We start from the raw sequence: 87376 nt of genomic DNA on the forward strand, positions 1-87376 counted from the left end.
TGCGCGGCACAGAAGCGCTGCCAGCCCCTGGACTGCGCGGCCTCGTAGAGCTGCATCTTCCAGGGCGTGGGCGAGAGCTTTTCGAGCAGCTTGGCGTGGATGCGCTCGTAGATGCGTGGCACCGAGACCAGCACCGTAGGGCGGATGGTCTGCATGTCTTCGGCCAGTTGCGCCACCGAGCGCGCATAGGCCACGCAACTGCCGGCCGCGATCGGCAGGTAGTACCCGCCCGTGCGCTCGAAGGTGTGCGACAGCGGCAGGAAGGACAGGAACACGTCGTCTACCGTGGGTGCGATGCGCTCGAGCACGGCCTTTACGTCGCTGACCACGTTGCGGTGCGTGAGCATCACGCCCTTGGGTTTGCCGGTGGTGCCCGAGGTGTACACGATGGCCGCCAGGTCCTCAGGGCCTGCGGCAGCCGGTGCGGCCTGTTCCACCGCCTGGGCTGCACCTTCGAGCCACTGTGCGAGCGAGCCCACGGCCGGGGCGTGCGCCGATGCGGGGCTGGCCGTGAAGGCGGGTTCCGGATCGGTCACGATCACTGCCCGCAGCGCAGGAAACTCCGTGCCCGCGGCGCGGATCTTCTCCCACTGCTGGGCGCTGCCCACGATGAGCATGGAGGCTTCGCAGTCCGACAGGATGTAGGCGATGCTGCCCGGGTTGTCGATGGCGTGCAGCGGCACGGGCACGCAGTTGCTGGCCAGGGTGGACTGGTCGGCGCACATGGCATCGAGGCCGTTGGGCAGCAGGATGGCCACGCGGGCACCCGCCGGCAGCTGCAAGGCCACCAGGGCCCGCGACCACCGGGCCACGTGGCTCGCGGTCTCGGCCCAGGTCCAGGTCGCCCAGGCCTGGCTCGCGGCATCGAAGGCACGGAAGGCGTCCGCGTCGGGCGTCTGGGTGGCGCGCCAGGAAAGAAGCTGGGGCAGCGTCTGGACGCTGCCGATGTCGGAAAAGGAAGAGGTCATCGGGTCGTTCGGGGCCTGGGCGGCATGCACGGAGCCAGGGCGGTACCATGCTGTACCAACCTGGGGAAAACCCGCGCGATCATACCCATCCTGGAGGCACAGGCTGTGCTTCTTTGTTTCGTTGACCTGGGGGCATTGCCCTGGTCGGCCACAATCCCCGCATCTCCACGCCCCTTCCCCTGCCTACACTGATCCATGGATCCCATCACCATCTTTATCGTCGCGACGCTGATGATGCTGGCCAATGGGGGGGTGCTGGGGCTGATGCACAAGGACCTGCCGGTGTCGCTGCAGCCCTGTGCCGAAACCTGGCGCATCGCCACCCTGCTGCTGGCAGGCAGCGCCGTGCTCTATGCCGTGCAGTACGAGCTGCCGCTGGGCCTGGTCTCGCCGATGGCCAATGGCATGGTGATGCTGGGCTGCACCGGCTACTGGCGCGCGCTGCGCCAGTTCGATGGCGCGCCCGACCGCTGGTGGATGTGGCTGCCGGCCCTGGCCGGCATTGGCGGCGTGGTGTGGTTCGCGGGCGTGCAGCCCGATACGCCCAGCCGCATCCTGCTGCTGTCCGGCGTGGTGGCCTTCGTGTTGATGGCTGGTACCCTGCAGCTCGTGCGCGGTGGCACGGGGGAGCGCGCGCGCAGCCGCAAGGCGCTGGCGGGCCTGTTCTTCCTGGTGGGCCTGTTCGTGCTGTTTCGCGCGGGCTACTTCCTGGTGCGTCGCGTGGGACCGTCGTTCGACATCACCGGCGAGGGCGCCTGGATCAACACTGCCAGTCCGCTCATCACGGCCTTGCTCCCGGTGGTGGGCACCACGGCCTTCCTTTTCATGTGTTCGCAGCGCATCGGCCGGCAGTGGGAGCGGGCCGCCGCCACCGACTACCTGACGGGCCTGGCCAACCGCCGGACCCTGCTCGCCGAGGGCGAGAACCGCTTTGCCACGGCGCGCCGGGGCGGCGCCCACCTGGCACTGGCCCTGGTCGACGTGGACCACTTCAAGGCCATCAACGACGGCCACGGGCACGCGGTGGGTGACAAGGCCCTGCAGCACGTGGCCCGGCAGCTGCAGGCCACGGCGCGCGGCCTGGACTTCGTAGCTCGCCATGGGGGAGAGGAGTTCGTGGTGCTGCTCGACCTGGGGCAGCACGGCGATCCCCAGGCAGCCGGCGAGCGCCTGCGCCAGGCCGTGGCGGGCGCACCGTTCAGCGCCGACGGGGCCTCGTTGACCATCACCATCTCGGCCGGTGTCGCCCTGCAGGCAGACGGTGACACCACCCTGGACCAGCTGCTGCGCCGCGCCGACGACGCGCTCTACGCCGCCAAGCGCAGCGGGCGCAACCGGGTCGAATTGGCCTAGGCTGCAGCCTCCAGCCCCTGGGCGAAGTGGGCCTGCATGGCCTGGGCGGTGCCGGCCCCATCGCGCCGGGCCAGCGCGGCCATCACGGCCCGGTGCTCGGCCAGCGAATCCTCGATGCGGCCTTGCTTGAGCAGCGAGTTGTGGCGGTTGAGCTTCATGACCTTGCGCAGGTCGGCCACCATCTGGCTGCGCCAGCGGTTGTCGGCCATCTCCAGCACCCGCATGTGAAAGCGCTCGTTCACGGCAAAGAAGCGCTCGCGCTCGCCGGCGGCGGCCTCCAGTTCGGCATGCAGGCCCTGCAGTTCCTGCAGCTGCGCCGGGGTGGCGCTGGTGGCCACCACGGCCGCGGCATCGCTCTCCAGCAGGCTGAGCAGGTGGTAGACGTCGCGCAGGTCCTTGTCCGACATTTCGGTCACATAGGCGCCACGGCGAACCTTCATCGTGACCAGGCCCTCGGCGGCCAGTACCTTTAGCGCCTCGCGCAGGGGCGTGCGGCTGATGCCGAATTCCTCGGCGATCTTGAGCTCGTCGATCCAACTGCCGGGCTCCAGCTCGCGGCGGAAGATGCGCTGGCGCAATTGCTCAGCCACTTCTTCGTAGAGGGCGCGGGGCGTGAGGGTCAGTGCAGACATGGGCGGATTGTATGCTGCGAAGAATATTTTGAATCAATAATTATGAATGATGTAAACTCAATGCCACATCGGGATTTGCCCCTGAATACGACACCGCCATCCTCGGAGACCGTTTCGCCATGAGTGCCACGCCCCCCAACAGCCCCCCTGAATTCGCTGCCGCCTCGCTCGAGGCCTGGGCCAAAGCCGCCGCCAAGTCGGCACCGGGTGGCGACGTCAACGCGCTGAATTGGGTCACGCCCGACGGCATCACCGTCAAGCCGCTGTACACGGCGGCCGATACGGCCGACCTGCCGTACGCCAACACCTTGCCGGGCTTCGAGCCCTACCTGCGCGGCCCCCAGGCCACCATGTACGCGGTGCGGCCCTGGACCATCCGCCAGTACGCGGGCTTTTCCACCGCAGAAGAATCGAATGCCTTCTACCGCAAGGCCCTGGCCGCAGGCGGGCAGGGCGTGAGCGTGGCGTTCGACCTGGCCACGCACCGCGGCTACGACAGCGACCACCCGCGCGTGACCGGCGACGTGGGCAAGGCCGGCGTGGCCATCGACTCGGTGGAGGACATGAAGATCCTGTTCGACCAGATCCCGCTGGACAAGGTGTCCGTGTCGATGACCATGAACGGCGCCGTGCTGCCCGTGCTGGCCGGCTACGTGGTGGCGGCCGAAGAGCAGGGCGTGGGCCAGGACCAGTTGAGCGGAACCATTCAGAACGACATTCTGAAAGAGTTCATGGTGCGCAACACCTACATCTACCCGCCCAAGCCGAGCATGCGCATCATCGGCGACATCATCGGCTACACGGCACGCAACATGCCGAAGTTCAATTCCATCTCCATCTCCGGCTACCACATGCAGGAGGCGGGCGCCAACCAGGCGCTGGAGCTGGCCTTCACGCTGGCCGACGGCAAGGAGTACGTGAAGACGGCGATGGCCTCGGGCCTGGACGTGGACGATTTCGCCGGCCGGCTGTCCTTCTTCTGGGCCATCGGCATGAACTTCTACCTCGAAGTGGCCAAGATGCGCGCCGCGCGCCTGCTGTGGTGCCGCATCATGAAGGAGACCGGCGCCAAGAACCCCAAGAGCCTGATGCTGCGCACCCACTGCCAGACCAGCGGCTGGAGCCTGACCGAGCAGGATCCCTACAACAACATCGTGCGCACCACCATCGAGGCCATGGCGGCGGTGTTCGGCGGCACGCAGAGCCTGCACACCAATGCGCTCGACGAAGCCATTGCCCTGCCCACCGAGTTCTCCTCGCGCATCGCACGCAACACGCAACTCATCATCCAGGAAGAGACGCACATCACCAACGTGGTCGACCCCTGGGCCGGCAGCTACATGATGGAAAAGCTCACCCAGGACATGATGGATGCCGCCTGGGCCATCATCGAGGAGGTGGAGGCCATGGGCGGCATGACGCAGGCCGTGGACAGCGGCTGGGCCAAGCTCAAGATCGAGGCCGCGGCCGCCGAGAAGCAGGCGCGCATCGACAGCGGCAAGGACGTGATCGTGGGCGTCAACAAGTACAAGCTCCAAAAGGAAGATCCGGTCGACATCCTGCAGATCGACAACGTGATGGTGCGCGACGGCCAGATCGCGCGCTTGAAGGACATCCGCGCCAAGCGCGACACAGCCCAGGTGCAGCAGGCGCTCGACGCGCTGACTTCGGCCGCCGAAACCGGCGAGGGCAACCTGCTGGACCTGGCCATCAAGGCCGTGCGCCTGCGCGCCACGGTGGGCGAGGTGTCGGATGCGCTCGAAAAAATCTACGGCCGCCACCGCGCCGATACGCAAAAGGTGACCGGTGTGTACGCTGCTGCCTATGACTCGGCCGAGGGCTGGGACAAACTCAAGAGCGAAATCAGCGCGTTTGCCGACGCCGAGGGCCGCCGCCCGCGCGTGATGATCGCCAAGCTCGGCCAGGACGGCCACGACCGCGGCGCCAAGGTGGTGGCCACGGCCTTTGCCGACCTGGGCTTCGACGTGGACATGGGCCCGCTGTTCCAGACCCCCGAGGAATGCGCGCGCCAGGCCATCGAGAACGACGTGCACGCCGTGGGCGTGAGCACGCTGGCCGCCGGCCACAAGACCCTGGTGCCGGCCATCATCCAGTCGCTCAAGGACCAGGGTGCGGACGACATCATCGTCTTTGTTGGCGGCGTGATCCCGGCGCAGGACTACGATTTCCTGTACGAAGCCGGCGTCAAGGGCGTCTACGGCCCGGGCACGCCCATCCCGGCCAGCGCCAAGGACGTGCTCGAACAGATCCGCAAGGCCATCGCGGCATGATGGACGTGGGAGGTGCTGCGTTGACTGCGCCCCTGTTCACCCTGCAGCCCGTGGCCGAAGAGGATTTCGAATCCATGCTGGAGTTGCGCACCGCCGCCATGCGCGAAAGCCTGGAGCGCGTGGGCCGTTACACGCCCGAGCGCTCGCGCGAGCGCCTGCGCGCCGCCTTTGCGCCCCGGTACATGCAGCACCTGGTGTCGCCCGACGGCCGGCGCATGGGCTTCGTCACCGTGCAGCCCGAGGGCGCGGGTGTGCTGCGGCTGCAGCATTTGTACCTGCACCCCGACTGGCAGGGCAGCGGCATCGGCGCCGCCGTGCTGGCCAGCGTGCAGCAGCGGGCGCGTCGCGAGGGCGCGGTGCTGCGGCTGACGGCCTTGCAGCACAGCGATGCCAACCGCTTCTACCAGCGCCACGGCTTCGTGCAGACCGGCGCGGAGGACGTGGACGTGCACTACGAGTGGCGGGCCGGGGAGGGCGCTGCCGCATGAACGCACCCCACTCACTGTCCGACCTGCAGGCTCCCGCCAACCAGTGGTTCGACGGCATCTTGCACGGCAGCCAGCCCGTGCAACGCCGCGCCATGGCCAAGGCCATCACCCTGCTCGAATCCACGCGCGCCGACCACCGTGCCGAGGGCGATGCGCTGCTCACGGCCCTGCTGCCGCACACCGGCCAGGCCTTCCGCCTGGGCATCAGCGGCGTGCCGGGCGTGGGCAAGTCCACCTTCATCGAGGCCCTGGGCCTGTTCCTCATCGGCAAGGGCCACCGCGTGGCGGTGCTCACCATCGACCCGTCGAGCACGGTGTCGGGCGGCTCCATCCTGGGCGACAAGACACGCATGGAGCAGCTGTCCATGCGCGAGGAGGCCTACATCCGCCCCAGCCCCTCGAGCGGCACGCTGGGCGGCGTGGCCGAAAAGACGCGCGAGGCCATGCTGGTCTGCGAGGCCGCCGGCTACGACGTGGTGATGGTGGAGACCGTGGGCGTGGGCCAGAGCGAGATCGCGGTGGCCGGCATGACCGACATGTTCGTGCTGCTGCAGCTGCCCAATGCGGGCGACGACCTGCAGGCCATCAAGAAGGGCGTGATGGAGATCGCCGATCTGGTGGCCATCAACAAGGCCGACATCGACAAGAATGCCGCCACCCGCGCCCAGGCCCAGATCACCTCGAGCCTGCGCCTTTTGGGCATGCACGGCAACCCCGACCATGCCACCCACGGCGCCCTGTGGCAGCCGCGCGTGGTGCAGATCAGCGCCCTGCTGGGCCAGGGCGTGGACGGCTTCTGGGACGCCGTCACCCAGTTCCGCACCCAGCAAACCGACAACGGCCGCCTGGCCCTGCGCCGCGAAAAACAATCGCTGGCCTGGATGTGGGAGCGCATCGACGCCGGGCTCAAGCAGGCGTTCCGCCAGCACCCGGCCGTGCGCGGCCTGCTGCCCACGCTGCAGGCCGACGTGGCCGCGGGGCGCGTCGCGGCATCCACCGCCGCGCGCAACCTGCTGGCGGCATCCCATACCCCTACACCCTAGACAACCACAGCCATTTCACCGAAAGAGCAGCGACCATGCAAGACATCCTGGAGCAACTGGAGAAGAAGCGCGCCCTGGCGCGCCTGGGCGGCGGGCAAAAGCGCATCGATGCGCAGCACGCCAAGGGCAAGCTCACGGCGCGCGAGCGCATCGAGCTGCTGCTCGACGACAACACCTTCGAAGAGTGGGACATGTTCGTCGAGCACCGCTGCACCGACTTCGGCATGGAAGCCAACAAGATCCCGGGCGACGGCGTGGTCACCGGCTACGGCATGATCAACGGCCGCCTGGTCTTCGTCTTCAGCCAGGACTTCACCGTCTTCGGCGGCGCCCTGAGCGAGACGCATGCCGAGAAGATCTGCAAGGTGATGGACCAGGCCATGAAGGTCGGCGCCCCGGTGATCGGCATCAACGACTCGGGCGGCGCGCGCATCCAGGAGGGCGTGGCCTCGCTGGGCGGCTATGCCGACGTGTTCCAGAAGAACGTGCTGGCCAGCGGCGTGATCCCACAGATCAGCATGATCATGGGCCCCTGCGCCGGCGGCGCGGTGTACTCGCCGGCCATGACCGACTTCATCTTCATGGTCAAGGACTCGAGCTACATGTTCGTGACCGGCCCCGAGGTGGTCAAGACCGTGACGCACGAAGAAGTCACCGCCGAGGAACTGGGCGGCGCCGGTACCCACACCACGCGCAGCGGCGTGGCCGACATGGCCTTCGAGAACGACGTGGAGGCGCTGATGATGCTGCGCCGCCTGTACAACTACCTGCCGCTGAACAACCGCGAAAAGGCGCCCGTGCGCCCGAGCAACGACCCGGCCGACCGCATGGACCGGAGCCTCGATACCCTGGTGCCCGAGAACCCCAACAAGCCCTACGACATGAAGGAGCTGATCACCAAGGTGGTGGACGACGGCGACTTCTTCGAGCTGCAGCCCGACTACGCCAAGAACATCGTGATCGGCCTGGCGCGCATGGAGGGGCAGACCGTGGGCATCGTCGCCAACCAGCCGCTGGTGCTGGCAGGCTGCCTGGATATCAAGAGCTCCATCAAGGCTGCGCGCTTCGTGCGCTTTTGCGATGCCTTCAACATCCCCGTGGTCACCTTCGTCGACGTGCCCGGCTTCATGCCCGGCACCAGCCAGGAGTACGGCGGCATCATCAAGCACGGTGCCAAGCTGCTCTACGCGTACGCCGAGTGCACGGTGCCCAAAATCACCGTCATCACGCGCAAGGCCTACGGCGGCGCCTACGACGTGATGAGCTCCAAGCACCTGCGCGGCGACGTCAACCTGGCCTGGCCCAACGCCGAGATCGCCGTGATGGGCGCCAAGGGCGCGGTGGAGATCATCTTCCGCGAGGACAAGAACGACCCCGTCAAGCTCGCCGCCCGCGAGGCCGAGTACAAGGAGCGCTTTGCCAACCCCTTCGTGGCCAGCGCGCGCGGCTTCATCGACGACGTGATCCTGCCGCACGAGACGCGCAAGCGCATCTGCCGCAGCCTCGTCATGCTGCGCGACAAGAAGCTCGAGAACCCCTGGCGCAAGCACGGCAACATCCCCCTGTGAGGCCACGGTGCTGAGCCACTACCCCCGTTTTCGCAAGGGTGCCGCGCAGGGCCTGGTGCCCAAGCTCGGCGGCCTTCCCTGGGGCCTGCCCGCCGAGCGCTGGCCGGTCTGCGAGGAGTGCGGTCGCCCCATGAGCCACCTGGCCCAGCTGCCGGCCGACCCGGCGGTGTTGCCCGGCGTGGCGGATGGCGAAGTGCTGTTCGCCTTCAAGTGCGAATGGGACAGCGTCTGCAGCTTCTGGGAAGTCGATGGCGGCGCCAACGCGGTTTTCACCGTGCTGCGCCAGGCGCTGGCCGACGCGCCGACGCCAGCCCCCGTGGTGGCGGACGGCACGCCCGAACTGCTGCCCGAGCTGGCCGTCACGCACTGGCATGCCGCCGACGACGGCGCCCCAGCCGAACTCGAAGAGGCCTTCTACGACTACGGCAAGCACAGCGACCTGCCCGACGAAATCGCCCACCCACACGACTGGGCCAGCGAGTGGCGCACCAAGGCCGGCGGTGTGCCCTACTGGACGGCCAATGGCGCCCAGCAGGTGCCGCCGGGCCGCCTGGTACTGCAGATCGACAACTGGGTGGCGCTGGAGGAGGGCGGCACCACCGAGGTGGCGAACTTCTGCTCGGACGGCACCGCCTATGTCTTTGTGGACCGGTCGCAGACGCCGCCGGTCTACTCCCTGATCATCAACCGCTGATGCGGTCAAACCCTAGAAGAGACAGACCATGTTCACCAAAATCCTGATCGCCAACCGCGGTGAGATCGCCTGCCGAGTCATCGCCACCGCCCAAAAGATGGGCATCGCCACCGTGGCCGTGTACTCCGAGGCCGACAAGGAGGCCCGCCATGTGAAGCTGGCCGACGAGGCCGTGCGCATCGGCGCGGCACCGAGCCGCGAAAGCTACCTGCTGGCCGACAACATCATTGCCGCCGCCAAGCAGACCGGCGCCCAGGCCATCCACCCGGGCTACGGCTTCCTGTCGGAGAACGAGGCTTTTGCCCAGCGCTGCGAGGACGCGGGCATCGCCTTCATCGGCCCCAAGGCGCATTCAATCGCGGCCATGGGCGACAAGATCGCCTCCAAGAAGCTCGCCAACGAAGCCCAGGTCAACACCATCCCCGGCTACAACGACGCCATCAGCGGCCCCGAGCAGGCGGTGGAGATCGCCAAGGGCATCGGCTACCCGGTGATGATCAAGGCCTCGGCCGGCGGCGGCGGCAAGGGCCTGCGCGTGGCCTTCAACGACAAGGAGGCCTTCGAGGGCTTCACGAGCTGCCAGAACGAGGCGCGCAACAGCTTCGGCGACGACCGCATCTTCATCGAGAAGTTCGTGCAGCAGCCGCGCCACATCGAGATCCAGGTGCTGGGCGACAGCCACGGCAACGTGATCTACCTGAACGAGCGCGAATGCTCCATCCAGCGCCGCCACCAGAAGGTGATCGAAGAGGCGCCGTCCCCCTTCATCAGCGACGCCACGCGCAAGGCCATGGGTGAGCAGGCCGTGCAACTGGCCAAGGCCGTGAAGTACCAGAGCGCCGGCACGGTGGAGTTCGTGGTCGGCAAGGACCAGGACTTCTACTTCCTGGAGATGAACACCCGCCTGCAGGTGGAGCACCCGGTGACCGAGTGCATCACCGGCCTGGACCTGGTGGAGCTGATGATCCGCGTGGCCGCCGGCGAGGCCCTGCCGCTGACCCAGGCCGATGTGAAGCGCGACGGCTGGGCCATCGAGTGCCGCATCAACGCCGAAGATCCGTTCCGCAACTTCCTGCCGAGCACCGGGCGCCTGGTGCGCTTCCAGCCGCCGGAAGAGAGCATGTTCCAGTCCGACACGGCCAAGAAGCTCGGCGTGCGCGTGGACACTGGCGTGTACGAGGGCGGCGAGATCCCCATGTTCTATGACTCGATGATCGCCAAGCTCATCGTGCACGGCACCGACCGCGAAGACGCCATCCACAAGATGCGCGCGGCACTCAACGGCTTCGTGATCCGCGGCATCAGCAGCAACATTCCGTTCCAGGCGGCGCTGCTGGCGCACCCGAAGTTCGTCTCGGGTGACTTCAACACCGGCTTCATCGCCGAGAACTACAGCCAGGGCTTTGCCGCCGAGGACGTGCCGCACGAAGACCCGCTGTTCCTGGTGGCGCTGGCCGCCTACATGAACCGCCGCTACCGCGCGCGCGCCTCGGGCATCAGCGGCCAGCTGGCAGGCCACGAGGTCAAGGTGGGCGAGCAGTTCGTGGTGGTCACGCTGGGCGCCGAAGGCAAGAACATCCACCACGCCGTGTCGGTCACGGACTTCGAGGACAAGTCCGGCTCCAGCGCAGTGACGGTGGAGGACCGCACCTACCGCATCAGCAGCTCGGCCACACTGGGCCAGGTGCGCGTGCAGGGCCAGTGCAATGGCCTGGGCTTCACCGCCCAGGTCGAGCGCGGCCCGGGCAAGAACCCGCTGGCGCTGCGCATCGCCCACAACGGCACGCAGATCGACGCCATCGTGCTCTCGCCGCTGGGCGCACGCCTGCACCAGCTCATGCCCTTCAAGGCACCGCCGGACCTGAGCCGCTTTTTGCTCTCGCCCATGCCCGGCCTGCTGGTGGACGTGGCCGTGCAACCCGGCCAGAAGGTGCAGGCCGGCGAGAAGCTGGCCGTGATCGAGGCCATGAAGATGGAGAACATCCTTTTTGCCGCGCAGGATGGCGTGGTGGGCAAGATCGTCGCCGGCAAGGGCGAATCGCTGGCCGTGGACCAGGTGATCCTGGAATTCCAATGATCGCGGGGCGTACGCAGCTGTGTTCGTGACGGTGGACGGGTGGTCGACCGCGCCACGAAAACGGTGGCCGCTGGCGCGCCTGGCCTGCCTGCTGGCAGGTGCGGTGCTGCTGGCCGATGGCCTGGTGCTGATGTCCATGGGCCTGTTCTCGATGGGCGTGACCGTGCCGGGTGCCCTCGGCCTGGGCTTGTGCCTGCTGGCCTGGCGCTGGCAGGCCTTGCAAGCCTGGCGCAAGCGCTCACCCTGGGGCCGGCGGCTGTGGCGCGCAGGCTGGCTGCTGCTGCTGGCCTGGGTGGCCAGCGTGGGCCTGTTCTGGAGTGCACTGGCCGGGCAGGTACATGTATTCAATGCTGCAGTAGCCGATGTGCCGCTCAAGGCCATCATCGTGCTGGGCAGCGGCACGCCCAACGGCCAGCCCTCGCCGGCACTGCGGGCCCGGCTGGACAAGGCGCGCGAGCTGGCCGCCGCCCATCCCGCCGCCTGGGTGGTGGTCTCGGGCGGCGTGGATTTCGGCGAAACCGCAAGCGAGGGCCGCATCATGGGCGACTACCTGCGCGCGCAGGGCATGGCGGCCGGGCGCATCCTGCAGGAGGAGCGCAGCACCAGCACCGAGTTGAACCTGCGCTACAGCCTGCCGCTGCTGCAGGCCAGGGGCCTGGGCCTGGCCAGCCCCGTGGCCGTGGTCACCAGCGATTTCCACACCGTGCGCGCCCAGCGCATCGCGCGCAAGATCGGCTACACGCAATCCGTGGTGGCGGCCGCCCCCACGCCGCTCTACCTGCGCTACAACGCCTGGCTGCGCGAATACTTCGCCACCGCCAGCAGTTGGGTGCTCGGTGAAGTCTGACACCACTATTTTTTGAAAGATCAGCCATGAATACCGCAGCCTCCCGTCCCTTCAAAGTCCTGGGCATCCAGCAGGTCGCCATCGGCGGTACCGACAAGGCGCGCATGAAGACCCTGTGGGTGGACATGCTCGGCCTCATGCAGACCGGTACTTTCCAGAGCGAGCGCGAGAACGTCGACGAGGACATCCTGGCCATGGGGCAGGGCGCCTGGAAGGTCGAGGTCGACATCATGCAGCCGCTCGACATCGACAAGAAGCCCGCCGTGCACACCACGCCGCTCAACCACATCGGCCTGTGGATCGACGACCTGCCCCGTGCCGTCGAATGGCTCACCGCCAAGGGCGTGCGCTTTGCGCCGGGCGGCATCCGCAAGGGGGCTGCCGGCTACGACATCACCTTTCTGCACCCCAAGAGCAACGACGAGTTCCCGATTGCGGGCGAGGGCGTGCTCATCGAGCTGGTGCAGGCGCCAGCCGACGTGATCGCGGCGCTGGGCTGAGCCCACAGCAAGCAATGGTCTTCGCGGGACGAACCCGGGCTGCAGCCGCCTTGCTGCTGGCGCTGGCCAGCCCCGCGCTCTGGGCCGCAGGTGGCGCCTACCCGCTGGACTGGGGTCGCTCCAGTGAAGTGCTGGAATACCGCTCCTGCGGCTGCGCCGACAGCTGCTGGGTGGCCGAGGTCAAGAACCGCCGCACCCGGCAGACCCTGGCCCGGCTGCGCTGCGACTGCGAGCGCCTGTTCTCGCAGGTGGGGGCGCGCGGCCCCGAGCGGGAGCACGCCCCGAGTTGCTCCGCCTTCGAGGGCACGGCGGACAAGCCGGGCGCCATCCGCCAGGCGCTGGAGGAACTGCTCGGGCGCTGAGCTCGCAGAACGCCGTCCATGACCTGGCGGGTCATGGATCCGTAAGTCCATGGGGGATACAACCGGGGCATTCCATTCCTTCCTGGAGTTGTGCCCCATGCCGATCCTCACCACCCTGGCCTTGCTGGCCGTGGGCGTCATCCACCTGATCCCCTTGTCGGGCGTGCTCGGGCCAGAGCACCTGGCCCGTTTGTATGGGGCCGCACCGTCCGACCCCAGTGCGCTGATCCTCATGCGCCACCGCGCCGTGCTGTTCGGCATCGTGGGTGGCGTGTGCGTGCTGGCCGCGTTCAAGCCCGCCCTGCAGTGGCTGGCACTGGTCCTGGGGGGCTTCAGCGTGGTCTCTTTCCTTTGGCTGGCCTGGTCCACGGGCGGGTTCAACGCCCACCTGCAGCGGGTGGTGGTGGCCGACCTGGTCGCCTTGCTCTGCCTGGCCGCTGGCGCGCTGGCCCTGGCATGGGCCGAGCGTACCGGCCCAGCGCCCGGCGCCTGAACTTGTCCTGCGTTCCGTTGCGCCGGCCGCGGTCTTACTTGGCCAGTTCGCGGATCTTGTTTTCGTCGATGTACCGGCCCATGCCCTGGAAGCCCTGGGCGACCGCCGGGTTCTCCATCAGCGAGCGCATCGCCACCTGGCCCAGCACCTGAAAGCTGGTCTGGATCGCGGCGGGGCCTTCGTACTTCAGGGCTTCACGGGTCGGTTTGCGGCAGGTGTCGGTCAGCAGGCGCTCAATCAACTGCCCGGTCGACTTGTTCGTGCCCTCTCGCTGCGCCGGCGTGACCGCCGAAATGCTCGCCACATCCGGGTGCAGGGCGGACGTGGAAAAGATCCAGCGCACCAACAGTGAGCGGTCGGCATCGCTGGTGGACGCCACGAGGCACTTGGCCAGATCGTCCGAATAGATGCCCGCATGGGCGGGGCCTGCCAGGGCGGCGCCAAGGGCAAGGCCCAGGGACATTGCAGTGAGCTGTTTCATGCCCCCATGCTATCCAATCCGGGCCAGGCCTTAGAACCTGTTCACGATCTCGCAGGGGATCGCGTTGGGGCGCAATCGGGATGAGTGGATGCATCGGATGCGCCGCATGGGCTCGTGCCCATGCAAGCAGCCGGGGCGTCCAATCGCCCGATTTCGCTCCAACCCTTCGGGCAGTGGCCTTGGCGGGCGGTCTGCGGCGTTGCGGCGCTTGCCAATAGCCGAGCTATTGGCTGCGCACCGCGCCTTGCATACCTCCCGCCAAAGCCGCTGCGCGACCCCTGGGAGATCGTGAACAGGTTCTTACACATCGGGATGGCATCTTGCGCCAACGTCGTTGAGCCGCACGAAGGCCTGCCCCCGGATTGACTGCAGATGTCCTCCATAAGTGGCCACTTGCTGCGACGGATTTTTCTATGCCGACAAATTCCGTCAAAAGCCAATAACTTCTGCCTTTTTCGCGGTTTTTGCACGCCATCTTGCGTGCAGTTGGTGCATGGGGTTTTTGTGGCACTTTTTGTGACCCGATGGCTTGATCTTGTGCCTTTTTCTCCTTCAGAATCATCGCCATAGCGCAGCGCGCCACATGGGATGGGTTCATGCCTGTGGCGTCTTTTGTCACCTGTTGCCTGTGGGTGCCGCCACCTTTGGGGGGCACCAGGCAGCATTGCAAGGAGAGAAGAACCCATGCCATCCACCACGACCGCGGCCCCCCAGGCCATCCAGCTGCACCGCCCCGTCGCTTCACGCCCTGTGCGGGGGGCCTGGTCGGTGCAGGCCATCCAGGCCCTGCTCGACAAACCCCTGATGGACCTGCTGTTCGAGGCCCAGACCGTGCACCGCGAGCACTGGCCCAAGGGCGACATCGAACTGGCCACGCTGCTCTCGGTGAAGACCGGCGGCTGCCCCGAGAACTGCGGCTACTGCCCGCAGGCGGCCGAGTTCGACACGGGCGTGAAGGCCGAGAAGCTCATGGCCGTGGACGAAGTGCTGCGTGCCGCCCAGGCCGCCAAGGACGCGGGCGCCACCCGCTTTTGCATGGGGGCGGCATGGCGCGCCCCCAAGGACCGCGACATCGAGAAGGTCAGCGAGCTGATCGGCGCCGTCAAGGGCCTGGGCCTGCAGACCTGTGCCACCCTGGGCATGCTCGAATCGCACCAGGCGATGGCGCTCAAGGACGCGGGCCTGGACTACTACAACCACAACCTCGACACCGCCCCCGAGTACTACACCGACGTGGTCAGCACGCGTGCCTACCAGGACCGGCTCGATACCTTGCAGCACGTGCGCAGCGCCGGCATCAGCGTCTGCTGCGGCGGCATCGTGGGCATGGGCGAGGCGCCCGTGCACCGCGCCGGCCTGATTGCCCAGTTGGCCAACCTCGACCCGTACCCCGAGTCCGTGCCCATCAACAGCCTGGTGCGCGTGCCCGGCACCCCGCTGGCCGACAGCGAGCCCATCGACCCGCTCGATTTCGTGCGCATGATCGCCGTGGCCCGCATCACCATGCCGCGCGCCCGCGTGCGCCTGTCGGCGGGGCGCCAGCAGTTGGGCGAGGCGGTGCAGGCGCTGTGCTTCCTGGCCGGGGCCAATTCAATCTTCTACGGCGACAAGCTCTTGGTGACGGGCAACCCGGATGTGGAGGCCGATGTGCAGCTGCTGGGCAAGCTGGGGTTGGTGGCGACAAGGCAAGGCAGCGCGTCTTTGAAGACGCATGCGACAGCGCTGACCTGAAGGCCTGCTGAACGAGTGGCAAAGCTCACCCATCTGGGTGGGTCCTGACACGCGGTGAGACTACTTAGACAGATAACATCCCTCTCCACCAAATAGCAATTCATTGCGGAGGCGAGGATGCAAGAAATGCGTGAGGGCGTAGCGCAGCCGCAAGGGAGAGCCGCCGCACAAGGTTCAGCCCCCGTGGTGACCAAGCGCTGCGCTATGGCCCGCCGACACCAAGCGGCCGGTGCCCGCGCCATCCGTGCTGGCCTGCGCGCCTGCGAAGCAGCAGTTGCTGCAACCGCCTCCCAAGGCAGGGGCTCGCACACCACCACCGAGCACCTCCCCGGGTCCGGCACCGTCCAGCTACAGGCCATGCACACCGAGGGCGGCGTGGTCACTGAAGCCCAGGCTTTGATGGTCATCGTGCCGGGCAGCGCCCGCGTGAGCGCCGAGATTACGCTGGAAAACAAGGACATCTGCTTCGTGAGCCCGGGCCAGGACCATGGCCATCAAGCTGGAGACCTTTATCTTCCCGCGCTACGGCATGGTGAACGCCACGGTGGATACGGTCACGCAGGACGCGGTCAATTACGAGAGGCGCGGGGCGATCTTCCCGGCCATGCTGAAGTTCAACCAGACCCATATTGATGTCGATGGAAAGCGGGTTAAGCTGGCGCCGGGGGATAAATATTACCGTAGCAATAAAAACCAACCAGCCATCGGTTGTCGAGTTCTTGCTCAGTCCTATTCAGAGGGCGGGGCGTAAGATTTTGAGAGAACGGTGAGCAGTCGACACTCACCATCAAAAATATCAAAAAATCATTGCGAATTTTAAAAATCCGCATTCATTCAAATTTCATAAACTCATGAAGAAACACACTCGACTTCCGAAGCTGACCAAGCCAGCTATGCTTGCATTGTTTTTTTTGCACGTCAGCGCTTATAGCTCAAGCGGTTTTATGTATATCCCTACGCCTTGCCAAATTGAATGGGAGCGCAGCAGCTTCGTGCGACCGATGCCTCCGGAGCAAATCGGCCAACAAGAAGCCAGAGCAAAAATGGGCGATGTTGATGCCCAATACTTTATGGGCATAGCCACAGAGGACAAAGAGGAGCGCCTTGCATGGCTTAAAAAGGCCATCGCCAATGGCTCCAAGGGCGCAGCCGCCTACTACGCCTACATTTGGGATGAGCGATGGAAGACAGAGCCCGTCAACCCCGATGAACCCAATGGCCCCCGAAAACCAATCAGTCTGCCTCTTCTCAAGGAGTTACTGCAGCCTGTGATCGATGCGGGAGAGTCTGGGGACCCTCAGGCTGCGACTTGGTTAATGGAAATGGGGCGAGCGCGATGGGATTATCGCACGAATCCAAACCACCCCATATTAAAGCTCTCCGACATGCCAAAATGGGCAGAAATTGCTGCACGCGGTGGCAATCCTGCTGCCGCGGAGTGGTTGTGCAGGGCTCACGACAAGGGATTAGCTGAATTTCCGGGCGTAGAAAAAAAAGACGATACGCAGGCTTTTTACTGGTGCTCAATTGCAGCGCCCAGAACTTGCTCTATTGGGGCGAAATCATCGCTTGCAGAGCTATATAGCAAGGGGTTAGGTGTTGCGCCATCCAAGACGATGGCTGAATATTGGAATGATCGCGCCCAAAAAGCAAGGAGAGCAGTTCAGATGGAAGGATTATTTCCCATCGGCACCAGCGGCAAGGCCATCATCACGGACTGATACCTTGGCGCGGCCCAGCATGTGGAGCAGATCTGAGCCGATGGCAAGGTGCTGACGGACACGAAGGTGCAAGCCTTGGTGTCGGCGCAGCAAGTTCTACCTCAATAAATTAATAACACTATATAGATTTCAACCAATTATGAAGACTCCTCAATACACAGAAGAAATCTTCTTGTTTCAGCCGCAAGCGCATCCAGTGTTTCCGCGCTTGCAACAACACCAATCTCAGACCCACTCTCACTGAATGATTATATTTCAATACCTGCGCAATTGATATCCATCAGGGACTATCAAAAAACGGTCGCACTACCATTGTGGCTGGAGAAAAAACTAAATAATCGCGCTTCAGATATCAGTAATAAAGATTTGAAATTTGAAGAGGCGAACGAATATTCAGATTGTACTTTTTTAGCGGTTGAAGATGTCCATCTTCGAATGGCAAAATCACCCGCCTTGCAGCGCTTTTAACTCCACCTGCAGCCGCTCCACCTCCGCCTGCAACCGGCTGTTCTCGTGCATCTGGTCAAAATCCTTCTGCAACTGCTTGCGGTGCTCCACGTAGTACATAAGGTTGCTGACCCGCAGGCGCAGCAGCTCGGGTTCGATGGGCTTGAAGACATAGTCGATGGCGCCCAGGCTCAGGCCCTGGTGGCGTGAGGCGTCGTCGGTCATCGCGGTGACGAAGATGATGGGCGTGCATTCCGAGGCATGGTGCTCGCGCAGGCGGCGCGCCACCTCGAAGCCGTCCATCCCGGGCATCATCACGTCGAGCAATATCAGGTCCGGCGGTGTGTCGGACTGGCTGATGGCCAGAGCCTTCTCGCCGTTGTGCGCGATCTTGACCTTGAAGCGGTCGCGGAACAGGCCGGCCAGCAGCTGCAGGTTGTCGGGCGTGTCGTCCACCACCAGGATGGTGGCGCGTTCGGGTTCGGTGGCCAAGGGGTCGGGCACGGGCTCCAGTGGTGGCGGTACCAGGGCCGAGGAGATGGCTTGCGTGTCGCGCTGCAGCACGCGCTGCATGCGTTCGATGAGGCGGCGCACCGTGAAGGGCTTGACCAGCAGGTCGCCGATGCCCAGGCGGATGGCCCGGGCGGCCGAGTCGCGGTCCAGCCCGCCCGACATCAGGATGAAAGGCAGGCCGGCCAGCTTGGGCTCGGCGCGCATGGCCTCGAGCAGCGAGAGGCCGTCCATGCCCGGCATGTCCAGGTCGCAGATCACCACGTGCACGGGTTCTGCGCGCAGCAGCTGCAGGGCGCGCGCGCCGTCGCGGGCCTGCAGCACCTGGCCGAAGCCGAAGGTCTGCAGCTGGCTGGCCAGGGCCTGGCGCATGGCGCTGGCGCCTTCGGCCAGCAGCACGGTGGTCTTGGAGGGGTGCATGTCTCAGGACTTGGTGTCTTGCGCGGTCAGTTCGATGTGCTCGGCGGGCAGGTCTGTGGCGATCCGGTCCACCTGGGCGTTCAGCGCATGCTCGCCATCGGCAAAGCGCTGGGCGATGCCCCGGAACTCCTCGGACAGTGCCAGGAAGGCGTCCACCATGTCGGGGTCGAAATGGCTGCCCCGGCCGTCGCGGATGATTTCCACCGCCACCTCGTGGGGGAAAGCGGCCTTGTAGACGCGCTCGGAGATCAGCGCGTCGTACACGTCGGCCACGGCCATCAGGCGCGCGGACAGCGGAATGGTGTTGCCCACCAGGCCTTCAGGGTAGCCCGAGCCGTCCCATTTTTCCTGGTGGCTGTAAGCGATTTCCTTGGCGTAGCGGAAGAACGGGTTGGTGTGCGAGGTCTCCCGCTCTGCGGAAATGATCGCGTCGCGCCCCAGCGTGGTGTGGGTCTTCATGATCTCGAACTCTTCGGGCGCGAGCTTGGCGGGCTTGAGCAGGATGCGGTCCGGGATGCCCACCTTGCCGATGTCGTGTAGCGGCGCCGACTTGAAGATCATCTCGATGGCCGCCTCGGTCAGCTCGTCCTCAAAGCGCGGGTGGTGCTGCAGCTTGCGGGCCAGCACTTCCACATAGTGCTGGGTGCGGCGGATGTGGTTGCCTGTCTCGTTGTCGCGCGTCTCGGCCAGCGAGGCCATGGCGCGGATGGTGCCGTCCTGCAGCTCCACCACCTCGCGCGTGCGCTTGGCCACTTCCTCTTCCAGGTACTGGTTCTGCCGCGCCAGCATGTCGCGGGCGCGCTTGAGCAGCAGGTGATTGCGCACCCGCGCCAGGGTGATGGCCGGGTTGATGGGCTTGGTGATGTAGTCCACCGCGCCCAGTTCCAGGCCGACCGTTTCGTCGTCCGATGCGCTCATGGCGGTGAGGAAGATCACCGGGATGTCTTCGGTATCGGGGTTGAACTGCAGGCGGCGCAGCACCTCGTAGCCGTCCATCTCGGGCATCATGATGTCCAGCAGGATCAAATCGGGCTTGGCATCGCCCGCCACGATCTGCAAGGCCCGCTCGCCGCTGTTGGCCAGCTTGACCTTGTAGTCCGAGCGCAGCAGGTCGCTCATCAGCGACAAATTGTCGGGCGTGTCGTCCACCACCAGCACGGTGCATTTGCCGCTGGGCTCCATGGGGTTGCTCGTCATGACGTGGGTCCTCCTTCTATCGCGGGGTCGGGCAGGGGCGCAGCACGCAGCAGCGCCAGTGCGTCGGTGAAGATGTAGCTGTCCAATGCCCGTTTCATTTCGCCGTAGACGGGGCCCAGCAAGGCCTTGAGGGCGGGCGCGGACTCCTTGAACAGCTCCACGGCGTCCGAATCGTCGTCCGCCAGCAGGGCATCCAGGCGCGCCAGCAGTTGCCGGGCCTCGGCTTCGTCCACCAGCACCTGGGCCACAGCGGCCTCTTCGGCGGGCAGCGCGCCTTGCAATGCCGCCACCAGCGCCTGGCAGCCGGTGTCCAGGGGGGAGAGCAGGGCGGCCAGCGCGGCCGTGTCTGCCCCGTCCGCCAGGGCCTTTTCCACCGCTTCTGCCAACTGGGCCAGAGGTGCCGCGCCAATGGTGCCCGCCGTGCCCTTCAAGGTGTGCATGCTGCGCAGGGCATCCTCGCGCTGCCCCGCGGCCAGGAAGGCCTGCGTGTTTTGCACCGCCGACGCCTGGCCGGCCACGAACTTGCGCAGCAGGCTCTCGTAGGCCGCCGGCTTGCCCAGCACGCGGCGCAGGCCGGCGGCCGTGTCCAGCCCGTCGATGCGCGTGAGCGGCTCAGGGAGCGTGCCCGCCGCCTGGGCAGGTGCGGCAGCAGCCTGCGCTCCCTGGCCCTCGGAGCGCGCCGGCACCCACTGCAGCAGTTGGGAAAACAGCTCATCGGGGTCGATGGGCTTGGCCACATGGCCGTTCATGCCGGCCGCCAGGCAGCTGTCGCGGTCGCTGCTCATGGCATTGGCCGTCATGGCCAGCACGGGCAGGCCGGCCCAGGCCGGGTTCTCGCGCAGGCGGCGCGTGGCGGTGAGGCCATCCATCACCGGCATCTGCATGTCCATGAGCACGATGTCGTAGGGCGCACGCTGGTGCAGCATGTCGAGCGCCACCTGGCCGTTCTCGGCCACCTCCACCACCAGCCCGGCATCGCCCAGCAGGTCGGCGCCCACCTGCTGGTTCAGGTCGTTGTCGTCCACCAGCAGCACCCGGGCGCCATGGATGGGGGCCAGGTCGGGCGCGCTGGTTCGGCGCGCTGCGGCGCGGTCTGCCAGGCCGGTGTCCTGCACGCCGCCCAGCGCCCGGATGGCGGTGTCGAACAGCTGGGACGGGCTGACCGGCTTGGTCAGCATCAGGCGGATGCCGGCCTGCTCCAGTGCACGGAACACATCCTCCCGGCCATGCGCGGTGACGATCACCGGCACCGGGGGGTGGGGCAGCAGGGCCAGCTGGGCCGCGGTCTGCACGCCGTCCATGTCCGGCATCTTCCAGTCCAGGAACGCAATCTCGCAGGGCGCGCCCGCCGCGTCCGCATCGCGTGCCGCGGCAATCGCCTCGCTGCCCGAGGCGGCCGTGGTCACCGCAAAGCTCATGCTGGCCAGCAGGCCCGCCAGGATCTGGCGTGCCTGCTCGCTGTCGTCCACCACCAGCACCCGACGCCCGCGCAGGTCGGGCTCGGGCAGCAAAGGGCGCGCCGAGGGCGTGCCCAGGCCCACGCGGGCCGTGAACCAGAAGCGGCTGCCCAGCCCGGGTGTGCTGTCCACGCCGACCTCACCGCCCATCAGGCCCGCCAGCTTCTTGGAGATGGCCAAGCCCAGCCCGGTGCCGCCGTACTTGCGCGTGGTGGAGGTGTCCGCCTGCTCGAAGGAGCGGAACAGCCGCGACTGCTGCTCGGGCGTGAGGCCGATGCCTGTGTCCTGGACCTCGAAGCGCAGCAGCAGGCCGTCGGCATCGCGCTGCAGCGTGGTCACGCGCACCACGATCTCTCCGGTGTCGGTGAACTTCACGGCGTTGTTGCCATAGTTCACGAGGATCTGCCCCAGGCGCAGCGGGTCGCCACGCAGGTCGTCGGGCAGGGCCGGGTCCACATCGAACATCAGCTCCAGGCCCTTGGCCGAGCATTTGTCGCCGATCAGGTTGGCCACGTTGTCGAGCACGCCGCGCAGGTCGAAATCGACGGTCTCCACCTCCAGCTTGCCGGCCTCGATCTTGGAGAAATCGAGGATGTCGTTGATCAGGCCCAAGAGGTGCTGGCCCGAGCGCTGGATCTTCTCGACATAGTCGCGCTGGCGTGGCGACAGGTCGGTGGTCAGCGCCAGGTGGCTCATGCCGATCACGGCGTTCATGGGGGTGCGGATCTCGTGGCTCATGTTGGCCAGGAAGTCCGACTTCATCTGCGAGGCATCTTCGGCGCGGGCGCGGGCCACCTCGAGCTCGTCCTCGTGCTCGCGCAAGGTAGCGTTGGCCTGCTCCAGCTCCTCGGTGCGCTGGACCACCCGGGCTTCGAGCACCTCTTCGCTGCGCTTCAAGGCTTCCACCAGCTCGGCCTGTGCGGCCATGGCCAGCGACTTGGCTTTTTCGCGCTTGAGGAACTGCCGGGCCATGGCCACGGCCAGCAAAAAGGTGAGCACTGCCTGGAAGGCCGTGAGGCCGGTGGTCAGCAGGGTCTGGTGCTGCACCTCGGCGTTGCGCTGGTCGCCGAGCAGCGCGGAAATGCGCGAGGCGTTGAGCGACAGCTCCTGCACCGTCGGGCGCAGTTCCACCAGGCGCTCACGCAGCAGCCGCATGTTGGCCTGGCTGGTGCGCGCGTCGACGCTCTGGCCGAAATAGCTGTCACCGGCCTCCACGAACTCCTGCAGCTCCGCCAGTGCCTTGGCGTACAGCGGCTCGTGCTGCATGAGCGTGCGCGCGGTGCCGCTCTCCAGTGCGCTGAAACGGCTCAGGAACAGGTCGTAGCGCAGCTGCAGCGCATCCGTGGAGATGCTTTGGGGGTCGTACTCGTACTGGTGCAGTGCGTGGTCCAGCCGTTCGTGCTCCACATTGAGCTGCAGGTAGGACCACAGGGCGTTCACGTCGCCCCGGCGCATCACGGCTTCGACGCTGCGGTACTGGCGGTACTGGACCGTGGCGATGGACACGTAGACCACCACCAGGCTGGCGATGATCAGGGGCAGGAGGTGCTTGCTGCGCAGCATGGGCAGCCCCGCGCTACTTGATCTGCAATGTGCTGAGCTGCCAGGCAGAGCGGTTGTAGTAGAGCTCGGTGCGCAGTTCGGCCTTGGTATCGAAGGGGTAGACGATGAACAGGGGGCCTTTTTCGCGGATGGGCATGGCGCGGTTGTTCATGAGCCGGGCCACGATCACCTCGTGGCGCGTGGCGTCGTCGAACGGTATCTCGGTCTTGTAGTCGTTGAGCGCCACCGCCGTGATCTTGCTGCCCTTGGCGCCCGCGGCCGCGAGCACGTCGCGCAGCAGCGGCCCGGTGAAGGTGACGGGCTGGGGGTACCAGGGGGTCTGGGTGGTGAAGGTCTTCTGGGGCAGGTTTTCGAGCATCTTCATGTCGAACTGGGCCTTCTCCCCCTGGTTGGTCTTGCTGACGCCCCCCTGGATGGTCAGCACCACGGGCCCCGCAGGCTTGTCCAGCGGCTGCGCCTGGGCTGGAAGAAAGGCGCAGGCAGCCGCCAAAACGCCTGCAGCCAGGCGTGACAACGGGCCTGTGGCCCCTTTCGCATCGGTCATGCTGTTTCCCCCTCGCCGGCCTTTTGGGGCCGTTTCTTGCTGTATGCACAGTTATAACAGCCAGCGCGGATTCATGCACTTGCGATTTGACCACCGCCGCGCGGCCCGCATGTGGCAGCGGCGGGCTGCCGTCACGGGGCCGCGTCGGCGGGCATGTCGCGGCGATTCACGCGGTAGAACACCTGGCGCAGCCAGCGATTGGCCGGGGCTTCGTGCTGGCGGCGATGCCAGTACTGCTGCACCTGGATCTGCGGAGGGCGAAAGGGCAGGGCGATGCGGCGGATCTGCACATGCCGGGCCACAGCATCGGCGATGTCCTGTGGCACCGTGGCCACCAGGTCCGAGCCGGGCAGCAGGGCCAGCAGGCTCATGAAATGCGACAGTTCCAGCATCACCTGGCGCTGGTGCCCCTTGTCCGACAGGAAGCTGTCAATCTGGTGCTCGCGCCCGTCGGGCCGGACCACCACATGCTTGGCGCCCAGGAACTGGCGCAGCGTGGGGCGGTCGCCGATCGCGGCGTTGTGCGTGCAGGTGATGCAGGCATACGAGGTCTTGAACAGCAGCTGCTGGTAGAAGCCGGCCTTCTGCAGGTCCGGGAAGAAGCCGATCGCCAGATCCGCCTCGCCCGACTCCAGCGCCTGGGCCGCCGCCGCCTTGGGTTTGGCCATGGCGTACAGGCGCACCTGCGGCGCCTCCTGGCGCAGGTGCCTGAGCACCCCCGGCAGAAAGGTGACCTCCCCGATATCCGGCGTGAGCACGGTGAACCCCCGCTGCGCACGGGAGGGGTCGAAGCCGGCGCGCTGCAGGATCTCGCTGCTGATGGTTTCCACCACCTGGCGCACCAGGGGCGCGATCTCCTGGGCGCGCGGCGTGGGCTCCATGCCGGCGCCGGTGCGCACGAACAGGGTGTCGTCGAACATCTGCCGCAACCGGGCCAGGGCGGCACTGGTGGCCGGCTGGCTCAGTCCGAGGGCTTCGGCGGCGCGGCTCACGCTGCGGGTCCGGGCCATGGTGTCGAAGACCACGAGCAGGTTCAGGTCGATAGAACGAATATCCATGGCATGGATTTTATGTATCCACTGTATCGGCTGTTCAAATTTTTCCACTCTGCCTAGGATCAGCCCATACCCACAAGACCAGGAGACAAGCATGCTGCGGCGCGATGTTCTAGGGGCGGTTGCCGCCCTGGCCACCAGTACCCCCACCACGGTCCTGCGCGCGCAGGCATCCGCCTGGCCCCAGCGCCCGGTGCGCTGGATCCTTTCGCAAGCCGCCGGGGCGGGCCCGGACATCCTGGCCCGGTACGTGGGCGAGCAGCTTGCAAGGGCCTGGGGGCGGCCGGTGGTGGTGGACAACCGCCCCGGCGGGCAGAACGTCATCGGGGCGCAGGCGGCGGCGCGCTCGGCACCGGACGGCTACACCTTCTACTACGCCACCACCGCGGCGATGGTGACCAACCCGCTGACCTTCAGGTCACTGCCCTATGACCCGGCCAAGGACTTCGTTCCTGTGCGCCTGATCGGCCGCAGCCCCTTCGTGCTGGCGGCCGGTGCTGCCCTCCCGGGCAAGGGCCTGGCCGAGGTGCTGGCCGACGCCAGAGCACAGCCCGGCGTGCTGACCATCGCCACCGAGGGCGGGCGCACCTTCTCGGGCATGCTGGCCGACGCGGTGGCCCACCTGGCGGGCGTGAAGTTCAACCACATTCCGTACACGAAATCGTCCGACGCCATGCAGGACGTGCTGGCAGGGAGGGTGCAGCTGGTGTGCCTTCCCGATGCGGCATTGAGCAGCTATGTGAAGGCCGGGCAGGTCAGGCCGCTGGCGGTGAGCACGCCCCGGCGCCTGCCGGACCTGCCCCAGGTGCCGGCCCTGGCCGAGAGCTTCCCAGGGTTCGAATACACCGGCTGGAACGGCCTTTTTGCGCCCACGGGAACCCCCTCTGAACTGGTGGCCCGGGTCAACCGTGACCTGGAGACGGTGCTGCGGGCGCCCGAGGTCGCGCAGCGCATGCAGGCGCTCGGCTCGATCGTGGAGCCCGGCATGTCCGTGCCGGAGGCCGAGTCCTTCATGCGGTCCGAGCGCGAGCGATGGGCCACGCTGGTCAAGAACCTCGGCATCCTGCCGGAGTGAATGCGTGGCCTGGCTGAACCCCTGCGCCTGCGGGATCGACGTGCACGCGCATGTCGTGCCCGAGGCCTTTCCCGCCTACCTGGGCAAGACGCTGCCCGCGCCGTGGCCCACCACCGCGCACGCACCCGACGCCCAGGGCCTGTGCCATCGGCATGTGCTGGTGCAGGGCAAGCACTACCGCACGGTGAGCGAGAAGTGCTGGTCGGCGCCCCGGCGCCTGGCCGACCTGCCGGACATGGGCATCGCCACTCAGGTGGTGTCGCCCATGCCCGAGCTCCTGAGCTACTGGCTGGAACTCGCCGATGCGCAGCCCCTGATCCGCTTCCTCAATGAGACCACGGCGGCGCTGTGTGCCGAAAGCGCGGGCCGGATGCTGGGCCTGGCGGCCGTGCCGCTGCAGGACATCGGTGCGGCGATTGCCGAACTGGCGCATGCCGTGCGCTCGCTGGGACTGGTCGGCGTGGAGGTGGGCAGCAATGTCAATGGCACGGCCATCGGCGACCCGCGCTTCGAACCCTTCTTTGCGGCGTGCGTGGAGCTTGATGTTCCCGTGTTCGTGCATGCCCTCAAGCCCGCGGGCATGGAGCGGCTGGTGGGCCCGGCCGCGCTGCAGCAGGTGCTGGCCTACCCGACCGACGTCGGTCTGGCGGCCGCATCGGTGATCACCGGCGGGCTGCTGCAGCGGCTGCCCGCGCTGCGCATGGCCTTCAGCCATGGCGGCGGCACCTTGCCGATGCTGCTGCCGCGCCTGCAGCAAGGTTGGCAGGTGTTTCCGGCCCTGGCGCAGGGCATGGCGCAATCGCCCCAGGAGCAGGCCCGGCGGCTGTACTTCGACACGCTGGTGTTCGATGCGCCGGCACTGCGCTACCTGATCGATTGCTTTGGCGAGCAGGCGCTGATGCTCGGCACCGACTACCCCTTCAACTTCCACGAGCGCAGGCCGCTGGCGCGGCTGCAGGAGGCCGGGCTGCCGGCCGCAACCTGCGATGCGCTGGCCTTCGAAAATGCCCGGCGCTTCCTGGGCCGATCACCCACTTCTTCCAAGGAACTCCCATGAAATCCCCCTGGATCCAGTCGCTGCGCAGCGTGTCCCTGACCGTGCCCGATCTCGCGGCGGCCGAGCGCTTCTACACCCAGGTATGGCGGCTCACGGTCGCGGCGCGCGGCGACGGCGCCCTCTACCTGCGCGGCAGCGGCGCAGACCACCACCTGCTGGCACTGCACGAGCGCCCCGGAACACCGCAGCTGCGCCATGTCACCCTGCGCGCGCGCACCGCCCAGGCACTTGCCGCCATTGCGCAGGCGGCACTTGCTGCGGGCGGGCGGGTGGAGCAGGGCGTGGCCCCCGCCGCAGATCCCGCGGGTGGAACCCGTCTCGTGGTGCGGGATGCCGACGGCCGCCGCTTCGAGGTGGTGCATGGCGACATGCAGAGCGCACCCACCGAGCCGGCGCCCCCAGACCAGCCCCAGCGCCTGGCGCATGCGGTCCTGAACAGCCACGACGTGGCCGCCACGCAGGTCTTCCTGGAACAGGCACTGGGCTTCGTGCTCGCCGACCGCACCCGGATCATGGCCTTCATGAACTGCGATGCGGACCACCACACCCTGGCGCTGGGCGACTCCGACAACGACGCGCTCAACCACATCGCCTTCGTCATGCCGACGCTGGATGCCGTGATGCGGGGCGCGGGGCGCATGAAGGACGCGGGGCATGGCACCGAATGGGGCCCCGGGCGCCATGGCCCGGGGGACAACGCATTCAACTACTTCATCGATCCCTTCGGCCTGGTCATCGAATACACGGCCGAAGTCGAGCAGATCGATGACAGCTACCGCCCCGGCTCCCCCGCCGACTGGACCTGGCCCCCCGGCCGCGTGGACCAATGGGGCATTTCCCAGCCACCCAGCGCGCGCCTCAAAGAGGCCCAGCGCACCGTTTTCTTTGTTCCCACCCTCTGAGGATTCTCCCCATGCGATTCACCACCTACCTGCACAACGGCCAACCCCGCCTGGCGGTCGTGGACGGCGATACGGCCGTGGACCTGGCCGCCGATCTGCGTGCCGAGCTCGAAGCCGGCCATGACCTGGCGGCCATGGGCCGCGCCGCGCTGCAGTCGGACGCGCCGCGCCTGGCATTGAAGGACCTGGCCTTTGCGCCGCTGCTGCCCGAGCCGGGCAAGACCATCTGCCTGGGGCTGAACTATTTCGACCACGCCAAGGAAGGCGGCCGCGAGAAGCCGGAGTACCCCTGGTTCTTCTACCGGGGCAAGAGCTCGCTGATCGGGCATGCCCAGCCGGGGCTGTTGCCCCGGGTGTCCACGAAGTTCGACTACGAGGCCGAGCTCGCCGTGGTGATCGGCCGCAAGGTGCCGCGGCATGTGCCCCAGGACGAGGCGCTGCAGTATGTCTTTGGCTACAGCTGCTTCAACGACATGTCGGTGCGCGACTTCCAGAAGCGCACGCCCCAATGGACGATCGGCAAGAACTTCGATGGCACCGGCGGCTTCGGGCCGGTGCTGGTGACGGCCGACGAACTGGCGCCAGGGGCCACCGGCCTGCGCATACAGAGCCGGCTCAACGGGCAGGTCATGCAGGACGCGAACACCTCCGACATGATCTGGGGGGTGGCGGAGACCATCCACCTGCTTTCGCAGTGCCTGACCCTGGAGCCCGGCGACGCGATCATCATGGGCACCCCGGCTGGCGTGGGCCAGGCGCGCACACCGCCGGTGTGGATGAAGGCGGGCGACACCATCGAGATCGAGATCGAGAAGATCGGGCTCCTGAGCAACCCCATCGTCGCGGAGGCCTGAGCCATGTACGACGTTGCCATCGTCGGCTTTGGTCCGGCGGGTGCGGTTGCGGCCGGGCTGCTCGGCCAGGCCGGCCTGAAGGTCCACGTGTGCGACCGCCGCCAGGGCGTCTACGAGATCCCGCGCGCCATTGCGCTGGACCACGAAATCATGCGGGTATTCCAGCGTCTGGGCGTCGTGGACGAGGTGCAGCGCTTTTGCGAGCCCTTCACGCCGTCGGAGTACTTCGGGGTAGACGGCCAGCTGATCCGCCGCATGACCATGGTGGCGCCCCCGTACCCCCAGGGCTACACCCCCTCCATCGTCTTCACCCAGCCGCCGGTCGAGCGCGCGCTGCGCGCACTCGTGGCCCGCCTGGGCAACGTCACCGTGCAGGAGAACGCCGAGTGCACCGCGCTCTCGCAGGATGCCGACGGCGTGTCGCTCACCATCGGCGGCGAGACCGTGCGGGCACGCTGGGCCATCGCTGCCGATGGTGGCGCCAGCGCGTTGCGGGGCATGCTCGGCATCGAACTGGAAGACCTGGACTTCGACGAGCCATGGCTCGTGGTGGATGTGCTGGTCAACGACCAGGGGCTGGCCAGGCTTCCTAAGACCAGTGTGCAGTACTGCGAGCCGGAACGGCCCTGCACCTATGTCATCGGACCGGGAAACCACCGCCGCTGGGAGATCAGCCTCAAGCCCGGGGAAGACCCCCGGCAGATGGCCACCCCCGAGGAGACGTGGAAACTGCTGTCACGCTGGATCACCCCGCAGGACGGAGAGTTGTGGCGCCAGTCGAGCTACCGGTTCCATGCCCTGGTGGCGCAGCACTGGCGCGCGGGCCGCGTGTTCCTGGCGGGCGACGCGGCCCACATGCAGCCGCCGTTTCTGGGGCAGGGCATGTGCCAGGGCGTGCGCGACGTCGCCAACCTCACCTGGAAGCTGGCGTCGGTGGCCAAGGGCGAGGTGTGTGGCGCAGCCGCCGAGCGCCTGCTCGGCACCTACGGCAGCGAGCGCAAGGCCCATGTGATGGAACTCACGCGCCGCATCAAGCATGTCGGCGAGGTGATCTGCGAGCGCGACCCGCACAAGGCCCGCGAACGCGATGCACGGCTGCTGGCCGAGTGCGGCGGGGTGGTGAAGGACACACCGCGCCAGGACATTCTCCCCGCCCTGACCACGGGTCTGGTCGCGCCGACGGCCGGTGCCGGAACGCTCTTTCCCCAGCCCCGCATGCAAAGCGGCGAACTCATGGACCAGCGCTTTGGCAGTGGCTGGCGCCTGGTCACCGACGGCGCCTTGCCGATCGAGGTGCCGCCGGGGCTGCGGCCGATCGACATGCGTTCCGAACCCGAAGCCCAGGGCGTGGTGTCTTCCTGGATGCTGCGCCACGGCGTGCATGCGGCCATCGTGCGCCCCGACCACTACACCTACGGCGCTGCGTCCAGCGCTGCCGAAATGGCGCAGTTGCTCACGCAGTGGCAGCAGCGCTGATCCGCCCTCGCATCCTGTCCAACCCGAAGGAGATAGCCATGAAGTGGATTCCAGCGACCCGCCTTGCCGGCCTGGCGGTGCTGGCGGGGTGCGCCAGCGCCCCGACCGCGGCGCCACCGGCACCCCCGGCGACAGCGCCCACCATCACCGGCCTGGCCCTGAGCTCACCGGGGCGCAGCGACAACGCCCTGCTGGAGCGCCCGTTTGCGGGGCGCAATCCTGCCAACCCCAACTGCGTGGGCGAGAACCTCTCGCCCGCACTGGCCTGGACGGGCGTGCCGGAGGGCACCCGGAGCTTTGCCATCGTGATGGACGACCAGGCGGGCCGGGCTGGATTGGGGGTGAACCACTGGACGGCCTATGGCATGGCCGCCACCTTGCGCGGGTTGCCCCAGGGGGCTGCCGCGCAGCGCCCGGCGGCGTTCGTCATGGGCGCCAACACGCTCAACGACAAGGCCTACCTGGGCCCGTGCCCGCGCAAGGGCAATGCGCCGCAGCACTACGTCTTCACCTTGATTGCAACCTCGCTGGCTCCTGACGCCCTGCCCGAAGGGCTCACCAAGGCCCAGTTGATGGAGGCGCTCCAGGGCAAGGCGCTGGCCGCAGGCAGCCTGGTGCTGCGCTTCGCGCACTGAGGCAGCCTTGCCTGGCAGGGCAGGGGCCTGGGCCATTTCTGGCCAGGCCCCGCTGCCGCTTCACGCAGCCGGCAGGTCGCTGAAAAAGCCCGCGGCCAACACGCCCGCCAGGCAGATCTCCTCGTCCTGGTCCCCCGTGCCCCCGCTGGCGCCGACCGCCCCCACGGTGTTGCCGGCCGCGTCCCTGACCAGCACCGCGCCGGTCTGGGGAAGAAAGCGCCCGGCCGAGGTCGAGGACAGGGACACGAAGAAGTTGGGGTTGTTCTTGGCGCGCTCTCCCAGGGTGCGGCTCGACGCGCCCATGCCGACGCTGCCCCAGGCCTTGGCCTGGGCGATGTCGAAGCGGAACATGCTGGCGCCATCCTGCCTGGCAAACGCGATCAGGTGACCGCCCTCGTCGAGCACCACGATGCCCATGGGCGGGTAGTGGGCGCTGGAGGCCTTGGCCAGGGCCACCTCCAGCATCTTGCTGGCCTGCGCCAGGGTGATTTTCTGCATCGCGTCAGTCCTCCGGTGTGAATCCTGTGATCTTGACCACCCTGGCCCAGAAGGCATGGCCTTCCTTGACGCTGGTGGCCAGGCGCTGCGGGGTCACGCGCATGACCTCCAGCCCGTTCTTGGCGAACACCTCCTGCATCTGGCTGGTGGCCAGGGCGTCGTTGACGGCCGCGTTCACCTGCCTGAGCTTGTCGGCGGGGAATCCGGCGGCCCCGTACCAGGCCAGCCAGTCGACAAAGGCAATGTCCTTGAAGCCCAGTTCCGTCAGCGTGGGTACCTCGGGCAGGGCCGGCCATCGCGTGGGCGCCGTCACGGCGAGCGCGCGCAGCTTGCCGCTGCGGATGTGCGGCAGCACCTCGCTGACCGCATTGACCGCCACCGGCACCTGGCCGCCCAGCAGGTCGGTCAACAGGGGCGCGCCTCCCTTGTAGGAGATGGCACGCATGTCGATCTGGGCCTGCTTGCCGAACAAGGCGCCCGCCAGGTGCAGGGTCGAGCCCATGGCGGGCACGCCGTAGTTGGCTTCGGTGGGGTGGGCCTTGGCCCAGCGGGTGTAGTCGGCGATGCTTTTCACCTCGGCGGGCAGCCCGGGGCCCGCCGTGAAGACGGCGGTGTAAGAGCACAGGCCGGCGATGGGCACGAAGTCCGTGAGGGTGTCGTACCCCAGTTTCTTGAACACATGGGGGTGCAGCGTCATGCTGGAGCTCGGGCACTGGAGGATGTGGTTGCCATCCATGCCGGCGCGCTTGACGTGCTCCGCCGCAATGCGCCCTCCGGCCCCTGGCTTGCTGTCGTAGACCAGGTTCTGGGGAAACTTTCCGCGCATCTGGTCCAGCAGGGGGCGGGTGACCTGGTCGCCCAGCCCGCCGGCCGGAAATCCGGACCAGATACTGAGAAATCCGCCGGATTGCGCCAGGGCCCCCTGCGGCAACGCGCCCAGGCCGCCCAGGGCCATGCCTGCGTGAAGCAGCTGCCTTCTTTTCATGCTTGTCTCCTTTTTTGGGTTTGTACGGGAATGCGCTGGCTGCCTCGTGGCCTATCCGGTCCGGGAGAGGGAATCGAAGCTGTATTTGTTCATGCTGGCAAACTGCCCGACCGCGGGATGGGGGACGAACCGGGTGCGGCAGTCGAGCACGGCCGGCAGGCCGCTGGCCAGGGCGCGCTGCATCGCGCCGGCCACCTGCTGTGCCTCGGTGACGGTCTCGCCATGGCAGCCGAAGCCCCGCGCGATGGCGGCGTAGTCGGTGTCTTCCAGCCCGGTGGCCATCTCGAAACCCAGTCCCATCTTCTGCCCCATGCGGATCACGCCCCAGGACGCGTTGTTGTGGACGATGGTGAGCACCGGCAGGCCATGGCGCCGGGCTGTGTCCAGCTCGTTGAGCGTGAAGCCGAAGGCACCATCGCCGGTGATGTTGACGACAGGCTGGTCGGGAAACTGGCTCTTGAGCGCGATCGCTGCGGGGAGCCCGAAGCCCAGGTGGCTCATGCCGGGCTCGTGCAGGCGCGTGCGCACCCCGTGGACCGGCGTGAGATCGTTGCTCCAGAAGGTCGTGTGCCCGCCGTCGAAGACGGCAAGGGCATCGGCGGGCAGGGCCTCGCCGATCGCCTTGGCCAGTGCCGCGGGGTGCATGACGGGCGTGGTCTCGGCGGCCATCGCGGCCAGCGCCTGTTCGTAGCGCAGGCGCTCCTGGCGCATTTCGTTCAGCCATGCCATGTCCCTGCCGGGTTCGGCGGGCGTGGCCGCCAGCAGGTCGCGCAGGGCTTCGAGCGCATCGGCCTGCATGGCCACTTCATGGACCACCGAATGCCCGAGGGCACTCGGGTCGATGTTGATGTTGATCACGCGGTGGTGCCGGCGTGCCAGTGCGCCTTTCTCGTCCCACATCCAGGAGGACCAGCGGCAACCCACGCTGAGCACCACGTCGGCGCGGGCAAACGCGTGCCGCACCGGATCGCCGGCGATGATGCCGCCATGACCGATGAAGCCGGGGCTGTCGCTGGGCACCAGGCCCAGGGCCATCTGGGTCGGGAGCAGCGGGGCGCGCAGCCGCCGCGCCAGCTCGCGCAGTTCGGCCACAGCGCCCGATGCCACCACGCCGCCGCCGCCGACGATCAGCGGGCGCTGGGCCTGGCGCAGCAGCGCGACGGCCTCGCGCACCGCGTCGGCATGGGGGCGCGGGTGCCGGGTGGCGCGGTAGCGATCGGGCGTGAGCTCGAACTCGTCGGGGGCGAAGGCCTGCGTTTCCCCGAGCACGTCCTGCGGAATGTCCAGGTGCACCGGGCCGGGGCAGCCGCCCAGGGCCTCGCGGATGGCCCGACGGGCCAGTTCGGGCACCCGGCGTGCATCGTTGACGACGGCATTCCATTTGGTCAGCGGCGCGGTGACGGCCCGTGTGTCCAGATCCATGAAGACGCCCAGGTGCGGGTAGGAGGCCGCCCGGTGCTGGTTGGTGGTGATCGCCAGCAAGGGCAGGTGGTTGTTGAACGCGACGCCCAGGCCCGACGCCAGGTTGAGGCCACCGGGGCCCAACTCGCCGACGGCCACTGCCAGGCGCCCCGTGCCCGCATGCACGGCGGCCGCCATCATGGGTCCGGCCGCTTCATGCCGCACGCCGATGAAGCGGATGCCCGGCTCCTGGCTCAGCGCATGGAACAGGGGCGAGAGCTTGCCGCCCACGATGCCGAAGACCGTGTCCACAACTTCGGCCTTCAGCACGCGCACCAGGGCCTGGGCGCCAGTCAGCCGCAGGGGCGGTGGCTTGTGCGCAATGGGTGCTTGCTCGGAGGGGAGGGGGCGGGTCATGGTCGCGGTCATCAGTAAAAGGACCTCCATGGTGCCCGTGGGCCGGCGGGAGAGCGATGGACGTTTCGGCCCATTTCCTGTACTTTTCCGGCATCAGAAAAGGCCTGTCCGTCATGAAGAAGCCGCAATTGCCATGGGTGCCCTATCGTGAAGTCCGCCACGATCAGCCGGATGATTGTCTGCACTACGAGTAGATTGCGGTGCGGGCTGCCGAGATGGACTGGACAATTCCGGCACATCGGCATGAGGGTTTGCACCAGTTCCAGTTCATCGAAAGCGGCGGCGTCCGCGGCTCCATCGACGGGCGGGAGTTCCAGGCCCAGTCACCGGTGATGCTGATGCTGGCACCCGGGGCGGTGCATGGCTTCACCTACACGCGGGACGCCGTGGGCCACCAGGTCACGCTGCCTGCGTCGACGCTGTCCCAGTTGCTGGGGGAGTCGGAGCTGGTGCAGACCCACCTGAAATCATCGTTCGTGATTTCTCCCGAAGACGATGGCGTGGGCATTGCAGAGATGTTCGCGCGGATATCCAGAGAGTTCCAGCGCAGCGATGTGGGGCGCGTGCCGGCCTTGCTGGCGCTGGTGGCGTTGATTGCCGTGCGCTTCATCCGAGAACGGGGCGAGCAGTTCGAACGCGAGGCGCCCAAGGGCCTGCGTGACACGCTGCTCCAGCGCTACCTGACCCTGGTGGAGCAGCACTACGCCGAGCACCGGCCGCTCACGTTCTATTCCGAGGCCCTGCGGGTCTCGGCCGACCACCTCAGCCGCACCTGCCGCAACCTGGTGCAGAAATCCGCGCTGGAAATACTGCAGGAGCGCCTGATGCTGGAGGCGCGCCGCCTGCTCGCGTACACGCCGATGCCCATTGCGCAGGTGGCAGGCCAGCTGGGGTATGAGGATGCCGCCTACTTCAGCAAGTCCTTTGGCCGGGCCATGGGCCATACCCCGTCGGAGTACCGGGCCCTGGTGGCCCATGGCGTGCGCCGGGTGGATGCTGCAGCGCCATAGAGCCCGCCCTGGAACCCGCGCTCAGGCCACGCCCGCCACAGCGCCCTGTGCCTGCAGGGCCGCCATTTCGGCGTCGGTGTAGCCCAGCTCCTGCAGCAAGGCTGCCGTGTGCTCGCCCGGGCCCGGCGGCTGCAGGCGTACGCCGGGGCGCGTGCCGCCGATGGTCAGGGGCAAGAGCGGCACCTTGGATTCGGTACCGTTGTTCAGGCGAATCGGCGCCAGGCCCCCGCTCTCGTTGAGGTGCCGGTCGGCAAACAGCTCCTCGGGCCTGGTGATGGGCGCGAACGGCAGTTCGTTGGCCTCGAAGATGGCCGCCAGTTCCGCCGCGCTGCGGCTGTTCAGGTGCGCGCGCAGCTGCGGCATCATCCAGTCGCGTGCCTGCACGCGGTCGTTGTTGGTTGTGAGGCGCGGGTCGGCCAGCAGCTCGGCCAGGCCCAGGGCCTCGCAGAAGATGGCCCACTGCTTGTCGCTCACGGCGGCCAGGAAGATCTGCTCACCATCCTTCACCGTGAACACGTCGTAGATGGCCCAGGCCGAGATGCGGCTGGGCATGGGGTTGGCCGCCTTGCCGGTGCTGGCGAACTGCATCATGTGCTGCGCCACCAGGAAGACGTTGTTCTCGAACAGCGCAGCCTGCACTTCCGAGCCCTCGCCGGTCAGCTCACGCTGGCGCAGCGCCGCCATGGCGCCGATGGCACCGAACATGCCGCCCATGATGTCGTTGACGCTGGTGCCCGCACGCAGCGGGTCGCCCGGTCGCCCGGTCATGTAGGCCAGGCCGCCCATCATCTGCACCACCTCGTCCAGGGCCGTGCGCTGCTCGTAGGGTCCAGGCAGAAAGCCCTTGTGGCTCACGTAGATCAGGCGCGGGTTGAGCTTCTTGAGGGAGGCGTAGTCCAGCCCCAGCTTGGCCATGGTGCCGGGCTTGAAGTTCTCGCTCACGATGTCGGCCGTGGCGATCAGGCGCAGCGCGGCCTGCAGGCCTTCGGGCTTCTTGAGGTCGAGCGCGATGCTCTTCTTGTTGCGGTTGAAGGTAGGAAAGAACCCGGCGCCCGAACCCAGCAGGTGGCGCGTGCTGTCGCCCTCGATGGGCTCGACCTTGATCACCTCGGCCCCCAGGTCGGCCAGCACCATGCCGCAGGTCGGGCCCATGACCATGTGGGTGAACTCCACCACGCGGATGCCGGCGTAGGGCAGGGGTTGGTCGTTGTTCGTTGCGTCAGACATGGCTGGCTCCTTGTACGAAGCCCTTGGGCAAACCCGCCTCGGGCGTCATGCCGTACACCGGCTCGCCGGGCAGCCCGGCCACCAGCGGCGCGCGCGCATCCATCAGCCGCTGCAGGTCGATGCCGGTGGCGATGCCGCTGGCCTCGAACATGAACACCAGGTCTTCCGTGACCACATTGCCCGAGGCGCCCGGCGCATACGGGCAACCACCCAGCCCGCCCAATGAGGCATCGAAGGTGCGCACGCCTTCTTCATAGGCCGCCAGGCAGTTGGCCAGGCCCAGGCCGCGCGTGTTGTGCATGTGGGCGGCACCGGCCTTGTCGCCGAGTTCGGCACGCAGGCGCTTGAACAACCGGCGCACCTGGGCCGGGTTGGCATAGCCCACGGTGTCCGACAGGCCGGACTCGTCGGCCCCGGCCGCAACGCACTGCGCGGCCAGCCAGATCACCTCGTCCTCGGGCACCAGGCCCTGCAGGGTGCAGCCGAAGGCGGTGGAAATACCAGCCTCCAGCTTCACGTGGGGCGCGATGTCGCGGCGCAGGTCCGATATGGCGCGCACCTCCTCGACCATCTCCTCGCGCGTCTTGCGCACATTGGCCAGCGAATGCGCGGCGCTGGCGGAGACAGGCATGGTGAGCTTGTGCACCCCGGCCTCGAGCGCTGCCTGCGCCCCCTTGCGGTTGGGCACCAGCGCCATCACCGTGAGGCCGGGCAGGGTGATGGCATGGCGCACCACCTCGGCTGCATCGGCCATCTGCGGCAGCAGCCGCGCGGGCACGAAGGAGGCGACCTCGATCTCGCGCACGCCGGCGGCATGGAGCGCATCGATCCAGCGCAGCTTGTCGGCCGTGGGCATGGTGGCCTTCACGGACTGCAGGCCGTCGCGCGGGCCGACCTCGCTGATCAGCACATCGGGTATTGGGGGCATGGAATCTCCTGGATGCAGGCAATGTTCTATAAGAAAGAACATTGATCTGTCTCATGAAAGTATGAAGAGACTTTTCAGCCAGGTCAAGCACCACCGGAAACAAAAAAGCCGTTCTGCAGAACAGAACGGCCTGGTACAAAAGGGACGGTGGCGCTCGCTATGCAGCCTGCTCCGCCAGCTTGCGCTTGCGCGGCGCCTTGGCGGGTGCAGCAGCCTCGGCGGGCTTGCCGATCAACTGCTCCACCAGCAGGCGCACATGCCCCTGCATGACCGGTATGGCCTTGGCATCACCGGCCATGTGGCGCAGCAGGCACTGCTGGAACACGCCGTCGAACATGGCATAGGTGAGGTCGATGGGGGCGCGCACGGGCAGGCCGGCCAGCTCGGACATGCGCGTGAGCACGCGCCAGACCATCTTGGCCAGGCTCTTGTCGATGGCCTCCACATCGGCGCGCAGCGCGTCCTCGAACAGCGACTGCGAGCGGATGTCGTACCACAGCCGATGCATGGGCGCTTCGCTGCGCACCGTTTCGCCCAGCACATCGACGAAGCCGTCCACCAGCTGTGCGAAGGTGGTCGAGCTGTTCGTCACATCGTCGTAGCGCGTGACGCAGCGCGCCTTGTACTGGCGCACGCTGCACAGGATGAGGTCGAGCTTGTCGGTGAAGTAGTAGTGCAGCACGCCGTGCGAGAAGGCAGAGTTCTGTGCGATCTCACGCAGGCTGGTGCGGGCATAGCCCAGTTCGGCCAGCGTCTGCAGTGCGGCCTCGCCCAGCTCGGCGCGGCGTTCGGCGTATTTGTCACGGCGGGGTGCTCTTTCCATCGCGCCATTGTAGGCAGAGCCGGGCAGGGCGCCCATGTCTTTTCATGCATGGACCAGGGCCGGTCGATTGAATTTATGACAAGTGTCAAGAAAATGTCTTGACACTTGTCCAACACATTTCCAGAATCGATTCCGTTCATCGCAGAAAGCGGTGAGCCAACGATCCCAATACCAGGAGACAAGACATGGCGAAGTTCGATTTGACCGGCCGCAAGGCCCTGGTCACCGGTGGCGCGCGCGGCCTCGGTGAAGGCATGGCCCAGGCACTCGCTGCCGCCGGGGCCTCGGTGATGATTGGCGACGTGCTCACGTCGCTGGGCCAGGAGGCGGCGGGCAAGCTGCCCGTGGCCGGCGGTGCCAAGGCCGGCTTCGTGAAGCTCGACGTGACGCAGGAGGCCGACTGGGCCACTGCCGTGCAGGCCACGGTCGAGACGCTGGGCGGCTTCGACATCCTCATCAACAACGCCGGTATCGAGGTCACGGCCCTGGTGTCCGAGATCGAGGCCGAATCGCTGCGCCGCATGCTCGACGTGAACATCGTCGGCACAGCGCTGGGCCTCAAGCACGCGTTTCGCGCCATGCGCCCGGGCGGTGGCGCGGGCAAGGGCGGGGCGGTGGTGAACATCTCTTCGGTGGCCGCGACCATCGCCTTCCCGGCGATCGCAGGCTACTCGGCCACCAAGTCGGCCATGGACCGCCTCACCCGCGTGGCGGCGATGGAGTCGGGCAAGCTCGGCTATGGCGTGCGCGTGAACTGCATCTACCCCGGCCTGGTGCCCACCGAAATGGGCATGAAGCTCGCCGCCGACGTGGTGGCCGCCGGCCTGTTCCCCTCGCCCGAGGCGGCCGTGGGCGCCATCATCGAGCAGACGCCCGCGGGCCGCCTGGGCGAGGTGGCCGACATGGCCGACGCCGTGGTCTTCCTGTGCTCCGACGCGTCGCGCTTCATCACCGGCGCGGGCCTGCCGGTCGATGGCGGCATGGGCATGTGAGCGGCACACCAGGAGACAAGCACATGAAAAACAGCAGCAAGAAACCCGTCGTGGTCTACGGCGCCTCCGGCTACACCGGCCGGCTGGTTTGCGAGTACCTGCGCGAGTACAACATTCCCTTCATCGCGGCCGGCCGCAGCAAGGAAAAGCTCGACGAGGCGATGCGCTCGCACGTGCCCGGCATCGAAACCGCCAGCTACGAGGTGGTGGAAGTGGCGCACACGGTGGAAGCGCTCAGCGCCTTGTTCGACGGCGCCAGTGTGGTGCTCAACACCGTGGGCCCGTTCGCCAAATTCGGCAACGAGGTGGTGCAGGCCTGCCTGGCCACGAAGTGCCACTACACCGACACCACGGGCGAGCAGGACTGGCTCATCACGCTGGAGGCCGAGTACGGGCCGAAGTTCGCAGCCGCCGGCCTGCTGCTGTCGCCGGGCCTGGCGCAGATGTACACCACCGGCGAGATCGCCGCCCAGCTGTGCCTGGAGACGCCGGGCCTCGATACCCTGGACATCGCGGTGTTCTGGGGCGGCAGCCCCACGGTGGCGTCCACCCAGACCATCCTGGTCAATGCCGCCACGTCCAAGGCCTACTACCTGGAGCAGAACCAGTACGTGGAGTGGCAGCCCGATGCCGGGCTGTACAGCCTGGCCATTCCCGGTCAGCACGAGGCAGCACTGGCGCTGCCCTGGGGCGGCACCTCGCACCCCGTGTGGTTCAAGAAGGACCCGCGCGTGGCCAACGTCAAGGTGCTGGGCGGCGTGTTCAACAAGCCGCTGATGCTGGGCGTGCCGCAGATCGTGGCCGCCGCGCTCAAGGCCACCGAGGGCATGAACGAGGAGGACCGCTACGCCGCCCTGGCGCAGACGGCCGCAGCCGTCATGGGCTCCATGCCGCCGCGCGAGAACCCGCGTATCAACAAGTCGGTGGATTCGGTGCACGCTTCGGGGCCGCTGGCACGCGCCCACTGCGTGATCTATGGCAACTGCAACTACAAGCAGACCGGGTTGATGCAGGCCTATGCCGCGGCCCACCTGCTGCAGCAGGCCCCGCGCCGCGTCGGCTTTGCCTCGGGCTGCCAGGCCTTCGGCCACCACGAGCTCTTGGGCGTGCTGCGCAGCTTCGGCCTGGTGCAGCCGCCCGTGCTCACGGTGCAGCACTGAGCAGGCCGCCCCCATGCGCCTGATCGACTACCTCGACAAGGGGGCCATGCTGGGCGAGGACGCGCCGTGCCTGACCATGGGCACGGCCGACCTCTCGTATGGCGAGGTGCAGCGCACCAGCCACCGGGTGGCGAGGGCGCTGCAGCGTTCGGGCATCGCGCCCGGCGACAAGGTGGCCGTGCTCTCCAGCAACGATGCCCTGGCCTTTGCCTGCGTGTTCGGCATCTCGCGCGCGGCCGCCGTGTGGTGCCCGGTGAACCCGCGCAACGAGGCGTCCGAGAACCGTTTCGTGCTCGACGCCTTCGACTGCAGCTGCCTCATCTTCCACAGCGCCTATGCACCCATGGTGGAGCAGATGCGCGCGCAGCTGCCCAAGGTGCGCCAGTTCGTCTGCCTGGACGCGGCCCTGGGCTGGGCGCCTTCGTGGGAAGAATGGGTGCAGGGCGTGGGCGACGAGCCTGTGGCCATCGCCCCCGTGGACGACCTGGCCATGATCGCCGGTACCGGTGGCACCACAGGCCAGCCCAAGGGCGTGATGCTCTCGGGCCGCAACCTGGAGACCATGTCCGCCCTCACCCTGATGGGCTACCCCTTCGAAGGCCGGCCGGTCTACCTGGCCCTGGCGCCGCTCACCCACGCGGCCGGCGTGCTGTGCCTGCCGGTGATGGCCCTGGGCGGGCGCGTGGTCATCATGCCCAAGCCGGACCTGGGCGAGTTCCTGGTGCTGGTGGAACGGCACCGGGTGACGCACACCTTCCTGCCGCCCACGCTGATCTACATGCTGCTGCAGCACGAAAAGCTGGCCAGCACGCGGCTCGATTCGCTGCAGTGCTTCTGGTACGGGGCGGCGCCGATCGCGGCGGCGCGGCTCGAAGAGGCGCTCACGGCCATCGGCCCGGTGATGGCCCAGCTCTTCGGCCAGACCGAGGCGCCGATGATGATCTCCATGATGGCGCCGCGCGAGCATTTCCACGCCGATGGCTCGGTGGCGCGTGAGCGCCTGTCCAGCGCGGGCCGGCCGGGCCCGCTGGTGCAGGTGGCCACCATGGACGGCGAAGGCCGGCTGTTGCCGCGCGGCGAGACCGGCGAGATCGTGGTGCGCAGCTCGCTGGTGATGATGGGCTACTACAAGAACCCCGAGGCCACGGCCGAGGCGGGGCAGGGCGGCTGGCACCACACGGGCGACATCGGCCGGGTGGATGCCGACGGCTTTCTCTACATCGTGGACCGCGCCAAGGACATGATCATCACCGGCGGCTTCAACGTCTACTCGGTCGAGGTCGAGCAGGCGCTGATGCAACACCCCGACGTGCAGGACAGCGCCGTCATCGGCCTGCCCGACGACAAATGGGGCGAGCGGGTGGTGGCCGTGCTGCAGTTGCGGCCGGGCCGCACGGTGCAGCCCGAGGAGCTGATCGCCTTCACCAAGGCGCGCATCGGCAGCGTGAAGGCGCCCAAGCAGGTGGAGATCTGGCCCGACCTGCCGCGCTCCAAGGTGGGCAAGGTGCTCAAGAAGGACATCCGCGCCACCGTGCTGGCGCGCTGAGAAAGCCTTCCATGTCACACAAGGCATTCATCGCGGGTGTGGGCATGGTGCCCTTCGCCAAGCCCGGCGCCAGCGAACCCTACCCGGTGATGGCCGCGCAGGCCGGGCGGCTGGCCCTCACGGACGCGGGCATCGACTACGGCGCGATCGAGCAGGCGTACGTGGGCTACGTCTACGGCGACTCCACCAGCGGCCAGAAGGCCGTCTACGGCCTGGGCATGACGGGCATACCGGTCTTCAACGTCAACAACAACTGCTCGACCGGCTCCACGGCGCTGTTCCTGGCGCGCCAGGCGGTGGAAAGCGGCGCGGCCGACTGCGTGCTGGCCCTGGGCTTCGAGCAGATGAACCCGGGCGCCATCGGCACCGTGTTCAACGACCGGCCCAGCCCCTTCGGGGACTTCGACCGCGAGGCCGAGGCCCTGGTCGGCATGCCCGAACTGCCGCTGGCGCTGCGCTACTTCGGCGGGGCCGGGCAGAGCCACATGCGCCAGTACGGCACGCCGCTCGAAGCCTTTGCCCAGGTGCGCGCCAAGGCCAGCCGGCATGCGGCGCGCAACCCGCTGGCGCTGCTGCGCAAGGAGCTGTCGGTCGATGACGTGATGAACGCGCCCATGCTCTGGCCCGGCGTGCTCACCCGGCTCATGGCTTGCCCGCCGACCTGCGGCGCTGCGGCCGCGGTGCTGGTGTCCCAAGCCTTTGCCAGGCGCCATGGTCTGCGCACCGACGTGTTCATCGCCGCCCAGGCCATGACCACGGACCGGCCCGACACCTTCGACCGCCACGACATGATGCGCCTGGTGGGCTACGGCATGACCGAAGCGGCCGCGCACCAGGTCTACGCGCAGGCCGGCATCGGCCCCGAGGACCTCGACGTGGTGGAACTGCACGACTGCTTTGCGCAGAACGAGCTCATCGGCTACGAAGCCCTGGGCCTGTGCCCGCCGGGCGGCGCGGCGGCCTTCATCGATGCGGGCGACAACACCTATGGGGGCCAGGTGGTCACCAACCCGTCGGGCGGGCTGCTGTCCAAGGGCCACCCGCTGGGCGCTACAGGCCTGGCCCAGTGCTACGAGCTCACGCACCAGCTGCGCGGCAGTGCGCAGGAACGGCAGGTGCCCGGCGCCCGCACGGCGCTGCAGCACAACCTGGGGCTGGGCGGGGCCTGCGTGGTGACGCTGTACCAGGCGGCCTGAAACCGATCAGCGGGCCGCGGCGGCCGCCTTCGCGCAGTCCGCGCAGCGGCCATACAGCGTCAGCTCGTGGCGCTCCACCGTGAAACCCTTGGGCGCCATGCCGGCCAGGTCGCCCGGGCAGTCGTGCACGTCGAACACGCGCGAGCACACCGTGCACTGGAAATGGTGGTGGTGGTGCCCGTGCTCGGCCGGCTCGTAGCGCGGGCTTTCGCCCGGCAGTTGCACCGCCTGCAGCGATCCATCCTCCAGCAAGGCCTTGATGTTGCGGTAGACCGTGGCCATGCCCAGGCCCTGCACGGCTTCGCGCGCGCTGTCCAGCACCTCCTGTGGGGTGAGGGGGCGCTGGGCCTCTGCAATCGCCGCCAGGATGGCGGCGCGCTGCCGGGTGGATCGTTCCATGGGGGGGGCGGTGCCGCAGGGCTTGTTGTTGATAACCAATTATCAGTGAAAAAAATGTGCGCACAGGTGCTGCCCCTGGGTGTGGGCGCAGCCTCCTGTAAAGCCCGCACCCAGGGCCGCCGCATTTTTCTTGCACCCGGTTGCAATTGATATTGATAACGCATTATCATTTAAAGATCATGCGCACCACTTCACTCCTGCCCGTCACCGTTCTCTCCGGGTTCCTTGGCTCGGGCAAGACCACACTGCTCAACCATGTGCTGGCCAACCGCGAAGGGCTGCGCGTGGCGGTCATCGTGAACGACATGAGCGAGGTGAACATCGATGCCTCGCTGCTGGAGCGTGGTGCCGCCAACGCCGGTGCAGCGCTGTCGCGCACCGAAGAGAAGATGGTGGAGATGAGCAATGGCTGCATCTGCTGCACCCTGCGCGAAGACCTGCTGCTGGAGGTGCGCAAGCTGGCACTGGAGGGCCGGTTCGACTACCTGCTGATCGAATCGACCGGCGTGGGCGAGCCGCTGCCCATTGCCTCCACCTTCGACTTCCGGGACGAGAACGGCCAGTCGCTCAGCGACCATGCGCGCATCGACACCATGGTCACGGTGGTCGATGCCGCGAATCTGCTGGCCGACTATTCCAGCGCCGATCTGCTGGCCCAGCGCGGGGAGACAGCAGGCGAGGGCGACGAGCGCACCCTGGCGGGCCTGCTGGCCGAGCAGATCGAGTTTGCCGACGTGGTGGTGGTCAACAAGGCCGACCTGGTGGATGCCGACCAGTTGCTGGCAGTGATGGGGGCCGTGAAGGCCCTGAACCCCGTGGCCGAGATCGTCGTGGCGCAGCGCGGCCAGGTGCCGCTGGCGCGCATCCTGGGCACCGGCAAGTTCGACCTGGAGCGTGCCAGCGCCATGCCCGGCTGGGCGAGGGAGCTGGCGGGCCAGCACACGCCCGAGACCGAGGAGTACGGCATCGCGAGCTTCGTGCTGCGCTCGCGCGAGCCCTTCCACCCGGCGCGCTTTGCCGCGCTGGCCGAGGCGCCGATCCCCGGACTGCTGCGCGCCAAGGGCCATGTCTGGCTGGCCAGCCGTCCGCAATGGGCCGTGGCCTATTCACGCGCTGGCAACCGGGCCACGGTGGAGGGGGTGGGCCACTGGTGGGCGGCGTCCAGGCCCGAAGACCTGCCGCCGCCCGGCAGTGCAGAGCGCCGCGCCATCGAGCGGCGCTGGCAGGAGCCCTGGGGCGACCGCATCAACGAGATCGTGTTCATCGGCATCGGGCTGGACCAGGGCGCCATCGAGCAGGCCGTGCGCAGCGCCCAGCTGACCGATGCGGAGCGCCGCCTGCCCCCGGAGCGCTGGCGCTTGTTGAGCGACCCGTTTCCCCCATGGGAACGGGTGGAACACCCGGCGCCCGCCTGAGCTGAACCTGCCCGAAGAGGCCACGGCCGGTCAACGACCTGCCTGGGCCGGCGCCAGCCTGTGCCCTCCATTTCCCCATCTTTCACCGAAGGACATCCTGTGCTCGAAGCCATTGGCCTGACCAAACGCTACGGCGACCAGACCGCCCTGCACCCGCTCGACCTGTGCATCCGACCAGGCGAGATCTACTGCCTGCTGGGCGCCAATGGCGCGGGCAAGACGACCACGGTCAACCTGTTCCTGAACTTCATCGCCCCCGATGGCGGCCAGGCCCTGGTGCATGGGGTGGACGTCACGCGCGAGCCCGTGGCCACCAAGCAGTACCGGGCCTACATCCCTGAACAGGTCAACCTCTACGGCACGCTGACCGGGCTGGAGAACCTGCGCTACTTCGCCGCACTGGCGCTGGGTGAGGCGCCGCCGCGCACGCGCCTGCTGGAGCTGATGGCCCAGGTAGGGCTGGATGCCAGCGCGGCCGACAAGCGCGTGGCCGCGTACTCCAAGGGCATGCGCCAGAAGATCTGGATCGCCGTGGCGCTGGCCAAGGAGGCCAAGGCCCTGCTGCTGGACGAACCCACCTCGGGCCTGGACCCGCACGCCGCCGCCGAGTTCACCAGCCTGCTGCAGCGCGCCAGCGAGGCGGGCGTGGCCATCCTGGCCACCACGCACGACCTGTTCCACGCCCGGCAGACGGCCACCCGCATCGGCATCATGAAGCAGGGCCGCTTGGTCGAGAGCCTCGATGGCCGGGAGATCAGTGGAACCGACCTGCAGGCGCTGTACCTGCAGCACATGCGGGGCACGGCATGATCGCGCTCATCGCCGCCAAGGACCTGCGCGAGCGCCTGCGCGACGGGCGCCTCTACTGGGCGGGCGGCATCGTCGTGCTGCTGCTGCTCACGGCCCTGGCCGTGGGGTGGGGCCACCAGCGCGAGGCGCGGGCCGAACAGGCCGCCGCGCAGAACTCCGACTACCAGGACTGGCTGCGCCAGGGCGCGCGCCACCCCCACGATGCCGCCCACCAGGGCATGCACGCCTTCAAGCCCGACGCGGCACTGGCCTTGCTGGACGCGGGCATCAACCCCTACATCGGCAGCACCGTGTGGCTGCAGGCGCACCGCCAGAGCGAGGTGAAATTCCGCCCCGCGCAGGACGCCACCGGCCTGCAGCGCTTCGGCGACCTCTCGGTGGGCTGGATCCTGCAGGTGCTGGGGCCGTTGCTGGTGGTGGTGCTGGGCTTCAACGCCTTTGCGGGCGAGCGCGAGCAGGGCATGCTGCGCCAGACCCTGAGCCTGGGCGTTCCGCCGCTGCGGCTGCTGTGGGGCAAGGCGCTGGCACTGGGCGGGGCCCTGGGGGTACTGCTGGTACCGGCCGGGCTGGTCGCGGCCACGGCCGTGGCGCTGTCCGCCGGCAGCGGCGAGCGCCTGGACGCGCTGCTGCGCTTTGGCGGGCTGGCGCTGGGCTATGCGCTGTACCTGGCCATCTTCGTCTTCGCCACGCTCGGGGTGTCGGCGGCTTCGCGCAGTTCGCGCGTGGCCATCACCGTGCTGCTGGCCTTGTGGATCGCCAATGCCGTGGTGGCGCCGCGCGTGCTGTCCGAGCTCTCGCGCGCCATCTTTCCCAGCCCGACGCGGCTCGCATTCAACCAGGCATTGGCGGCCGACCTCAAGGCCACCTCCGACACGACCTGGATGCAGGCCTTCGGCACCACCGAGCGCTGGAGCAAGGATGTGCCCCTGAACCAATGGGGCAGGGCGCTGAAGCTCGACGACCAGGCCAGCTACGCCGTGTACGACCGCCACTTCGGCCGGCTGTGGGACACCTGGGAGCAGCAGCAGGCCGTGCAGGAGGCCGGCGGCCTGCTGCTGCCGCTGCTGGCGATGCGCAGCTTCTCCAGCGCCATGGCGGGCACCGACTTCGCGCACCACCGCGATTTCACCACTGCGGCCGAGCGCCACCGGCGCGTGATCCAGGACACCGTGAGCCAGGACCTGGTGGACCACGCCGACCCGCTGGGCCACCAGCACTTTGCCTACCAGGCCAGCCCCTCCCTGTGGGCGCGGGTGCCGGCTTTCGATTACCACGCGCCCAGCGCCGGCTGGGCCCTGGCCCGGGGCGGAGCTAGCGCGCTGGTGCTGTGCGCCAGCCTGGCGCTGGCCGTGGCTTTTGCCTGGATTGCCGTGGCGCGGCAGCGGGCGCTGTAGGAGACATTGGTGAACCCCTCTTCCCCATTCCAACGCTTTCGCCTGGTCGCCCGGCAGGAGCTGCGCCTGCTGCTGCGCGACCGCAGCCTGTGGCTGGTGGGCGGCCTGTTCCTGCTGCTCGTGGGCTATGCGCTGTTCAACGGCATGCTGCAGACGCGCCAGCGCGACCAGGCACAGGCCGCCCTGGTGGCAGCCGACAGCCAGGCACGCGCCGGCCAGCGGGCGCAACTGGGTCGCATCATGGCCGGCACCGAGCTGCCCACGCCCTTCGGCAACCCGGCCAACCCCGCCAACATGGCGGGTGGCCTGGGCGCTCACCATGCCGTGATGCCCAGCGCAGCGCTGGCCCCTGTGGCCCTGGGCCAGACCGACCTGTTTCCGGCGCAGTTCAAGGTCACGCACCAGAGCAAGGTCAACTTCCTGCACAACAACGACATCGAGAACCCCTGGCACCTGCAGAGCGGGCATTTCGACCTGGCCTTCGTCGTGGTCTACCTGTTGCCGCTCTTGATCTTCGCGCTCAGCTACAACCTGCTGTCGGGCGAGCGTGAGGATGGCACGCTGCGCCTGCTGCTGTCCCAGCCGCTGGCCCTGCCCACGCTGGTGGCGGCCAAGATCGCCGTGCGCGCGGCCGCTCTGCTCGGGGCTGCGGTGCTGGTGCCGCTGGCGGTGCTGCTCATCGCCCGGCCCCAGGCGCTCGCCGCGCCGGGCGCCACCCTGTGGTGGGCGCTGGTGGTGGGGGCCTATGCGCTGTTCTGGTTCACGGCGGTGGTGGCGGTGAATGCCTTCGGCTGGTCGTCGGCCACCAACGCCATGGTGCTGGTCATCGGCTGGGTGGTGCTGGTGCTGGTGGCGCCCGTGCTGCTCAACATCGCGGTGACCCAGGCCGGCCCGGCGCCCTCGCGCGCCGAGCTGGCAGCGCGCACCCGGGTGGTCACGGCGCAGGCCATGTCGCACAACGCGGCGCTGCTGGCCACCGACTACACGCACGTGGACCAGCCCGAGACACTGGTGCCCCGGGGCGGCCGCCTGCCCATGAGCGGCCGGGCCATGGCCAATTACCGCATAGAGCGCCAGGTGGACGAGACCCTGAAGCCCGAACTGGCACGCTTCGATGCACAGCAGGCCCGCCAGCAGGCGCTGGTGGCGCGCTTCAGCGCACTGTCGCCCGCGGCCGTGGCCTACGAGGGCATCACCGCGCTGGCCGGCACGGGGCACAGCCGCAACGCCTGGTTCCTGGCGCAGGTGGCCAGCTACCACCAGGCCTGGAAGGACTTCTTCTACCCCCGCATCGACGGCGGCCTGGCCCTCACCGAGGCCGACTTCCCGCGCATCCCCGCCTTCCACTGGCGTGAGGAGCAGGCGGGCGCCGTGCAGGCCCAGGCCGCACGCACGGTGCTGCAACTGCTGCTGCCCACGCTGGTGCTGCTGGCGCTGGCCGGCTGGCGGCTGCGCCGCTACCGCGTGGTCTGAGCCCGATCCCCATGTCAACACTTCAGGAACACACCATGACTTCATTCAAACGCAGCGCCGTCGCGCTGGCCGCGGCGGCCGCCATGCAGGGCGCGCTGGCGCAGGCTACCGAGGCCGAACTGCCGGCCGTCAACATCCAGGCCGGGCGGGACGAGGGCAGCCTGCAGCTTTCCAACAAGAGCAGCAGCGCCTCGCGCCTGGGCCTCACGCTGCGCGAAACGCCGGCCTCGGTGGAGATCCTCTCGCAGGATCTGATGCAGGAGCGCGGCGCGCGCACCCTGAGCGAGGCGCTGCGCAGCACCGCCGGCATGGCCGGTGGCGGCCCGCCTTCGGCACCCACCACCCTGTCGCTGCGCGGCTTCACCAATGTGCTCTACCTGTACGACGGGGTGCGCATGTCGGGCGCGGGTGTCACCAACCGGGTGGAGGACACCTGGAACTACGAGCGCATCGAAGTGCTCAAGGGCCCGGCCTCGGTGCTGCAGGGCGACAGCGCCATCGGCGGCATCGTCAACTTCCAGGCCAAGCGGCCCGACCGCAACAACCCGGGCCGCGAGGCCCTGCTGTCCTACGGCAGCTACGGATCGACCCGCGCCGCCGTGGGCCTGGGCGGTGCGTTGGGTGAGACCGGGGCCTACCGGCTCGACTACAGCCGCAACGATACGCGCGTGGGCACCATCGCCCGCACCAGCGACCAGCTGGAGCACCTGACCACGGGCCTGTCCTTCGACCTGGCGCGTGCCACGCGACTCGACCTGTCCTTCGACTATGCGCGCGACGAGGGCCATGCCTACTGGGGCACGCCGCTGATCCCGGCCAGCCTGGCCACCCAGCCGACCCGCGTGGTCAGCACGCCCGACGGCCGGGTGATCGACCGGCGCGTCGCGCAGAGCAACTACAACATCCTGGACGACCGCAACCAGTCCGAGGCCTACTGGCTGCGCGCGCGCATCACCAGCCGGGTGACGCCCGAATGGACGCTGCGCAACGAATTCACGGCCAACAAGGTGGAGCGGCTGTGGCGCAATTCGGAAAGCGCGGTGTTTACCGCACCTGGCTCCATCACGCGCGACCAGACCCTGATCGCCCACGACCAGCGCTACCTGGCCAACCGGCTGGACGCCTCGCAAGAAGGCCGCATCGGCGCTCTGGCCAACAAGCTGGTCGTGGGCGGCGAGGTCAGCAAGACCGATTTCGACAACACACGGCGCTTTTCCAACGGCTCGGCCAGCACCAATGCCACCTTGCGCGTGCCGCTGTTCGATCCTGCGGTGGGGACCTACAACGACGACCCGGCCCTGATGGCCGGCGGCGGCAACCGCACCAACTTCACGTCGGACGTGCACAGCAGCTCCGTTTTTGCCGAAGACGCGCTCAAGCTGACGAAAGCCTGGACCTTGGTCGGCGGCCTGCGCCACGACCGGGTGGACGTGGACCGCAGCGTGACCGACCTGAACCTGGGCACGTTCAGCGCGTTCGGCACGAAATACACGGCCAACTCGGTGCGCCTGGGCACCGTGTACGACCTGTCTTCAGAATCGTCGGTCTATGCGCAGTACACCAATGCCACCATCCCCGTGGGTTCGCTGTTCCTGCTGTCCGCCGGCAATGCGGTCTTCCCGCAGTCCAAGGGCAAGCAGTTCGAAGTGGGCTTCAAGCAGAGTACGGGCGATGTGGAATGGACGGCAGCGGCCTACCACATCGGCCTGGACAATGTGCTCTCGCGCGATGCCAACAACGCCAACCTCACGGTGAACAACGGCAGCCAATCCTCGCGCGGGGTGGAGCTTTCCGCCGCATGGCGCGCCACGAAGCAACTCACGCTGTCGGGCAATGTGGCAGCGCTCGATGCGCGCTTCGACTCGCTGGTCGAGGCGGGCGGCGTCTCGCGCGTGGGCAACACCCCGCCCAATGTGCCCGAGCGCGTGGCCAATCTGTTTGCCAGCTACCGCTTCAAGGACCTGCCGCTCAACCTGCTGCTGTCCGTCAACCACACCGGCAAGATGTACACGGACAACGCCAACCAGATCCGCATCAACGGCCATACTACGGCCGACATCGCGGCCAGCTACCGCCTCAAACCGGCGCTGCTGACCTTTCGCATCCGCAACCTGACGGACAAGCTCTATGCCAGCTACGCCGGCCGGGCCACCAGCCAGGTGCTGCTGGCGCCGCAGCGCAGCTTCGAGTTGTCGGCCAGGGTCGATTTCTGAGGTGTGCCTGTCGGCACAAGAGGACAGCTTATCGTCGGCAATGGATGACAGGCGGGCGGTGGTGGGCTGGCAAGAATGGTGCATTCCCCTAGGAGTAGCACCATGCGCATCACCCCGCTCCCCAAAGCCGAAGTCGACAAGGCCGAACGCAAGATCGACAACATCCTGGAAGACCTGGAAGAGGAGACCAACTCGGAGGTCAAGGACATCGACCTGGAGGACGTGGTCGAGACCGACCCTGCCACCGGCCAGCCCGGTGTGCACAAGACGGTGGACGTCACCGTGCAACCCAAACCACAGCGCAGATGGCTCAAGTAGGGGAGGGTGCATGAAGAAATCCGCCGCGGAGCAGACCGCCAACAAGCAAAAACGCATCCAGGCCGAGCAGGATGCCAAGGACGCAAGCCAAAAGAAGGCATCCTCCGCCAAGAAGCCTGCGCAGCCCAGGAAAAAGGCCGTGGCACCCGGCCCCGGTCGTGCCGAGCCGGGCACCCCGCTGCCCAGCCAGCCTCTCGCCAAGCCCGGCATCGAGGCGCGCATGTCGCTGCCGCCGCGCTTCGAGGCGCCGCACTACCATGGCAGCGGCAAGCTCGAAGGCCTGTCGGCGCTGATCACGGGCGGCGATTCGGGCATCGGCCGGGCCGTGGCCGTGCTGTTCGCCCGGGAGGGGGCCGATGTGGCCATCGCCTACCTCAACGAGCACGAGGACGCCCGGCGCACCTGCGAACTGGTGCAGGCCGAGGGTAGGCGCTGCATCGCCATCTCGGGCGACGTCAAAAGCGCGCGCTTTTGCGCCAGCGCGGTGAACCGCGCGGTCAAGGCCTTCGGAAAGCTCAACCTGCTGGTGAACAATGCGGCCTTCCAGGAGCATGCGAGCACGCTCGAAGACCTCACCGAAGAGCGCTTCGACGAGACCTTCAGGACCAATATCTACGGCTACTTCCACATGGCCAAGGCCGCGCTGCCGCACCTGCACCGGGGCGATGCCATCATCAACACCGGCTCCGTCACGGGCCTGCGCGGCAGCAAGGAGCTGCTCGACTACTCGGCCACCAAGGGCGCCATCCACGCCTTCACCAAGGCCCTGGCGCACAACCTGGCCGACCGGGGCATCCGCGTGAACGCCGTGGCCCCGGGCCCGGTATGGACCCCGCTCAACCCGGCCGACAAGACGCCCGAGGACATTGCCCAGTTCGGTGCCAGCACCCACATGGGGCGCCCGGCCCAGCCCGAGGAGATTTCGCCGGCCTATGTGTTCCTGGCAGCGCCTTGCTGCTCAAGCTACATCACCGGCATCGTGCTGCCGATCACCGGCAACGCAGGAGACGGAGGATAGCGGCTCCTCAGTTGCGGATGTTGGCGAACTCCACCACGCGCCTGAATTTCTGGATCTCCGCCTGCAGGAAGGGCGCGAAATCCGTGCCGTCCATCATGGTCAGGCCGGCGGCACCCAGCGCCTTGCGCAGCTCGGGCTCCTGCAGCAATTGCCGCAGGCCCTCGCGCAGGCGGTTGGTGGTGGCAGGCGGCAGCTTGCCGGGGCCGAGCAGGCCAAACCACACGCCGGCATCCACTCCCTTGAAGCGTGCGTGTTCGGCCAGCGCGGGGATCTGGGGCGCAGCCGCGGAACGCTCTGGCTCCGTGATGCCGATGGCCTTGATCTTGCCGTCCCGGATATGGGGCAGGGCGCTGGACAGCACCATCACGGCGAAGTCCACATTCCCGCCGTCCAGGTTGGCGAGCATGGCCCCGGCCCCACGCGAGGGCACGTGCGCCATGCGCACGCCCGACTGCTGGCGGATGGTCTCTCCCGCCAGGTGCAGCGGCGTGCCCATGCCCGACGAGGCGTAGCGCATGGCCTCGGGCGCCTCGGCGGTGGCGCGCAGGAATTCGTCGATGCTGGCCACCGGCGTCTTCTTGCTGGCCACCAGTACCAGGGGCTGGCTGCCGATCAGACCGATGGGCGTGGAGTCCTTGAGCGGGTTGTAGCCATCGCGTCGGCGGCTCACGAGGTGGTTGATGCCCACCTCGGCCGGCGAGCCCAGCAACAGCGTATGCCCGTCCGGCTCGGCCAGTGCCACCCGGGCCGCGGCCAGGGCGCCGCTGGTGCCGGGGATGTTTTCCACGTTCACGGGCTGGCCCAGGCGGCGCGACAGCCCAGGCGCAACAGCCCGTGCCACCAGGTCCACGCTGCCGCCTGCAGGGTAGCCCACCACCAGGGTGATGGCTTTCCAGGGGTAGTCCTGTGCGCAGGCAGCCATGCTGGACAGGGCCAGCACCTGCACTGAAACAATGGTTCGGACTTTCTGCAAAATCATCGTGTCCATGGGGGCATTCCTGTCGGTGAATTGGGTTACCCATGGTTACATCCGATGCGGCGCGAGGTGTGCCGCTTCGGCACTGGTTGGTGCCGAATTGGTTTCGTCCAGGTGCAGGTGAAGGAGCCGACACGCCGGTGGCATGGCCCGATGCCGCGCCATCCTCGCTTCACATGAGCCGAAACCCTGCGTTTTCTGGCTACGATCCCAGTCAATATCGCCATCCGCACGCCGCAGGGTGGGACAGAGCCAACACGACAAGGAGTGGGAAGCAATGGACCTGGCACTCCAGCCACGCGTGCCTGCGACCGGCAGGCGGCTGTACCTGACCGCGGCGGCGCTCGCCCTCTCGCTGGTGGCGCTGGTGGCAGGCACCGTCCTTTTCGCGCGGCAGGCGGACGAAAACCGGCTGCGTGCCACGCTCCAGGCCGATTTGTCAAACCGCCTGCGCATGCTGCAGACGGTACTGGTGTCGCTCAGCGATGCAGAAACCGGCCAGCGCGGCTACCTGCTCACGGGGCATTCGAGCTACCTGGCTCCCTACCATGCGGCCCTCACGCGCATGCCCGACCAGCTCAAGGGCCTGGAGGGCATCCCGCTCCAGGACCCCCAGGTGCCGGCCCGCGCGGCACAGGCGCGCGAAGCCATCCGCCTCAAGCTCGCCGAGCTGCAGGAGACGCTGCGCGTGCATGACGTCGGCTCGCCCGACGAAGCCCTGCGCCTGGTGCGCACCGACATGGGGGCGACCTACATGGACCAGGCGCGCGGCCACGTCCATGCCGTGCTGGACGCCATCCGCGCCGAACGCGACCGCCTGAACCTGGCCGTGGCCGAGGGCAGTGTCCAGAGCCGGCGCCTGGCCACCTGGACCGTAACCGCCCTCGTGCTGTTCGTGCTGCTCTGCGGTATCCAGATCGTGCTGCTGCTGGCCGGGCAGCGCCGCTACCAAAAAGCCCTGGCCGCGAGCGAGGCCCAGCACCGCGGCCTGATCGAGGAGCAGGCGGAACTGGTGTCGCTGGCCCGTGCGGACGGCACCCTGGTCTACCTGAACCCGGCCTACCCGCGCGTGTTCCGGCTCGGCATCGGGGAAATGCTGGGTACCAGCCTGTACAACTACGTGGCCCCGGCCGACCGCGAGATCGTGCGCGAGCGCATCGCGCGGATCATGGCAACCGACCAGGTGACCTTCGGCGAAAACCGCATGGTCACGCCGGACGGTACCGAAAAATGGTTGGCCTGGACCAACCAGGTGCGCCTGGGGGCCGACGGCGAGCGCCTGCTGCATTCCGTGGGGCGCGACATCACCGAGCGCAAGCAGGCCGAGGCGGCCCTGCAGGCGAGCGAGGATTTCCTGGCGCGCACGGGCCGGGTGGCCGGCGTGGGCGGCTGGGAGCTGGACCTGCACACGCTGGGAGTGCGCTGGTCGGACGGCATGCGCCGCATCCACGATGTCGAGCCCGACTACCAGCCCACGCTGGACTCCGTGCTGTCGTTCTATGAGCCCGAGGCCGCACGGCTGCTGCAGGAGGCCATGGCCGGCAAGGGCAACGACCAGCCGCACGCCTTCGACCTGGAGCTGGAGCTGGTCACGGCCACCGGCCGCCGCCGCTGCGTGCGTGCGGTGGGGGAGGCCGAGCATGATGCGCATGGCGAGCCGCGGCGCCTGGTGGGGGCGCTGCAGGACATCACCGAGCGCAAGGCGCTCGAGCGGCGCCTGGCCGACAGCGAACGCTTCGTGCGCGAGATCACCGACAACCTGCCCCTGCGCATCTCCTACGTGGATGCGCAGGGCTGCTACCGCTTTGTCAACCAGCGCCAGAGCGAGCGCTTTGGCCGGCCGCGCGAGGAGATCCTGGGGCGCACGCGCGCCCAGCTGCTGGGCAGCCCCGACGATCCCGCGGTGGCGCAGGCCTTCCGCGCTGCCATCCGCGGCACGGCGCAGCGCTTCGAGTTCAAGGAGGAGGCCTTCAGCCAGACCCGGACGATCGAAAGCCAGCTCATCCCCGATACCGGGACCGATGGCCGCATCAAGGGCATCTTCACCATCGGCATCGATGTCACCGAGCGCAAGGCCACGGAGCGCACGCTGCGCGACATCACCGACATCTTCGACAACACCACCGACTTTGTCATACAGACCGACTGGCGTGGGCAGCTGCAATACATGAATCCTGCCGCGCGGCGTGCCCGCGGCCTGGAGCTCGGTGCATCGGTGCAAGGAGACGATTACGAGCAGTTCAATACGGAAGAAACCCTCCGCCGCCACAGGGACGAGATCATGCCGGCCGTGCGTCGGGACGGGGTGTGGCTGGGGGAGACCACGGTGCTGGGACAGGGCGGGCGCATCGTACCGGTGGACCATATGGTGATTGCGCACCGGGACGCGCAGGGGCGCATCTCGCGCTATTCGGCGGTGATGCGCGACATCTCCGCCGAGGTGCAGGCACGCCAGCAGCTGCAGCTGCAGACCAGCATCCTGCATTCCATTGCCGAGACCATTCCGGCCGTGGTGGCGGTAGTCGGCAGCGATGGCAACTACCGCTTTGCCAACCGGGCCTTCGAGCTGTGGTGCGGGCGGCCGCGCGGCATGGTCGTGGGCCGGTCGCTGCAGGAGGTGCTGGGAGAGGATGACTACCAGCGCAGCCTGCCCTGGGTGCAGCGCGCCCTGGCCGGCGAGACCGTGAGCTTCGAGAAGGAATATGCGGGCCGGGCGCACAACCGGCACATGGCGATCTCCTTCATCCCCCTGCGGGTCGATGGGAGCGCGGTGGAGGGCTTCGTGGCCATGGCGCAGGACATCACCGAGCACCGCGAGGAAGCGCACCGCCTGCTCATGCTCAGCGAGCGCGATGCGCTGACCGGCGTGCTCAACCGGGCTGGCTTCGAGCGCTACCTGCAGCACAAGGTGCTGGAGGGTGATGCGGCCGGCCTGGCGCTGCTGTACATCGACCTGGACCGCTTCAAGCCCATCAACGACACCCACGGGCACCCGGTCGGGGACGAGGTGTTGCGCCAGTTCGCGGCGCGGCTGCAGGCCGCCGTGCGTCCCACCGACGCGGTGGCGCGGCTGGGTGGGGACGAGTTCGCCATCGTGCTCTCGGGCGTGCGCGAGAAGGCCCATGCCGATACCGTGGCCGACAAGGTCGTCGAGGCGGCCCATGCCCCCTTCTACACGGGCACGCTCCAGCTGGAGATCGGTGCCAGCGTGGGCGTTGCGCAGGGCGCTGCGGACGGCCAGGGCTGGCAGGGCCTGGTGGCCCGGGCCGATGCCATGGTCTACCGTGCAAAAGCCGAAGGGCGGGGACGGCGCGCTTGAGGCGGCACCGGCCCGGAACTCACGCCGCGCGCTTGACCAGCGCCGGCTCGGCGCGGTAGCGGCTGGCAAACAGCCGCTTGAGGTGCGCCACCTTGGGCAGGTCGTTGATCACGATGTAGGGGTGGCGCGGGTTCTCGGTCAGAAAGTCCTGGTGGTAGGCCTCGGCCGGGAAGAAGCTCGGGCCGCTCTCCACACGCGTGGCAATGGGCTTCTTGAATACCTTGAGCGCATCGAGCTGGGCGATGTAGGCGCGCGCCACCTTCTCCTGCTCAGGGCTGGCCGCGAAGATTGCCGAGCGGTACTGCGTGCCCGTGTCGGGCCCCTGGCGGTTGAGCTGGGTCGGGTCGTGCACCACCGAAAAGAAGATCTGCAGCAGCGCGCCGTAGCTCACCTGCGCGGGGTCGTAGCTGATCTCCACCGATTCGGCGTGTGCGGTGCGCCCGCTGCTCACCAGGCTGTAGGTGGCCGTGGCGGCCGAGCCGCCGCTGTACCCCGAGACGGCCTTGTGCACCCCCGTGACATGCTGGAACACGCCCTGCACGCCCCAGAAGCAGCCGCCGGCAAAGATGGCCTTTTCCAGCTTGGCGCTGCCGGCGGACAGGTCCTGCGCGGGCGGGGGGATCACCACCGCCTCTTCGGCCGAGTGGGCCAGGTTCTGGAAGAGCAAGGCGCCGCCGGCCAGCGTGGCGCCTCCGGCCAGGAGCTGCAGCAGGCTGCGCCGGCTGGGAGATGGGGAGGTGTTTGTCATGGTGGAGCGCCTTTGTCGGAAGGTGGAGGGAGTGTGATGCGGAGATACCTGGCCCTGCTCAGCCAAACGTAAAGGCGTAGGCGTCGACAGGGGCATCCAGGAACTCGATGCGGAAGGTGCGTTCGCGGATCTCTCCGCTCTGGCGTACCAGCTGGTACAGGCGCTGGTCGGTTACCGTTCCCGTGCCGTCGGCGGCCACGTCCGTGCCATGGGCTGCACCAGGGGCCTGGCCATCGACCGTGACCTTGAAGCGCACGGGCTTGCCGCCCGCACCCGGCCCCAGCACCAGATGCAGGTCGCGTGCCTGGAAGCGGTAGACGATGCCGCCGCTGCCGCCCGCCAGCGTGGCGCGCTCGGCGCCCACCGTCCACTGGCCGGCCAGGCCCCAGGCATTGAGCGCCGGGCGGGCCGGAGCGGTGTAGGTCGTGGCCCGGTCGCGCACGGCGGGCTCGGCCGAGGCGAAGTTCTCGGCCCGCTCATAGCCCAGGTAGGTTTCGTGCGAGCGCACCGCGCTGAGGTCGGCGGGCTGGTGCACGCCCTGGGCTGCCACCTGGGCCAGACCGTCCTGCACCGGGGCAGCCGCACCGGCCTCGCGCAGCAACTGCTGGATGGCGCGCTCGGACTCGGCGTAGTTGCCCTCGCCGAAGTGGTGGTAGCGCATGCGGCCCTGGGCGTCGATCAGGTAGTGCGCGGGCCAGTAGCGGTTCTGGAAGGCGCGCCAGATCGCGTAGTTGTTGTCGATGGCCACGGGGTAGGTGATACCCAGGTCGCGCACGGCCTTGGCCACGTTGGCAGCATCGCGCTCGAAGGCGAACTCGGGCGCATGCACGCCCACCACCACCAGGCCCTGGTCCTTGTACTTCTCGGCCCAGGCCTTCACATAGGGCATGGCGCGCAGGCAGTTGATGCACGAATAGGTCCAGAAATCCACCAGCACCACCTTGCCACGCAGGCCGGCCGTGGTGAGCGCCGGGGAGTTGAGCCACTGCACGGCGCCGTCGAGCGAGGGCACCTCGCCCTGGTCGGGCAATGACCCGGAACCACTGCCGTTGGCCGCCATCATGGACGGGCCGGTCCCATTGGCGGCGGCCACCATGGCGCCGCTGCCCTGCATCATCATCGACGGGCCGCCGCTCATGGCCATGGCGCCACCCTGGGGTTCACCACCCAGCCGGTTCACCAGGGCCTGCTCGATGCCCCCGGTGGATGCCGTCGACAGCCGGGCCAGCACACCCGTGTCCAGCCCCAGCGCAATCGCCGCCACGCCGGCCAGCATCGCGGCGCCCAGCCCGCGGCGCACCCACTCGCCCACGCCCAGCGAGCGCTTGAGCGCAGCGAACACCCGGCCACCGAGCAGCAGGGCCGCCGCCATCGACGTGGCCGCGCCGGCCGCATAGGCCAGCAGCAGCAGGCTGGTGCCCACGCTGGCGCCCTGCAGGGCCGCACCGGTGAGTATCAGGCCCAGCACCGGCCCGGCGCAGGGCGCCCACAGCAGGCCCGTGGCCACGCCCAGCAGCAGCGATGCGCCCACGCGCGGCTGGCCATCGCCCTGGGCCGTCTGCGACAAGCGGTCACCCGCGGCGACCAGGGGACGGGCCATGCGCTCGGACAAGCCCGGCCACAGCAGGGCCAGGCCGAACACCGCCAGCAGCACCAGTGCCGCCCAGCGGCCATACTGGTTGGCGGCCACCACCCAGCCGCCACCCACGGCGGCCAGCGTGGCCACGGCCGCGAAGGTCAGCGCCATGCCGGCCAGCAAGGGCAGGCCGCTGCGCGAAAAGGGCTGGCTGGCACGCGAGAAGACAAACGGCAGCACGGGCAGGATGCAGGGGCTGACGATGGTCAGCACCCCGCCCAGGTAGGCCAGGAGGATGAGCAGCATGGCTTCGGTCCTCAGGCAGCGCCGGCCGTGAAGCTGAGCGACAGGCCGTTCATGCAGTAGCGCAGGCCGGTGGGCTGGGGACCATCGTTGAAGACATGGCCCAGGTGGCCGCCGCAGCGGCGGCAGTGCGCCTCGGTGCGCGCCATGCCGAGAGTGCGGTCCGTGCGCGTGGCCACGGCGTTGTCCAGCGGCTTCCAGAAGCTGGGCCAGCCGGTGCCGCTGTCGAACTTGGTCTTCGATGAAAACAGCGGCAGGGCACAGCCGGCGCAGGCGAAGGTGCCGGCGCGGTGCTCCTGGTTGAGCGGGCTGCTGCCGGGCCGCTCGGTGTTTTCGTGGCGCAGCACGGCGTACTGCGCGGGCGTGAGCTTGGCGCGCCACTGGGCGTCGGTGAGGGTCACCTCGAAGACCTCGCTGCTGCCTGCAGCCGCCGGCGCACTGCGGTGCGAGAACAGGGCCGCCAGCGCCAGGGCGCTGGCGGATCCGGTGAACAGGAGATGGCGGCGGGTGGTGGTCATGGTGTCCTCGGTCGGTAGATGGAACGAAGCTTAGGTTCGGCCCCATCGCCAAGTCCTCACGCAAACTTCAAAAATTCGTGATAACTCGGCAGGCCCGGATTGCGCACAATGCAGGCATCCGATGGCCCGCCTGATCCCCTAATGTCCACACCCCCCTCCAAACGCGTGCTGCTGGTCGAAGACGACGCCCACATCGCCGACCTGCTGTCCATGCACCTGCGCGACGAGGGCCTGCTGGTGGTGCACTGCGCCCGGGGCGACGACGGCCTGGCGCAGCTGGAGCGCGGCGGTGACTGGGATGCGCTGGTGCTCGACCTGATGCTGCCGGGCGTGGATGGCCTGGAAATCTGCCGCCGCGCCCGCGCCATGGCGCGCTATGTGCCCATCATCATCATCAGCGCCCGGGCCAGCGAGGTGCACCGCATCCTGGGCCTGGAGATCGGTGCCGACGACTACCTGCCCAAGCCGTTCTCGGTGCTGGAACTGGTGGCCCGCGTGCGCGCCCTGCTGCGCCGGGCAGAGGCCATGGCGCAGAACGCGCGGGCCGCGGCAGGCAGCCTGTCGGTGGCCGGCCTGGCCATGGACCCGGTGGCGCGGGACGCACGGCTGGCGGGTCAGCCGCTCGACCTGACACCGCGCGAGTTCGACCTGCTGTACTTCTTCGCACGCCAGCCGGGCAAGGTGTTCTCGCGCATGGACCTGCTCAACGCCGTCTGGGGCTACCAGCACGAGGGCTACGAGCACACGGTCAACACCCACATCAACCGCCTGCGCGCCAAGATCGAGGCCGACCCGGCGCAGCCGGCACGCATCCTCACCGTCTGGGGGCGCGGCTACAAGTTCGCCGGCCCCGAGGGCGCGCCATGAGGCTCACCCTGACCCAGCGGCTGTCGCTGGTGTTCGCCGTGCTGTTGCTGGTGTGCAGCGGCACCTCGGCCTGGATGCAGGTGCGCTCCAACCGCATGCACGAGCTGGAGGTGGTGCAGGGCCTGTCGCGCGACCTGGCCGCCAGCATCGCCCGCGATGCCCAGCTCACCGATGCCGACGGCCTGATGCCCGACGCCGTGCGCAAGCTGTTCAACCAGCTCATGGTGGTCAACCCCAGCGTGGAGGTGTACCTGCTCGGGCCCGACGGGCAGATTGCCGGCCATGCAGCACCCGAGGGCCGGCTGCGCCGCGACCGGGTGGATCTGGCGCCCCTGCGCCGCATGATCGATGGCGCGCCGCTGCCCATCCTGGCCGACGACCCGCGCAGCACCGATGGGCGCAAGGTCTTCAGCGCCGCGCCGCTGCGCGTGCATGGGCGCGACGTGGGTTTCATCTACGTGGTGCTGCTCGGCGAAGCGCACGACCTGGTGGCGGCACAGGGCTCGACCAATGCGGTGCTGACCACGGCGCTGTGGTCCATCGCCATGGTCGCGCTGCTGTGCCTGGCGGCGGGCCTGGTGGCTTTCACCTTGATCACGCGGCCGTTGCGCCACCTGACCGAAACCGTGCGCCATTTCGACATGACCGGTGCACGGCCGCCCGTACCGGCCGTGGCGCCACCACCACCAACGCCAGACAGCCGCGATGAGATCGCGGTGCTCGATGGCGCCTACCGCCAGATGGTGGTACGCATCGGCGAGCAATGGCAGGTGCTGAGCCGCCAGGACCAGGAGCGCCGCGAACTGATCGCCAACGTCTCGCACGACCTGCGCACGCCGCTGTCCTCGCTGCATGGCTACCTGGAGACCCTGCTGCTCAAGGACGCGACTCTGCAGCCGGCCGAGCGCCAGCGCTACCTGGGGATTGCGCTGGACCAGAGCCGCAAGGTGGGCACGCTGGCGCAGAGCCTGTTCGAGCTGGCACGGCTCGAATACGGCTTCGTCCAGCCCGAGGCCGAGCCCTTTGCCATGGCCGACCTGGTGCAGGATGTGTTCCAGAAGTTCGAACTCGGCGCGCAGGAGCGCCAGGTGGCGCTGCAGGCCGACATCGCGCCGCAGCTGCCGCCCGTGCATGCCGACCTGGGCCTGGTCGAAAGGGTGCTGACGAACCTGCTGGACAACGCCCTGCGCCACACACCGCCAGGCGGCACCGTGACGGTGCTGCTGGCCCGGGAGGGCGATGCCCTGTCCGTGCAGGTGCAGGACACCGGGCCTGGCATTGCACCGGAACTGCGCGAGGGGCTGTTCGAGCGCCCCTTCGCCATGGGGGGCGCGCGGCGCGGCGGCGGCCTGGGGTTGCGCATTGCGCACCGCATCCTGGCACTGCATGGCAGCCGCATCACGCTGGTGGAAACAACGGCGCCCGGCGCTTCATTTCGCTTCACCTTGCCCTGGGCTGGCGAGGTGCCCGGTGGGCCCGCGCGCGCTGGAGCGAGGGCGGCACCGTCGTCTTAAGCGTTTACACCTAGGCCGGCTTGTAGGACAAGACCGCCACTTCCCGGCATGTAATTTTTTGCTACCGCCGAGGGGCGGTCGGGTGTAAGAATGGTCCATCCTGGCATAACAGGGGGGAGGGAGGCCCATTGCTTCTGCGCTCGAGCTTCGAAACGAAGGTCCTGGCTGCGTTCATCGCTGCCGCTGCAGTGGTGGCCGGCGTCACCGTGATGGGCTGGAAGCTGGCCGACGATGCCGAGGAGGCGACCGGCTGGGTGGCCCACACCCACCAGGTGCTGGGCAACGTGGCCCATATCCGTGCCAACACCCTGCAGATCGAGTTGAGCACGCAGAGCTTCCGCGTCACCGGGGACCCCGCGCACATCACCGAGCGCGACGCGGCGGCCGAGGCCCGCGAAGCCATGCTGTCGCAGCTGCGCCAGCTCACCGCCGACAACGCCTTGCAGCAGGAGCGCTGGACCCTGTTGCGCCAGATGGTGGACGAGCGGCTGGCCATCTCGCGGCGCGTGGAAATGCTGCGCAAGACCCAGGGCCAGGAGGCCGCCAACGCCTACGTGGCCACGGCCCCGCTGCAGAAGACGCGCGACCGCATCCATGAACTGCTGCGCGGCCTGGAGTTCGAAGAGGCCGCACTGCTGCGCGAGCGCACCGAAGCGCAGCTGCGCACCCGCCGCCTGCTGCTGGCAGCCAATGGCATTGCGGTGCTGGTGCTGGCAGCCCTGCTGGCGGGCGCCTATGCGCTGATCAAGAGCCAGCTGCGCGAAACCCGCCAGGCCCAGCGCGCCCTGTCGGACAGCGAGGAGAGCCTGGCCACCACCATGCAGTCGATTGGCGATGCCGTGCTGGCCACCGACACCGAAGGCCGCGTGACGCGGATGAACCCGGTGGCCGAGCAACTGACCGGCTGGACCTTCGAGATGGCGCGCGGCCTGCCCATCGACGTGGTGTTCCGCATCATCAACGAGATCACGCGCGGGCAGGCGGTGGTGCCCGTGGCCCAGGTGCTGGCCACCGGGGTGGTCCATGAGCTGGCCAACCATACGACCCTGATCGCCCGCGATGGCACGGAGTGCCCGATCGCCGACAGTGCGGCCCCCATCCGCAACAGCGCCGGCGAGGTGACGGGTGTGGTGCTGGTGTTTCGCGACGAGAGCCTGGCCCGCCAGGCCCAGCGCCTGATCGTGGACGCCAACACGCTGCTGGAGCAGCGGGTACAGGAGCGCACGGCGCAGCTGCGTGCCAGCGAAGACCACCTCTACAGCGTGATCAACAGCGTGCCGGCGGTGCTGGCTTTTGTGGATGTCGACCAGCGCTATGTGTACGTCAACGCGCAGCACAAGGCGCTGTATGCACCGGACCGCGACGAGGTTCGGGGGCACACAGTGCGCGAGATCATCGGCGAAGAGCGCTATGCCCATGCTGCGCCGATGATCGAGCGGGTGCTGCAGGGCGAGCGGCAAAGCTACGACTGGCAGCCTGTTCCCGGCATGTGGCAGGCCATCGAATGCATACCCAAGCGCGACGACAGCGGGCGCATCCAGGGTTACTACGTGCTGGGCTCCGACATCACCGTGCGCAAGCAGGCCGAGGACAAGGTGCTGGCGCTCAACGCCGAGCTGGAAGACCATGTGCAGCGCCTGGAGCACATCACCCGGGCCCTGAAGACCCTGAGCGCCGGCAACCGCACCATGCTGCGTGCCGTGGACGAGCAGGACCTGCTCTCCAGCATGTGCGAGGCCATCGTCACGGCAGGGGGCTATGCCATGGCCGTGGTGTGGTGCCGCCCGGCCGATGCGGCTGCGGGCAGCCTGCTGGTGCCTGTGGCCGAAAGCGCCCACCCGAGGGCGCAGCCCTGGCTGCGCGCGTTGAACGCCCGCTGGCAGGCGGGCGACATGGGCCAGGGCGTGCTCGGGGATGCGTTCCGTTCGGGGCTGGCCAGCGTGGGGCAGGGCGGGGAGCCGCCCGGCCTGGACGGCCCGGCCTGGCTGGCCGGCATGCCGGCCGCGGCCTCGGTACTGGCCTGCCCGCTGCGGGTGGATGGCGAGGTGATCGGCGCCCTGGCTATCTACAGCAACCGGCCGAAGATGTTCGAGCCCGACGAGATCACCTTCCTCGCCGAGTCGGCCGATGACCTGGCCTTTGGTGTGGCAACGCTGCGCCATCGCAGCGAGCAGGCCAGGGTGCAGGAGGCCATGCAGCAGATGCGCCGCTACGACACCCTCACCGGACTGCCCAACGAAGCACAGTTCACCGAGATCCTGGTGTCCGCCATCAACGCCGGCCAGCCGTTCGCGGTGCTGCAGGCCAATGTGGAGCGGCTCAGCGAGATTAACGACGCCCTGGGCTTCTGCTATGGCGACCAGATCCTCCAGGAGGTCGGTGCCCGCCTGGTCCACGCCGTGCCCGCATCGGCCACCGTGGGGCGGCTGCGCGGTGATGAATTCGCCATCCTGCTGCCGCAGTGCAATGCGCAGGCCGCGGTGGCCATGGTGCGCACCGTGGATGCCGTGCTGGCCCAGCCGTTTCCGATTGCCGACATCTCGATGGAAGTCTCGGTCACGGCCGGGGTGGCCCTGTTCCCGGCGCATGGAGAAACCCCGCACGACCTGTACCGCCACATGGACACGGCGGTGCACCAGGCCAAGAAGGCCGGGGTCGGGCATGTGGTCTTCGACCCGGCCAAGAGCCAGCACCGCAACCAGGCGCACCGCCTGCAGATGGCGGGCGAGCTGCGGCGTGCCATCGAGAACGGAGATCTGGCGCTGTACCTGCAGCCCAAGATCGACATGGTCACCGGGCAGGTGCGCGGGGCCGAGGGCCTGGTGCGCTGGCGCCATGCGGAGCGCGGCCTGCTCATGCCGGGCGACTTCATCGGACTGGCCGAGCACACGGGGCTGATCAAGCCGCTGACCGAGTGGGTGATGGAAGCCAGCCTGCGGCTCAACCATGGGTGGGCCGCCAAGGGGGTGGCCCTGCCGATTGCCGTGAACCTGTCCGCGCGCAACCTGCGCGACGAATCCCTGCTGCAGACCATACGCCAGCTGCAGGCCGCCTGGCCCCTGGCGCCCGGGCTCATGGAGCTGGAGATCACGGAAACCACCGTCATGGGCGAGCCCGAGCGCGCCCTGCGCGTGCTGCAGGCGCTGCGCGACCAGGGCATCGCGCTGTACATCGACGATTTCGGCACCGGTTACTCATCGCTGAGCTACCTGCAGCAACTGCCGGTGGAGTACATCAAGATCGACCAGTCCTTCGTCTGCGACATGTCGGTGAGCAAGGCCTCCTCGGTCATCGTGCGCTCGACCATCGACCTGGCGCACGACCTGGGCCGCAAGGTGGTGGCCGAGGGCATCGAATCCCAGGCGCACTGGGACCAGCTGGCGGCCCTGGGCTGCGACATCGGGCAGGGCTACTTTCTGGCCCGCCCCATGCCGGCCCAGGAGCTGCCGGGCTGGGTGGCGGGCTTCGTGGCGCCCGTGGCGCGTGCGCAGCCCGAGAACATGTTCGTGATTTGAACCTTTCACGCTGTAGCCCGCGTCCTACAGCATGTTGCGGCGCACAAGAAGCGCCAGCGGCGACCTCCAAAAATAGCATGGAGCCACGGTCAAAAGCAGGGCATGCCCTCGCCAAGGACCGGGTAAGTGCCAACGGCGGGTCTGCGAATCCTCTCGCAGTGCACGCTCACCCAGCCTGGAGGGCCCCGCCATGACATCTCACCCATCGGAGTTTCCGCTCGGCCTGGAGGCTGCCCACAGTGCACTTGCGTTGCGGCGGCGGGAAGCCCAGGAAACCGTCATGCCCTTCACCCGGGGGCTGCGCGGACACGCCAGCACCCATGAACAGACCACGCGCGAAGAACTGGTGCGCCGGCTGGCCGACATCAAGGGCTGCGCCTACAGCACCGACGAGTTGCCGCAGCCCGTCTGGCAGGGCCGCACCTACCTGGTGCCCAGTGATACGCTGGTCGGCCTGGCCACCGCACATGCCCTCGGGGTGCACGGGCAGGACGATCTGTTCGGCGGTGTCGTGCCCCACGCCTTCATTGCCACCAAGGCCATCACCCACCCGCTGGTGTCGTTCGATGCCGCGGCGCCCGAGGGCTGGAATCCCGAGTTTTCCCGGCTGGTCAAGCGCTCTGTGCTGCCCGGCTACGCAGCGTTCTCGCGCGCCGATGCGCTGCGCGCCGGCGAGGCGCTGTTCGCCCTGGGGCCGCTGCGCGTCAAGCCGGTGGGCGAGACGGGTGGCCGGGGACAGACCGTCGTCGCCACCATGGAGGCCCTGGAAACCTGCCTGAACGCGCTGGGCGACAGCCTGCTGGAGAGGGATGGCGTGGTGCTGGAGCACAACCTGACCGAGGTGGAGACGCTGAGCATCGGCCAGGTGCGGGTAGCCGGACTGCAGGCCTCGTACTACGGGTCGCAGCGGCTCACGCCCGACAACAACGGGGCCCTGGTCTATGGCGGGTCGGACCTCACGGTGGTCCGGGGCGATTTCAACGCGCTGCTGGCCAGCACGCCCTCGGGGCCGCTGCACGACGCCGTGACCCAGGCGCTGGACTATGACGAGGCGGTGCGCACTTGCTACCCGGGGTTCTTCGCCTCGCGCATCAACTACGACGTGGCCCAGGGCCTGAATGCGGCCGGCCAATGGTGCTCGGGCGTGCTCGAGCAGTCCTGGCGCGTGGGCGGGGCCAGCGGTGCGGAGGTGGCGGCGCTGGAGGCCTTCCACCAGGATCCGGGCTTGCGCCGGGTGCGTGCCAGCTGTGTCGAGAAATTCGGCGCGCCGAACCCGATCCCGGTCGGCGCCACGCTGTACTACCAGGGCACCGACCCCGAGGCCGGACCGCTGACCAAGTACACCACGCTGGAGATCCATGACCACACGGCATAAGAGCATCCATATCCCCGTGGGCAACCGCAGCATTGCGGGCACCCTGGTGGCCCCCGACGTGCTGGTACCCGGGGTGATGCTGGTGCACGGCTGGGATGGCAGCCAGAAGCAGTACATCGACCGGGCACACCAGATCGCCGCGCTGGGCTGCATCTGCCTGACCTTCGACCTGCGCGGCCACGCCAACGACCGTGCCGAGCGCGAGACCGTCACGCGGGAGGACAGCTTGAACGACATGCTGGCCGCCTACGACCTGCTGGTGGGGCATCCCGCGGTGGACCCGGCCTCGGTGCTGGTGGTCGGCACCAGCTATGGCGCCTACCTGGCCGCCGTGCTCAGCGCGCTGCGCCCCGTGCGCTGGATGGCCCTTCGGGCGCCCGCGCTGTACAAGGACGAGGACTGGATGGTCTCCAAGATCAAGCTCAACCGCCAGGAGGTGGCCGCCTACCGCAACCGCGCTATCGAACCGCAGACCAACCGGGCCCTTGCGGCCAGCGCGCAGTTCAAGGGCGACGTGCTGCTGGTCGAGTCCGAGAACGACGACGTCGTGCCCCACCCGGTGCTGGAAAACTACCGCGCAGCCTTCCTGCAGACCCGCTCCATGACCTACCGCGTGATCGGTGGTGCCGACCATGCCCTGACCCGCCCCGAATGGAAAGAGGATTACACCGGCATCCTGGTGCATTGGGTGCAGGAGATGGTCAATGGTGCCCGAAAAAAGGCCAGGCCCGCTGCCCCCGCATCACCGCAATGAGGCCTGTCCCCATGGGCTACAGCGGTCCCCCTGGATATTCTGGATTGATTACCAGATCGATCTGGTAACGCCCTCGGGAATATGGAAACAAAATCCAGGGATTGCGGCGTGAGGATGGCGCACCCCCCGGCGATTGTCCTACAGCTATTGCCAGGTACCCGGTTCACCATGGGTTATTCGTCGCCCACCGGTACCCCATTGCCCATTGGGCAATCGCATCCTCCCAACGCTCCAGGACCATGCGGGTACCAAGGGATCGAGAGATCCAGGGTGAATGTTCTGGTGTCCAGAATATCCCGGAGCCCAATAGGTGTGAGGTGTGTCATGTCCCGTCCCCATTCCGTCGTCCCTGCCCATATCGATACCTCGGTGATCGGAGAAGAAGATCCCGGTGCATCGCTGGAGATATTCCGCAATGAGGCGCTCAAAAATCGGGCGAGGAATATCCCGCCGTCCCCGTCCGCCAAAACACAGCAGAACAATCCCTACCTGACGATCAATTGCTCGAACAATGGCCAGTGTTTCACGATCCAGGTGCAATGGCAGCAGCCGCAGGAGCGCGAATTCACCGATCTGCTGGGACTGGTGATTGCCGAGCATGCCGTGATTTCGGACGTGGCCTGGGTGCACCACCGGAAAACAGGCCAGGACCCGGTGCAGCTCGAAATGAGTGCGACGGCCGATGGCCGGGCCGCTGTGCAGGTGAAGCCGGCCGCCGCGTCACAGCAGCACGCAGGCGCAGCAGCCCCCAGGCGCAAGGTGCTGCACGAGCCGTTCTTGGCGGCGAACGACCATGTTCCCTATGGCGCGCTGCGCCACCGCAAGTAGCCTGGCGGATCAGGCCGGTTGCTGCTGGGTGGTGCAGTGGATGCCGCCGCCACCCGCCGCAATGGCGTCGATGTCCAGTTGCACCACCTCGCGCCGCGCAAACAGCTCGCGCAACAGGGCCCTGGCGTTGGCGTCGGCCCTGGCATCGCCGAACTGCGGGGCGATGACGGCGCCATTGCACAGATAGAAGTTCACATAGCCAGCGGCGAACTCGTCGCTCTCGAAGGTGCTGCGCATGGTCCACGGTGCCCTGCCGATCAGAAATTTGAAGGAGGGCGATCGGGCGTTGGACATGGGAACGGCATGTAGCGAGTGGGAGGCAGTGGCGCTCTTTTACTTTAGCCCCCAGGCCCACACACGGCCTGGAACGGGTTTTCAGGCGATGGCCAGCTGCGGTGCCAGGGCGGCCTCGGCCTCGCTGCGCAGCCAGCGGACGAAATCCTGCGCATCCGGATTGGCCGTGCCGCGCGCGCTGGGCACCACGTAGTAACCGCGCTGCGACGCGGCGCAGCTTCCGAACGGCGTCACCAGGCGACCGCTGGCGACGAGCTCCGCCAGCAGCGGCAGGCGCCCGATCACCACCCCCTGGCCCTGCATGGCCGCCGCCACCGCATCGGCATACTGGGTGAAGCGCACCGTGTTCTTCATGCGTACTTCGGACACGCCCATCAGCCGCGCCCAGGGCTCCCATTCCACCGTGAGCGGCATGCCGGGGTGCTGCTCCACGGCCAGCAGCGTGTGGCGCACCAGGTCGGCGGGCTGCAGCAAGGGGTTGGCGCTGTTGTCGGCCAGACGCGGCGAGCACATGGGCACCACCCATTCCTCGAACAGCGGCTGGCCGTGGCCGTCTTCGGTCGGGCAAAAGCGCACCGCCAGGTCCAGCTGGCTGCGGTCCAGATCCAGGAGTTCCAGGGTGGCCGAGATGCGCACGTCCACGTCCGGGTGCCGTTCGGTGAAGCGCGCCAGCCGAGGGATGAGCCATAGCGATGCAAAACCCGGTGTGCAGGTCATGGCCACCTGGCGCAGGGCCGGCACGGCGCGCACCCGGGCGGTGGCGTCGCGCAGGCGCTCCAGGGCATCCACGGCGGCCCGGTGCATGACGGCGCCGGCCTCGGTCAGAACCAGGGCGCGGTGCCGCCGCTCGAACAGGGCCACGCCGAGCCAGGCTTCCATCTGCTGGATTTGGCGGCTGATGGCCGACTGGGTGAGAAAAAGCTCCTGCGCCGCCAGCGTGAAGCTCAGGTGCCGAGCCGAGGCCTCGAAGCTGCGCAACAGGTCCAGCGGCGGCAGTTCTTCGCGGCCGATCGCCGAAGAGGCGGTTTTCACATTCTGTATGGGCATGCGAAGGATTCCAAATGACCGTTTGAGCTCCAAGGGCTGGCTCACTATATTCATTCCATCAAAGAATGCATAGGAGCGTTTACCATGATGATCGAACTAGCCCACCGTGGCCTGCACCAGTTGCCTGATGCGGCCGGTCAGCGCATTCAGTGCCAGAGCGGCACTGTCTGGATCACGCTGGACCATGACACCCGCGACGTGGTGTTGGAGCAGGGGGAAAGCTTTTCCAGCCCCGAGCACAAGAGGGCGCTGGTGTACGCCCTGTCGCCAGCGCGCCTGCTCATCGAGCCGCCCGTGGGTGGCAAGCCGGTCGTGCGTGCGGCCACCTCCCTGCACAACGCGTTCCCAGCCGCCCGCGCACCAGTGGCCGCCTGAAGGCGGCCGCAAGGCTCAGCGCCTGCTGGCGATATCGACCACCTTGGCCTCGGCGGGTGGTGGCACCCACTGGCCCAGCAGCTGCAGATACAGTTGCTCGTAAGGCCGCGCGGCGGCGGCCCAACCAAAGGACTGCGCCATGCCCCGGCGCTGCAGGCCCCGCCATATCGCAGGCTGCGCCCAGGCCAGCAGCACGCGGTCCAGTGCACGGTCGAATTCGGCCTGCGTGGGTGCAGCCATCATGAAGCCGGTGCCTTCGTCCAGGCCAGGACCGGCATCGCTCACCGTGTCGGCCAGGCCCCCGGTGGCCGTGACCACCGGCGGCGTGCCATAGGCCTGGCTGTACATCTGGTTGAGCCCGCAGGGCTCGAAGCGCGAAGGCATGAGAAAGCAATCGGCCCCGGCCTCGATCTGGTGCGCCAGCGCTTCGTCGAAGCCCAGCGTGGCATGCACCTGGCCCGGGTGCGCTGCGGCGAGTGCGCGCAGCCCGGCCTCCAGCGGTTCCTCGCCCCGGCCCAGCACCACCAGCTGGGCCCCGCGCGCAAGCAGGGCAGGGGCCCCCGCCAGCACCAGGTCCACCCCCTTCTGGGAGGTGAGCCGTCCCACCAGGCCCAACAGCGGGCCGGGCGCCTCGGCCAGCCCGCAGCGCTTGCGCAGGGCGGCCTTGTTCAAGGCCTTGGCCTGCATGTGGTCCGCGCCGTAGTGGGCGGCGATCAGGGGGTCGGTCGAAGGGTTCCATACCGCTGTGTCGATGCCGTTGAGCAGCCCGTGCAGTCGCCCGGCCTGGGCACGCAGCACCCCGTCGAGCCCGAAGCCCAGGGCCGGCTGCTGGATCTCACGCGCATAGGTCGGGCTCACCGTGGTGATGGCGTCGGCGAACTGCAGTGCCGCCTTGAGCATGGACAGCTGGCCCCAGAACTCCACACCGTCCATGCCCCGGTGCGCCGGCGCGATGTCCAGCACCTCGCAGGCCTCCATCGGGAACACGCCCTGGAATGCCAGGTTGTGGATGGTGATGAGGCTCTGCGCCACACCTCGTTGCCCGGCGGCCCGCGCCTGGTGCAGGTACAGGGGCGCCAGCCCGCAGGGCCAGTCGTTGGCATGCACGATGTCGGCGCGCCAGTCGCAGGGGCTGTGCTCCGTGCCGATCAATGCCGCCACGCGGCTGAGCAGCCCAAAGCGCAGGGCCTGCTCGTGCAGGGGTGTGCGGGCCGGGTCGCCATAGGGCGTGCCCGCACTGGCATACAGGGCGGGGCACGACAGCAGCAGGAAGGGCATGCCGTCGGGAGACATCACCTGCAGCAGCTGCGCGGCCGGCCAGGGGCCGTAGGCGGGAATGGGCACGATGGCATCCAGGCTGCCGTCGATGGCCATGCCGCCATAAGCCGGCATGAGGATGACCACCTCGTGCCCCAGTTCCTTGAGGGCCCGGGGCAGGGCGGCACTGACATCCCCGAGCCCGCCGGTCTTGACCAGGGGAGCGCATTCGGGCGTGGCAAACAGGATCTTCATAAGGGGGTATCTTGCGCCACCAGGATGGCAAAGGGCAGGCGGGGGCCGGCATTGCCCAGCACGTCGTTCAGCGAATGCTCTGATGCATTGTCCAATGCCTGCCCGGTCATCCAGTCGAGCCAGCGGCCCGGGCGCGCCAGGGCGGGGTGGGCCGAGGCCAGGGCCATGCGGGTATCGCCCCAGCCACTCTCGCCCAAGCCCACGGGCAGGCGCGCGCAGACGACCACGATCGCCTGGTCGCCGGCGATGCGGGCAAAGGCCAGCGCATGGGCTTGCGCCGTGCCCTCCACGGCCAGCGGCAGGTACAGCCCATCACGGAACAGTGCAGGCATCTGCCGGCGCAGCTGCAGCAGGCGCCAGGTGACCAGCTGCTTGGCACCGGGGGGCATGGCCGGGCCATCGCCCAGCAGCGCACGCCAGTCGGCGGCGCGGGGGAACTGCCCCTCACCCTGGTACAGCGCCCGCAGTGGCTGCAGCGAGGCGGCCAGCTCCGCCAGGTCCACCGGGCGGCGGTTGTCCGGGTCGACCAGCGCAAAGTTCCAGACCTCGCAGCCCTGGTAGATGTCCGGCACACCCGGCGTGGTGAGCTTGAGCGCGAGCTGGCCCAGACTGTTGCGAAAGCCATGCGGCGCGATGCGCTGCACGAAGTCCTCGAGCACGGCGACGAAGCGTTCCGTGGACAAAGCCTTGTCGATGTAGTCGCGCACGGCGGACTCGTAGGCCTCGTTCGGGAACAGCCAGTTGCTCACCAGCTTGGCCTCGCGCATGGCCTTTTCCTTGTAGCGCTGGATGCGCTGCACCAGGTCCTGGCGCTCCCGGGCATCTGTGGCTTGCGCCGGCCAGATGCCCACCATGGCCTGGTACAGGCCCCACAGGTCGTGCGGCAGCGGCGACACCTGGCCGTCAACCTCCACCTCGAAGCGCTGGCCGGCGGCCTGCAGGGCCTGCACCGTATCCTGCCAGGCCGCTGGCATTTCGGACAGCACGTTGAGGCGCGCGCGCACGTCTTCCGAGCGCTTGCTGTCGTGCGTGGAGGTGGCCAGCAGCTCGTGCGGCAGGTGGCGCGCGCGCTGCAGGTTGCCCTGGTGGAAGGCCGCGACCGAGACGCCGAAGCGCCGCGGCTCCGCCCCCACGTCGTTGAGCGAGACCAGCCGCACGTAGCGGTAGAACAATGTGTCCTCCACCGACTTGGCCATCACCGGCGCCGTGAACTGCTGCCAGCGCCGGATGAAGCGTGCGCGCAGCCCGGGCTCGGCCCCCGGCTCGCCCTGCAGCACCGCCTGCAGGTAGGCCAGCACCCCGCCTTCGGCCGTGCCCAGGCGCCGGCGCGCGGCGCTGATGGCCCAGGCGATGTGCTGCCGGTCCGCCTCGCTGGGCGGGGCGCCGCCGGGCACCACGTAGGTGCGGTACACGGGAAACTGGGCCGCCACCTCGACCAGGGCCACGCGCAACTGGTTGCGCGTGAAGTCGCACACCGCGCGGTCGGCCCGCGTTATCTTGCTCAGCGTAGCCACCAGCCAGGCCATGTCGGAAAACAGCGCCGTCTCGATGATCAGGCGCTTGCACTCGTAGGTGGCTTCCTCGAAGGGCTGGGTGTCCCCGGTGAATTCGCCGTAGATGGCATCGAAGCGCTCCTGCGCGTCCGCCGCGATGAACAGGCCGTTGACCAGGGTGCTGAAGCGGTAGCCCGTGCCGCCATGCACCTGCCAGTCGGCGGGCAGTGGCTCGTGGTCGGCCATGATCTTCTCGACCACCAGGTACAGCGCCTGCGCCGGCTGGCCCCGCGCCTGGCGCTGCGCGGCGTGGCGCTGCTGCAGGCGTTCGAAGTAACGGGCCGGGTCGGCCAGGCCATCGGGGTGGTCGATGCGCAGGCCCGTGACCTTGCCCTCGGCCAGCCAGCGCAGGGGCAGGGCGTGCACAGCCTCGAAGACCTCTGGCTCTTCCATGCGGATGGCCGCCAGCGCATTGATGTCGAAGAAGCGCCGGTAGTTGATGTCGTCGCCGGCCACGCGCCAGTCGGCCAGCCGGTAGGCCTGGGCCTGCAGCACCGTGTCGAGCAGGTCGAAGCTCGCCGCGTCCCCCTGGTGCCCGTTGGCGCGGGCCAGGCAGGCCTGCACCCAGTCGGGTACCCAGGGGTGGGCTTGCGCCAGATCGGCCAGCCGGCGCTGGTACAGGGGGGCATCGCGCAGGCGCGCAGCACGTTGCTGCGGGTCGTTGCTGCCCTGCGGCGGCAACTGTCCCAGGGCGTTCACGAGCGACGCCATTTCTGCCAATTCGACGGGCGGTGCGGCCGCCGGCATGGCCACCGCCCCCAGCACCTGGGCATAGCTGCGCGGATCGAGTGGAAACACATGGTCCCAGTAGCCCACCTGCAGACGGCCCTGCGCGGCGTCGAAGCGCAGTTGCAGCTCGCCGGCCTCCAGCAGCTTGCCATAGTGGTCTCCCAGCACGGGCAACAGCACGCGCCGGCCGGTCTGCGGGTTGGGGGGCTGCCATTCGATGTCGAACGTGGCGGCGTGCGGCGAGGCCTCTCCGTGTTCGAGCATGTCCTGCCACCAGCGGTTGGCCGGGTCTTCCACGCCCATGTGGTTGGGCACGATGTCCAGCATGTGGCCCATGCCGCGCTCGGCCAGCGCCTGGCACAGCGCGGCATGCTCGGCTTCGGTGCCAATCTCGGGGTTGAGCAGCGTCGGGTCCACCACGTCGTAGCCATGCATGCTGCCTGCGGCCGCCTTGAGGTAGGGCGAGGTGTAGAGGTGGCTCACACCCAGTTCGTGCAGATAGGGCACGACCGCAGTGGCCTGCGCGAAGGTGAAGCCCTGGTTGAGCTGCATCCGGTAGGTGGCGCGTGGCACGTCGGCCGACGACAGCGGCGGCAGCTCGGCGGAGCGTGCGGCCAGGGCCGGGCGGCGCGCGCCCCCCACGGCCTGGCTGATGGCCTCGAAGTACGCGTCGCTGCCCAGCAGCTCCAGCGGAACCGCCATGCGCTGGCGCCAGTTGGGGTAGCGGTCTTCGGTGGTGCCCGGCACATTGAGCTGCTCGCGCTGCCCGGCCAGGTCTTCGAGCTGCACGCCCAGCAACTGGCAGGGGGTGCGCGCCAGGAAGGCATGCACGGCTGCCGCCAGCGCGGGTGTCATCTCGGGTGCGCTCTGGGCATCGAGCGTCACGCCCGGTGGCAACAGTCCCTGGGCATCGAGTGCGGCCAGCAGGTGGGTGCGGTCCTGCGCGCGTGCCAGCTGGGCCCGTACCTGCGCATCGCTGTCGCCCAGCCAGCCGAGCGACTGCTGGATGGCGATGTCGTCCCCGCCCCAGAAGCCCTTGAGCGTGGGCAGGTCGTGCGTGCTGACCACGGCCAGTGCCTGCGGCTGCCAGTCGGCCGGCGGGCGGAAGGCACCGCCCTCCAGGCGCTCGAAAATCAGCGGGCGGTACGACAGCAGCGCATGCTCTGCCATGGCCTCGCGCATGCGCGGCGCCACGTTGCCCAGGTCTTCGCCGATCACCATGCACTGGTGGCGGTGGCTCTCGATGGCCATCACCGCGACCAGGGCCTCCAGCGGGTAGCGCACATAGGTGCCGCCGGCGGGGCTGTTCCAGTACAAGCGCATGAGCGCCATGGCGTGGTCCATGCGCAGCGCGCCCGCATGGCGCATCACGCTGGCGAGCAGTTGCCTGAAGGGCACGAAGCGCGCGGCGGTGAGCGCCACCGGGTTGACGGGCGGCAGGCCCCAGTCCTGCCCCTGGGTGCTCAGCGGGTCGGGTGGGGCGCCGACGTTCATGCCGCGGGCATACAGGCCCGGCAACATCCAGGTCTCGGAGCCGCCATCGCTGGCGCCCACGGCCAGGTCGCAGTACAGGCCCAGGGCCATGCAGGCGCGCGCCTGCCCGAAGGCGCCGGCCAGCTGCACATGGGCCAGCCACTGCAGCCAGTAGCGGTAGGCCACGGCGTCGGCATGCTCGCGGGCGAAGGCCTGGGCCGCGGCGCCCTGCGGGTCTTGCAGCTCCGGCGGCCAGGCGGGCCAGCCCCATATAGATGAATCGCTGCTGCCCAGGGCCAGCTGGATGGCTTCATAGCGTGCGTGCAGGCCCAGGGTGGCCTGGTGCTCGGCCATGAAGGCGTCGAAGGCCCGGCCTCGGTCGGTGCCAGCGCGCCAATGCAGCGCGGCGAAGTCCTGCCAGAGCAGGGCCAGCACCGGCTCCTTGAGCGCGGCCACCTCGCCATAGCGCACGTTGGCGCTGGCCCGCACCCCGTGCAGGCGCTGCTGAAAGCTGTTGCCCGCCACCAGGGCCTGCGCCGCTGCGCAGTGCGCATACTCTGGCACGGCCGTGGCGTCGATGTGCATCACGTTCAGTGCCAGCCGGCTGCTGGGGCTGTAGGGGCTGGCCTGCTCGGGGTGTTCGGTGCGCAGCGCGTGCAGCGGGCTCACGCCCACGAAGGCCGCGCCCCGCGCCGCTGCAAGCTGCACCAGGACGCACAGGTCGGTGAAGTCGCCGATGCCCCAGTTGCGTTCGGAACGCAGCGCGTACATCTGCGCCGTGATGCCCCACCAGCGCTCTCCGGCCTGCAGGCCCTCGGGCAGCCAACAGCGCCGCGGCGCGACGATGAGCAGGCGCTCGGCAACGGGCGTGTGCAGCAGGTAGTAGCCGCTGGCCAGGGTGGCCGGCAGCTCGGCGATGGCGCCATGCCCTTCCAGCAGCGGGGCGGCGCCGGCATCCTCGGGCACCAGGCGCCAGGCACCGTCGCTGCCCAGCGGCACCTGCGCCGCCTGGCCGTGCTCCACGACGATGGGTTGCGGCGCGCCACCATCGGCATGCTCGCCCATGGCGGCCAGGGCCCGGGCCAGCACTTCGGGGGTCACGGTGAGGCGCTCGCCCCAGAAGCTGGCGTATTCGGTGGCGATGCCGGCGCGTTCGGCGCGTCGATGCAACTCGTCCGCACCGAGCAGGTCCGGGGCAGGGGTTCCCTGGCTCATGGCGCACCCTCGCTGCAGGTCCAGCGCGCCGACCAGGGGGCCCACAGCCGCCCGTCGCCCGCCCAGCGGTGGCTGAAAACTTCCACAGCGGCGGCCGAAGGCGTGGCCTCCACCGCGTCCGGTCCCAGGTTCATCTCCATCCCCAGCGTCGTTCCGTCCTGGTAGTGCCAGGCCACCCGCAAACCGCTTTCGCCGACGAATTCCGCCGCATGCTCGTGGGCGGCCAGTTGCTGCGCCCGGGGCTGCAGCCAGGTGCGACGCGCTGCGAGCGCACGCTGCAGCAAGGCCTTGCGTGCCTGGCCGGTGGCGCTGGCCGATTCGTCCCACCGCAGTTGGCTGGCCTGCAGGGTGGCCACGTCGCAGGGGTCGGGCAGCACGGCATTACCAGTCACCGCGTGGCCGAACTCGCGCGCCCGTCCTTCGCGCACGGCATCGCGCAAGGGGCCGTCCCAGTTGGCAAAGTACAGGAAAGGCGTGGATGCGGCAAATTCATCGCCCATGAACACCATGGGTGTCGCCGGGGTCAGCACGGCCAGCAGCAGTGCCAGTTCCGCGCCCTCTGCGGGCGCCAGTTGCCCCAGCCGCTCGCCAAACGCACGGTTGCCGATCTGGTCGTGGTTGCCGATGAAGTTCACCATGCACGACAGCGGCACAGGGTCGCCCCCCGCCACACTCGCGCCTTCCGGAAAGGCAAACCCGTGGGTCAGCACGCGCGCCAGCAATGCCAGCGGGTGGCGGGCGAACTTGGCGTAGTAGCCCTGGGATTCGTCCGTCAGCGCCACGTGCACCGCGTGGTGAAAATCGTCGTTCCACTGCGCGTCGTACAGCCCGGGCTCGGGCGAGGAAGACAGGCGCGCGGGCTGGTTCTTTTCGTTTTCGAGCACCAGATGGACCTGGCGCTTCTGCGCGGTGGCCAGCCCGCGCACGCGCGCGCTGAGCTCCTGCAGGATGTCGGGCCGGCTGTCGTCGGCGATGGCGTGCACCGCGTCCAGGCGCAGGCCGTCCATGCCGAACTCCTCGATCCAGTAGAGCGCGTTGTGCACGAAGAAGTCGCGCACCACGGCGCTGCCCTCCTGGTCGAAGTTGATGGCCGCGCCCCAGGGGCTGGCATGGCTGCTGGAAAAGAACTGGGGGGCGTAGGCGTGCAGGTAATTGCCATCGGGCCCGAAATGGTTGTACACCACATCGAGGAACACGCAAAGGCCCAGGGCGTGGGCCTCATCGACCAGGCGCTTGAGGTCGTCCGGGCTGCCATAGGACGCATTCGGAGCGAAGGGCAGCACGCCGTCATAGCCCCAGCCCCATTGCCCGCCATAGCTGGCCAACGGCATCAGCTCGATGGCCGTGAAACCCAAGGCCGCCAGCTCGGGCAGCCGGCGCAGGGCACCGTCATAGGTGCCGGCAGGCGTGAAGCTGCCCACATGCAGTTCGTAGAAGACCAATTCGTTCCAGGGCCGTCCCGCCCATTCCGTCTTCCAGGCGTAGGAGGCGGGCTCGACGAGCACGCTGGGTTCGTGCGGGCCCCAGGGGTTGCTGCGTGACGCCGGGTCGGGCACCGGGCGCTTGCCGTCGATGAGCCAGCGGTACGGGGTGCCGGCCCCGGCATCGCCCGCATTCGCCTGCCACCAGCCGCCATCCTCCCGGGTGGCGGGGATGGTGCGGGCAGCGGCGTTGGGGGAAGGGCGGTACCACAGCGCGGCCTCCTGCGCCGCAGGGGCCCACAGCGAGAAGCGGGCACCGCCACCCGCCAGCAGCCGGGCGCCGAAGGGCATGGTGTGCGTGCGCCTCATGCAGTGGCAGGGGGGCTGGGTGTGAACGGGGCCGTCAGTAGCGCCATCGAACGCGCGATCAGGGTGTGCTGTCCACCGGCGGCCACCGTGGGGGCGCCGGCTTCTTCGCCTACGGCCACCACGCGGGTATCGCGGGTGTCCAGGCGCAGCGTCCAGTTGCGGCTCGGGGTTTCCGCCGGCAGGGTGAAGATGGCATCGGCATCGCTGGCGTTGAACAGCAGCATCACCGACAGTTCCTCCTCGGCCACGCTCTCCATGACCGCACCCACGCAGCGCACGGCGGGGTCGTTCCATTCCTCGGGGGTCATGTCCATGCCCCATACGCTGTGCCAGGCCACTGTGACGAGCTGCGGCAGGCCCGCCTCGTCCACCGGCCAGGTGTGGGGCCGCACCACGGGCAACGCCCGGCGCAAGGCCACGAGCGCCTGCGTGAAGGCCTGCAGTTCGCCATGCCGACCCGCGCGCTCCCAGTCGTACCACGACAGTGCGCTGTCCTGGCAGTAGCCATTGTTGTTGCCCTGCTGGGTGCGGCCGAGCTCGTCGCCGCCGAGCAGCAGCGGTGTGCCGTGGGACACGAACAGGGTGGCCAGGAAGTTGCGGACCTGCCGCTCGCGCAGGGCAAGCACCTCGGTGTCCTCGGTATCGCCTTCGGCCCCGCAGTTCCAGCTGCGGTTGTGCGATTCGCCGTCCTGCCCGCCTTCGCCGTTGGCTTCGTTGTGCTTCTCGTTGTAGCTCACCAGGTCGGCCAGGGTGAAGCCATCGTGCACGGTGACCATGTTCACGCTGGCAGTGGGTCGGCGCCGGCGTGGCTGGTACATGTCGGCCGAGCCGCACAGGCAGGCCGCAAAGGCCGGCAGGCTGCCGTCCGCGTTGATCCAGTAGTCGCGCACCGCATCGCGATAGCGGCCATTCCATTCCATCCAGCCGACGGGGAAGCCCCCCAACTGGTAGCCGTAGGGCCCGAGGTCCCAGGGCTCGGCGATCAGCTTGGTGCGCGAGAGCACCGGGTCCTGCGCCAGCGCGGCGAAGAACGGCGCACGCAGGGTGTAGGCACCAGCGGCATCGCGCCCCAGGGCCGAGGCCAGGTCGAAGCGAAAGCCGTCCACGTGCATCTCCTGCACCCAGTAGCGCAGGCTGTCCATCACCAACTGCAGGGCCGGCGCGCTGCTCGTGTCCACGGTGTTGCCGGTGCCGGTGTAGTCCATGCACATGCGCCGGTCTTCGGTCAGCCGATAGTAGGCGGCATGGTCGATGCCCTTGAGGCTGAGTGTGGGCCCCAGGTGGTTGCCCTCGCCGGTGTGGTTGTAGACCACGTCCAGGATCACCTCCAGGCCCGCTGCGTGCAGCGCCTTTACCATGGCCTTGAATTCGTCAACCCCACCGTCGGCACCGGCGCGCGCCGCATAGCGCGGTTCAGGCGCGAAGAAGGCCACGGTGTTGTAGCCCCAGTAGTTGGCCAGCTGCATTTCCACCAGCCGGTGGTCGTCGATGAAGGCCTGCACGGGAAGCAGCTCGATGCTGGTCACGCCCAGTTGCTTGAAGTGGGCGATGGCCGCCGGGGATGCCAGGCCGGCATAGGTGCCGCGCAGGTTGTCCGGCACGCCCGGGTGGGTCTGCGTGAAACCCTTGGCGTGCACCTCGTAGAACACCGTGTCGCGCGCCGGCACGCGCGGCGGCCGGTCGTCGCCCCAGTCGAAGCGCGAGCGCACCACCCGGCACTTGGGCGCCGTGCGGCCATTGTCCCGGGCACTGCGCACCAAGTCTTCATCGGGTTGCGCGAGTTCGTAGCCGAACTGGTCCGCAGCGCCGCGCACCGGTCGGTCCAGCGCCCGGGCAAACGGGTCCATGAGCAGCTTGGCCGGATTGCAGCGCTGGCCGGCCTCGGGCTCGTACGGGCCGTCCACGCGCAGCCCGTATTTCTGGCCCGCCTTCAGCCCCGCCACATGGCCATGCCATACGTCGTCGGTCAGGCAGGGCAGGGCGATGCGCTCCATTTCACGGTCGTGCTCGGAAAACAGGCAAATTTCCACGCGTGTCGCCACCGAGGAATACACCGCGAAGTTCACGCCCAGTTTGTCGACTGTTGCACCCAGAGGCCAGGGGCGTCCGGGTTCGACCTGCCTCACGGGGCGCAACCGCTTGAAGGTGGAGGCGGGCAGGGGGCCTGCGGCATGCACTTCGGGCTTCATGCAGCGGCTTTGAAGTCGCTGCCCAGAGCGGCTGGCACGGGCTGGCGCACCCGGTCCACCTTGAGCGTATTGCTCACGAGGGCGCTGCGCGCCGGAAAGAACTGCCGCGGCACCACCACGATGCCACTCTCCGTCACGTGGAAGCGGCGGCGGTCCTCGGCCTCGTCGAAGCCGATGCGCTCGCCCGGGGGGATGTCGTTGTCCTGGTCGATGATGGCCCGGCGCACCTGAGCGCCCTGGCCGATGCGCGAACGCTCCATCACGATGCAATGCTCCAGCCGCGCATCGCGCTCCACCAGCACCGAGCGGCGCAGCATGGCGTGGTCCAGCGAAGCACCGTCGACGATGCTGCCAGAGCCCACCACCGAGCGGTGGATCACACCGTTCTCGATCTGGGCCGATTCGGCCTGGTCGGGGCTGGCGTAGATGGGCCATTCGCGATTGGTCATGCGAAACCGCGGCGTGGCACCCAGGGTGTCGAAATGCGCGTCGAAGTAGGCATCGATGGTTCCTACGTCACGCCAGTAGGCATGTTCCTCGTAGGGCGCGGTGCCGGGGATCTCGTTGGCCGTGAAATCGTAGGCCATCAGCCGGTGCGATTGCAGCATGGTAGGCAGGATATCGCGTCCGAAGTCGCTGTGGCCGGTGGCATGGGCCTTTTTCAGCGCGTCGAGCAGCACGTCGGCATTGAACAGGTAGTTGCCCATGGAGGCCAGGGCATGGGTGCTGCTGCCGGGCATGGGGCGGGGAACCGTCTTGGGCTTTTCCACGAAATTGGAGATGCGGTGGTGCGTGTCCACCTCGACGATGCCGAACTGGTTGCACTGCGACAGCGGCACGGGCAGCGTGGCCACGCTCACATGGGCCTGGCTGGCACGGTGGAAGTCGACCATCTGGCGCACGTCCATGCGGTAGATGTGGTCGGCACCGAACACGGCCACGATGTCGGGCTGGAAGGTCTCGATCAGGTGGATGTTCTGGTACACCGAATCGGCCGTGCCCTGGAACCACTCGGGGCCGTTGTTCATCTGGGGAGGCACCACCGTCACGAAGTGCTGGGGGATGAAGCGCGTCATGGTCCAGGAGCTTCGGATGTGCTCGATCAGCGACTGCGACTTGTACTGGACCAGCAGGTAGATCGAATAGATCTCCGAGTTGACCAGGTTGGACAGCACGAAGTCCACGATGCGGTGCTTGCCGTTGAAAGGCACTGCCGGCTTGCAGCGCTCGGCCGTCAGGGGGTGCAGGCGGGAGCCTTCGCCCCCGGCCATCACGATCGCCAACACATTTCGGGTACGCGACATAGCATTAGCTCCAGTGAAGATCAGGCCCTTGTGGGGCGGTTGGAAAGAAGAACGGTCGAAAGAGGGGGCACGGTCAGGTGCAGGTGGGCCGGCTGGGCTTCGAGCGGGGTGGCGGTCGCATCCACCCCGCCGAAGTTGCCCATGCCGCTGCCGCCATAGGGTTCGGCATCGCTGTTCAGCAATTCGTACCAGTGGCCGGCCACCGGCACGCCCACGCGCAATGCAGCCACCGGGTGCGGCGCGAGGTTGTGCACGGCCAACACGATGTCATCGCCTGCGCGGCGGATGAAGGCAAGCACGGTGGTCTGGTGCGGGGCCATGGGCGTCCAGGCAAAGCCTTCGGCGTCGAAATCGTGCGCATGCAGGGCAGGGCGTTCGCGGTAGATGCCGTTCAGGTCGGTCACCCATCGCGCCATGCCGCTGTGGCGGGCCTTGGCCCACAGGTGCCAGTCCAGCGTGCGCTCGTGGTGCCATTCATCGACCTGGCCGAACTCGCCGCCCATGAAGAGAAGCTTCTTGCCCGGGTGCGACCACATCATTCCGTACAGGGTGCGCAGGCCGGCAAAGCGCTGCCACGGGTCGCCCGGCTGGCGCGACAGCAGGCTGCGCTTGCCGTACACCACTTCATCGTGCGAGAGCGCCAGCACGAAGTTCTCGTCGAAGGCATAGACCATCGAGAAGCGGATGTCGCCCTCGTGCCAGTGGCGATGCGCATGGTCACGCCGCATGTAGCGCAGCGTATCGTTCATCCAGCCCATGTTCCACTTCATGCCAAAGCCCAGGCCATTGGCATCCACAGGGCGCGACACCCCGGCCCAGGCGGTGGACTCCTCGGCGATCACATGCACGTCCGGGAACTCGGCGTAGACCGCGCAGTTGAGGTCCTGCAGGAACCGCACGGCCTCCCAGTTCTGGTGCCCGCCATCGGGGTTGGGCACCCATTCGCCAGGCTTGCGTGCGAAGTCCAGGTAGAGCATGGACGACACCGCATCCACACGGATGCCGTCGAAGTGGTACTTGCCGAGCCAGAACAGGGCGTTGCTGATGAGGAAGTCGCGTACCTCGTAGCGGCCGTAATTGAAGATCAGGCTGTTCCACTCCGGGTGGAACCCCTTGCGCAGGTCTTCATGTTCATAGAGCGCCGTACCGTCGAAGCGTGCCAGGCCATGCGCATCCGACGGGAAATGCGAGACCACCCAGTCGAGCAACACGCCGATGCCGTGCTGGTGCAGGGTGTCCACCAGCACCATCAGGTCCTGCGGGTTGCCGTAGCGGGCCGTGGGCGCAAAGTAGCCGGTGGTCTGGTAGCCCCACGAACCATAGAACGGGTGTTCCGTGATCGGCATGAGCTCCACATGGGTGAAACCCAGAGCCGTGCAGTGCGCGGCCAGGCGCTGTGCGATGTCGCGGTAGTTGAGAAAACGGCCGTCCTCCTGGCGCTGCCAGGAACCGAGGTGCACCTCGTAGATGGACATGGGTGCGGCCAGCGCCTGGCGCTCGCCGCGCGCCGCCATCCAGGCGCGGTCGTTCCATTCGTAGTCGAGCTTCCAGATCTGCGAGGCCGTGCCTGGTGGATGTTCCTGCCGGGTGGCGTAGGGGTCGGCCTTTTCTGTCCAGTGGCCGTGCGCATCCTCGATGCGGTACTTGTACAGATCCCCATGGCCGGCGCCTTCCACGCGCGTGCTCCAGCGGCCCGAACCGTCCTGCGCGCGCTGCATGGCCAGGGGCGCCCAGTTGCTGAAGCTGCCGATCACCTCGACCTGCCGAGCGTTCGGCGCCCACACGGTGAAACGGGTGCCTGCCGAATCGGTATGGGCGCCCAGCACTTCATGCTGCCGGAAATGGGATGAGGCCGCAGCAGCCTGGGCTTCAAGGGACGTGGAGTGCGCTGCGGCGTTCATGGTGAGGGGGTGGTTGGCCTCCATGTTCTGCTGCAGTGCAATATGCCAACGCAAGACCGCTGCGCATGCTCAGGTAGGCGTTTGCCTACGCGGTTTTTGGGGGCACGGCGTAGCCAAAGGTAAGGATTCCACCGACCCTCCAGGCGCCTGTTAGCCGGCAGGTGCCAGGGCAAAACCAGCGGTTGCGGCCAGGGACCGCACCCTCCAGGACCGCATTTCTTACGTCCGTGCAACGCATGTGTCCGGGTAGACACTTCCTGCTGAGCAAGCGCCTGCATTACGCAGCGCAAGCAAATCTTCTGCCCAGAAGTTGCAGGGGCATGCCATCAGGCGAAAAAATGAATATGCAGGGAAGAGAAGAGCCTGCGCAGATCTTGTGCGCCAACCAGCCAGGCAGCCCGGGCCGTTGACGGCGGACGGGCGTCTCAGGAGAGTGCGGCCCAGGCCGACGACACCTCGGGGCTGCGCCGTCTTATCACCTGCTTGGCGGTTTCAGCCAGCAACGATGCACGGCCCAGGCCAGTGACGGCGATCACGCGGGCGGGGCTGCCGCGCCCCGGCGCGAACTGGACTTCCACCATGCCGGCAGCCTCCAGCACCCTCAGCATGTCCACATCCGCTTCATCGTCCACCTCGAACGGAAGCATCTCGACAGCGATCACTTTCAGGTACTCCATCGGCATAAGACCCCCGGCGTATTTGGTGACAGCGCATTCTGAACCGCAGCCCGCGAGGGGAGGGCAACCATTCGCAACAGCCCTGGGACAGAAGGGGTTTCGATGCGGTGCAGCAAAAAAAAGAAAGCCCGCATGGAGCGGGCTTTCTTCTTGCATCGGTGATGCAAGTGGGGGATGTCGACTGCGGTATCGACAAGCCCATGGTAAGCGGGGTCGGGACCTGGGTTTGTAGGACGACGGCGCGAGAGGAACGCCCCCTGGTCACAGCGCCCAGCGGGGTGGCGTTTCCTGGGCAAGCAGCGCTCCGGCCAGGGCTGCCTCGTCGCGGTCGACCTGGCTCTGGCGCATGAAAGCCGGCAGGTCCGCAGCCAGGCGTGCAAAAAATGCGCTCCGGTTGAAGGCCGTGCCTTCCAGCGCGCGCCCGGTTTCCTCGAGCACGCGCCGGGCGCCGCTTTCCACCGCCCGGCGCGTGCGCAAGGCCACCACCATGGCGGTGTCGCCGGGGTGGGCATCGATCCAGGCCGCGCTGTCGCGCAGTACGGCGGCAGTGCTGCTCAGGAGCGCGTCCACCCGGCCCAGGGCGGTAGCGCGCGTGGCATGGATGGGATGGGAGGGCGGACACTGCTGCACTGCCGCATAGAGCACCTGGGCCACGGCACGGATACCTCCGTGCCAGCAGGCTGCGATGCCCGCACTGCCATGCCAGTAGCCGCCGCGCCGCAGGAAGTCGCCCGGGGAGCCGAGCAGTGTTGCAGGGGTGTTGTGGAAGCTCACATCCGCACTGCCGCAGTCGGTCATGTCCACCGCATGCCAGTCGTTGGTGTGGATGCCCACGCTGGGATGGTCCAGCTCCACCGCCATGAGCTGTGGTTGCTGCCCTGGAAGCCAGGCGGTCAGCAGGGCATGGGTGGCGCCCAGGGCTCCGGCACACGAGGCCTTGGAGCCCGACAGCACGATGCCCGCTGCGCCCCGGTCGATGGCCTCGAGCCGGCGGCCGGGCGACTCGGCCGCCCACATGGCCCAGACCGCGCCACGGATGCGCTCTTCGCAACCCAGCTCGCGCAGGATGGCCAGCGCATCGGTATGGCTTTCGTACAGCCGGGCCAGCGACAGGTCGTGGCCGGCCACCAGGCTCAGCGCCTGCCAGCGCTCCAGCGTACGGCCCGTGCCGGGTGGGGGCAGGTCGGCCAGGCCGTTGTCCACCAGGTGGCGCAGTTGCCGGATGACCGGTGCAGAGCCCATCGAGGCCAGCGCACCAGGCAGTGCCTGGGCGGTGCTGAACAGGTTTTGCGAGTCGGTCATCATGGCGGCACCTCTTGGCCAAAGCGGGCCTGGCTGCGGGCAGCCACAGCGGCAGGGATGACGAATCGTACGGAGCAGTCGATTGCGGTCCTGTAGGAGGATGCAGATACGGCGCATAGGCGCCGGGAGCAATCGTTATGCGATTGAATCAGTCCACGACCACCCCGGCCTCGCGGATGACCTTGGCCCATTTCGCGGTCTCGCTGGCAATGAAGGCATCGCACTCCTGCGGGGTGGAGCCCTCGGCGAACGTGCCCATGTTCTGCTCCAGGCGGCGCGACACCTCGGCGCTGCGGATGATGCGCGCGACCTCGGTGGACATGCGCTGCACGATCTCGCGCGGCACGCCGGCCGGCGCCAGCATGGCGGCCCAGGTGCTGCCGACGATGCCGGGGTAGCCCTGCTCGGCAAAGGTCGGGACGTCCGGCAGCGCCGGCACGCGCTTGTCGCTGGCCACGCCGATCAGGCGGATCTTGCCGGCCTTGGCGGGCTGGATCAGATTGGGCGGCGGGTCCAGGAACAGCGGGATCTGCCCGCCCATGAGGTCGGCCAGCGCGGGGGACGCCCCCTTGTAGGGCACGTGCACCATGTCCACCTTGGTGACCAGGCGCATGAGTTCGGAGGTCAGGTGCGCGGCCGAGCCGGAGCCCGACGAAGCGTAGCTCAGCTTGCCCGGGTTGGCACGCCCGTAGGCCACGAGCTCCGCCGTGGTCTTGTACGGGGCGTTGGTGGCGACCGCGGCCACCAGCGGCGAAACCCCCATCAGGGACACGCCCACCAGGTCCTTCTTCGGGTCGTAGGGCAGCTTGGGGTAGAGCGTGGTGTTGGCCGCATAGGCGGCAATCACCACGGCAAAGGTATGCCCGTCGGGCGCGGCCTTGGCCACTGCATCCACGCCAATGATGCTGTTGGCACCCGGCTTGTTGTCGATCACGACCGGTTGCCCCAGCGCCTGTTGCAGCCCGACCTGCAGCAGGCGCGCCATCTGGTCGGTGAAGCCACCCGCGGTGTAGGGCACGACGATGCGTATGGGCTTGCTGGGCCAGGAGGCGTTGGCCCAGGCGGGAGCCGCCGTGGCGGCTGCGGCAGCGCAGGCGGCCACCAGCAGGCGACGGCGGTTGAAGGGTTTGTTGTTGTGCATGCTTGTCTCCATGGTTTGAAATGCCATTGGCCCCCGGCCGATCACAGCGCCCGGACCAACTCCGGCACGGCCGTGAACAGATCCGCCTCCAGCCCATAGTCCGCCACACTGAAGATCGGTGCCTCCGGGTCCTTGTTGATCGCCACGATCACCTTGGAGTCCTTCATCCCGGCCAAGTGCTGGATGGCCCCCGAGATCCCGGCCGCCACATACAGCTGGGGCGCCACGATCTTGCCCGTCTGGCCCACTTGCCAGTCGTTGGGTGCGTAACCCGCATCCACCGCAGCGCGGCTGGCGCCCAGGGCGGCGCCCAGCTTGTCGGCCAGCGGGGTCATCACTTCGTCGAACTTTTCCTTGCTGCCCAAAGCCCGGCCACCGGAGACGATGATCTTGGCGGCGGTCAGCTCGGGGCGGTCGCTCTTGGCGATCTCGCTGCCCACGAAGACGCTCTTGCCCGCATCCGCCGTGGCGGCGGAGGTTTCGGTGGCTGCGCTGCCACCGCTGGCCGCTGCAGGGTCGAACCCCGTGGTGCGCACGGTGATGACCTTGGTGGCATCACTGCTCTGCACGGTGGCAATGGCGTTGCCAGCGTAGATGGGGCGCTCGAAGGTGTCGGGGGTTACCACCTTGGTGATGTCGCTGATCTGGGCGACATCGAGCTTGGCCGCCACGCGGGGGGCCACGTTCTTGCCGCTGGCGGTCGCGGGGAACAGGATGTGGCTGTAGGCGTTTGCGATGGCCAGGACCTGGGCGGCCACGTTCTCGGCCAGACCGTGTTCCAGGCCGGGGGCATCGGCGTGCAGGACCTTGGCGACACCGGCGATCTGGGCAGCAGCAGCTGCGGCGCCACCGGCGTTGTGGCCGGCGATCAGCACGTGCACGTCGCCACCGCAGGCAATGGCGGCGGTCACGGTGTT

71 protein-coding genes (1 of these 71 running past the window's edge) are annotated in these 87376 nt (G+C 68.1%); 40 read left to right on the forward strand and 31 right to left on the reverse strand.

Going from position 1 to position 87376, the window contains the following annotated elements:
• Window positions 1-968: the 5' portion of an AMP-dependent synthetase/ligase gene (locus AC07PA_RS19800; RefSeq protein ID WP_494607131.1), read on the reverse strand. The gene continues 886 nt to the left of window position 1, outside the view; only the first 968 of its 1854 coding nucleotides appear in the window; the start codon lies at window positions 966-968; its stop codon lies beyond the left edge, outside the window.
• Window positions 969-1163: 195 nt separating this feature from the next.
• On the opposite strand from AC07PA_RS19800, the gene AC07PA_RS19805 reads away from it, so the two are divergent.
• Window positions 1164-2321, forward strand: coding sequence for a GGDEF domain-containing protein (locus AC07PA_RS19805; RefSeq protein WP_494607129.1), 1158 nt, complete (start codon window positions 1164-1166; stop codon window positions 2319-2321).
• Here AC07PA_RS19805 and AC07PA_RS19810 read toward each other — a convergent pair.
• Complete coding sequence (locus AC07PA_RS19810; protein ID WP_007855222.1) at window positions 2318-2953, reverse strand: GntR family transcriptional regulator; 636 nt, start codon at window positions 2951-2953, stop codon at window positions 2318-2320. The two genes, AC07PA_RS19805 and AC07PA_RS19810, sit on opposite strands and share 4 nt — an antisense overlap.
• 119 nt (window positions 2954-3072) lie before the next feature.
• Between AC07PA_RS19810 and scpA the strand changes: the two genes are divergently transcribed.
• The 10 genes from scpA (at window position 3073) to AC07PA_RS19860 (ending at window position 13316) form a co-directional block, all read left to right on the forward strand.
• Window positions 3073-5244, forward strand: a complete 2172-nt coding sequence (gene scpA, locus AC07PA_RS19815) for a methylmalonyl-CoA mutase (RefSeq protein ID WP_494607127.1) — start codon at window positions 3073-3075, stop codon at window positions 5242-5244.
• A complete protein-coding gene (locus AC07PA_RS19820) occupies window positions 5241-5732 on the forward strand; it encodes a GNAT family N-acetyltransferase (RefSeq protein WP_494607125.1) in 492 nt (163 codons plus the stop codon). Before scpA ends, AC07PA_RS19820 begins: the two co-directional genes overlap by 4 nt.
• Window positions 5729-6775 (forward strand): methylmalonyl Co-A mutase-associated GTPase MeaB, encoded by a 1047-nt coding sequence (meaB, locus tag AC07PA_RS19825; RefSeq protein ID WP_494607123.1) that lies wholly within the window; start codon window positions 5729-5731, stop codon window positions 6773-6775. Before AC07PA_RS19820 ends, meaB begins: the two co-directional genes overlap by 4 nt.
• A gap of 35 nt (window positions 6776-6810) precedes the next feature.
• Window positions 6811-8343, forward strand: a complete 1533-nt coding sequence (locus AC07PA_RS19830; RefSeq protein ID WP_007855226.1) for an acyl-CoA carboxylase subunit beta — start codon at window positions 6811-6813, stop codon at window positions 8341-8343.
• A gap of 7 nt (window positions 8344-8350) precedes the next feature.
• Complete coding sequence (locus tag AC07PA_RS19835; protein WP_145696726.1) at window positions 8351-9037, forward strand: DUF1963 domain-containing protein; 687 nt, start codon at window positions 8351-8353, stop codon at window positions 9035-9037.
• A 28-nt stretch (window positions 9038-9065) separates the two neighbouring features.
• A complete protein-coding gene (locus tag AC07PA_RS19840; protein ID WP_494607120.1) occupies window positions 9066-11114 on the forward strand; it encodes an acetyl-CoA carboxylase biotin carboxylase subunit in 2049 nt (682 codons plus the stop codon).
• A 25-nt stretch (window positions 11115-11139) separates the two neighbouring features.
• Window positions 11140-11961: a YdcF family protein gene (locus tag AC07PA_RS19845; RefSeq protein WP_494607119.1), complete on the forward strand. Its 822-nt coding sequence runs from the start codon at window positions 11140-11142 to the stop codon at window positions 11959-11961.
• 26 nt (window positions 11962-11987) lie between these two features.
• Window positions 11988-12461: a VOC family protein gene (locus AC07PA_RS19850; RefSeq protein WP_494607117.1), complete on the forward strand. Its 474-nt coding sequence runs from the start codon at window positions 11988-11990 to the stop codon at window positions 12459-12461.
• A 14-nt stretch (window positions 12462-12475) separates the two neighbouring features.
• A complete protein-coding gene (locus AC07PA_RS19855; protein ID WP_494607115.1) occupies window positions 12476-12823 on the forward strand; it encodes a hypothetical protein in 348 nt (115 codons plus the stop codon).
• Between the two features lie 97 nt (window positions 12824-12920).
• Window positions 12921-13316, forward strand: a complete 396-nt coding sequence (locus tag AC07PA_RS19860; RefSeq protein WP_494607113.1) for a phosphopantetheine adenylyltransferase — start codon at window positions 12921-12923, stop codon at window positions 13314-13316.
• Between the two features lie 34 nt (window positions 13317-13350).
• On the opposite strand, the gene AC07PA_RS19865 is transcribed toward AC07PA_RS19860, so the two are convergent.
• Window positions 13351-13797, reverse strand: coding sequence for a hypothetical protein (locus AC07PA_RS19865; RefSeq protein WP_007855233.1), 447 nt, complete (start codon window positions 13795-13797; stop codon window positions 13351-13353).
• Between the two features lie 684 nt (window positions 13798-14481).
• On the opposite strand from AC07PA_RS19865, the gene bioB reads away from it, so the two are divergent.
• The 3 genes from bioB (at window position 14482) to AC07PA_RS19880 (ending at window position 17249) form a co-directional block, all read left to right on the forward strand.
• A complete protein-coding gene (gene bioB / locus AC07PA_RS19870; RefSeq protein ID WP_494607111.1) occupies window positions 14482-15528 on the forward strand; it encodes a biotin synthase BioB in 1047 nt (348 codons plus the stop codon).
• 487 nt (window positions 15529-16015) lie between these two features.
• Window positions 16016-16279 carry a hypothetical protein gene (locus AC07PA_RS19875; protein ID WP_494607109.1) on the forward strand — a complete coding sequence of 88 codons (264 nt, stop codon included), beginning with the start codon at window positions 16016-16018 and terminating at the stop codon, window positions 16277-16279.
• A 100-nt stretch (window positions 16280-16379) separates the two neighbouring features.
• Entirely contained in the window at window positions 16380-17249 is an 870-nt protein-coding gene (locus tag AC07PA_RS19880) for a tetratricopeptide repeat protein (RefSeq protein ID WP_494607107.1), read from the forward strand.
• 444 nt (window positions 17250-17693) lie between these two features.
• On the opposite strand, the gene AC07PA_RS19885 is transcribed toward AC07PA_RS19880, so the two are convergent.
• The 5 genes from AC07PA_RS19885 to AC07PA_RS19905 all read right to left on the reverse strand — a co-directional run bounded on the left by AC07PA_RS19885 (window position 17694) and on the right by AC07PA_RS19905 (window position 24445).
• Window positions 17694-18626, reverse strand: a complete 933-nt coding sequence (locus AC07PA_RS19885; protein ID WP_494607105.1) for a response regulator — start codon at window positions 18624-18626, stop codon at window positions 17694-17696.
• Window positions 18627-18629: 3 nt separating this feature from the next.
• A complete protein-coding gene (locus AC07PA_RS19890) occupies window positions 18630-19823 on the reverse strand; it encodes a response regulator (protein ID WP_494607103.1) in 1194 nt (397 codons plus the stop codon).
• Window positions 19820-22843 carry a response regulator gene (locus AC07PA_RS19895; RefSeq protein WP_494607101.1) on the reverse strand — a complete coding sequence of 1008 codons (3024 nt, stop codon included), beginning with the start codon at window positions 22841-22843 and terminating at the stop codon, window positions 19820-19822. Before AC07PA_RS19895 ends, AC07PA_RS19890 begins: the two co-directional genes overlap by 4 nt.
• A gap of 13 nt (window positions 22844-22856) precedes the next feature.
• Window positions 22857-23387 carry a molybdopterin-dependent oxidoreductase gene (locus AC07PA_RS19900; protein ID WP_145696714.1) on the reverse strand — a complete coding sequence of 177 codons (531 nt, stop codon included), beginning with the start codon at window positions 23385-23387 and terminating at the stop codon, window positions 22857-22859.
• Window positions 23388-23518: 131 nt separating this feature from the next.
• The gene (locus AC07PA_RS19905; protein ID WP_007850853.1) at window positions 23519-24445 is read right to left on the reverse strand and encodes a LysR family transcriptional regulator; all 927 of its coding nucleotides are present in this window, start codon (window positions 24443-24445) and stop codon (window positions 23519-23521) included.
• A gap of 91 nt (window positions 24446-24536) precedes the next feature.
• Between AC07PA_RS19905 and AC07PA_RS19910 the strand changes: the two genes are divergently transcribed.
• From AC07PA_RS19910 to AC07PA_RS19935, 6 genes are read left to right on the forward strand one after another with little or no spacing between them, the layout of a single operon-like run.
• On the forward strand, window positions 24537-25517 hold the full coding sequence (locus AC07PA_RS19910; protein ID WP_494607098.1) for a Bug family tripartite tricarboxylate transporter substrate binding protein: 981 nt from the start codon (window positions 24537-24539) through the stop codon (window positions 25515-25517).
• 4 nt (window positions 25518-25521) lie between these two features.
• Window positions 25522-26574, forward strand: coding sequence for an amidohydrolase family protein (locus tag AC07PA_RS19915; RefSeq protein ID WP_494607096.1), 1053 nt, complete (start codon window positions 25522-25524; stop codon window positions 26572-26574).
• Window positions 26571-27476 carry a VOC family protein gene (locus AC07PA_RS19920; RefSeq protein ID WP_494607094.1) on the forward strand — a complete coding sequence of 302 codons (906 nt, stop codon included), beginning with the start codon at window positions 26571-26573 and terminating at the stop codon, window positions 27474-27476. The genes AC07PA_RS19915 and AC07PA_RS19920 overlap by 4 nt, the downstream gene beginning before the upstream one ends.
• Before the next feature lie 11 nt (window positions 27477-27487).
• Complete coding sequence (locus AC07PA_RS19925; protein WP_494607092.1) at window positions 27488-28330, forward strand: fumarylacetoacetate hydrolase family protein; 843 nt, start codon at window positions 27488-27490, stop codon at window positions 28328-28330.
• Window positions 28331-28333: 3 nt separating this feature from the next.
• Window positions 28334-29806: a bifunctional 3-(3-hydroxy-phenyl)propionate/3-hydroxycinnamic acid hydroxylase gene (locus tag AC07PA_RS19930; RefSeq protein ID WP_494607090.1), complete on the forward strand. Its 1473-nt coding sequence runs from the start codon at window positions 28334-28336 to the stop codon at window positions 29804-29806.
• 38 nt (window positions 29807-29844) lie between these two features.
• The gene (locus AC07PA_RS19935) at window positions 29845-30441 is read left to right on the forward strand and encodes a YbhB/YbcL family Raf kinase inhibitor-like protein (RefSeq protein ID WP_494607088.1); all 597 of its coding nucleotides are present in this window, start codon (window positions 29845-29847) and stop codon (window positions 30439-30441) included.
• Window positions 30442-30501: 60 nt separating this feature from the next.
• Here the strand turns inward: AC07PA_RS19935 and AC07PA_RS19940 are convergent, their stop codons facing one another.
• Genes AC07PA_RS19940 through AC07PA_RS19950 form a run of 3 tightly spaced genes read right to left on the reverse strand, consistent with a single transcriptional unit; the run spans window position 30502 to window position 33742 of the window.
• Window positions 30502-30939: a heme-binding protein gene (locus tag AC07PA_RS19940; RefSeq protein WP_145696707.1), complete on the reverse strand. Its 438-nt coding sequence runs from the start codon at window positions 30937-30939 to the stop codon at window positions 30502-30504.
• A gap of 4 nt (window positions 30940-30943) precedes the next feature.
• Entirely contained in the window at window positions 30944-31924 is a 981-nt protein-coding gene (locus AC07PA_RS19945; RefSeq protein WP_494607085.1) for a tripartite tricarboxylate transporter substrate-binding protein, read from the reverse strand.
• Between the two features lie 51 nt (window positions 31925-31975).
• Window positions 31976-33742 carry a thiamine pyrophosphate-binding protein gene (locus AC07PA_RS19950; protein ID WP_494607083.1) on the reverse strand — a complete coding sequence of 589 codons (1767 nt, stop codon included), beginning with the start codon at window positions 33740-33742 and terminating at the stop codon, window positions 31976-31978.
• Window positions 33743-33957: 215 nt separating this feature from the next.
• On the opposite strand from AC07PA_RS19950, the gene AC07PA_RS19955 reads away from it, so the two are divergent.
• Window positions 33958-34752, forward strand: a complete 795-nt coding sequence (locus AC07PA_RS19955; protein WP_494607081.1) for a helix-turn-helix domain-containing protein — start codon at window positions 33958-33960, stop codon at window positions 34750-34752.
• A 21-nt stretch (window positions 34753-34773) separates the two neighbouring features.
• On the opposite strand, the gene AC07PA_RS19960 is transcribed toward AC07PA_RS19955, so the two are convergent.
• The 3 genes from AC07PA_RS19960 to AC07PA_RS19970 form a co-directional block, all read right to left on the reverse strand.
• Window positions 34774-35979, reverse strand: coding sequence for a CaiB/BaiF CoA transferase family protein (locus AC07PA_RS19960; protein WP_494607079.1), 1206 nt, complete (start codon window positions 35977-35979; stop codon window positions 34774-34776).
• Window positions 35972-36907 carry a hydroxymethylglutaryl-CoA lyase gene (locus tag AC07PA_RS19965; RefSeq protein ID WP_494607077.1) on the reverse strand — a complete coding sequence of 312 codons (936 nt, stop codon included), beginning with the start codon at window positions 36905-36907 and terminating at the stop codon, window positions 35972-35974. The genes AC07PA_RS19960 and AC07PA_RS19965 overlap by 8 nt, the downstream gene beginning before the upstream one ends.
• A gap of 157 nt (window positions 36908-37064) precedes the next feature.
• Window positions 37065-37730, reverse strand: coding sequence for a TetR/AcrR family transcriptional regulator (locus AC07PA_RS19970; protein WP_494607075.1), 666 nt, complete (start codon window positions 37728-37730; stop codon window positions 37065-37067).
• Window positions 37731-37915: 185 nt separating this feature from the next.
• Here AC07PA_RS19970 and AC07PA_RS19975 point away from each other — a divergent pair, with 185 nt between their 5' ends.
• From AC07PA_RS19975 to AC07PA_RS19990, 4 genes are read left to right on the forward strand one after another with little or no spacing between them, the layout of a single operon-like run.
• Window positions 37916-38722 (forward strand): SDR family NAD(P)-dependent oxidoreductase, encoded by an 807-nt coding sequence (locus tag AC07PA_RS19975; RefSeq protein ID WP_494607073.1) that lies wholly within the window; start codon window positions 37916-37918, stop codon window positions 38720-38722.
• 23 nt (window positions 38723-38745) lie between these two features.
• Complete coding sequence (locus AC07PA_RS19980; RefSeq protein WP_494607071.1) at window positions 38746-39882, forward strand: DUF5938 domain-containing protein; 1137 nt, start codon at window positions 38746-38748, stop codon at window positions 39880-39882.
• A gap of 13 nt (window positions 39883-39895) precedes the next feature.
• Window positions 39896-41428: an AMP-binding protein gene (locus AC07PA_RS19985; protein ID WP_494607069.1), complete on the forward strand. Its 1533-nt coding sequence runs from the start codon at window positions 39896-39898 to the stop codon at window positions 41426-41428.
• A gap of 11 nt (window positions 41429-41439) precedes the next feature.
• The gene (locus AC07PA_RS19990) at window positions 41440-42624 is read left to right on the forward strand and encodes a lipid-transfer protein (protein ID WP_494607067.1); all 1185 of its coding nucleotides are present in this window, start codon (window positions 41440-41442) and stop codon (window positions 42622-42624) included.
• Between the two features lie 6 nt (window positions 42625-42630).
• On the opposite strand, the gene AC07PA_RS19995 is transcribed toward AC07PA_RS19990, so the two are convergent.
• Window positions 42631-43023: a Fur family transcriptional regulator gene (locus AC07PA_RS19995; RefSeq protein WP_494607065.1), complete on the reverse strand. Its 393-nt coding sequence runs from the start codon at window positions 43021-43023 to the stop codon at window positions 42631-42633.
• Between the two features lie 179 nt (window positions 43024-43202).
• Between AC07PA_RS19995 and AC07PA_RS20000 the strand changes: the two genes are divergently transcribed.
• From AC07PA_RS20000 to AC07PA_RS20030, 7 genes are all read left to right on the forward strand, one after another.
• Complete coding sequence (locus tag AC07PA_RS20000; protein ID WP_494607063.1) at window positions 43203-44438, forward strand: GTP-binding protein; 1236 nt, start codon at window positions 43203-43205, stop codon at window positions 44436-44438.
• A gap of 99 nt (window positions 44439-44537) precedes the next feature.
• Complete coding sequence (locus tag AC07PA_RS20005; protein WP_494607061.1) at window positions 44538-45248, forward strand: ABC transporter ATP-binding protein; 711 nt, start codon at window positions 44538-44540, stop codon at window positions 45246-45248.
• Entirely contained in the window at window positions 45245-46642 is a 1398-nt protein-coding gene (locus tag AC07PA_RS20010; RefSeq protein WP_494607059.1) for an ABC transporter permease subunit, read from the forward strand. The genes AC07PA_RS20005 and AC07PA_RS20010 overlap by 4 nt, the downstream gene beginning before the upstream one ends.
• A gap of 9 nt (window positions 46643-46651) precedes the next feature.
• The gene (locus tag AC07PA_RS20015) at window positions 46652-48115 is read left to right on the forward strand and encodes an ABC transporter permease subunit (RefSeq protein WP_494607057.1); all 1464 of its coding nucleotides are present in this window, start codon (window positions 46652-46654) and stop codon (window positions 48113-48115) included.
• Between the two features lie 35 nt (window positions 48116-48150).
• On the forward strand, window positions 48151-50328 hold the full coding sequence (locus tag AC07PA_RS20020) for a TonB-dependent receptor (protein ID WP_494607055.1): 2178 nt from the start codon (window positions 48151-48153) through the stop codon (window positions 50326-50328).
• A gap of 102 nt (window positions 50329-50430) precedes the next feature.
• Window positions 50431-50646: a hypothetical protein gene (locus tag AC07PA_RS20025; RefSeq protein ID WP_494607053.1), complete on the forward strand. Its 216-nt coding sequence runs from the start codon at window positions 50431-50433 to the stop codon at window positions 50644-50646.
• 10 nt (window positions 50647-50656) lie between these two features.
• Entirely contained in the window at window positions 50657-51664 is a 1008-nt protein-coding gene (locus AC07PA_RS20030; protein ID WP_494607051.1) for an SDR family oxidoreductase, read from the forward strand.
• Between the two features lie 7 nt (window positions 51665-51671).
• Here the strand turns inward: AC07PA_RS20030 and AC07PA_RS20035 are convergent, their stop codons facing one another.
• Window positions 51672-52652: a Bug family tripartite tricarboxylate transporter substrate binding protein gene (locus tag AC07PA_RS20035; protein ID WP_494607049.1), complete on the reverse strand. Its 981-nt coding sequence runs from the start codon at window positions 52650-52652 to the stop codon at window positions 51672-51674.
• 265 nt (window positions 52653-52917) lie between these two features.
• Between AC07PA_RS20035 and AC07PA_RS20040 the strand changes: the two genes are divergently transcribed.
• Window positions 52918-55959, forward strand: a complete 3042-nt coding sequence (locus tag AC07PA_RS20040) for a PAS domain S-box protein (RefSeq protein ID WP_494607047.1) — start codon at window positions 52918-52920, stop codon at window positions 55957-55959.
• A gap of 19 nt (window positions 55960-55978) precedes the next feature.
• Here AC07PA_RS20040 and msrA read toward each other — a convergent pair whose 3' ends face one another.
• The 3 genes from msrA to msrB are packed head-to-tail and all read right to left on the reverse strand — an operon-like array spanning window position 55979 to window position 59104.
• Window positions 55979-56707 carry a peptide-methionine (S)-S-oxide reductase MsrA gene (gene msrA, locus AC07PA_RS20045; protein WP_494607045.1) on the reverse strand — a complete coding sequence of 243 codons (729 nt, stop codon included), beginning with the start codon at window positions 56705-56707 and terminating at the stop codon, window positions 55979-55981.
• A 58-nt stretch (window positions 56708-56765) separates the two neighbouring features.
• A complete protein-coding gene (locus AC07PA_RS20050) occupies window positions 56766-58589 on the reverse strand; it encodes a cytochrome c biogenesis protein DipZ (RefSeq protein WP_494607043.1) in 1824 nt (607 codons plus the stop codon).
• Between the two features lie 11 nt (window positions 58590-58600).
• A complete protein-coding gene (gene msrB / locus AC07PA_RS20055) occupies window positions 58601-59104 on the reverse strand; it encodes a peptide-methionine (R)-S-oxide reductase MsrB (RefSeq protein WP_007857571.1) in 504 nt (167 codons plus the stop codon).
• A gap of 141 nt (window positions 59105-59245) precedes the next feature.
• On the opposite strand from msrB, the gene AC07PA_RS20060 reads away from it, so the two are divergent.
• From AC07PA_RS20060 to AC07PA_RS20085, 6 genes are all read left to right on the forward strand, one after another.
• Window positions 59246-59971 (forward strand): response regulator transcription factor, encoded by a 726-nt coding sequence (locus tag AC07PA_RS20060; RefSeq protein ID WP_035205058.1) that lies wholly within the window; start codon window positions 59246-59248, stop codon window positions 59969-59971.
• Window positions 59968-61485, forward strand: a complete 1518-nt coding sequence (locus AC07PA_RS20065) for a sensor histidine kinase (RefSeq protein ID WP_494607042.1) — start codon at window positions 59968-59970, stop codon at window positions 61483-61485. Before AC07PA_RS20060 ends, AC07PA_RS20065 begins: the two co-directional genes overlap by 4 nt.
• Window positions 61486-61613: 128 nt before the next feature.
• Entirely contained in the window at window positions 61614-65000 is a 3387-nt protein-coding gene (locus tag AC07PA_RS20070; protein WP_494607041.1) for an EAL domain-containing protein, read from the forward strand.
• A 280-nt stretch (window positions 65001-65280) separates the two neighbouring features.
• Window positions 65281-66375, forward strand: coding sequence for a DUF3182 family protein (locus tag AC07PA_RS20075; RefSeq protein WP_494607040.1), 1095 nt, complete (start codon window positions 65281-65283; stop codon window positions 66373-66375).
• The gene (locus AC07PA_RS20080; RefSeq protein ID WP_494607038.1) at window positions 66359-67129 is read left to right on the forward strand and encodes an alpha/beta hydrolase family protein; all 771 of its coding nucleotides are present in this window, start codon (window positions 66359-66361) and stop codon (window positions 67127-67129) included. Before AC07PA_RS20075 ends, AC07PA_RS20080 begins: the two co-directional genes overlap by 17 nt.
• Window positions 67130-67453: 324 nt before the next feature.
• Entirely contained in the window at window positions 67454-67957 is a 504-nt protein-coding gene (locus AC07PA_RS20085; RefSeq protein WP_494607036.1) for a hypothetical protein, read from the forward strand.
• Between the two features lie 9 nt (window positions 67958-67966).
• On the opposite strand, the gene AC07PA_RS20090 is transcribed toward AC07PA_RS20085, so the two are convergent.
• Complete coding sequence (locus tag AC07PA_RS20090) at window positions 67967-68218, reverse strand: agmatine deiminase family protein (protein WP_494655389.1); 252 nt, start codon at window positions 68216-68218, stop codon at window positions 67967-67969.
• 114 nt (window positions 68219-68332) lie between these two features.
• Window positions 68333-69298: a LysR substrate-binding domain-containing protein gene (locus AC07PA_RS20095; RefSeq protein WP_494607034.1), complete on the reverse strand. Its 966-nt coding sequence runs from the start codon at window positions 69296-69298 to the stop codon at window positions 68333-68335.
• Between the two features lie 84 nt (window positions 69299-69382).
• On the opposite strand from AC07PA_RS20095, the gene AC07PA_RS20100 reads away from it, so the two are divergent.
• On the forward strand, window positions 69383-69673 hold the full coding sequence (locus AC07PA_RS20100; RefSeq protein WP_007857580.1) for a DUF2917 domain-containing protein: 291 nt from the start codon (window positions 69383-69385) through the stop codon (window positions 69671-69673).
• 15 nt (window positions 69674-69688) lie between these two features.
• Here AC07PA_RS20100 and glgA read toward each other — a convergent pair whose 3' ends face one another.
• The 10 genes from glgA to AC07PA_RS20150 all read right to left on the reverse strand — a co-directional run.
• A complete protein-coding gene (glgA, locus tag AC07PA_RS20105) occupies window positions 69689-71185 on the reverse strand; it encodes a glycogen synthase GlgA (RefSeq protein WP_494607032.1) in 1497 nt (498 codons plus the stop codon).
• Entirely contained in the window at window positions 71182-76155 is a 4974-nt protein-coding gene (gene treY / locus AC07PA_RS20110; protein WP_494607030.1) for a malto-oligosyltrehalose synthase, read from the reverse strand. Before treY ends, glgA begins: the two co-directional genes overlap by 4 nt.
• Window positions 76152-77945, reverse strand: a complete 1794-nt coding sequence (gene treZ, locus AC07PA_RS20115) for a malto-oligosyltrehalose trehalohydrolase (protein ID WP_494607028.1) — start codon at window positions 77943-77945, stop codon at window positions 76152-76154. The genes treY and treZ overlap by 4 nt, the downstream gene beginning before the upstream one ends.
• On the reverse strand, window positions 77942-80134 hold the full coding sequence (glgX, locus tag AC07PA_RS20120) for a glycogen debranching protein GlgX (RefSeq protein ID WP_494607026.1): 2193 nt from the start codon (window positions 80132-80134) through the stop codon (window positions 77942-77944). The genes treZ and glgX overlap by 4 nt, the downstream gene beginning before the upstream one ends.
• Window positions 80131-81438, reverse strand: a complete 1308-nt coding sequence (locus tag AC07PA_RS20125; RefSeq protein WP_007857585.1) for a glucose-1-phosphate adenylyltransferase — start codon at window positions 81436-81438, stop codon at window positions 80131-80133. The genes glgX and AC07PA_RS20125 overlap by 4 nt, the downstream gene beginning before the upstream one ends.
• Before the next feature lie 20 nt (window positions 81439-81458).
• Window positions 81459-83339 carry a 1,4-alpha-glucan branching protein GlgB gene (gene glgB / locus AC07PA_RS20130; protein WP_494655386.1) on the reverse strand — a complete coding sequence of 627 codons (1881 nt, stop codon included), beginning with the start codon at window positions 83337-83339 and terminating at the stop codon, window positions 81459-81461.
• A gap of 425 nt (window positions 83340-83764) precedes the next feature.
• Entirely contained in the window at window positions 83765-84016 is a 252-nt protein-coding gene (locus tag AC07PA_RS20135) for a hypothetical protein (protein ID WP_238541879.1), read from the reverse strand.
• Window positions 84017-84277: 261 nt separating this feature from the next.
• Window positions 84278-85318 (reverse strand): acyl-CoA dehydrogenase family protein, encoded by a 1041-nt coding sequence (locus AC07PA_RS20140; RefSeq protein ID WP_238541880.1) that lies wholly within the window; start codon window positions 85316-85318, stop codon window positions 84278-84280.
• Between the two features lie 148 nt (window positions 85319-85466).
• On the reverse strand, window positions 85467-86459 hold the full coding sequence (locus AC07PA_RS20145; protein ID WP_494607022.1) for a tripartite tricarboxylate transporter substrate binding protein: 993 nt from the start codon (window positions 86457-86459) through the stop codon (window positions 85467-85469).
• Window positions 86460-86500: 41 nt separating this feature from the next.
• Window positions 86501-87376, reverse strand: an 876-nt coding sequence (locus tag AC07PA_RS20150; RefSeq protein ID WP_494655387.1) for an electron transfer flavoprotein subunit alpha/FixB family protein, incomplete at its 5' end; no start/stop codon positions are given.

Source organism: Acidovorax sp. GW821-FHT09B03, from assembly GCF_059418305.1.

Coding starts and splice junctions, on each gene's coding strand:
- AC07PA_RS19810 (WP_007855222.1), bottom strand. CDS start 2,953: ATGTCTGCACTGACCCTCACGCCCCGCGCCCTCTACGAAGAAGTGGCT.
- AC07PA_RS19840 (WP_494607120.1), top strand. CDS start 9,066: ATGTTCACCAAAATCCTGATCGCCAACCGCGGTGAGATCGCCTGCCGA.
- meaB (WP_494607123.1), top strand. CDS start 5,729: ATGAACGCACCCCACTCACTGTCCGACCTGCAGGCTCCCGCCAACCAG.
- AC07PA_RS19945 (WP_494607085.1), bottom strand. CDS start 31,924: ATGAAAAGAAGGCAGCTGCTTCACGCAGGCATGGCCCTGGGCGGCCTG.
- bioB (WP_494607111.1), top strand. CDS start 14,482: ATGCCATCCACCACGACCGCGGCCCCCCAGGCCATCCAGCTGCACCGC.
- AC07PA_RS19855 (WP_494607115.1), top strand. CDS start 12,476: ATGGTCTTCGCGGGACGAACCCGGGCTGCAGCCGCCTTGCTGCTGGCG.
- AC07PA_RS19960 (WP_494607079.1), bottom strand. CDS start 35,979: ATGTCTGACGCAACGAACAACGACCAACCCCTGCCCTACGCCGGCATC.
- AC07PA_RS19990 (WP_494607067.1), top strand. CDS start 41,440: ATGTCACACAAGGCATTCATCGCGGGTGTGGGCATGGTGCCCTTCGCC.
- AC07PA_RS19905 (WP_007850853.1), bottom strand. CDS start 24,445: ATGGATATTCGTTCTATCGACCTGAACCTGCTCGTGGTCTTCGACACC.
- AC07PA_RS20095 (WP_494607034.1), bottom strand. CDS start 69,298: ATGCCCATACAGAATGTGAAAACCGCCTCTTCGGCGATCGGCCGCGAA.
- AC07PA_RS20135 (WP_238541879.1), bottom strand. CDS start 84,016: ATGGAGTACCTGAAAGTGATCGCTGTCGAGATGCTTCCGTTCGAGGTG.
- AC07PA_RS20065 (WP_494607042.1), top strand. CDS start 59,968: ATGAGGCTCACCCTGACCCAGCGGCTGTCGCTGGTGTTCGCCGTGCTG.
- AC07PA_RS19820 (WP_494607125.1), top strand. CDS start 5,241: ATGATGGACGTGGGAGGTGCTGCGTTGACTGCGCCCCTGTTCACCCTG.
- AC07PA_RS19955 (WP_494607081.1), top strand. CDS start 33,958: ATGGACTGGACAATTCCGGCACATCGGCATGAGGGTTTGCACCAGTTC.
- AC07PA_RS20060 (WP_035205058.1), top strand. CDS start 59,246: ATGTCCACACCCCCCTCCAAACGCGTGCTGCTGGTCGAAGACGACGCC.
- glgB (WP_494655386.1), bottom strand. CDS start 83,339: ATGAACGCCGCAGCGCACTCCACGTCCCTTGAAGCCCAGGCTGCTGCG.
- AC07PA_RS19935 (WP_494607088.1), top strand. CDS start 29,845: ATGAAGTGGATTCCAGCGACCCGCCTTGCCGGCCTGGCGGTGCTGGCG.
- msrA (WP_494607045.1), bottom strand. CDS start 56,707: ATGACAAACACCTCCCCATCTCCCAGCCGGCGCAGCCTGCTGCAGCTC.
- AC07PA_RS19860 (WP_494607113.1), top strand. CDS start 12,921: ATGCCGATCCTCACCACCCTGGCCTTGCTGGCCGTGGGCGTCATCCAC.
- AC07PA_RS20075 (WP_494607040.1), top strand. CDS start 65,281: ATGCCCTTCACCCGGGGGCTGCGCGGACACGCCAGCACCCATGAACAG.
- AC07PA_RS20100 (WP_007857580.1), top strand. CDS start 69,383: ATGATGATCGAACTAGCCCACCGTGGCCTGCACCAGTTGCCTGATGCG.
- scpA (WP_494607127.1), top strand. CDS start 3,073: ATGAGTGCCACGCCCCCCAACAGCCCCCCTGAATTCGCTGCCGCCTCG.
- AC07PA_RS19850 (WP_494607117.1), top strand. CDS start 11,988: ATGAATACCGCAGCCTCCCGTCCCTTCAAAGTCCTGGGCATCCAGCAG.
- AC07PA_RS20140 (WP_238541880.1), bottom strand. CDS start 85,318: ATGACCGACTCGCAAAACCTGTTCAGCACCGCCCAGGCACTGCCTGGT.
- AC07PA_RS20010 (WP_494607059.1), top strand. CDS start 45,245: ATGATCGCGCTCATCGCCGCCAAGGACCTGCGCGAGCGCCTGCGCGAC.
- AC07PA_RS19995 (WP_494607065.1), bottom strand. CDS start 43,023: ATGGAACGATCCACCCGGCAGCGCGCCGCCATCCTGGCGGCGATTGCA.
- AC07PA_RS19975 (WP_494607073.1), top strand. CDS start 37,916: ATGGCGAAGTTCGATTTGACCGGCCGCAAGGCCCTGGTCACCGGTGGC.
- AC07PA_RS19985 (WP_494607069.1), top strand. CDS start 39,896: ATGCGCCTGATCGACTACCTCGACAAGGGGGCCATGCTGGGCGAGGAC.
- AC07PA_RS19940 (WP_145696707.1), bottom strand. CDS start 30,939: ATGCAGAAAATCACCCTGGCGCAGGCCAGCAAGATGCTGGAGGTGGCC.
- AC07PA_RS19830 (WP_007855226.1), top strand. CDS start 6,811: ATGCAAGACATCCTGGAGCAACTGGAGAAGAAGCGCGCCCTGGCGCGC.
- AC07PA_RS19875 (WP_494607109.1), top strand. CDS start 16,016: ATGGCCATCAAGCTGGAGACCTTTATCTTCCCGCGCTACGGCATGGTG.
- AC07PA_RS20050 (WP_494607043.1), bottom strand. CDS start 58,589: ATGCTGCTCATCCTCCTGGCCTACCTGGGCGGGGTGCTGACCATCGTC.
- AC07PA_RS20145 (WP_494607022.1), bottom strand. CDS start 86,459: ATGCACAACAACAAACCCTTCAACCGCCGTCGCCTGCTGGTGGCCGCC.
- glgA (WP_494607032.1), bottom strand. CDS start 71,185: ATGAAGATCCTGTTTGCCACGCCCGAATGCGCTCCCCTGGTCAAGACC.
- AC07PA_RS19925 (WP_494607092.1), top strand. CDS start 27,488: ATGCGATTCACCACCTACCTGCACAACGGCCAACCCCGCCTGGCGGTC.
- AC07PA_RS20085 (WP_494607036.1), top strand. CDS start 67,454: ATGTCCCGTCCCCATTCCGTCGTCCCTGCCCATATCGATACCTCGGTG.
- AC07PA_RS20030 (WP_494607051.1), top strand. CDS start 50,657: ATGAAGAAATCCGCCGCGGAGCAGACCGCCAACAAGCAAAAACGCATC.
- glgX (WP_494607026.1), bottom strand. CDS start 80,134: ATGAAGCCCGAAGTGCATGCCGCAGGCCCCCTGCCCGCCTCCACCTTC.
- AC07PA_RS20040 (WP_494607047.1), top strand. CDS start 52,918: ATGGACCTGGCACTCCAGCCACGCGTGCCTGCGACCGGCAGGCGGCTG.
- treY (WP_494607030.1), bottom strand. CDS start 76,155: ATGAGCCAGGGAACCCCTGCCCCGGACCTGCTCGGTGCGGACGAGTTG.
- AC07PA_RS20025 (WP_494607053.1), top strand. CDS start 50,431: ATGCGCATCACCCCGCTCCCCAAAGCCGAAGTCGACAAGGCCGAACGC.
- AC07PA_RS19980 (WP_494607071.1), top strand. CDS start 38,746: ATGAAAAACAGCAGCAAGAAACCCGTCGTGGTCTACGGCGCCTCCGGC.
- AC07PA_RS19880 (WP_494607107.1), top strand. CDS start 16,380: ATGAAGAAACACACTCGACTTCCGAAGCTGACCAAGCCAGCTATGCTT.
- AC07PA_RS20080 (WP_494607038.1), top strand. CDS start 66,359: ATGACCACACGGCATAAGAGCATCCATATCCCCGTGGGCAACCGCAGC.
- AC07PA_RS19890 (WP_494607103.1), bottom strand. CDS start 19,823: ATGACGAGCAACCCCATGGAGCCCAGCGGCAAATGCACCGTGCTGGTG.
- AC07PA_RS19970 (WP_494607075.1), bottom strand. CDS start 37,730: ATGGAAAGAGCACCCCGCCGTGACAAATACGCCGAACGCCGCGCCGAG.
- AC07PA_RS19920 (WP_494607094.1), top strand. CDS start 26,571: ATGAAATCCCCCTGGATCCAGTCGCTGCGCAGCGTGTCCCTGACCGTG.
- AC07PA_RS19910 (WP_494607098.1), top strand. CDS start 24,537: ATGCTGCGGCGCGATGTTCTAGGGGCGGTTGCCGCCCTGGCCACCAGT.
- AC07PA_RS19885 (WP_494607105.1), bottom strand. CDS start 18,626: ATGCACCCCTCCAAGACCACCGTGCTGCTGGCCGAAGGCGCCAGCGCC.
- AC07PA_RS19950 (WP_494607083.1), bottom strand. CDS start 33,742: ATGACCCGCCCCCTCCCCTCCGAGCAAGCACCCATTGCGCACAAGCCA.
- AC07PA_RS20020 (WP_494607055.1), top strand. CDS start 48,151: ATGACTTCATTCAAACGCAGCGCCGTCGCGCTGGCCGCGGCGGCCGCC.
- AC07PA_RS19805 (WP_494607129.1), top strand. CDS start 1,164: ATGGATCCCATCACCATCTTTATCGTCGCGACGCTGATGATGCTGGCC.
- AC07PA_RS19930 (WP_494607090.1), top strand. CDS start 28,334: ATGTACGACGTTGCCATCGTCGGCTTTGGTCCGGCGGGTGCGGTTGCG.
- AC07PA_RS20035 (WP_494607049.1), bottom strand. CDS start 52,652: ATGGACACGATGATTTTGCAGAAAGTCCGAACCATTGTTTCAGTGCAG.
- AC07PA_RS20000 (WP_494607063.1), top strand. CDS start 43,203: ATGCGCACCACTTCACTCCTGCCCGTCACCGTTCTCTCCGGGTTCCTT.
- AC07PA_RS19900 (WP_145696714.1), bottom strand. CDS start 23,387: ATGACCGATGCGAAAGGGGCCACAGGCCCGTTGTCACGCCTGGCTGCA.
- AC07PA_RS19895 (WP_494607101.1), bottom strand. CDS start 22,843: ATGCTGCGCAGCAAGCACCTCCTGCCCCTGATCATCGCCAGCCTGGTG.
- treZ (WP_494607028.1), bottom strand. CDS start 77,945: ATGAGGCGCACGCACACCATGCCCTTCGGCGCCCGGCTGCTGGCGGGT.
- msrB (WP_007857571.1), bottom strand. CDS start 59,104: ATGACCACCACCCGCCGCCATCTCCTGTTCACCGGATCCGCCAGCGCC.
- AC07PA_RS19865 (WP_007855233.1), bottom strand. CDS start 13,797: ATGAAACAGCTCACTGCAATGTCCCTGGGCCTTGCCCTTGGCGCCGCC.
- AC07PA_RS19965 (WP_494607077.1), bottom strand. CDS start 36,907: ATGCCCCCAATACCCGATGTGCTGATCAGCGAGGTCGGCCCGCGCGAC.
- AC07PA_RS20125 (WP_007857585.1), bottom strand. CDS start 81,438: ATGTCGCGTACCCGAAATGTGTTGGCGATCGTGATGGCCGGGGGCGAA.